The 86,919-nt window shown below is 45.8% G+C and carries 83 protein-coding genes, 1 tRNA gene, 2 rRNA genes and 1 pseudogene (1 of these 87 running past the window's edge); 37 read left to right on the forward strand and 50 right to left on the reverse strand.

Going from position 1 to position 86,919, the window contains the following annotated elements:
- Positions 1–92, reverse strand: a pseudogene (locus L4C34_RS07070) (transposase); its annotated part reaches 93 nt to the left of the window's first position; the annotation flags it as partial.
- 148 nt (positions 93–240) lie between these two features.
- Between L4C34_RS07070 and rfaD the strand changes: the two are divergent.
- The 5 genes from rfaD to L4C34_RS07095 all read left to right on the forward strand — a co-directional run bounded on the left by rfaD (position 241) and on the right by L4C34_RS07095 (position 6,311).
- Entirely contained in the window at positions 241–1,182 is a 942-nt protein-coding gene (rfaD, locus tag L4C34_RS07075) for an ADP-glyceromanno-heptose 6-epimerase (protein WP_428788632.1), read from the forward strand.
- Positions 1,183–1,208: 26 nt separating this feature from the next.
- Positions 1,209–2,978 (forward strand): bifunctional glycosyltransferase family 4 protein/polysaccharide deacetylase, encoded by a 1,770-nt coding sequence (locus L4C34_RS07080; protein WP_428788633.1) that lies wholly within the window; start codon positions 1,209–1,211, stop codon positions 2,976–2,978.
- 354 nt (positions 2,979–3,332) lie between these two features.
- Positions 3,333–4,262: an O-antigen ligase family protein gene (locus tag L4C34_RS07085; RefSeq protein ID WP_428788634.1), complete on the forward strand. Its 930-nt coding sequence runs from the start codon at positions 3,333–3,335 to the stop codon at positions 4,260–4,262.
- A complete protein-coding gene (waaF, locus tag L4C34_RS07090; RefSeq protein WP_428788635.1) occupies positions 4,259–5,308 on the forward strand; it encodes a lipopolysaccharide heptosyltransferase II in 1,050 nt (349 codons plus the stop codon). The genes L4C34_RS07085 and waaF overlap by 4 nt, the downstream gene beginning before the upstream one ends.
- Complete coding sequence (locus tag L4C34_RS07095; protein ID WP_428788636.1) at positions 5,289–6,311, forward strand: glycosyltransferase family 9 protein; 1,023 nt, start codon at positions 5,289–5,291, stop codon at positions 6,309–6,311. The genes waaF and L4C34_RS07095 overlap by 20 nt, the downstream gene beginning before the upstream one ends.
- 120 nt (positions 6,312–6,431) lie before the next feature.
- Here the strand turns inward: L4C34_RS07095 and L4C34_RS07100 are convergent, their stop codons facing one another.
- From L4C34_RS07100 to L4C34_RS07140, 9 genes are read right to left on the reverse strand one after another with little or no spacing between them, the layout of a single operon-like run.
- Complete coding sequence (locus tag L4C34_RS07100) at positions 6,432–7,211, reverse strand: oxidoreductase (RefSeq protein ID WP_428788720.1); 780 nt, start codon at positions 7,209–7,211, stop codon at positions 6,432–6,434.
- 2 nt (positions 7,212–7,213) lie between these two features.
- Positions 7,214–7,900 carry an acylneuraminate cytidylyltransferase family protein gene (locus tag L4C34_RS07105; RefSeq protein ID WP_428788637.1) on the reverse strand — a complete coding sequence of 229 codons (687 nt, stop codon included), beginning with the start codon at positions 7,898–7,900 and terminating at the stop codon, positions 7,214–7,216.
- 10 nt (positions 7,901–7,910) lie between these two features.
- Positions 7,911–8,891, reverse strand: coding sequence for a Gfo/Idh/MocA family protein (locus L4C34_RS07110; RefSeq protein ID WP_428788638.1), 981 nt, complete (start codon positions 8,889–8,891; stop codon positions 7,911–7,913).
- A 3-nt stretch (positions 8,892–8,894) separates the two neighbouring features.
- On the reverse strand, positions 8,895–9,956 hold the full coding sequence (locus L4C34_RS07115) for a nucleotidyltransferase family protein (protein WP_428788639.1): 1,062 nt from the start codon (positions 9,954–9,956) through the stop codon (positions 8,895–8,897).
- 17 nt (positions 9,957–9,973) lie between these two features.
- Entirely contained in the window at positions 9,974–10,627 is a 654-nt protein-coding gene (locus tag L4C34_RS07120) for an acetyltransferase (protein WP_428788640.1), read from the reverse strand.
- Positions 10,620–11,693: an N-acetylneuraminate synthase gene (gene neuB, locus L4C34_RS07125; protein WP_428788641.1), complete on the reverse strand. Its 1,074-nt coding sequence runs from the start codon at positions 11,691–11,693 to the stop codon at positions 10,620–10,622. Before neuB ends, L4C34_RS07120 begins: the two co-directional genes overlap by 8 nt.
- Before the next feature lie 7 nt (positions 11,694–11,700).
- Entirely contained in the window at positions 11,701–12,879 is a 1,179-nt protein-coding gene (gene neuC, locus L4C34_RS07130) for a UDP-N-acetylglucosamine 2-epimerase (RefSeq protein WP_428788642.1), read from the reverse strand.
- A 17-nt stretch (positions 12,880–12,896) separates the two neighbouring features.
- The gene (locus tag L4C34_RS07135) at positions 12,897–14,048 is read right to left on the reverse strand and encodes a LegC family aminotransferase (RefSeq protein WP_428788643.1); all 1,152 of its coding nucleotides are present in this window, start codon (positions 14,046–14,048) and stop codon (positions 12,897–12,899) included.
- 12 nt (positions 14,049–14,060) lie between these two features.
- Entirely contained in the window at positions 14,061–15,251 is a 1,191-nt protein-coding gene (locus L4C34_RS07140) for a UDP-N-acetylglucosamine 4,6-dehydratase (protein ID WP_428788644.1), read from the reverse strand.
- A 428-nt stretch (positions 15,252–15,679) separates the two neighbouring features.
- On the opposite strand from L4C34_RS07140, the gene L4C34_RS07145 reads away from it, so the two are divergent.
- On the forward strand, positions 15,680–16,873 hold the full coding sequence (locus L4C34_RS07145; RefSeq protein WP_428788645.1) for a glycosyltransferase: 1,194 nt from the start codon (positions 15,680–15,682) through the stop codon (positions 16,871–16,873).
- A gap of 93 nt (positions 16,874–16,966) precedes the next feature.
- On the opposite strand, the gene L4C34_RS07150 is transcribed toward L4C34_RS07145, so the two are convergent.
- From L4C34_RS07150 to L4C34_RS07170, 5 genes are all read right to left on the reverse strand, one after another.
- The gene (locus L4C34_RS07150; protein ID WP_428788646.1) at positions 16,967–17,737 is read right to left on the reverse strand and encodes a methyltransferase domain-containing protein; all 771 of its coding nucleotides are present in this window, start codon (positions 17,735–17,737) and stop codon (positions 16,967–16,969) included.
- Positions 17,738–17,846: 109 nt separating this feature from the next.
- Positions 17,847–18,845, reverse strand: a complete 999-nt coding sequence (locus L4C34_RS07155; RefSeq protein WP_428788647.1) for a glycosyltransferase 52 family protein — start codon at positions 18,843–18,845, stop codon at positions 17,847–17,849.
- A gap of 6 nt (positions 18,846–18,851) precedes the next feature.
- Positions 18,852–20,123: a lipid IV(A) 3-deoxy-D-manno-octulosonic acid transferase gene (gene waaA / locus L4C34_RS07160; RefSeq protein WP_428788648.1), complete on the reverse strand. Its 1,272-nt coding sequence runs from the start codon at positions 20,121–20,123 to the stop codon at positions 18,852–18,854.
- A 10-nt stretch (positions 20,124–20,133) separates the two neighbouring features.
- Entirely contained in the window at positions 20,134–20,910 is a 777-nt protein-coding gene (locus tag L4C34_RS07165; protein WP_428788649.1) for a glycosyltransferase family 32 protein, read from the reverse strand.
- A 134-nt stretch (positions 20,911–21,044) separates the two neighbouring features.
- Positions 21,045–21,737, reverse strand: a complete 693-nt coding sequence (locus tag L4C34_RS07170; protein WP_428788650.1) for a 3-deoxy-D-manno-octulosonic acid kinase — start codon at positions 21,735–21,737, stop codon at positions 21,045–21,047.
- A gap of 124 nt (positions 21,738–21,861) precedes the next feature.
- Here L4C34_RS07170 and L4C34_RS07175 point away from each other — a divergent pair, with 124 nt between their 5' ends.
- Positions 21,862–22,917 (forward strand): glycosyltransferase family 9 protein, encoded by a 1,056-nt coding sequence (locus L4C34_RS07175; RefSeq protein ID WP_428788651.1) that lies wholly within the window; start codon positions 21,862–21,864, stop codon positions 22,915–22,917.
- A 61-nt stretch (positions 22,918–22,978) separates the two neighbouring features.
- Positions 22,979–23,758 carry a glycosyltransferase family 2 protein gene (locus L4C34_RS07180; RefSeq protein WP_428788652.1) on the forward strand — a complete coding sequence of 260 codons (780 nt, stop codon included), beginning with the start codon at positions 22,979–22,981 and terminating at the stop codon, positions 23,756–23,758.
- On the opposite strand, the gene L4C34_RS07185 is transcribed toward L4C34_RS07180, so the two are convergent.
- Positions 23,736–24,782, reverse strand: a complete 1,047-nt coding sequence (locus tag L4C34_RS07185) for a glycosyltransferase family 9 protein (protein WP_428788653.1) — start codon at positions 24,780–24,782, stop codon at positions 23,736–23,738. The two genes, L4C34_RS07180 and L4C34_RS07185, sit on opposite strands and share 23 nt — an antisense overlap.
- 121 nt (positions 24,783–24,903) lie before the next feature.
- Between L4C34_RS07185 and coaD the strand changes: the two genes are divergently transcribed.
- Positions 24,904–25,398, forward strand: a complete 495-nt coding sequence (gene coaD / locus L4C34_RS07190) for a pantetheine-phosphate adenylyltransferase (protein WP_428788654.1) — start codon at positions 24,904–24,906, stop codon at positions 25,396–25,398.
- A 17-nt stretch (positions 25,399–25,415) separates the two neighbouring features.
- Here coaD and mutM read toward each other — a convergent pair whose 3' ends face one another.
- The 5 genes from mutM to radC form a co-directional block, all read right to left on the reverse strand.
- Positions 25,416–26,225, reverse strand: a complete 810-nt coding sequence (mutM, locus tag L4C34_RS07195) for a bifunctional DNA-formamidopyrimidine glycosylase/DNA-(apurinic or apyrimidinic site) lyase (protein WP_428788655.1) — start codon at positions 26,223–26,225, stop codon at positions 25,416–25,418.
- 50 nt (positions 26,226–26,275) lie between these two features.
- Complete coding sequence (locus tag L4C34_RS07200) at positions 26,276–26,749, reverse strand: hypothetical protein (protein WP_428788656.1); 474 nt, start codon at positions 26,747–26,749, stop codon at positions 26,276–26,278.
- Between the two features lie 156 nt (positions 26,750–26,905).
- Positions 26,906–27,073, reverse strand: a complete 168-nt coding sequence (rpmG, locus tag L4C34_RS07205) for a 50S ribosomal protein L33 (RefSeq protein ID WP_002535344.1) — start codon at positions 27,071–27,073, stop codon at positions 26,906–26,908.
- 13 nt (positions 27,074–27,086) lie between these two features.
- Entirely contained in the window at positions 27,087–27,323 is a 237-nt protein-coding gene (gene rpmB / locus L4C34_RS07210; RefSeq protein ID WP_004728407.1) for a 50S ribosomal protein L28, read from the reverse strand.
- A gap of 262 nt (positions 27,324–27,585) precedes the next feature.
- Entirely contained in the window at positions 27,586–28,290 is a 705-nt protein-coding gene (radC, locus tag L4C34_RS07215; RefSeq protein ID WP_428788657.1) for a RadC family protein, read from the reverse strand.
- Positions 28,291–28,492: 202 nt separating this feature from the next.
- Here radC and coaBC point away from each other — a divergent pair, with 202 nt between their 5' ends.
- The 4 genes from coaBC (at position 28,493) to lpxM (ending at position 32,324) form a co-directional block, all read left to right on the forward strand.
- On the forward strand, positions 28,493–29,689 hold the full coding sequence (gene coaBC, locus L4C34_RS07220) for a bifunctional phosphopantothenoylcysteine decarboxylase/phosphopantothenate--cysteine ligase CoaBC (RefSeq protein WP_428788658.1): 1,197 nt from the start codon (positions 28,493–28,495) through the stop codon (positions 29,687–29,689).
- Between the two features lie 63 nt (positions 29,690–29,752).
- Positions 29,753–30,343 (forward strand): nucleoid occlusion factor SlmA, encoded by a 591-nt coding sequence (gene slmA, locus L4C34_RS07225; protein WP_428788659.1) that lies wholly within the window; start codon positions 29,753–29,755, stop codon positions 30,341–30,343.
- 5 nt (positions 30,344–30,348) lie between these two features.
- Positions 30,349–31,296 carry an LpxL/LpxP family Kdo(2)-lipid IV(A) lauroyl/palmitoleoyl acyltransferase gene (lpxL, locus tag L4C34_RS07230; RefSeq protein WP_428788660.1) on the forward strand — a complete coding sequence of 316 codons (948 nt, stop codon included), beginning with the start codon at positions 30,349–30,351 and terminating at the stop codon, positions 31,294–31,296.
- 35 nt (positions 31,297–31,331) lie between these two features.
- Entirely contained in the window at positions 31,332–32,324 is a 993-nt protein-coding gene (gene lpxM, locus L4C34_RS07235; protein ID WP_428788661.1) for a lauroyl-Kdo(2)-lipid IV(A) myristoyltransferase, read from the forward strand.
- A 134-nt stretch (positions 32,325–32,458) separates the two neighbouring features.
- Here lpxM and pyrE read toward each other — a convergent pair whose 3' ends face one another.
- Together pyrE and rph are read right to left on the reverse strand one after the other, a co-directional pair.
- Positions 32,459–33,100, reverse strand: a complete 642-nt coding sequence (gene pyrE, locus L4C34_RS07240; RefSeq protein WP_428788662.1) for an orotate phosphoribosyltransferase — start codon at positions 33,098–33,100, stop codon at positions 32,459–32,461.
- 75 nt (positions 33,101–33,175) lie between these two features.
- The gene (gene rph, locus L4C34_RS07245) at positions 33,176–33,892 is read right to left on the reverse strand and encodes a ribonuclease PH (protein WP_428788663.1); all 717 of its coding nucleotides are present in this window, start codon (positions 33,890–33,892) and stop codon (positions 33,176–33,178) included.
- A 149-nt stretch (positions 33,893–34,041) separates the two neighbouring features.
- On the opposite strand from rph, the gene L4C34_RS07250 reads away from it, so the two are divergent.
- The gene (locus L4C34_RS07250) at positions 34,042–34,908 is read left to right on the forward strand and encodes a YicC/YloC family endoribonuclease (protein WP_428788664.1); all 867 of its coding nucleotides are present in this window, start codon (positions 34,042–34,044) and stop codon (positions 34,906–34,908) included.
- Between the two features lie 84 nt (positions 34,909–34,992).
- On the opposite strand, the gene L4C34_RS07255 is transcribed toward L4C34_RS07250, so the two are convergent.
- Positions 34,993–35,406: a VF530 family protein gene (locus L4C34_RS07255; protein WP_428788665.1), complete on the reverse strand. Its 414-nt coding sequence runs from the start codon at positions 35,404–35,406 to the stop codon at positions 34,993–34,995.
- Between the two features lie 490 nt (positions 35,407–35,896).
- On the opposite strand from L4C34_RS07255, the gene gmk reads away from it, so the two are divergent.
- The 5 genes from gmk (at position 35,897) to recG (ending at position 41,944) form a co-directional block, all read left to right on the forward strand.
- Positions 35,897–36,520, forward strand: coding sequence for a guanylate kinase (gene gmk, locus L4C34_RS07260; protein WP_428788666.1), 624 nt, complete (start codon positions 35,897–35,899; stop codon positions 36,518–36,520).
- Positions 36,521–36,624: 104 nt separating this feature from the next.
- Entirely contained in the window at positions 36,625–36,897 is a 273-nt protein-coding gene (gene rpoZ, locus L4C34_RS07265; RefSeq protein WP_428788667.1) for a DNA-directed RNA polymerase subunit omega, read from the forward strand.
- A gap of 31 nt (positions 36,898–36,928) precedes the next feature.
- Positions 36,929–39,049 carry a bifunctional GTP diphosphokinase/guanosine-3',5'-bis pyrophosphate 3'-pyrophosphohydrolase gene (spoT, locus tag L4C34_RS07270; protein WP_428788668.1) on the forward strand — a complete coding sequence of 707 codons (2,121 nt, stop codon included), beginning with the start codon at positions 36,929–36,931 and terminating at the stop codon, positions 39,047–39,049.
- A gap of 41 nt (positions 39,050–39,090) precedes the next feature.
- Positions 39,091–39,786: a tRNA (guanosine(18)-2'-O)-methyltransferase TrmH gene (gene trmH / locus L4C34_RS07275; RefSeq protein ID WP_428788669.1), complete on the forward strand. Its 696-nt coding sequence runs from the start codon at positions 39,091–39,093 to the stop codon at positions 39,784–39,786.
- A gap of 79 nt (positions 39,787–39,865) precedes the next feature.
- Positions 39,866–41,944 (forward strand): ATP-dependent DNA helicase RecG, encoded by a 2,079-nt coding sequence (recG, locus tag L4C34_RS07280; RefSeq protein ID WP_428788670.1) that lies wholly within the window; start codon positions 39,866–39,868, stop codon positions 41,942–41,944.
- Between the two features lie 23 nt (positions 41,945–41,967).
- On the opposite strand, the gene envZ is transcribed toward recG, so the two are convergent.
- The 4 genes from envZ to L4C34_RS07300 all read right to left on the reverse strand — a co-directional run bounded on the left by envZ (position 41,968) and on the right by L4C34_RS07300 (position 46,725).
- On the reverse strand, positions 41,968–43,269 hold the full coding sequence (envZ, locus tag L4C34_RS07285) for a two-component system sensor histidine kinase EnvZ (RefSeq protein ID WP_428788671.1): 1,302 nt from the start codon (positions 43,267–43,269) through the stop codon (positions 41,968–41,970).
- Positions 43,270–43,389: 120 nt separating this feature from the next.
- On the reverse strand, positions 43,390–44,109 hold the full coding sequence (ompR, locus tag L4C34_RS07290) for an osmolarity response regulator transcription factor OmpR (RefSeq protein ID WP_428788672.1): 720 nt from the start codon (positions 44,107–44,109) through the stop codon (positions 43,390–43,392).
- A gap of 195 nt (positions 44,110–44,304) precedes the next feature.
- Positions 44,305–44,802 (reverse strand): transcription elongation factor GreB, encoded by a 498-nt coding sequence (gene greB, locus L4C34_RS07295; RefSeq protein ID WP_428788721.1) that lies wholly within the window; start codon positions 44,800–44,802, stop codon positions 44,305–44,307.
- Between the two features lie 84 nt (positions 44,803–44,886).
- Positions 44,887–46,725 carry an ATP-dependent zinc protease family protein gene (locus L4C34_RS07300; RefSeq protein ID WP_428788673.1) on the reverse strand — a complete coding sequence of 613 codons (1,839 nt, stop codon included), beginning with the start codon at positions 46,723–46,725 and terminating at the stop codon, positions 44,887–44,889.
- A gap of 255 nt (positions 46,726–46,980) precedes the next feature.
- Between L4C34_RS07300 and L4C34_RS07305 the strand changes: the two genes are divergently transcribed.
- The gene (locus L4C34_RS07305; RefSeq protein ID WP_428788674.1) at positions 46,981–49,284 is read left to right on the forward strand and encodes a Tex family protein; all 2,304 of its coding nucleotides are present in this window, start codon (positions 46,981–46,983) and stop codon (positions 49,282–49,284) included.
- A gap of 119 nt (positions 49,285–49,403) precedes the next feature.
- Here L4C34_RS07305 and L4C34_RS07310 read toward each other — a convergent pair whose 3' ends face one another.
- Both L4C34_RS07310 and bioH read right to left on the reverse strand, forming a co-directional pair.
- A complete protein-coding gene (locus tag L4C34_RS07310; protein ID WP_428788675.1) occupies positions 49,404–49,880 on the reverse strand; it encodes an ATP-dependent Lon protease in 477 nt (158 codons plus the stop codon).
- A gap of 106 nt (positions 49,881–49,986) precedes the next feature.
- Entirely contained in the window at positions 49,987–50,802 is an 816-nt protein-coding gene (gene bioH, locus L4C34_RS07315; protein WP_428788676.1) for a pimeloyl-ACP methyl ester esterase BioH, read from the reverse strand.
- A 69-nt stretch (positions 50,803–50,871) separates the two neighbouring features.
- On the opposite strand from bioH, the gene L4C34_RS07320 reads away from it, so the two are divergent.
- From L4C34_RS07320 to cysQ, 4 genes are all read left to right on the forward strand, one after another.
- Positions 50,872–51,615, forward strand: a complete 744-nt coding sequence (locus tag L4C34_RS07320) for a ComFC family protein (protein WP_428788677.1) — start codon at positions 50,872–50,874, stop codon at positions 51,613–51,615.
- 23 nt (positions 51,616–51,638) lie between these two features.
- Positions 51,639–52,265 (forward strand): Fe-S biogenesis protein NfuA, encoded by a 627-nt coding sequence (gene nfuA / locus L4C34_RS07325; protein ID WP_428788678.1) that lies wholly within the window; start codon positions 51,639–51,641, stop codon positions 52,263–52,265.
- A gap of 268 nt (positions 52,266–52,533) precedes the next feature.
- Positions 52,534–53,079 (forward strand): ADP compounds hydrolase NudE, encoded by a 546-nt coding sequence (gene nudE / locus L4C34_RS07330; RefSeq protein ID WP_428788679.1) that lies wholly within the window; start codon positions 52,534–52,536, stop codon positions 53,077–53,079.
- A 27-nt stretch (positions 53,080–53,106) separates the two neighbouring features.
- Complete coding sequence (cysQ, locus tag L4C34_RS07335; RefSeq protein ID WP_428788680.1) at positions 53,107–53,937, forward strand: 3'(2'),5'-bisphosphate nucleotidase CysQ; 831 nt, start codon at positions 53,107–53,109, stop codon at positions 53,935–53,937.
- A 68-nt stretch (positions 53,938–54,005) separates the two neighbouring features.
- Here the strand turns inward: cysQ and L4C34_RS07340 are convergent, their stop codons facing one another.
- The 12 genes from L4C34_RS07340 to gspC are packed head-to-tail and all read right to left on the reverse strand — an operon-like array spanning position 54,006 to position 65,264.
- Positions 54,006–54,764 carry a type II secretion system protein N gene (locus tag L4C34_RS07340; RefSeq protein WP_428788681.1) on the reverse strand — a complete coding sequence of 253 codons (759 nt, stop codon included), beginning with the start codon at positions 54,762–54,764 and terminating at the stop codon, positions 54,006–54,008.
- A 2-nt stretch (positions 54,765–54,766) separates the two neighbouring features.
- Complete coding sequence (locus L4C34_RS07345; RefSeq protein ID WP_428788682.1) at positions 54,767–55,273, reverse strand: type II secretion system protein M; 507 nt, start codon at positions 55,271–55,273, stop codon at positions 54,767–54,769.
- A complete protein-coding gene (gspL, locus tag L4C34_RS07350) occupies positions 55,270–56,481 on the reverse strand; it encodes a type II secretion system protein GspL (protein ID WP_428788683.1) in 1,212 nt (403 codons plus the stop codon). The genes L4C34_RS07345 and gspL overlap by 4 nt, the downstream gene beginning before the upstream one ends.
- Positions 56,450–57,475: a type II secretion system minor pseudopilin GspK gene (gene gspK, locus L4C34_RS07355; RefSeq protein WP_428788684.1), complete on the reverse strand. Its 1,026-nt coding sequence runs from the start codon at positions 57,473–57,475 to the stop codon at positions 56,450–56,452. The genes gspL and gspK overlap by 32 nt, the downstream gene beginning before the upstream one ends.
- Positions 57,475–58,128 (reverse strand): type II secretion system minor pseudopilin GspJ, encoded by a 654-nt coding sequence (gspJ, locus tag L4C34_RS07360; RefSeq protein WP_428788685.1) that lies wholly within the window; start codon positions 58,126–58,128, stop codon positions 57,475–57,477. The genes gspK and gspJ overlap by 1 nt, the downstream gene beginning before the upstream one ends.
- Positions 58,106–58,471 carry a type II secretion system minor pseudopilin GspI gene (gene gspI, locus L4C34_RS07365; protein WP_428788686.1) on the reverse strand — a complete coding sequence of 122 codons (366 nt, stop codon included), beginning with the start codon at positions 58,469–58,471 and terminating at the stop codon, positions 58,106–58,108. Before gspI ends, gspJ begins: the two co-directional genes overlap by 23 nt.
- Positions 58,461–59,147: a type II secretion system minor pseudopilin GspH gene (gene gspH / locus L4C34_RS07370; RefSeq protein WP_428788687.1), complete on the reverse strand. Its 687-nt coding sequence runs from the start codon at positions 59,145–59,147 to the stop codon at positions 58,461–58,463. The genes gspI and gspH overlap by 11 nt, the downstream gene beginning before the upstream one ends.
- Positions 59,080–59,523: a type II secretion system major pseudopilin GspG gene (gspG, locus tag L4C34_RS07375; protein ID WP_428788688.1), complete on the reverse strand. Its 444-nt coding sequence runs from the start codon at positions 59,521–59,523 to the stop codon at positions 59,080–59,082. Before gspG ends, gspH begins: the two co-directional genes overlap by 68 nt.
- Positions 59,524–59,555: 32 nt before the next feature.
- Positions 59,556–60,779: a type II secretion system inner membrane protein GspF gene (gene gspF / locus L4C34_RS07380; RefSeq protein WP_428788689.1), complete on the reverse strand. Its 1,224-nt coding sequence runs from the start codon at positions 60,777–60,779 to the stop codon at positions 59,556–59,558.
- Positions 60,779–62,272 (reverse strand): type II secretion system ATPase GspE, encoded by a 1,494-nt coding sequence (gspE, locus tag L4C34_RS07385; protein ID WP_428788690.1) that lies wholly within the window; start codon positions 62,270–62,272, stop codon positions 60,779–60,781. The genes gspF and gspE overlap by 1 nt, the downstream gene beginning before the upstream one ends.
- Positions 62,272–64,317, reverse strand: coding sequence for a type II secretion system secretin GspD (gene gspD / locus L4C34_RS07390; RefSeq protein WP_428788691.1), 2,046 nt, complete (start codon positions 64,315–64,317; stop codon positions 62,272–62,274). Before gspD ends, gspE begins: the two co-directional genes overlap by 1 nt.
- 38 nt (positions 64,318–64,355) lie before the next feature.
- The gene (gene gspC, locus L4C34_RS07395; protein WP_428788692.1) at positions 64,356–65,264 is read right to left on the reverse strand and encodes a type II secretion system protein GspC; all 909 of its coding nucleotides are present in this window, start codon (positions 65,262–65,264) and stop codon (positions 64,356–64,358) included.
- A gap of 190 nt (positions 65,265–65,454) precedes the next feature.
- Between gspC and hslR the strand changes: the two genes are divergently transcribed.
- The 4 genes from hslR (at position 65,455) to L4C34_RS07415 (ending at position 70,739) form a co-directional block, all read left to right on the forward strand.
- On the forward strand, positions 65,455–65,850 hold the full coding sequence (hslR, locus tag L4C34_RS07400) for a ribosome-associated heat shock protein Hsp15 (protein WP_428788693.1): 396 nt from the start codon (positions 65,455–65,457) through the stop codon (positions 65,848–65,850).
- 15 nt (positions 65,851–65,865) lie between these two features.
- On the forward strand, positions 65,866–66,741 hold the full coding sequence (gene hslO, locus L4C34_RS07405) for an Hsp33 family molecular chaperone HslO (protein ID WP_428788694.1): 876 nt from the start codon (positions 65,866–65,868) through the stop codon (positions 66,739–66,741).
- A gap of 336 nt (positions 66,742–67,077) precedes the next feature.
- Positions 67,078–68,706, forward strand: a complete 1,629-nt coding sequence (gene pckA / locus L4C34_RS07410) for a phosphoenolpyruvate carboxykinase (ATP) (RefSeq protein WP_428788695.1) — start codon at positions 67,078–67,080, stop codon at positions 68,704–68,706.
- Between the two features lie 95 nt (positions 68,707–68,801).
- Positions 68,802–70,739 (forward strand): AsmA family protein, encoded by a 1,938-nt coding sequence (locus L4C34_RS07415; RefSeq protein WP_428788696.1) that lies wholly within the window; start codon positions 68,802–68,804, stop codon positions 70,737–70,739.
- A gap of 24 nt (positions 70,740–70,763) precedes the next feature.
- Here L4C34_RS07415 and L4C34_RS07420 read toward each other — a convergent pair whose 3' ends face one another.
- The 4 genes from L4C34_RS07420 to typA all read right to left on the reverse strand — a co-directional run bounded on the left by L4C34_RS07420 (position 70,764) and on the right by typA (position 75,020).
- Complete coding sequence (locus L4C34_RS07420) at positions 70,764–71,678, reverse strand: bifunctional GNAT family N-acetyltransferase/hotdog fold thioesterase (protein ID WP_428788697.1); 915 nt, start codon at positions 71,676–71,678, stop codon at positions 70,764–70,766.
- A gap of 70 nt (positions 71,679–71,748) precedes the next feature.
- Positions 71,749–72,183 (reverse strand): D-aminoacyl-tRNA deacylase, encoded by a 435-nt coding sequence (gene dtd, locus L4C34_RS07425; RefSeq protein ID WP_428788698.1) that lies wholly within the window; start codon positions 72,181–72,183, stop codon positions 71,749–71,751.
- On the reverse strand, positions 72,155–73,063 hold the full coding sequence (locus L4C34_RS07430) for a virulence factor BrkB family protein (protein ID WP_428788699.1): 909 nt from the start codon (positions 73,061–73,063) through the stop codon (positions 72,155–72,157). The genes dtd and L4C34_RS07430 overlap by 29 nt, the downstream gene beginning before the upstream one ends.
- 127 nt (positions 73,064–73,190) lie before the next feature.
- Positions 73,191–75,020 carry a translational GTPase TypA gene (gene typA / locus L4C34_RS07435; protein ID WP_428788700.1) on the reverse strand — a complete coding sequence of 610 codons (1,830 nt, stop codon included), beginning with the start codon at positions 75,018–75,020 and terminating at the stop codon, positions 73,191–73,193.
- A 496-nt stretch (positions 75,021–75,516) separates the two neighbouring features.
- Here typA and glnA point away from each other — a divergent pair, with 496 nt between their 5' ends.
- The 4 genes from glnA to add all read left to right on the forward strand — a co-directional run bounded on the left by glnA (position 75,517) and on the right by add (position 80,897).
- The gene (glnA, locus tag L4C34_RS07440) at positions 75,517–76,926 is read left to right on the forward strand and encodes a glutamate--ammonia ligase (protein ID WP_428788701.1); all 1,410 of its coding nucleotides are present in this window, start codon (positions 75,517–75,519) and stop codon (positions 76,924–76,926) included.
- Between the two features lie 290 nt (positions 76,927–77,216).
- Positions 77,217–78,278, forward strand: a complete 1,062-nt coding sequence (glnL, locus tag L4C34_RS07445; protein ID WP_428788702.1) for a nitrogen regulation protein NR(II) — start codon at positions 77,217–77,219, stop codon at positions 78,276–78,278.
- 52 nt (positions 78,279–78,330) lie between these two features.
- Positions 78,331–79,734, forward strand: a complete 1,404-nt coding sequence (gene glnG, locus L4C34_RS07450; protein WP_428788703.1) for a nitrogen regulation protein NR(I) — start codon at positions 78,331–78,333, stop codon at positions 79,732–79,734.
- 158 nt (positions 79,735–79,892) lie between these two features.
- Positions 79,893–80,897 (forward strand): adenosine deaminase, encoded by a 1,005-nt coding sequence (gene add, locus L4C34_RS07455; RefSeq protein ID WP_428788704.1) that lies wholly within the window; start codon positions 79,893–79,895, stop codon positions 80,895–80,897.
- A gap of 60 nt (positions 80,898–80,957) precedes the next feature.
- Here the strand turns inward: add and kdgR are convergent, their stop codons facing one another.
- Positions 80,958–81,767, reverse strand: coding sequence for a DNA-binding transcriptional regulator KdgR (gene kdgR / locus L4C34_RS07460; protein ID WP_428788705.1), 810 nt, complete (start codon positions 81,765–81,767; stop codon positions 80,958–80,960).
- 173 nt (positions 81,768–81,940) lie between these two features.
- Here kdgR and kdgK point away from each other — a divergent pair, with 173 nt between their 5' ends.
- The 5 genes from kdgK to L4C34_RS07485 all read left to right on the forward strand — a co-directional run bounded on the left by kdgK (position 81,941) and on the right by L4C34_RS07485 (position 86,085).
- Positions 81,941–82,870, forward strand: coding sequence for a 2-dehydro-3-deoxygluconokinase (kdgK, locus tag L4C34_RS07465; protein ID WP_428788722.1), 930 nt, complete (start codon positions 81,941–81,943; stop codon positions 82,868–82,870).
- A gap of 10 nt (positions 82,871–82,880) precedes the next feature.
- Entirely contained in the window at positions 82,881–83,510 is a 630-nt protein-coding gene (locus L4C34_RS07470; protein WP_428788706.1) for a bifunctional 4-hydroxy-2-oxoglutarate aldolase/2-dehydro-3-deoxy-phosphogluconate aldolase, read from the forward strand.
- 233 nt (positions 83,511–83,743) lie between these two features.
- On the forward strand, positions 83,744–84,466 hold the full coding sequence (locus L4C34_RS07475) for a hypothetical protein (RefSeq protein WP_428788707.1): 723 nt from the start codon (positions 83,744–83,746) through the stop codon (positions 84,464–84,466).
- An 11-nt stretch (positions 84,467–84,477) separates the two neighbouring features.
- Entirely contained in the window at positions 84,478–85,311 is an 834-nt protein-coding gene (locus L4C34_RS07480) for a hypothetical protein (protein ID WP_428788708.1), read from the forward strand.
- 69 nt (positions 85,312–85,380) lie between these two features.
- Positions 85,381–86,085, forward strand: a complete 705-nt coding sequence (locus tag L4C34_RS07485) for a hypothetical protein (RefSeq protein ID WP_428788709.1) — start codon at positions 85,381–85,383, stop codon at positions 86,083–86,085.
- 253 nt (positions 86,086–86,338) lie between these two features.
- Here the strand turns inward: L4C34_RS07485 and L4C34_RS07490 are convergent.
- The 3 genes from L4C34_RS07490 to L4C34_RS07500 form a co-directional block, all read right to left on the reverse strand.
- Positions 86,339–86,429, reverse strand: a tRNA-Ser gene (locus L4C34_RS07490).
- 82 nt (positions 86,430–86,511) lie between these two features.
- A 5S ribosomal RNA gene (gene rrf, locus L4C34_RS07495) occupies positions 86,512–86,627 on the reverse strand.
- Positions 86,628–86,719: 92 nt separating this feature from the next.
- Positions 86,720–86,919 (reverse strand): 23S ribosomal RNA (locus tag L4C34_RS07500); the annotation flags it as partial.

The following is an 86,919-nucleotide window of genomic DNA, read 5'->3' on the forward strand; positions in this document are numbered from 1 at the left end:
AGCGAGCTCAGAGACCGTCTTATCACCTTTGCCGCCGCAAGAGCCACCTTAGCTTTGAATTCGTGTGAGTGGTTTCTACGTTTTCTAGTCATAATCAGCTCCAGTATTCTGGTCATTAATACTATAGATTAGCCACTTAGTGCCGTGTCTTAAAATTAGGGGCCACTTCTGTCCTATTCAGAATCAGATTGAGAATGTATACTTTAGGGGATTCCTACCGAGAAAAGCGATACTTAAAACATGATCATAGTAACCGGCGGCGCTGGCATGATTGGCAGCAACATTGTCAAAGCACTTAACGCAAAAGGCATAAACGACATCCTTGTCGTAGACAACTTAAAGAACGGCAAGAAGTTTCAGAATCTCGTTGACCTTGATATTGCCGACTATATGGATCGTGATGACTTCTTAACACAGATTATGGCGGGTGACGACTTCGGGCCTATCGAAGCTATTTTCCACGAAGGCGCCTGTTCTTCGACCACCGAATGGGATGGCAAATATATGATGCTCAATAACTATGAGTATTCAAAAGAGTTGCTCCATTACTGCCTAGAACGTGAAGTACCATTTTTATACGCATCATCTGCCGCAACCTATGGTGAAACAGACAAGTTCATAGAAGAAAAAGCCTATGAAGGTGCGCTGAATGTTTATGGCTATTCAAAACAGCAGTTCGACAACTATGTACGCCGAGTATGGGAAGATGCCAAGCAGCACGGCGAAACCTTATCTCAAGTCACAGGCTTTCGTTACTTCAATGTCTACGGCCCTCGTGAAGAGCATAAAGGTTCAATGGCTTCGGTCGCTTTCCATCTAAACAATCAAATGAATGCAGGCGAAAGCCCTAAGCTGTTTTCGGGCAGTGAAAATTTCAAACGCGATTTTGTTTATGTGGGTGATGTCGCCGACGTGAACTTATGGTTTATGGAAAATGGTGTATCAGGCATTTTTAACTTAGGCTCAGGCAAAGCTGAATCTTTTGATGAAGTCGCTAAAGCTGTCATTAAACACCATGGTAAAGGCAGTGTTGAAACTATCCCATTCCCTGAACATTTGAAAGGTGCTTACCAAGAGTTTACCGAGGCTGATCTAACAAAACTAAGAGCTGCTGGCTGTAATCATACTTTCAAATCGGTAGCCGATGGTGTAGCCGAATACATGCAGATCATCAATAGCTAACTAAGCTTCTTATATAGAGTAAACCAATGAACATTCTTATGGCCTTGTCCCAGTTGGAAGTTACTGGGGCGGAAGTCTACGCCACTACGATTGGTGACAAGTTAGTGAAACGTGGACATCAGGTCCACTATGTATCAGATACCTTAACTAAACCGCACCTTGGCCCGTTTCATGCCCTCAGGTTTAACAAGCGCAGTATCCCACGCCGGTTTTGGCATGTCGCCTACTTGGTTTACTTGATCAAAAAACACAAAATCCAGTTAGTGCATGCCCATTCACGGGCCTCTAGCTGGAGCTGTCACATTGCATGTAAATTGACTGGTACTCCCATGGTCACTACCGTACATGGACGTCAACCTGTACATGCTTCAAGAAAGAAATTTCACGCGATGGGCGACAAAGCGCTCCCGGTATGTGAAGCCATTCGCGACCAGCTTATAAATGAGTTAGAAGTTCCAGCAAGTTCACTAATAGTCAGTCGAAACGGAATTGAAACTGATCGATACAAGTGGCAATCAGCACCGAACAACGACAAACCAATCGTCAGCATTATCGGCCGCCTTACTGGGCCTAAAGGTGATTTGTGCTACCGACTTCTTAATGAGTGCCTAGACCATCACAAGCATCAGATTCAAATTGTCTCAGGGTCTCGCGTAGAAGAACGATTTGATAAGTTTCGAGAAACCGTAAACTTTGTAGGCTATAGCAAAGATGTTGTTAGTATCTTAGCTAAATCTGACCTAGTTATTGGTGCAGGCCGCGTTGCTATGGAGTCTTTACTTTGTGGCCGTCCAACACTTGCCATTGGCGAAGCCAAAGCAATTGGGATTATCAACGAAGACAACATTGCACAGGCCATGGAAACGAATTTCGGTGACATTGGCCCCAAAGACCTCGATATTGACTTTTCCTCCATTGCTACTGAAGTTGAAAAGGGCTTAGAACAAACAAGCTGCTCTGAAAGCGTAACTGAACTCATTAGGCAAAACTATGCGTTGTCTACAATCACTGATCAACTCGAAGATGCCTACCAAACTGTTTACGTAGAAAAACTACGCCGCGAAGTGCCTGTAATAATGTATCACCGCTTTATTGATAGCGACGAGCAAAAAGGTATCCACGGTACTTACTTGCACGTCAACATGCTTGAGAAGCACTTTAAGCTGCTCAAACGTATGGGGTTTGAAACATTAACTTTTGAAGATCTAAACGATAAAGGACTCATCCATCGACTAGAAGTTGGTAAGCGATACATTATAATTACTGTTGATGATGGCTATAAAGACAATTACGACTTGTTGCTCCCTTTACTGGAGAAGTACCAGTTTAAAGCCGTTATCTACGCTGTTACAGGTGAGACATACAACCGCTGGGATGTAGATAACCCTGAAGCCCCAGAAAATCCTGTAGACCTTATGTCTCATGAGCAGCTCAAAGCCATATCTGAGTCAGGTCTAATCGAAATAGGTGGGCACACACTTACTCACCCTAAACTAAATACATTAACCCGAGAGCAACAGGCTGAAGAAATTTTTGGCAATAAAAAGCTCCTTGAAAATTTGATTGGTAAACGCCTTACATCATTTGCTTACCCGTTTGGCATTATGAATCAAGATTCAAAAGATTTAGCGAGGGAAGCGGGTTACCCGTTCGCGGTTGCCACTGACAGCGGCCCACTAACTCTGCATAGTGATTTATTACAAATTCGTCGTATTGCTATTTTCCCAAAGACCGACACTTTAGGTTTGTGGAGAAAAGTACGTGGGAATTATACGTTCCGAAAATTGCTTAAGTAACAATTATTTTTTGAAGGGAACTTAGACTTGCATAACAAATTAGAACAGTTTGCTACCCGGCACTTTTATTTGTCTTTATTTTTAGTCCCAGCACTGCTGCTTATCACACCTAACTTCAGTGTAGGGGTAATAATTTTATTCATATTAACATCTTGCGTCTTTATCTATAACGGGACTGGTTTAAGTATAAATAAATTTGATAAGATATGTCTATATATACTTTCTGTGTATTTACTAATAAACATACCTAATGTGATTATTGACTCGGGGAATTTTAGATACTTGCAAGGTGGCGCTAGATTATTTCTATGCATCCCAGTATATTTATCAATCACGCTACTATTGAATCGAAGTATGATAAGAACCGTTGAGAATATGTTATCATCGGGAGTTATAATTGGCTCTCTGAGCACCTTACTCTTTGCCATATATCAGTACTTCATTTTGGGAGAGGAGCGTGTTGAAGGGTTTTTATACAGCATCAACTTTGGCTATCTAGCTTGTTCACTAGCATTACTTTCCTTTTGCATGATGAAAGGTGGAAAGTATAGCGGCATTCTATTTATCTCTTTTTTGGCTTCTTCTGTAGCTACCGTCTTAACCTTAACCAGAGGAGCTATATTTGCCATTCCTCTACTACTCATCCTAGCTATTATCACTCGCTATAAAGACTTCTCAATAAAAAAAATATTATTAGGCATAGCAATGCTAGTTTTTGCCACTATCCTTAGCTACGAGGCCTCTACAGATATACGTGATCGTATAAATTATACGACACAAGAAATAACTAACGTCGCAAACGGAAATATCGCTGAAGCACAATCCACTGGTGGGCGACTGGAACTCTGGAAAGCTGCCAGCTATTCTTTCATTAAAAGCCCTATAATCGGTATGACTTATAGCGAAAGAACTAAGCTAAATAAGAAACTTGCCAAACAAGGTAAAATCATCAAATGGGTGACAACAGTAAAACGCGGACATGCCCATAACCAATACTTTGAGATGCTAGCAAGCAATGGTATTTTAGGCATCGTAGGCTTTGTATCTATCCTATTTTTACCTATCTACCTTTTCCTCTCTCACTATTTTAGATACGGTAGCCTAATTGGTTACACTGGCGGCGTATTTGTAGCTGGATTTGCTATCTATGGATTAACTGAAGTACCGCTAACAGCGAACTTGATAGGCGCATACTATGGCTTCATACTCGCCACTTTTTTAGCTATTATCCGAGTGGAGAAATATGGAAACTCGCTTGGAATTAAAACGGTAAACGACCAGTGAAAATTCTGATTATAGGCCCTTCTTGGGTCGGTGATATGGTGATGTCACAAAGTTTATACTCTACACTAAAGCACCATTACCCAACCTCAAAGATAGACGTACTAGCCCCAAGTTGGTGTAAGCCTATTCTCGAGCGTATGCCTGAAGTAGACAAGGCAATCGAAATGCCTATTGGCCATGGTAGCTTCAACCTTTCAGATCGTTGGAAAATAGGGCGTAATCTAGCAAAGTCGGATTATACCCACGCATATATCCTACCAAACTCTGCAAAGTCAGCATTGATACCATTATTTGCTGGCATCAAAAATCGTGCTGGTTGGAAGGGTGAGTTTCGCTACGGCTTATTGAATGATCTTCGAAAAGACAAAAAAATCTTTCAATATATGGTCGAACGTTATGTTGCTCTTGCATACGAACAGACCGATATGATCACTAAGGTGACACTAGGAAACTGTCCAATACCAAAGCTTAATACCAGTGAATCTAATATAGAATCGGTGGTGGCTAAGCTTGGAATTAACAATAAACTACCAACCATTGGTATTTGTCCCGGGGCTGAATTCGGCCCGGCTAAACGTTGGCCTGAAAAACATTATGCAAAAGTCGTTTCTTACGCCATCGAAAATGGCTTCCAAGTCTGGTTATTTGGTTCCAATAAAGATATTGATGTCTGTAACAATATCCTCTCAGGATTATCCGACACACAGCGAAACCTATGTTACAACCTTGCCGGACGCACTAGCTTAGTTGACGCTGTTGATCTGTTGTCTTGTTGCCATACAGTTATCAGCAACGATTCTGGATTAATGCATGTGGCTTCTGCTGTAGGGTGCAATATTATAGCGATATACGGATCTAGTTCACCAAATTATACACCACCATTATCCCATAAGGTTGCAATCGTGGATAATGATGTTGAGTGTCGCCCGTGCTTTCAAAAAGTATGCCCACTTGGACATTTCGATTGCTTAGAGAAGCTCGAAGCAAAGAAGGTTATCGCAGCGCTAAAAGGATTTATCGCAAACAATGAGATATCTATGGTATGAACGGGGAGCGTTTGCTTCTAAGGCAGCAAAAAAATACTTAGAGCAGGAGTTCAACCCAAGCAAGGTCACCAAAATTGCGGTTATCCGCCACGCAGCTCTTGGTGACCAAGTAATCACTCGGCCTTTTCTAGTTGAAGCACGACGCTTCTTTCCCAACGCTTGCATTACTTTAGTAGGAGTAAGTAATTACCAATACGCCTCCCCGGAAGATCTCGCTGACAAGACGATTTACCTTACTGGACGTCATCGTAAGCACGCACAAACACTTTCAGATCGAATCAAAGAGTTCCGTCAACTAGAAGACCAAGACATTATTTTTGATGTTGCGGGTACAAATCGATCATATTGGTTTACGTTATTGAACCGCGCAAAACTCAAATTTGGCTTTCCCTACAAGCCATATTTATGCAGGACGCTCTACAATATTGCCGTGTTTCGTTCAGACTTCCAAGCAGAGTTAGAAAGCATGCTCGATATGCTAAAAATGCTGGGCCATAACCCTCAACGACCACTAGATTTTGATTTCCCAGACCATTCCAAAGTTGGAGGCAAAGACTCAAAGAAAATTGTCTACTTCAACGGTGCTTCCAACAGATCAAAGATACTACATCCAGAACAATTAAAAGAACTGATTTCAACAGCTTGTGAAGAGCTGCCTGCCTATCAACACGTGTTTCAAGAAGGTCAGAATAACTACGAAAAGGGCGACAGCTTAATCGAATTATCAAGCACTACGAACTTCTCCATTCAACCAGTCATGCCTCTAGAAAACTTGGTACAGTACATCGCCCGAGCTAGGCTTGTCGTTGCTCCAGATACTGGGGTAAGAAATGTCGCCATTTCTACCCGTACTCCGACAGTTGGAGTGTTTTATTCAACTGTACCATTTAGGTACACACCACTGGAAGGTAATCACCGAATAGTAATGAACTCTAATGGAAACGTTCCCAACAATGATCAGATACTTCATGAGATAATACAATCTCTGAAGGCACCTTTATAAGATAGTTCGTATCTGCGCTGTAAGTACTTTACTGACGACCTTCAATGTAGGGGCGGGAAGGAAAGCTCCTTCTGAACCGATTAGCTCAATAACAGATACTTTTATTAGCCCACACTCCGATTACAGGCTAAAACCATCATCAACAACTAAATTCTGACCCGTCATATATCTGGATTGATCTGATAAGAGGAACAGTATCGAGCCTAGTACATCTTCCACATCCAACATGCCACAGCCATGTGTCTGAGCTCTATATGATTCGAGGAACTCTTCTGGTTGCCGATCCAAAATCCCTCCAGGGCTTACACAATTAACTCGAAATCGGCTATCTCCCACATATGCTGCAGCGTATTTGCTGAGATGTTGTATAGCTGCTTTTATAGCTGCATATTCAACTGGCATGGTCATTGATGTGTTATCATAAACATTAAACTTTGGTGCTACCACCCCATAAATAGATGAAATATTAACCAGAGAAAGTGGTGCTATATGCTGATTAAAATATTTAGCACATTGTTGAGTAAATAAAAATGCACTTCCTAAATGAAGAGATAAATTTTCGTTGAAACTCGCTAGAGATACGTCAAAAAAATGCTTTCCATAAGTTTTGTTGCGAGGATACGTAGCATTGACCACTCCATCCACTTTATCCACTTTATCCAGACGAGTAAAAAAGCTTTTAAGGTCACTTTCACAAGTTACGTCTAAGGCTTCCAACGTAAGCTGCGTCTGTGTGGCGTCAATACCCAACTCAAGCAGGCGCTTTTCCATCGATTCTAGGTCAATGTCGGCAGCAATAACTTTTGCACCTTGCTTTAGTGCTTCAGGTATAATTTTCGATCCTAGTAAACCACCAGCACCGGCGACTAAGATTGTCTTATTCTCTAACAATTTTTCCATCATCACTCACTCTTTAAAATTGCCTCAGCCAGCATAAAGTCATAAATATCATCGATATCGACTGCACGTTCCTTAGGAACTTCAATACTTGTTACTTTTCCTGCGAATAAGCCATACTCTCGTAGAACAAACGTTGGAGTTGTAGCATAAACCACCGTCGTAATATCAAATACTTCTGGGGCATCCTGACGGCGAATCACTTCTCCGTTAGGGGTGTTCACAAGCTCTACAAAACCACCCACATTCTTTTTAACCATATTGAAGTATGGGCTTCTACTAGCAGGTGTCGTTGAAATACAAATATCGGCTCCAACACACTCTCTCTGAGAAATCGCGTTCTCAACATCTTCCACACTACGAAGAGGACTAGTCGTAGGCAAGCTGACAAAACCATCAAATGGACCATAATTCTCGGTAGCCCATTCAATCGCATGGCGCCATGACAACCACTCTGGGCTAGTATCAGAAGCAAGTTCATCAGGTCTGGGAATCATAATTGCGCCACTAGCTGAAGCAACATTGGCGATAACGTCATCATCAGTAGAGACAAAGACTCGTTCGATACTTGGGCACAGTTTGGCAGTTTCAATTGAATATTGCAGCAACGGCTTTCCGGCTAAAGGCTTGATATTTTTCCCCGGCAGGCCTTTAGAGCCTCCTCGAGCAAAAATGAACGCATAGTTTTTCATTGATATGACTCTATTTAGTGGCTCTTTTTACATCATAAGATTTGATGACTTCAATTAGCTCAACCGTTTGGCTTGCTTGCTCCAAATCAATGCAATTATGAGGTTTGCCATTTATTTTGTTTACAAAATCTCTTATTAAGTTCAGGTACATTTGGTTCTTGTCCCAGCTTGAATCACTATAAAGGACATATTCTCCATCCGGACGAATCAGCTTTAACTCATTTTGGATAAGATCCCACTCTAGGACGCCATTACTGCCAACAAAGCGGCATTTTCTATGAGCTTTTCGTTGTAAAAAATCTAAGTGGATATTAACAACCACATTGTTTTCACTCAGCATCAGAAGGTCGGCACAGTCTTCAACGTCCAATACCAACTCATCACTTGTTCGTAAAATGGCGTGACTCAACTTCAGTCGACCAAGTAACCATTGAGCGTAATCAAGCTCGTGGCTCAATTCTAGTAGTGCTCCACCTCCAAGGTGAGCTTGTGCTGAAACACTATCCCGATAATCTTTGCTTTGCCTCCAGTCTGGTAGATATTGACCGATCTCTATATAAGCATTGTAAATAAGCCCAATTTTCGCCTTCTCAATAGCTTCTTTGATGATTAACGCTGAAGAAAGATAGCGAAGGCAGTAACCTACACATACAGGCGTGGCATATTTATTTGAAGCCTCTAGCAGTATACGACTATCCGAAAGTGTCATCGATAAAGGCTTTTCAATCAGTGTCGGAATCCCTGCTTCGATAAGAGGAAGAGCATGCTTTGCATGAAATGGGGCTGGGGAGGCAACGATAACAAATTCAGCTTGAGAAGCGATGATATCCTGAATCGAGCTTGCGACTTCATCACTGTCAAAAACCTTCTCTTCAGGAATTCGGCCGCTAGCAGACATCGCAAGTAGCTTACTCTGTGGAAAGAGCAATTTTAGGTTTCTTCGGTGGCGCGTAGCGATATTCCCAAGACCAATAACAGCAACAGTTTTCACTTATCATTCCATCCCTAGCGTACGAATATCGGCTTGCGCTCGGTTAAAGTCATCCATACGTCCAATATCCAGCCAATATTCATGAATTGGAAACATCAATACGTTGTTGCGTTCATTCATATGCTGTTCCAGCAACGTCGGCATATCTATTCGGTGGTTTTCAGGCACAGACTTAATTACTCGAGGAGAGACAACATAAATACCAGCATTAACAAAGAAACGTTGTATTGGTTTTTCAACCATACTCGTTACATTGTTACCTTCTCCATTAATCACGCCATAAGGGATTTGATACTCATATTCTCGAACACACATCGTCGCATCCGAATTGTTCTCGACATGAAACTCGAGCAAGCGTTGGAAGTCTACTTTAGTCAGAACATCCCCATTAATCATAATGAGCGGCAGATCTTTAGGGAGATCATTTGGTAACAGCCCTAGAGCACCGCCAGTGCCCAAAGGTTTATCTTCTTGAACATAAGTAATTTTGATACCTAAATCACTACCATCGCCAAAGTGATCTTGAATTTGCTCAGGCATATAATGAGTGGATATGTAAAAGTTAATAAAACCTGCTTTGATAAAGCTTCTTATCACAATTTCCAGAATAGGTTTATCACCAATCTTTAACATCGGCTTGGGACAAGTATCAGTAAGAGGTTTCAGTCTAGTTCCAAAACCTCCTGCCATAATAAATACTGGGTTCTGATATCGATCTTTACTCAATGCGCTATGGAGCGTCTGGAGGCTGATAACTTTACCGTCTTCATCAAGTATAGGAACAGATAATATTTGCTTCTGCTCCATCAGTTCTACAAGTTGTTCTTTTGAAGCGCTTTGCACCGCAGTAATCGGACTAGCGTTCATAACTTTAGCAACTGAGTCTGATAGCACTAAATCATTTAGTAGAGCGCGACGAATATCACCATCTGTGACCACTCCCAGTAATTTTTTTTCTTGATCAACTACGACAGCAACACGTAACGCTTCGCTGTTGATAATTTCTAACGCCTGCTTAATCGTACTTGACTCGGAAATTAGCGCTTTTTGCCAACAATGACTCATGCTATACCTTCTGGCTCTTATACATATATTTTAGTTACAACTCTGGCAGGGTAAGCAATTGTATTAGCGCTTAATGATTTAGTCAGATTTGCACCCGCTCCCACAACAGCCTTACGACCAATAGACAGCCCTTGAATTATTGTCGCACCTGCACCTACATAAGCATTCTCGTCAGTGATGACCTGACCACAAAGCGTCGCGTTTGGTGCAATATGATTATATTCACCAATCTGACAATCGTGCTCTATAATCGCACCTGTGTTAACTATACTATGGTTCCCTATCGTTGCCCCAGTCTGAATGATAGACATAGGCAAAACTTGAGCACCATGGCCGATCTCAGAAAAAGGCGAAACAAAGGCACTATCTGCAATGATGGTTTCAAATTTGTAGCCTAACGAAAGGAAGTGTTCATTCATTCTTCGTCTTAAACTGGATTTTGGCATCATGCCAATCCCATTGACTAAGCGGATATCTTCTTTTAAGTAACCAAAAACATCATCGTCATTTCTCAAATGCGTGATACCTGAAAAAATAGGCCTCTGGTTAACATCGTCAGGGCTAACAACGGCAAGGATCTCTCTTCCTTGTTGTAGAAGGATATCCACTAGAACAGAGGCGTGTCCTCCTCCTCCAATCATGACGATCGGAAGCCTTGACTTATTACTCACTGATTAGCTCTCCAGCTTTATAACCTTTGTTCGCTGTGCGCCCAATAAGATCCCAATAGCGATATGGTGACAAACCAGAGCCAGGCCGCTTAATTATGAGGTTGGATTCGGTTAGCTTTTCGCCTTCTTTGATATCAATTGCTGCCACTAAACTTTTTCTAGCCACGGTTTTATTCTTCACTTCAGATACAGTTGGTGTCTTTACGCTAGAACCTAGTGCAATTTCAATTTGACGAATAGCTTTTACCATTGCCTCGAGTTCTTTTGGCTCAAGAGAGGCTTTATGGTCTGGGCCTTCCATGTTTCTATCTAGCGTAAAATGCTTCTCGATCAATACAGCACCTCGGGCCACTGCTGCTATTGGAACCGTTATACCTTCACTATGATCAGAATAACCTGCTGGTAGATCAAATGCTCGACCAAGGGTATCCATAGCTTTCAAGTTAATCTCTTCCATTGGCGCAGGATATTCAGTGGTGCAGTGAAGTATCGTGATTTTCTCTTTTAATGCTTTCTGGCCAGCTTCTGATGCATAAGCTTCTTGAAAACCTAGCATAGAAGGCTCTGCATTTTTACCAGCGGTATAGCCAAAGGCAATAACCCCTAATGCCGTTTCAATCTCAGAAAGTGTCGCCATTCCTGTAGAAACAATAAGATCGCATCCAGTACGAGCGTGCTCTAATACAAGAGGGGCATTAGTTAGCTCACCCGAAGGCAGCTTCAATCGAGTTAAGTGTAGGTCGTTCACTAAGAAGTTTAAGCTTTCTAGATCGAAGGCCGTAGACAAAAATTCAATACCCAGAGAATCACAGTATTTGACTAGCTCGTGATGTACTTCGTATGAAAGCTCCAAACGACTTAGCATAGCCAACTGCGACTCTTTTTTTTGAGTATTCGTTACTTGATACTCAGCTTGTTTTGCTTCTTCTGTCACTAGATTTTTAGCTTTAAAAGTTTGAAACTTTACAATATCAGCTCCAGCCTTATGTGCAGCATCTACCAAAGCAAAAGCTAACTCTTCTTGACCATTATGGTTTACACCAGCTTCGGCAATAATTAAAGTCATTACTATCTCACTTAAATTCTTCAATGTTTAAGTCAAAGAATGACTTACAAGGATCAAAGCGTAAGCCTTTGATCATTTCGATGACTTGTTTGCTACTGTCGCCCTGACCGTAAGGGTTCACAATGTGTTCGCCTTCAGCTTTGTACTCTCGACTTATTGCAAGGTCAATCGCTTTTCTAATCGATTCTTTTGTAGCTGTTGTGTGAAGAACACTCTTGGCGGCTAAGCGCCCTTTTTGTCTTGAACCAATATTCACAGTTGGAACATCGAAAGCAGGGACTTCAATAATACCACTCGAAGAATTTCCAATCACTGCAGCTGCATGTTTAACTGAACTTAAGTAGCGTACTTGTCCAAGAGACGGAATTGCTAACACGCGCTGACGCTGGTTTGCAGCATAGGCTTCAAGCATAGGAATTATACGCCTCCCGCCATCATCAGCATTAGGGTACGTCAATATAATTTGGTGGTCAGGGAATTCATCCAATACATCGAGTAACGCTTGAAAACCTTCTTCAGGAGGCTCATCTCCCAGTGTCACTGGATGGTAAGTTACAACAAAATAAGGACTTACCAGCTCAAAATTCAGTGACTCACTCAACTCGGAAACCGTCATAAAAGATGCTCGGTTTAAGTGATCTAGACCAATCGCACCAATATTTTTTACTCGTTTTGGAGATTCACCCAATTGAATAACTCGACTTCGGTACTCGTCTGTTGACGTACCGTGCAAATAGCTTAACTTCGTAATCGCATGACGAATAGCATCATCATAAGCGCCTTCTGTTATTTCACCACCATGTAAATGAACAACTGGGATACGAAGTATCATCGAAGTCTGCGCTGCAGCAAGAGCTTCAAAGCGGTCACCTAAAATAACAAGGACATCTGGCGCTAGTCGTTCCAATGCATCTGCGAAACCTAGAACACCAAGCCCCATGCTCTTTGCTGTTCCTACAGCAGAATCAGAAGACAGCAAAATCTCAATTTTTTCATCGATATTGAAGCCATCTTTTTCAATTTGCTTGTAAGTATCACCAAACTCCGGAGATAAGTGCATACCAGAAACTAGCAATTGAAGTGTTAAACTTGGGTCGCTTTGTATGTCCTTTAAAAGCCAAAAGAGCAGACCATACTCTGCTCTTGTGCCAGTAAAGACCGCGACTTTTTTATGTGTCTGCGTCATTTTTCTATTTAACCTGCTTAACTTCCGATTTCCACGGGTGTACTTGGAAGGTTGATTAGGTGTGCCTCTATAAATTCCGAGTAAATAAGATCACCGCGCATGGCATTCTCAAACATTGGCAATCTATGCATTAGCTGCCAAATTGGGCGAGTCATAACACCTAAATCATTTGTGCCTGTAAGGATCTCTTCTCTACTTTCTTTATCTGGGCAGATGATTGCATTCAACCAGTAGTTTGACTGCGCATAATCTGGCTCAGTGACAAACTGGAAATCTGTTCCTGTGAAGAAGTCACGGTAGCATTCTGCCAGCTGTCTCTTTTGCTGCAGGTATTGATCAATCACTTCCATTTGTGCACAACCAAGTGCAGCATTCAGATTAGGCATACGGTAGTTAAAGCCTGGCTCATCATGGAAAAACTCGTAAGGATGAGGAACTTTTGCAGTCGTAGTGACATGCTTCGTTCGTGCTCCTAGTTCTTGAGTTTTACATAGAACCATACCACCGCCGCCAGTAGTAATGATCTTGTTGCCATTGAAACTGACCGCACCCAAATCACCGATAGTACCTGTGTGTTTACCCTTGTAGAAAGATCCCAGGCTTTCTGCTGCATCCTCTACTAAAGTAATGTTCCATTTCAGGCAAACTGCAACTAGTTCATCAAGCTCTACTGGGTGGCCAAATGTATGCATCGGCAGAACAGCTTTAACTTGCTTGCCTGTTTTCTTATGAATGCAACCAGTCTCGGTTACCTCTGCATGTTCATTTAAAAATATATCCACAGCTTTAGGGCAAAGGCCTAGACTCACTGGAGAGATATCCACAAAAATCGGTTCTGCCCCCATATGATAAAGAGCATTACAGGTTGCAACAAAAGTGAGAGCTTGTGTGATTACAAGGTCTCCTCGTTGAACATCAGCCATGTACAAGGCCGCATGTAGCGCTGCTGTTCCATTGACTGTCGCTACTGCTTTAGCCGCCCCAGTGTACACTTCGACCTTTCGCTCAAAATCATCAACAAATTTACCTACACTAGAAACAAATGTACTTTCAATTGTTTCCATTACGTAGGCTTTTTCGTTGCCATTAAACGTTGGTGCGTGCAACGGAATGAATTCGTCAGTTTTATAGATGTCTCTAATAAATCTAACAATAGGTGTCGCTTTCATTACTTACTCCGTTTACATTTTGCTATCGAGGTATTTACCGGTTTCTTTGTGACCAAAATCAGGGAGCATGGTAAAGAACAGTTTTACAATTTGATCCTTAGTCCAAGCTCTCTCGCCTTTCATCTCTGAGATTCTGTTTTCAAACAAAGTAAGTAACTCTTGCTCATAACGTGGTTCATTTTTGATGACGCCAAGATTTAAAAATTGGGACATATCCAACTTTTCTTTGTCTGTGAAAAACTCTTCGAAATCTTTCTCGCCGGTTGTGTCACTCGCAGTAAACAAGCATGGCCACTTACCCTGCTCCGGAAGCGTGTGAGCAAATTGGCGAGCTTCTTCTTCTGTGTCACATAGATGAGGCTCATAGCCAAGTTGTTCTAAATACTTCACTGCAATATCTGCAAACGAAATCAGGTGGAGAGCTTCGCTCAACTTAGGGAAAAAAATGTCACGGTTTTCACCGAAGATACAAGACATTAAGCATAGCTCACCAGACTCTTGCGGTGTAACGAAGTAGCGTTTGATATCGTTTGGAGCCACGATAGGTTGACGTTTTTGAATACGCAGGTTGAACCCATGTAACAATGAACCATCTGAGAATGCAACATTAGCAAAACGTGCGGTTGATATATCCATTTGCTCACTTTTACGCATTAGGAACATTTCCATAATACGCTTTGAAGCACCCATCATATTGACTGGGTTTGCGGCTTTATCAGTAGAAACGCAGAAGTATTTTTTAGCGCCGGCATCAATAGACTGCTGAATGGTTTTATCTGTATTAAATACGTTTACATCGATCATTCTCATCAACGTGTAAGGGTCTTTTTCGCTTCTAACATGCTTAAGGGCGGATAAGTTCAATACATAATCAAACCGACCATCTGCTTTGATGAACGCATCATACTCTAGCGAACCGATATCTAGAGCGAATGTCTGGAAGTCACCATCGATGTAACCAAATGAGCTACGAATATCTCGTACTAACTCAACCATGTTGTTTTCGCTGATATCAACCACATGTAGTTTTTTCGGGTTACGTTTGAAAATTTCTTTGGTTACAGCTTGTCCAATTGACCCTGCGCCACCCAAAACAAGGAATCGATTTTGAGAAACTATAGAAGAAAGCTGTGATTCGATATTTGTGATATCTTTGGCAAACAGGGGATCGGTACGCCCGATCAAAGGTAGGATTGAGTTCATCTTTTCAACCATTTAGTTACTATGTGTCTGCATATTCCACGTCATTCTACTTAACACACTATCACTGACAGTGTAAAGCCTTCAAGCTAGTATCTCACTAGCGTAGTACTTAATAGAGATATGGAAGGAGACAAATTTGTCCATTTTATCACTCTACCTAATTTTGTGCGACCACAATTCAAACACTATAACCCAGCTCGGCAAACTGGATAGTTCGAAATTTCCACTACCTGAGATTTAGAATATCAACTAATCAAGATCAAGCCGCTGTATGCCCCCTTTCCCCCGAACAATTAGACTTTAACAACGCAAGAATGGATAATATTGACCTCAAGTATAGTAGATGTTCCAGCATAGGCGACAAGCCCTATCACTCATCTTTTATCATTTTTTAATAACACAAAAATAAACAAAAGGTAGAGTACAGATTGAAAGTTTTACAAGTCATGGTGAACAGCTCTGCTCACGCCTTCGCTGGCGGAGCTCAAAAAGTACTAGTCGAATTAGGTAATAATTTATCACGCCGTGGGAATGAGGTAACTTCTGTATATAATGACACTGCTCCTGGAGAGTTGTTTTTCAAAGCTAAGTTTGGCTCAAAGATTATTAACCTTAATGTAAAGGTAGAGGGGAAATTACACAAGTTCTGGAAAGTGTTGAGAGAAATAATAAAACCATTAACAAATAGCCGTTTGGGACAATATTTTCCGAATCCGGTACAATTGGAGCGATGTCGACTGCTAGCTAAACCTCTTAAAAGGTTAGTTGAAATAGAACGTCCTGACGTCATATTAGCCTATGAAATGAGAGACCATGACTCCTTATCTATAGGATTAGCAAATGGCTCACTTCAAAATATCCCTATAATTCATATGGTTCATAGTGAAGTAACTAGTTATTACGATCGGTTTAATTATATAGAGAAGAAGCGAATTAAGTCATGTGCCGCCGTTCAGGCTCTTACTCCTAGCTTCGCAAGTCAGCTTAGCGAACTCATAGGTAGAGATGTTAATTTTATAGGTAACATTGTGACGCCACCGAATACATTTGCTGATCTGAGTGCAACAAAACTGCGTCGACGTGTAATTATGCACTCAAGATTAGACCCCAAAAAGCAACAACATATATTACTCGAATCTTTCGCTCTAATAAAAGATGAATTCCCAAACTGGGAAGTGGTGATTTTTGGAAGTGGTACAACCCGAGGATACCTATACAAACTACAGTCCATCATAGATAACAATCACATGGCAGATCAAGTAACGATCCATGCTCCTACTTCTGATGTTCTATATGAGCTAAGTAATTCGGATATATTTGCCTTCCCTTCAATACATGAAGAGGGCTGGGGGCTAGCCTTAACCGAAGCTATGTCAGTGGGTTTACCTTGTATCGGGATAAATAGTACTTCTGCAATAGACTACTTAATTTCAAAAACACAATCAGGCTTAACTACCGACAACTCTCCGGAAGATTTCTCCAGAGCATTATACAAACTAATGTCTAATCAAGATTTACGAATTAAATATGGAAAAAATGCAAAAGAAGGTGTTAAAAAATATTACGCTGATAATGTCTGCCAAGACTGGGAATCATTATTTGAAAAAGTAAACAAACCATAACACAAAGCTAACGAAGCCAATTCGTTAGCTTATTAATATTTAATGGTTTAATCGGTAATTAAACCTGCTATAACGTAGAATCCACACGATTACTTATAGTGGGTTTTTCGCCTCTAAATACAAGAATCTCATATACTTAGAGCGTCTCTCATCAAATATTAATTTTAGTTCAGATTCTGTCGGCTCTTGAGGGAATTCATACTCTTTAACCCTATTCGGGTAGTCAATCATGACACTAATGTTATGTGTTCCTTTAAACCTTTCAATTAGCTCTTCCGTAATATTTGGAATGATACAATCATGTGATTCAATGATAAGATCAACATTAACAAAATTAGGAACCAAATTAGGATTTAATAGAGCATGTTCTCCACCCTCAATATCACAAAATACCAGGCTGTTATTTTTGCAAACTTCGTTAAGTTCCGTATGAGAACATTCACCGGATATGGTTATATTTTGTAGATCGTTTTCTTTGGCCAGCTTCTCTGTTAGTTTTTGTGCCTCTTTGCTTATATCATAAGCTAAAATCGAAGCGTCTGGCATAGCCCTAGCGAATCCGCATGCGTAGTATCCCTCAGCACAACCTATATCAATAATTCTAGAATACTTCTTATGGTTAATTGCTTTTTCAATCCAAAGTTGAATTGGTTCTTCATACGAACCTAATATTTTTGGAAGCAACATGCTACCATGAGCGTCTCCGATATACTTGGTTCCTTTAAACGGCCCATTTAAAACAACATACCTATCTAGAAACACCTCCGACATAATCCTTTTTTGCTCGTTAATTCGTTCTACCTTTCTCCTTTCATGCTTTCCTTTTTTTATAAATCTAACTAAAGCACCCATTCCTATACTCACTTCTTCACCATTATAATAGACACTGAATAAACTCTCTTTTCCATACAATTGTAACAAGAGTGTTTACGTAAAAATCATTGGTAGATAACACCATCAATCACTCTTAAAATCAACATAAGTGTATCATAGAAACACCAGCTTTATTTAATTGACTTTCAATTATCTCGTACTTATTTCTTACTACCAAATCATTTTTATTGGTATTTACTATATTTACGACTGGCAAATCTGGAAATAATACTCTACATGTAAATAAAGCCGTTGACCCCATCCCCACAATCTTGGACAGTCTAATTGATTGCCTAATGATCTCCAACTCTATTGGCTTAGATGCTTCATAGTATTTTACCCCGTTCAGTCTCTTAATTTTATTAGAGACTTCTTCTTTCTCATTCCTGTGAGGGAAGTATAAAATTTCCTTATTCTCTCTCAAGAAGTAAATAATTTCACTCAAGTAATCATCGATAGGTTTATGATTCTTATCACCCACGGAACCTTGCCCCAAAAATCCGACTGGAGAGTTTTCATTATGAGGATTAAACTTATAATCCTCATTCAATAATTGAAGTGTGTTTCTGACAATCGGGTACTTATCGCTATTTATATTAAATATCGTGAATATTTCCAAATTATTAGGGTTATGCATTCGGCCAGCAGGTTTTATACCTTTAGCCTTCATAATCAAATCAGGTATAAGTCTTGGTCTATAATACTCTTTATTTGGCTTAATTGTTTCCTCATATTCGAATAATGTTAACGCACCGTCATCAAAGTATATGTGTCGCTGGAAAGTAAAATTTGATATAATTACCTTTGTCCGTAAGCTATTAAACTCAGCAAAGAAAAAACCTTCCTCTACCAAATCCAACTCTTTGCATAGCCCCTTTATTTTCTTGATTAATTTTGGTGTTGTTTTTGTTCGATTCCCTGCCGGAAGGTAAAACACATGATCCCAAAGACTAGGATCGATAATAGATTTTAACTGTAATAACCCTTTCTCTGTATCATCGAACTCAACCACAAGGATAGTATTTAAGGATTGATAGCTATTTCTCGCTTCATTTGCGCAAATATACTGAAATGGAGATGTAACATAAAATAAATTCATAACTCACTACTCTATAATGCCTAAAGACCTAATATTTCTTTCGATAGATCCTCTATTTTTTTTCACAACGTCCTTAGCAAGCTCACCTTTTGTTGCTGCTTCTTTTTTATTCCTAAATAGATATAGAACCTCATTTAGAATATCATGATGAGATTCAACAATCTTACAGCTGTTAACGGCGTTAAGCTGGATTGTGATATCTTTAAAATTATAATAGCTAGGTCCAATCAGGGTTGGTTTCCCCATTGCGGCTGGTTCTAACAAGTTGTGGCCCCCAACTTTTTTACCAAGAAGACTCCCCCCCATAAAACATACATCACTAGCACCAATCAGTGTTAATAGCTCTCCCATAGTATCACCAATATATACAAGATCATCACGCTGAGGGTAACGCCCGCTAGTACGAGTGATCGTATTAAATAATTTTTGGCTTAGTGTTGCTACGTCTACAAACCTTTCTGGATGTCTAGGTACAACCATTAGCAGAGCATTTGGGAACTCTTTTACCAGATCTTTATGTACATCTAAAATGATCTGGTCTTCTCCTTCGTGAGTGCTAGCAGCAATCCAAATAGGCCTATCTACCCCTATCTCTCTCCTAAGGTTACTAGCGTAATAAATTATTCGTTCTGAAATAGGAATATCGAACTTAATCGAGCCAACCACTTCAAGTTTACTTTCATCAACGCCTAATTTATGGAATCTTTTTTGATCATCTTCGTGGACACATTGAAATTTTGTAATACTCTCGGAGATAATGTCAAATAATGGTTGTACTTTCCTATAGCCATTGCACGATTTCTCAGACATCCGGGCATTTATAACAAAGATCGGAATACCTGATTTAGAAACTTCCCTCAACATATTCGGCCAAAGTTCTGTTTCTACTATTATTAATTTCTCTGGTCTAACTGTGTTAATAAATCTACGAACAAATATAGCAAAGTCAATTGGCATATAACGATGCTCTACTAGACCGGCTAACTTTTCAGCCTGCTTAGCACCAGTTGGAGTTGTTGTAGTAAACACTATATTTAACTCAGGGTTAAACTGCTTAATGCGCCTAATAAGAGGAGTAATAGCAATAGTTTCTCCTACCGATACAGCATGAAACCAAAGGGATTTCGAAGAACTGTTTGATAAAGCTGGTGTAACTCCAAATAGCTCTTTCCATCTCGGTCCATATGTAGGCCTACCTTTCTTTTTCTTAAGCAGGAAAAATAGAAAAAAAGGAGCTATCAAAGTTAAAACAGTTGAGTAGATAAAAATAATCATCACTTCCCCACTGTCATTTTACTATTGTATTTCGATCAGCATGAGTCCACTTTCCTCTAGGCTTATCTAAATACTGAAAGTGCTCATTTGTAAATGCCCCTTGAATACAGACGCTGCGTCGTTCTTTCGAAGTCACTGTGGATATATCTATAACATTATTAAAAACACCTGGGCCGGTCGTTCCATAAACACCAAGTTTAGGATCGTAGTTGTTGATATTAAATATCATAGCCTCTAAAAGACGCTTATAGTCTGGATTCTTTGGCTTTGTTGCTAAAAAATAATTTGTAAGCTCGGTTCCATTTTTATAGGAAATGTACAATGCATCATCCATCCCTAATATATCATTTAGTTTCCTCACCAAAGTAGCATCAATGTCCATGTATATTCCACCTTGCATGTATAAGGTAGCGACACGCCATAAATCTGCTTGGGCAGCTCCATCAGTAAGCTTTTTATAACTTGCATAAACTTCCTTTGGCGCATTATTTCTTAGGTAAACGTCCCTTTCCTCAGTACTTACATATCTATATTCATAATCTAAAGACATTAGCCGATTAAACAAATAGTTGACATACACAGGTAGTGTAGACTTATTAGAGTAATTTGTTTGCCAAATGACTTTTGGTATATTATTATTTTTTTTTGATACAACTTTTTTAGGTGAATATACGGGTATTGTGAATCGAAACTTTGGAAACACAATGTGAAACGGATAAGAAAGTAACTTTACAATATTACCGACAATCCTAATCAGGACATTAAAAAATTTCACTTTGTTAAAACTCATACTCATTAAATCCCATTCGCTCTTTATTTATTACTCTATAAAACCGCTGTAGACTTACATAAAAAACCAAATTAATAATTTATTAAAAACCATACACCTCCTTTCCATATAGTTATAACTACGCCACACTTCCTCTAATTCATTATTAACTTGTGGAACCAAGCGCTATTCCAATTTATATTCGACCTAACTTTCTCTTTTAAAAATGATCTCCGCAACCTTTCTAAATTACCCTGCTTCCAGCTATCCCCTGATTGCTGAGAACACTTATCAAAGTCGATAATCCAAACCTCATCTTGATCATCGATAAGAATGTTGTGAATATTAAGATCGGTGTGATTCACTTGGGCATTATGCATTTTGCGAATTTCTTGTCCAATTTTTTGGTACATTTCCGCTGGTAGGGGCTTTTCTTTCAGAATCGACACAAGATCTCGTGCGTTGGGGACTTTTTCGCTCAATAAGTCCGCTTTATAGCCCAGCCCACTTTTTATGGCTCTGGCGGCCATTGGTCTTGGGACGTTAATTCCCGCTTCAATTAAATGATGAAGCAGCTGAAACTCTTGATAACAACGTGTTTTCTGCCAACCTGAGAACCAATAAGTGTCCTTGATGAGTTTGCCAAACAAGCCACCTCGGCGATAATGGCGTAGCGCCGCCTCTAAATTCTGCGTTTGCACAAACCAAGTAGTACCACGCCCTTGAGCACTGCCTATCACTTTGTCCTGCTCGCTCCAGAACTCTGGGTCGCAACATCGGGTTGGATCTTCTGCCAATAAGGACTCGTCGTACCAAATGACTTGATTCGGTTGGGTTATCTGTTTCATTACTCTCACGGGCCCAATTAACATTAACGCTTAAAGCGAAGGTAAAATAATCGAATAGGCTATTTTACATCTATCGCGACAATCTGCATAATTCTTGGCACCTTTTTCTTCTCGGTCTTATGTCATGGCGCTGTTTTCTACTCCTCCTCGCTCTCTTTGTATTTTACGTTTGTCTGCCATTGGAGATGTCTGTAATACCATCGCGGCCGTTCAAACTATCCAATGCCAATGGCCAAGCACAGAAATCACTTGGATAACGGGAAAACTAGAAGCGCAGTTAATTGAAGATTTAGAAGGAATACGTGTCATCACCTTCGATAAAAAACAGGGGTGGAAAGGGTATAAAGCACTTTGGACTCAACTCAAAGGCGAGCGGTTCGATGCATTGCTGCACATGCAATATGCGCTGCGCGCCAGCATTGCGACACTAGGAATTAAAGCCAAGTACAAACTCGGCTTTGATTCAGAGAGAAGCCAAGATTTTCAGCACCTGTTTACCAATGTCAAAGTTCCATCACCAAACAAAAATCATGTGCTGGATGGCCTGCTCGCATTTTGCTCGACCTTGGGTATTGATGATATTAAACCAAACTGGTCGATTCCCTACTCTTCTGAAAATAACATTTGGGCAAGCAACCAACTAGACGTTAGCAAACGTAACTTAGTACTCGTGCCCGCCGCAAGTAAAGGCTACAAGAATTGGCATGCGAAAGGCTATGCCGAAGTCATCATTCATGCCCATCAACTTGGCTGGAACATCATCTTAGCTGGCAGCCCAGCGCAGATTGAGATCGATTTGGCAGAACAGGTTCAATCTCTCACTGAGCAAGCGGTTACGAATCTAGTTGGAAAAAGTACTTTAAAAGAAATGCTCGCGCTGCTTGATGGCGCTGATTTGGTGATCGCGCCCGATACTGGACCGGCGCACATGGCCAATGCGGTCAACACGCCTGTAGTTGGGCTTTATGCCCACCATAACCCAAAGCGTACTGGACCATATCAATATGTAGATTATGTGGTCTCTGCTTACGAAGAAGCATTGCTGGCCGAAACGGGAAAAACGCCGGAACAAGTCAGTTGGCGCACCCGAGTAAAAGACAAAGCCGCGATGAATCGCATCCAAGCTTCGCAAGTTATCGCCATGTTCGATAAAGCCATTGCGGATTTTGATTTGCACTAACCGCCACCACAGTTAAACTAGTGTCGCGTTTTGCCAAATCCAAACTATTTGAGGTACTCGAGTGAGCAAACCAACTCTCGCCGTCGCGTTGATCGTCAAAAATGAAGCCCAGCATCTAAAGGCCTGCCTAGACACCGTGCAAGGTTGGGTCGATGAAATTGTCGTGCTCGATTCTGGCAGTACCGATAATACGGAGCAAATCGCACGTGAGTACACGGATAAATTTTTCGTCAATGAAAATTGGCTGGGGTTTGGCCCACAGCGCCGCATCGCACAATCTCACGTCGAGTCCGATTATGTACTTTGGCTAGATGCCGACGAACGCGTCACTCCAGATCTCAAAGACAGTATCTTACAGGCCGTCGCTGCCCAAAAAACCAATACCTTATATCGCTTTGCTCGTTTGAGCTGGGTGTTTGGCCGCTATATACGCCATTGTGGTTGGTACCCTGATCGCGTTTTGCGCCTCTATCCGACCAAGCTGACTCAATATGATGATTCGCTCGTACACGAGAAAGTGGAAGTATCCAAAAGCATGCAAGTAGAAAACCTAACTGGTGATGCGATCCACTATACTTACAACGATATGAACCACTATCTGGTGAAATCGGCAGGCTATGGCAAAGCATGGGCGGAGCAGCGCCAAAAACGCGGCAAGAAAAGCAGTCTCAGCCAAGGCATGCTGCACGCTGTAGGTTGTTTTATGAAAATGTATGTGCTTAAAGCCGGCTTCTTAGATGGCAGGCAAGGCTTGTTGCTGTCTTTGCTATCGGCGCACTCGACTTTCATCAAGTACGCCGACTTGTGGATCCGAACGTCTACGAAGCCACCTCAGGAATAAACTCTGATAACCAAGGATTAAGTTTGGTGAGAACTGAACTTACATCAATTCGAGCCATGTCTTCTTGACTGTGTTTATCTGCTGCTGGCGGCGGGCAAAAAGCAATATGGTTGCCGTCAGAGTTGATCGGCTGCCAGCGCAGCGGCGTGGCTGAACGTTTGCTAGGAAAAAAGCCGACCGTTGGTACATCAATCGCGGCTGAAATATGCAATGGCCCCGTCGAACCTGCAATAAAACAGTCTGCGCACGCTAACGAGGTGGTAAAGTCCACCAAGCCATCGTTTTTATCGTAAACGCAGGCTTGCACACCCCGTTCTTGCACTAATACCTGCAACTCATGTGCCTTGGCTTCTTCTCCGGGACCCGCCGTCAGTACGACCTCACACTCTTCTTCAATACCCTTGATCAACGCACTGTATTGCGCCAAAGATAAATTATTGGCAGAGCCGCCGCTGCCCGCATGCACAAATATCCAAGGCTTATTAGTTGAGAGCTTGAGTTGCGTCGCGAGCTTCGATTTCTGCGCAGCTAACTGCTCGTTAGAGAAAGTCAGGTACGGTGCGGTTGGTTCAACAATTTCTAACCCCATTTCACGCAAAAAGACACGAGCCAAGTCGAGATTATATTCAAACTCAGGTTTAGCGGATTGAGAACGCTTTTGCTTTACACGTTTATTGTAAAAAACTTGCGCTAACTTAGTCGCAGGTGCCAAACGATAAGGGATTTTCGCTTGCCACACTAACTTGGCATTGTAGGTGGTCGAGAATAGATTAATCGATGCATCAAACTTCTGCGATTTTATCTCCTCCACTAGCTTTTGTCGTTCCGCTCTCTCCGCTCGTTTACCACAATCGATCAGCACCTCATCAATCCAAGGGCATAAGCGCGCTAATGCGGCCGTATAGGTTGGCACCAAAGCGGTAATATGACAGTCGGGCATCGAAGATTTAAGCATAGCGAAGCTCGGCCATGCCAACATAAAGTCACCAATTTTATCGTTTCGTACTACCAGCAGCTTTTTCATCGCTTTCTCTATCTAATGCTTGTCAGTGTAAGTTGCGAGCTTAATCATACCGACTTCAATAGGTAATTTTGAGCCTTTTTGTTAAGATTGAAGCAGATACCCAGATTTCGAGCGCCTGATTGTGAAAACAAAACAAATATCCCGAGTGATTTACCCCGGCACCTTTGATCCTCTGACGAATGGTCATTTAAACCTTATTGAACGTAGCGCTGAGATGTTTGATGAAGTGATTGTCGCTGTCGCCGCAAGCCCAAGTAAAAACACCATGTTTAGCCTTGAAGAACGAGTCGGCTTCGCGACTCAGGTCACTAGCCACCTTGATAACGTCAGCAGTAAAGGCTTTTCTGGCTTAATGGTGGATTTCGCTCGCAATGAAAAAGCCAATGTCCTAATTCGCGGCCTACGGACGACAGTCGACTTTGAATACGAGTTTGGCCTCACCAATATGTATCGCCGTTTAATGCCGGGGCTAGAGAGTGTTTTTCTCACGCCAGCCGAAGAACATGCTTTTTTATCGTCAACCATTGTTCGTGAAGTGGCAATTCACGGTGGCGATGTCGATAGTTTCGTTCCTGAAGTCATTGCGGCGGCATTAAAGGCCAAAGCCAAAGTTTAGACCACGATCATAGGGAGCTAATGTTGGCAAACTGAGCAAAAGAAAGTATTTCGCTGCGCTATTTTTTGCTCTTCGATTTCTTCGCCGCAATTGGGGCAAGGCTGCTTGGCTTTACCATACACATTGAGTTCCTGAACAAAATACCCGGGCTTACCATCCACTTGAGCAAAATCTTTCAAGCTGGTTCCCCCTTGAGCGATCGCACGCGTTAAAACTTGTTTAATTTCAAAAACCAAAGTTTGCCATTCCACAGCCGATAATGTGTTCGCTGGCCGCGTCGGGTGGATACGAGCCGTAAATAGTGACTCATTGGCGTAAATATTACCGACACCCACCACCACTTTATTATCCATCACAAATTGTTTCACGGCCACACGTCTTCCGCTCGCTTTTTCCTGCATTCGCTGGGCATGAAAATCGTCGCTCAGTGGTTCTGGGCCAAGATTGCTGAGAACAGTATGTTGCTCTCCTACCTCACACCACAGCCAAGCACCAAAGCGCCGTGGATCGTTATAGCGCAGCACTTTGCCATTTTCCATCACCATATCCACATGATCATGTTTACCGGCGGCTTGCCCAATATCAATGACTCTCAGTGATCCAGACATGCCTAGGTGAACCAAGGCACACCCCGCCTTGGTTTCAATAATCAAATACTTAGCACGGCGACTGATCGCGTCCACTGTGCAGCCTTGCAACTGCTTCAGCTCTTCTGGAATTGGCCAGCGCAACTTACCAGCGCGAAAGGTCATGGTTTTGATAACTTGGCCAAGCAGATGGGGAGTAATTCCCATACGACTCACTTCAACTTCGGGTAACTCAGGCATATCGTTCCAATCACGTGTCGTTAAGGTGGGAGGGCTTAAAATTCAAAAAATTAGGGAAATAAAAATTTGTTACTGACAGTGATCGCTATCCACTTATCTTTCCAATTTTTCAACAATAAAAACTTAGGCGTTGTATAAAAGGTAATTCTTTGCGGCTCATTCTGTCCCTGATACCAAACTTCAATGGTTTCAGGCATCCCTAAACTGGGTTTTAAACTGAGATACGTTTTCTCATCAATTTCAGTGCCCACCAAACGATGCCACCGTTCAACTAATTCACTGGCCGTGACATGACTCGGGCGGCTTATCTGCCATTGCCCATCTTTTTTGTCCAATTGCCAAGTCGCAAAATTGATTGCTTGCAGAGAGTAGTTTGGATTGAGCAGGGTTTCATGCTGTGGGTGCGTGTCTTCAATCAGATAGGTTTTGATGATTTGTGGCAGGTTAAGCATCAAGATAAAAACGATGACGGATAAAATTAAGATATTGTTCCAGCGACGTCGATTGTCTTTCATGACTGCCATCCATAAGCATTGAATTTACTTCGATTGTATTCAATATAAGGGGCTTAGAATGCACACCACGACAAAATTGTGATCAGGGTGCTAAATCGCAGCCAATAAAAAAACCCAACTGAAACAGTTGGGTTTTTTACACAAACTTATAGAGAAGAAAATCAATTACTTGATTTTAGCTTCTTTATACATAACGTGTTGGCGAACTACTGGATCAAACTTTTTGATCTCAAATTTGCCTGGCATGTTACGCTTGTTCTTGTCAGTTGTGTAGAAGTGACCAGTACCAGCAGAAGATACTAGACGGATTTTCTCACGAATGCCTTTAGCCATTGTTTAATTCCTCTTAAACGTTTTCGCCACGTGCACGGATATCAACAAGAACAGCATCAATGCCTTTCTTATCAATAATACGCATGCCTTTAGCAGTTAGACGTAGTTTAACAAAACGTTTTTCGCTCTCTACCCAAAAACGATGAGTTTGTAGGTTCGGCAGAAAACGACGCTTAGTAGCATTTCGTGCGTGTGAACGGTTGTTACCCGTTACTGGACGCTTACCAGTTACTTGGCATACTCGGGACATGAATGTCTCTCCAAATCGTTTCAGCTCGATATCAACCTTGGTGGCCGAACCTCCCTCTCAAATGAATAAGAAGCTTGAGGTTAAAAACCGCATGGAAAGTCCATACAAGGCTATCAAAGGTCGCGTATTATACTAACTTGATGCGCATTGCTCAAGACCCGAACAGATCCTTTTTACAGATTTTCGTGATCTTTTGAACAGAGCTGAATTTAGGTTCAAAAATTGTCGGGCGATAATATCAGATTTTGCGCAACTAACAAGCTCAAATCCATCCTCGTTCGGCAAAAGACACCACTTCACCATCTCCGACAACGAAATGATCAAGCACCCGAATATTTACTAAGCTCAGCGCATCTTGCAAGCGATGGGTGATTCTCTTGTCGGCGTCACTCGGTTCAGCCACGCCTGAGGGATGATTGTGAGCCAAAATGACCGCCGCTGCGTTGTGATGCAGAGCCCTTTTTACCACCTCACGAGGATAAACCGATGCCGCATCCAATGTTCCAGAAAATAAAATCTCATCGTCTATCATGCGGTGCTGAGTGTCTAAAAACAGTACGTGAAACATTTCTCTGCTTTGATCGCGCAGAATCGAGGACAAAAATTGTTTCGTCAGCTGGGGGCTGGTCAATGCTTCCCCTTTCTGTAGCGACTCAGCCAAATAACGCTGCGCCATTTCCATTACTGCGCTGACTTGTGCATATTTAGCGGGCCCCAATCCATTAATTGCACAAAACTCTTGTTCTGATGCTCTGAGCAAGCCTCGTAGCGAACCAAACCGGCCGAGTAGGTGGGCGGCGAGTTCAATGACATTCATCTGTCTTGTTCCTGTACGTAAAAAGATGGCGAGCAATTCCGCGTCGCTGAGCGCTGTGGCGCCATGACTAATAAGCTTTTCACGCGGCATTGAGCTACTGGGCAGGTTTTTCATTGAAACACTCAGTGTGACCAATTTGGTGATAACCATAAATCAAGCACGCGGTATTCATCCAGATAAACAAAAGACTTTGCGATGAATTTCTGTTGTTCGCCCCTCATAGAGTGAGCAGCAGAATGATGAGCCGAGGTATTACTCGCAGCCTTGTAAGCACGAATCCATTGTCGCCGAAACTAGGCACAATGGGCGTGATCTGCTATCTTAGCCCCGTCATTAGAAAGGATTGAACAAGATGCAAACACTCGCGGAGAAAAAGATTCTGCTGGGCATTAGTGGTGGTATCGCAGCCTACAAATGTGCCGAGTTAACGAGGCGCTTAATTGAACGCGGCGCACAAGTGCAAGTCGTCATGACTACTGCAGCCAAAGAGTTTATTACTCCATTGACCATGCAAGCCGTCTCCGGCAGGCCTGTTTCCGATAGCCTATTGGACCCTGCTGCTGAAGCGTCCATGGGGCACATTGAACTGGCGAAGTGGGCCGATCTCGTTTTATTGGCCCCAGCCAGCGCCGATCTAATGGCTCGTATCAACGCAGGCATGGGCAATGACCTTCTGACAACTCTAGTGTTGGCAACCGATGCGCCTGTTGCCATTGCTCCTGCGATGAATCAACAAATGTACCGCAACCTCGCAACCCAAGAGAACTTGGCAACCCTCGAACGCCGAGGCTTTACCATTTGGGGCCCAGCATCCGGTGAGCAAGCTTGTGGTGATATTGGCCCCGGCCGCATGTTAGAGCCAATGCAGTTAGTGAAATCATGCGAGAGCCATTTTCAGCCAAAATTACTCGATGGCTACTCGGTGCTCATCACCGCAGGTCCAACGCGCGAAGCCATCGACCCTGTGCGCTATATTTCGAATCACAGCTCAGGAAAAATGGGCTACGCACTCGCACAAGTCGCCGAGCAGCTCGGCGCGAGCGTAACTTTAGTCAGTGGGCCTGTACAGTTACCGTGTCCAGTGAATGTTGAGCGTATGATGGTAGAGAGTGCTACCGAGATGCATCGAGAAGTAATGACACATGCACCTCAGCATGACATTTTTATCGGCTGCGCTGCTGTTGCGGACTACCGACCAGTGACCGTCGCGAGAAACAAGTTGAAAAAGACAGATGACAAAGACGGTATGTCCGTCGAAATGACCAAAAATCCAGACATCATCGCGTCCGTTGCTGCGATGACTGAACACCGCCCATTCACCGTCGGCTTTGCCGCAGAAACGCAAGACGTCGAGAAATACGCAAAAAGTAAATTGACCAAGAAAAACCTCGATCTCATTTGTGCCAATGATGTCTCAATCGCAGGTCAAGGTTTTAACAGCGACAGCAACGCAATCACACTGTACTGGCCCGACGGCGAACAGCGTTTGCCACTAAACTCTAAAGCAGAGCTAGCACGAGCAATCTTACAATTTATCCAACAGAGATAAGTATTCCCAGTAAATCAGAACAATGCAGTAAACCAGAACAATGCAGTAAAGAGGAAAGAATTCATGGTCGGCAATAAAAAGTCCAATCGCCGAGAAGAAATTTTACAGGCACTGGCGCAAATGCTGGAGTCCGCCGATGGCGCGTCACGTATTACCACCGCCAAGCTCGCCAAGCAGGTCGGGGTGTCGGAAGCCGCGCTTTATCGACACTTCCCAAGCAAAGCTCGTATGTTTGAAGGCTTGATCGAATTTATTGAAGAGTCACTGATGTCGCGCATCAATCTCATCTTGTCTGAAGAAAAAGACACTCTTACGCGACTAAAATTAGTGCTGCACTTAATTCTCGTGTTTTCTGAACGTAATCCAGGCTTAACAAGGATTTTATCGGGTCACGCCTTGATGTTTGAAAATGAACGTCTGCGCGATAGAATTAATCAACTTTACGAGCGCATCGAAACCTCACTTAGACAAGTGCTACGTGAACGAAAAATTAGAGAGGGTAAAGCCTTCCCCGTCGAAGAGTCCGTTTTAGCCGCGCAACTGCTCGGGCAAGTTGAGGGCAGTCTAAATCGCTTTGTTCGTTCAGAGTTTAAATATTCACCGACACAGAATTTTGACCAATATTGGGCGCTGTTAAGTGCGCAAATAAAGTAACCATTATGAGTAACCATCCCGTAAAAAAACCGCCATTCACCCTCTCTTTACTGCACCCTAGATATTGGGGAGTATGGTTTGGGTTTGGTTTATTAGCATTAATCGTCAGTGTATTGCCCTACCCTCTATTGCTAAAACTAGGCCGCTCGTTGGGCAACCTAGTCAAATTATTGGGTAAGAAGCGTGTCGCGTTTGCTCGCCGGAATGTCGAGCTCGCCTTTCCACAGAAAACACCACAAGAAGTCGAAGCGTTTGTTGAAGAAAACATCAAAAATACCGGCATGGCCCTGATTGAAACTGGCATTGCTTGGTTTTGGCCTGATTGGCGATTCAAAAGATTGCTAATCGCCAAGGATATCGATGAACTAAAGCGACTCGATGCCGCAAATAAAGGTGTATTGCTGTGTTGTGTGCATGGGCTCAACTTAGAAATCACCGCGCGTGCCTTTCCGCTCTTGGGCCTGCCTGGATCGGGCGCCTATCGACCAAATACCAATCCCGCCTATGAATTCATTCAATATCGTGGCCGTGCTCGCAGTGGCAACGAACAAATCTACCGCACCGATATGAAAAGAATGATCCGAGTGTTGCGTAATGGAGGACGGTTATTTTACTTACCGGATCAAGATTACGGCCATCATCGATCCGTATTTGTCCCGTTCTTTGCTGTAGAAGAAACATGCACCACCACGGGCACCAGCATTCTAGCCTACACCAGTAAATGCGCCATCGTCCCCGGCTCAGGTTTTCGCAATCAAGATGGAAAATATGAAATCATTGCCGATCAATCGATTGAGGACAATTACCCACAAAAAGATGAATTCGCCGCGGCAGCCTACATGAATAAATTTGTCGAACAGATTATACTTCGGGCCCCCGAGCAATGGCTTTGGCTACATAAAAGGTACAAATCGCTACCTGATGAGTCAAAAACCAACTCGCGCTACCTTTAAATGTTTGATTCTTTGAGTGGAATAATTCTGACAACATGAGCACCGAAAAAAACAGTGTTGATAAACACTTACACAGCCCGACCTTCCAATGGCATTTTCTCCACCCAAAACATTGGGGGACTTGGCTAGGCATTGCACTGGCCGCGGTGTTCGCCTTTATGCCAGTGCGCTTACGCGATCGCTTTGCCGCGCGCTTGTCACGCTTCATCTTGAAGAAAAATGGCCGAGTGGTGCGCCGTGCCCGCACGAACCTGCGTTACTGCTTTCCAGACAAAAGCGCCGAAGAGCGCCAAGTTATCTTAGAGAAAACCTTCGCTCGTGCCGCGCAATACCTATTCGGTTATTCCGAATTTTTGGTTCGCTCTACTAAGCACAACCAAAATCGCGGTGTAATGATCGGCGAAGAAAACTTGATCCCCTTGCTCGAAGCTGGGGAGAACGTGATTATCCTAGCGCCACATGCATGGGCAGTCGATTACCCGGCCGTCATGCTGGCCGCAAAAGGCTTTAAAGTCACCACCATCATGAAGCCGCAGCGTAATCCTATTGGCGACTGGCTGATGCAAGTGCAACGCATGCAACACGGCGGGCGCATTTTCGCTCGTGATGCGGGCGTGAAACCGTTTGTCCGCTCTATCAAAGACGGTTACATCGGCTATTGGTTACCGGACGAAGATTTTGGCGCGCAGCACTCAGTGTTTGTGCCCTTCTTTGGCACCGAAAAAGCAACGTTAAAAGGTTTTGGCAAAATGGCGCGTCTATCGAAAGCAAAAGTGGTGCCCGTGCTGCCAACTTACAATGACCAAACCAGTAAATATGAAGTGCATATCTTGCCTGCCCTAGAGAACTTCCCAACGGGCGACGAAGAGCAAGATGCGCGGGCGATGAATAAGGCGATTGAAGATTTAGTCACCCCTCATCCAGAAAACTATATGTGGAACTTGGCACTGTTGAAAACTCAGCGCGACGGACGAGAAATCTACGACAATTCACACCATGGTGAACAAGACTTGGCTGGTGACGAATAGCCCTCTGTTTCTAACCAAATATTGATCAGTTCCCCGTGAGAATAAAAACGCCCAGCAGGTAATACCAGCTGGGCGTTTTTTAATGCATTTATTTAATGCGGCTTATTTGATTGATGCTTTATTCGCTCTATCGCTTAAATGCCGTATTGGTCGCGATACGCCTGCACGGCTAGCAAATGTTGCTCGTTCTCACCTTGCTCACTCAAGTAAGTAATCAAATCAGTTAAGCTAACAATTGATACCACTGGGCAGCTGAAATCGCGCTCCACTTCTTGAATCGCCGACAGCTCACCTTTGCCTTTTTCCTGACGGTCGATAGCCACAAGAACGCCAGCCAGACCAGCATTACAGGCTTGGATAATTTGCATAGACTCGCGAATCGCCGTCCCTGCGGTAATCACATCGTCCACGAGCATAATGCGCCCTTCTAATGGACTACCCACTAAACTCCCGCCTTCGCCGTGAGTCTTCGCTTCTTTACGGTTAAAACAGTAAGGCGTGTCTACATTGTGCTGATCGGCCAGTGCCACGGCGGTAGTCGTCGCAATTGGGATGCCTTTATACGCTGGGCCAAATAGCACATCATATTTAATGCCTGACTCCATCAGCGCCGCAGCGTAAAAACGTCCTAGCCGCGCCAAATCCCGACCTGTGTTAAACAATCCAGCATTGAAGAAATATGGGCTCTTACGACCAGACTTTAACGTAAACTCACCAAATTTTAAGACTTCTTTCTCAAGTGCAAACTCTATAAATTCACGTTGATATGCTTTCATGCTGCTCTCTCTCAATTAACTAAAACTAATTCATCTACATAAAAAAATAGCCCCTAATTAGGAGCTATTAATACATCATTTTTCAAGTGCTTGTTTCTGCGCCGCGACGATTTCGTTGACGCCTTTACTTGCGGAGGCTAATAACGCCAGCAACTCTTCGTGGCTAAACGGTTCGCCTTCGGCAGTGCCTTGAATTTCGATCATCTTGCCATCTTCTGTCATCACCACGTTCATGTCGGTGTCAGCGGCAGAATCTTCAACGTATTCTAGGTCACACAATATATCTTTACCTAGAATGCCCACTGAAACCGCAGCCACATGGCCTTTCATCGGATTTTTCTTCAGCTTGCCTTTCTCGATAAGGTGTTGGAACGCATCCGCAAGTGCCACGCTGGCACCTGAGATAGCCGCGGTTCGTGTGCCACCATCAGCTTGAATCACATCACAATCGACCGTGATCATAAATTCGCCCATCGCCTTCAAATCCACGACTGCTCGCAAGCTACGCGCGATCAAGCGTTGAATTTCCATCGTACGACCACCTTGTTTACCACTGGCGGCTTCACGACGAGTGCGTGAGTGAGTGGCACGCGGCAACATGCCATATTCAGCAGTCACCCAGCCTTTACCCTGGCCTTTTAACCAACGAGGTACATTTTCTTCTACCGTGGCATTACACAATACTTTGGTGTTGCCGAACTCAACCAATACCGAGCCTTCTGCATAAGCCGTATATTGACGAGTAATTTTGATTGGGCGAACTTGGTCCGCAGCGCGATCATTTGGACGCATAGAAAATCTACCTTAATCTGAAAAAGGGGAATCTGGTTGGGGCGATATTATATAGGAATTGCCAAGCAGTGCCTACAGCCAGCAATAAGCAGCGAACTATTTCTGTGTTACTATGAGCCACTTTTATATTCCGCAGCAAGGATAAATCAATGATCTACAGCATGACGGCCTACGCACGTAAAGAAGTAAAAAGTGATTGGGGCTCCGCCGTATGGGAAATTCGTTCGGTCAACCAGCGCTATCTAGAAACGTATTTTCGTATGCCCGAGCAATTTCGTGGCTTAGAGCCGGTGCTAAGAGATCGTTTCCGTAAACGCCTTGCCCGCGGCAAAGTCGAATGTCACCTGCGTTTTGAAGCCAATCCGGCAGCACAAGGCGAGCTCACCATCAATAACACCTTAGCCAAGCAAGTGATCAACGCCGCTCAGCAAGTCATGCAACTGACTGGTGAAGATAGCCGCATTAATCCTTTTCAAGTGATGCAATGGCCCGGTGTGATGGAAACACCAGAGCAAGACATGGACACAGTGAAAAAAGATTTACTGTCAGCGTTTGATGAAGCACTCGGTGAGTTTATCGAAGCGCGCGGCCGCGAAGGCGACAACATGAAAGCCCTTATCGAGCAGCGCCTCACCGCTATTACTGATGAAGTAGTTAAAGTCCGCGCAAGAATGCCTGAGATCATCGAATGGCAACGCGAGCGCCTATTTAACAAATTCGAAGATGCTAACGTTGAACTAGACAGCAGCCGTGTCGAGCAGGAGCTTATCATCCTTGCACAAAAATCTGACGTGGCCGAAGAATTAGATCGTCTCGATTCTCACGTCAAAGAAACCAACAACGTGCTAAAAAAAGGAGGCTCCGCTGGCCGCCGCCTTGATTTCATGATGCAAGAATTCAACCGTGAGTCGAATACGCTGGCGTCTAAGTCTATCGCAACCGACATCACCGCTTCCGGTGTTGAGCTAAAAGTACTGATTGAGCAAATGAGAGAACAGATTCAGAACATAGAATGATGTTTTCGCCAGTTTTACGTTAATGAAAACAAACAAGCCCCTAAATATAGGGGCTTGTTTGTTTCTACCGGTTAGCAGCAAACACTAGCGTCTAAAACTACGACCACGAGACGAACGCTCTTTATGGGCGGATGCGGCTTTGGCTTGTGATTTCAAGATTGAATCGACCGTGAGCTCCATTGGCTCTTTAGGTTCAATACCGTGGGGGAAAGTTCGGGCGCGTGGCGATAAATCATACTCTTCGCTAGAAGCGCGAGGCATGCGCTTAAAGCGGTATAAATAAAAGTTTTCTAGCTTTTCTCTCGCCCAATCTGTTTTCTTCAAATACTTAGCGCTGCTGGCAACCGATGGGTTGGTGTGGAAACAGTTAAAACGCATCGCCGTATCTAAAATGTCCCAACCATAACAATCGACCAACTCTTGCAGTAAGGTTTCTAACTTAAGACCATGCAATGGGTTATTTTGTTGTAATTCAATTCTTTCTTCATCAGTCATCATAATGAGTTCCTAAGTATCTAACTAACCGAGTTGGCTGCGTAATTTTATCTAGACTTCAATGCAGCGCAAAAGCACTCTGAGTGATTAAACTCATCACACGAAGAGAAGGGGGGCGAGTCTAACAGAGTTAACTTCCATTCTCTATTTTCATGATAAGTGACGAATCACTAAGCATGAGTGACCTTGCCAAACTAAAGCTATCAAACCGAACCTATCAAATAGATAACACCGCCTGTATTGATACCACCCCACCTTATCCTCGTGTGCACCAGACACCCCAAATAAGCGTAGTCTGTTTGAGCTACAAGAGCCTAGGTTTCACGACTAAACAAATACGGGCGACACCTGTGAATTTACGTGGCTTCATGCTACGCTTCGCGTCCATTTTCTGGCTAAAATCAGTGCAATTCAATGTGCTGTCCTGAGTCAGTGCTATCTTTTATATTGAGTCATATCAAGACTCACACCCTAACTACGTGGAATGAGAACTATGGGCAAAGGCACTTTATACATCGTTTCCGCGCCAAGCGGCGCAGGAAAATCGAGCTTGATCTCGGCAATGCTAGAAACCAACCCGACCTATGCGATGAAAGTCTCTGTCTCTCATACCACTCGCGGCATGCGACCGGGAGAGCAAGATGGTGTGCATTACCATTTTGTGCAAAAAGAGCATTTTGAAGAGCTAATAGAAAAAGATGAGTTCGTCGAATACGCTGAAGTGTTTGGTAACTACTACGGCACCTCTCGGGTTTGGATTGAAGACAACCTAGAAAAAGGTATTGATGTCTTCTTGGATATTGATTGGCAAGGCGCTCGTCAGATCCGAAACAAAATGCCACATGCTCGCAGTGTATTTATCTTACCGCCATCAAACGGTGAATTAGAACGTCGACTTAATGCCCGTGGCCAAGATAGTGACGCCGTGATCGCAAAACGCATGGCAGAAGCTAAATCTGAAATCTCTCACTACAGCGAATACGATTACGTGATCGTTAATGATGATTTCGACACCGCCTTAATAGATTTTAAAGCCATTATTCGCGCTGAGCGATTGAAGCAAGATAAACAAACCGCCAAATACCAAGGCATGCTTGAAGCACTGTTAGCAGAATAATCACATAACAATGTGCTTCGCGAAGTTTAATCGCTAGAATATACAGTACTAAGTCTGTATACTTTCTCGTCATTCAAAAATTTAGTTAATTAGTTGGAGTTCTCATGGCACGCGTAACTGTTCAAGACGCTGTTGAAAAAATCGGCAACCGTTTCGACCTTGTACTCATTGCGGCACGCCGCTCTCGTCAAATGCAAACTGGTGGCAAAGATGCACTTGTGCCTGAAGAGAACGATAAGCCAACGGTTATCGCCCTACGCGAAATCGAAGAAGGCTTGATCACTAAAGATGTTCTAGATGCCCGTGAGCGTCAAGAGCAACAAGAACAAGAAGCAGCAGAACTTGCCGCAGTAAGTAGCATTGTTCACAACCGTTAATTTAGGCTAAACCAGCTTACGGGTATGTAATTTGTATCTATTCGATAGCCTCAAAGACGTTGCCCAAGAATACTTAGCAGAGCCTCAACTAGAGGCTCTGCGTCAATCTTACGTGGTAGCGCGAGACGCCCATGAGGGGCAAACTCGCACCAGCGGCGAACCTTATATCATCCACCCCGTTGCCGTTGCTCGAATCTTGGCAGAAATGCGCCTTGATATTGAAACACTGCAAGCAGCCCTCCTGCACGATGTCATTGAAGACTGTGACGTCAGCAAAGAAGACCTCGAACGCCAATTTGGTCATACTGTTGCCGAACTTGTCGATGGTGTCTCTAAGCTAGACAAACTAAAGTTTCGCGATCGCAAAGAAGCCCAAGCGGAGAACTTCCGCAAAATGGTGCTGGCGATGGTGCAAGACATCCGAGTGATCTTGATTAAGCTCGCTGACCGAACGCATAACATGCGCACACTGGGCGTACTACGGCCAGATAAAAAACGTCGTATCGCGCGTGAAACCCTCGAAATTTATTCTCCTTTGGCCCACCGCCTCGGTATCCACAATATAAAAGTGGAACTGGAAGAGCTCGGCTTTGAAGCCCTGTACCCCAACCGCTATCGCGTTCTCAAAGAAGTAGTTCGCTCGGCGCGTGGCAATCGCAAAGAGATGATCCAGCGTATTCACAGCGAGATTGAAGGCCGATTAGAAGATTTTGGTCTCAATGCCCGAGTGGTTGGGCGCGAGAAGAACCTGTTTTCCATCTACAACAAGATGAAAACCAAGGAACAGCGTTTCCATACCATCATGGATATCTACGCATTTCGTGTCGTCGTCGACAGCGCTGATACCTGCTACCGAGCTCTTGGCCAAGTGCACGGTTTATATAAGCCTCGTCCGAGTCGGATGAAAGATTATATCGCCGTCCCAAAAGCCAATGGCTATCAGTCTTTGCATACTTCTATGGTTGGCCCACACGGCGTACCCGTTGAAGTTCAAATCCGTACTGAAGACATGGAGCAAATGGCGGACAAAGGTGTCGCTGCGCACTGGTCATACAAAGGCAAAGGGGAAGCGACAGGGACGACAGCGCAAGTGAAAGCTCAGCGCTGGATGCAAAGTTTGCTGGAATTACAGCAAAGTGCAGGTAACTCCTTTGAGTTTATCGAGCATGTGAAGTCTGATTTATTCCCTGACGAGATTTACGTCTTCACGCCGAAAGGACGCATCGTTGAGCTTCCTGTACGCGCAACGGCGGTCGACTTTGCTTACGCGGTGCACACTGATGTCGGTAACACTTGTGTCGGTGCTCGAGTCGACAGAAACCCTTACCCACTCAGTAAATCGCTGAAAAACGGCCAAACGATCGAAATCATCAGTGCTCCAGGCGCAAGACCGAACGCGGCATGGCTTAACTATGTCGTGACATCGCGAGCCCGGACTAAAATCCGCCAAGTGCTGAAAACCATGCGCCGAGAAGAATCGATTACCTTAGGGCGTCGCCTACTCAATCATGCGCTTGGCGAACAATCCTTGTCTGAGATCGCGACTGAAAGCGTAGAAAACGTGCTCACTGATCTTAAAATAGCCAGTGTGGATGATCTGCTCGCTTCGATAGGTCTTGGAGAATTGATGAGTATCGTCATCGCCCGTCGTTTACTTGGTGACACCGACGAGCTGACCGATACCGCCAGCACCAATGGAAAATCGAAGAAAAAGCTACCAATCCGCGGCGCAGAAGGCATTTTGCTGACGTTCGCGAATTGCTGCCATCCGATCCCTGATGACCACATTATCGCGCACGTCTCTCCGGGACGAGGCCTAGTGGTGCACAGAGAAACTTGTCCAAATGTCCGTGGTTATCAAAAAGAACCGGACAAATACATGGCAGTGGAATGGTCAGAGGGCTACGATCAAGAGTTCATCACTGAGCTGCAAATTGATATGCAAAATTATCAGGGTGCGTTAGCCGAGCTAACGAATGTGATTTCCCAAACTGGCTCTAATATTCACGGTATTTCCACCGAAGAAAAAGATGGCCGTTTGTATACCATTACAGTGCTGCTCACCACCAAAGACCGTGTACACCTTGCTGGCATAATGAAGAGAATTCGCGTCATGCCACACGTACTACGCGTTCGACGCCGCAAAAACTAACCTTATAGCGAGCGCCAAAATGCGCTCGCTACCTTAACACTATGAACCTAGAACGATATCAGCGTATCCAGCAAGTACTTGCGGCGCGCCAGCCAGATCTGACCCTCTGCCTCGAAGAAGTCCACAAGTCCAATAATGTCTCCGCGATCATTCGTAGCGCCGATGCCACAGGGCTGCACAAAGTTCATGCGGTATGGCCTACCGCACAAATGCGCACCCTCAGCCACACCTCAGCAGGCGCGCGCAACTGGGTTGAACTCGATACACACGATAACATAAAACAAGCAGTGCACACCTTCAAAGAGCAGGGCATGCAAGTGCTCGTCACTAACTTATCTGATAGCGCGGTAGATTTTCGCGAGATTGATTACACGCAACCAACCGCTGTGATCTTCGGCAGCGAGAAGTCTGGCACTTCTGAACAAGCGGTATCTCTTGCCGATCAAGATATCATCATCCCTATGATGGGTATGGTGCAATCACTGAACGTCTCGGTCGCGAGCGCCGTGGTCCTATATGAAGCTCAGCGCCAACGACAAGCAGCGGGTATGTACCAACGTGAGAAAAGTGCTTTACCGGAACAAACCATTCAGCGCATTTTATTTGAACGTGGCCATCCAGTGCTGGCCAGAGTGGCCAGAGTGGCCAAGCACAAACGACTTCCCTATCCAAGCCTTGATGATCAAGGACAAATTGTCGCTGACGATAAGTGGTGGCAACGAATGCAAAGCAAATAGCACCCACTGGCAAATTTCCTGTACAAAAACACAGCCTAATGGTTAACTATTTCTAGTATGTTTATCTAAGAGACTGATCATGAGCCAACTTTTATCTGCTATCCCGCTCACTTCGCTGTCTGGCGTCGGTGCCAAAGTGGCCGAAAAACTGGCTCGCATTGGCCTGCACAATGTACAAGATCTGCTGTTCCACCTACCGAGCCGTTATGAAGACCGCACCCGTGTTTACCCTATGGTAAAACTGCACCCGGGACTTTGGGCTTCAGTGCAAGGCAAAGTCATGGCCGTTGATACCAGCTTTGGCCGCCGGAAAATGCTCACGGTAAAGCTTAGCGATGGCAATGGTAGCATCACTCTACGTTTTTTTAATTTCACCGCGGCGATGAAAAACAACTTTGCGCCAGAAAAACCTGTGCATGCATACGGTGAGATTAAACGTGGTCAGCATGGCCTTGAAATCGTCCATCCAGATTATCAGTTTTATTTACCGGATAACCAACCAAAGCTAGACCAGCACCTTACCCCTGTCTACCCAACTACTGACGGTCTAAGACAAATTACGCTAAGGAACCTAACCGAGCAGGCGCTGGAGTTAATGGCCAGTAGCTCAGTACAAGAACTGTTGCCAAGCGGGCTGTACGATCACCAAATCACCCTAGCTGATGCACTGCACACCATTCACCGTCCAGAGCCATCCCTAGATCTCAGTGAATTTGATAAAGGCAAACACCCAGCGCAAAAACGCCTAATTTTAGAAGAATTACTCGCACAAAATCTATCCATGCTCGCTGTGCGTAGCCAAAGCCAACAAGAAGCCGCGCCCAAGTTGAGGGAAGCAAAAACACTCAAAAGGGATTTACTGGCGCAGCTACCTTTTACTCCAACCAAGGCGCAGGCTCGCGTGGTGGCTGAAATTGAGCAAGATCTCAATCAGCCTTTTCCGATGATGCGTCTGGTGCAAGGAGATGTCGGCTCAGGTAAGACCTTAGTGGCCGCGCTCACTGCGGTCAGCGCCATTGAGCAAGGCTACCAAGTGGCCTTAATGGCGCCTACCGAAATTCTTGCTGAACAGCACGCTCTAAACTTTACTCGCTGGTTTGAACCTATGGGTATCCAAGTAGGCTGGGTTGCTGGCAAGCAAAAGAAGAAAGAAAAACAGCAACACCTTGATGCCATTGCCCAAGGGCAAGCTAAAATGGTGGTGGGTACTCATGCCCTCTTCCAAGAGCAAGTCAGTTTTGCCAACCTTGCTTTAGTGATCATTGATGAACAGCATCGCTTTGGTGTCCACCAAAGACTTGAGCTTAGAGCGAAAGGCGCGCAAGCGGGAATGCAGCCCCACCAGTTAATCATGACCGCAACGCCAATCCCTCGCACCTTAGCCATGACAGCTTACGCCGATTTGGCTACTTCCATCATTGATGAACTGCCACCAGGCCGCTCACCGATTCAAACGGTTGCGATCCCCGATAGCAAACGCGACGCCATTATTGAGCGGGTTCGCAATGCCTGCCACAATGAAAATAAACAGGCTTACTGGGTCTGTACCCTCATCGATGAATCTGAAGTTCTCGAAGCGCAAGCTGCTGCCGATACCGCCGAAGAGCTCACTCGCAGACTTCCCGACGTCAAAATAGGCTTGGTACACGGCAGGATGAAGCCTGCTGAGAAGCAAGCGGTGATGGATGCGTTTAAGCGTAATGAATTGCAATTATTGGTGGCCACGACCGTCATCGAAGTGGGCGTGGATGTGCCCAACGCCAGCTTGATGATCATTGAAAATCCAGAACGATTAGGCTTAGCGCAATTGCACCAGCTACGCGGGCGAGTCGGGCGAGGCAGCGTTGCCAGTCACTGTGTGCTGCTCTACCACGCGCCACTTTCCAATACAGCGCAGAAACGACTCGGCGTCCTACGTGACAGTAATGATGGCTTCGTTATCGCGCAGCGAGATTTAGAAATCCGCGGCCCCGGAGAGGTATTGGGTACCAAACAAACCGGGCTGGCAGATTTTAAGATAGCCGACTTATTACGCGACCAGCATTTGGTGCCTGAAGTGCAAAAGCTTGCCAGTTACTTACATCAGCAATACCCGGATAGCGCATCGGCAATCATCGATCGCTGGCTCGGAGACAGGGAAAGCTACTCCAAAGCCTAGCGACCGAGAATTTCACCTCGAACTCAATGCGCCAGAAAACTAATCTGCGCCTTGAGTCCGCCTTCCGTGCGATTGTGCAGCGTGACCGTTCCTTGATGCTGACTCATAACCCGTTTCACAATCGCGAGCCCCAAGCCCGTCCCCTCACTACCGCGCGCCGTATCACCGCGAGTGAAAGGTTCAAATAATTTGGCCATCTGCGTTTCATCAATTCCGGGACCATTGTCTTCAATACACACCCAAACTTGCTTCTTGTCCGCAGTCATCCCAGTACTGATCTGCAACCAACCATCGCCATATCGAATACCGTTGACCACTAAGTTAGTAATGGCGCGCTTCATCGCCACGGCGCAACCTAGTGCTTCAAGGTTACTCTGGGCTAAATTGAGCGCTATTGCGACGCCGCGATTGCCCTCAGCATTCGCCACATTGTCCACCATAGTGTTCACATCAACACTTTGAAACGCCTGCTGGTCAGCAGGTTTCAAATAATCCATAAACTGACCAATGATTTCATTACACTCTTCCGTGTCACTAATGATTCCTTCAGCCAAGTAGCTATCTTCTGGAGACATCATTTCAGTTGCTAAACGAATACGAGTGAGCGGGGTGCGCAAATCATGGCTAATACCAGCCATCAATAAGGCTCGGTCTTCTTCCACGGCTTGAATGCCCTGTGACATTTGGTTGAAGGCACGCGTCACAGCGCGTATTTCCGATGGCCCTTTTTCATCAAGCGTCGGCGCAATCTCTCCCCGCCCAACCGCTTTAGCCGCAGTTTCCAATGCCGATAGCGGCCGATTTTGCAGACGAATAAACACCCAACCACCCAGTACTATCAAAATCGCCATCAGCAGACTATTACGAAACAACGGCGCAAAATCCCCTTCTTGCAATTCGGTTAACGGCACTCGTAATAAGGCGTTTGGCATAGAAGCAATTTTCATCCACAGTACATAACTGTGGCTATCCAACGTCATCCGCACTTCCGTTTTCAGACCTAGCTCATGGGTCATGTCTTTGCTCATCAGCTCAATCGGCACCGCGCGCTGAAACTGTTCCGCCACTAACGGGTCGCTAGATGAATGAATGGTCACGCCCAATTGGTCGAGTACGCGCCGACGAGCTGGGTCACCAATTTTAAGCGTGTCGTTATCCGCTTCATCAAGCATCAGATTTATTTCGTGACCAAGGATTTTGTTAAATTGGCGCAGGCTTGGCAGCAGTGCATAATTAAATACCGCGTAATAAGAGTAGATCTGACTCGCCACCAATAAGGTGAAAAAGATAATAATAGATTGGGTAAAGGAGCTACGAATACGCATCGGCAGGCCACATCCTGATAGCAAAAATAAACAGGCACCTGCCAATTGGCCAGGTGCCTAGTAAAACGCTTAGTAGAGTTTAGCGGTTAATTGTATTTGGTGAGCAATAACACTGACTGATTAAGCTTCACTGCCATCGGGCACAAAAACATAACCCAGACCCCATACGGTTTGAATATAACGTGGCTTGCTTGGGTCCACTTCTAACATCCGGCGTAAACGGGAGATCTGAACATCTATCGAACGCTCCATCGCTGAATATTCACGACCACGTGCCATATTCATTAACTTATCGCGAGACATTGGCTCACGAGCGTTGGTGACTAAAGTTTTTAGCACCGCAAATTCGCCAGAAGTGATCGGCATCGGCTCCTCACCGCGGAACATCTCCCGTGTACCAAGGTTTAAGCGGAACTCACCAAACTCGACCACAGACTCTTCCGTGCTTGGCGCGCCAGGTGCTTCAATCGTTTGGCGACGCATCACCGCTCTAATTCGAGCAAGGAGCTCTCGTGGGTTGAATGGCTTAGGCAGATAATCGTCAGCACCGACTTCAAGGCCCATAATGCGATCCATTTCATCGCCCTTGGCGGTCAGCATCAAAATCGGCAGATTGTTATCGGCTGCACGTAAACGGCGACAAATCGATAATCCATCTTCGCCGGGCAACATCAAATCAAGTACCATCAGATGAAAGTTTTCTCGAGTTAACACTCTGTCCATCTGTTCACTATTCGCCACCCCGCGAACTTGAAAACCTTGTTCGGTCAAGTAGCGCTCTAATAACGAACGTAGCCGTGCATCATCATCGACCACTAAAATTTTGTAGCTTTCCTGCATTTCGTGCCCTTACCCAACGGAAATTGATTCAGCCTTCGCGTGAATCCACTCAATGTAACATCCTTTAGGCACTAGCGGCGCAAAGAAGTGTTAACGCATATTTCCTTTTTAACCAATTGAAAACGCTCTTTCAACGTCAGCCATAAGATAACTTGATGACCAACGCTTTTCTCAGTAAATGGTGATAAACCAAGGCTAGTTTACGCCATCAGCTGGAGTTTTTTCATAGCGGATTGAGTTAACAAACCATTCTTTGTCTCCCTCCGGGGTGCGGACCACAAACTCGTCATCCACCTGCTTCTTCAGCAGCGCACGCGCCATCGGTGAATCAATCGAGATATAACCTTTCGCATCCCCATAAATCTCTTCTGGGCCAACAATACGAAACGCTTTCATCTCACCCGACTCATTTTCAATTTCTACCCAAGCGCCAAAAAACACTTTGCCTTCCTGTTGCGGCGAATAATCAACAATCGTCACTTCTGGCAAGAACTTACGTAAGAAACGCACCCGTCGGTCAATCTGGCGCAACAGGCGTTTGTTAAAGGTGTAGTCTGCGTTTTCAGAGCGATCGCCTAGCCCAGCCGCCCAAGTAACAATTTTGGTGATCTCCGGCCTTTTCTCATGCCATAGGTGATCATGTTCTTGTTTTAACTTGTTATACCCTTCTCTAGTGATCAGTTTACTTTTCACCATCTATCCTTGCTGTTGTGCTTTACCATCACTTGTTTATACATGTTATTCCTAGAACTCAGCAATAAGCGACAGGCCGATAGCCTATTTACCCAATTGGTAATTTGCCGAACTTCCAACTAACACGCCGTATTTAAGAAAGTTTTTGCCCAAAATCATACTATATTCAAAGCGGCTACGATCTTGTAAATTGACTTGAATAGCTTCTTCAACATCACCAAGTTTCACCGTCATAGTCACCACCGGGCGTGGTTTAGCCTTCTCACCTTTTTTCGCTTTAACCCGCATCATGGCATCGACCGGAAGTTCAAACGTTTTCTTAGCGCCTTGTTTGTTGCGATAGACAAAGCGCACCATTTTTTTACCTTCTTTTTTAAACAGGTGAATATCCTGCGCACTGATGGAACTCACATCAGCGCCGCTATCCAATTTTACGGGGAAACGCATCCCTGCTACTTGCGCCATTTCAATGTGGCCAGCTTTAAACAACGGATGCGGCAGCAACAAATTATCAACGCGAGTGTTCACCAATAGCTGGTAGTCATTCAGAGTACGTCCTAAGGTGAGGTAGGGTTTAGGCCGTTCATGCCCTACACCATCAAGCGCGAAATCCAATGGCTGAACCTTGCCATGGATTGTAATACTGCCCGTTACGACAGGGTGACGATGCTTGCCCACTTTCACCCAACGAACGACGGACTTGGCGATTTTGTGACTGCCGCCTTTGCCATCCGGCCAACTATATTCCACCATCCCCTGTTTGCCTTGGTGATACAAATGCAACTTTTCGACATGCAGTACGGGAGTAACCCGAGCGGGTGCCAACGTCGTTGATACCGTCATGCTATCCAACGCCACTTCATCGTTCGGCGCAAGAAGCAGAGTCTCAGCTGCGCTTGGCGGCTGGTAAGTTTGCAGCGCTCGCGCAAACAACTCTCGCTCAGCAGGCTCAATCACGAAATAGCGACTAATGGTGTTCGTGCCAAGGCGAATGGGGCTCTTCCCTTCCGGCTTCTCGGCCACATACACCAACCAATACTGCTGAGTCTCCGCATTGATCTGCACCGGCAGATACACCAAAGGTTTCATCACGCCGCTCACATTGAGCATTCTAACTACCGGCACCGTCAGTTTTTTATTCGCACCGAGAAGCTCAAATGACACTTGCTGCCCTTGAACCTGCACATTTTTCGCCTGTAAACGGCTGTATTTATGTTTTAGCGATACTGAAACGGCTTGCTTCACCCCATTCACCGTCACCGTTTCTTCACGACCTGCGATCAAGGCTTTTGGCTGGGCTTGTAAATATTGATAGCCGGGTAACACCCAAGCTTGCTGCTGCAAAAATGTGCGACCAATCAACACCAAAGAAGAAAAGTGCCGGCGATCAGTCAAGTTCACTGGAGTCGACACTGTTTTTCCAGCAATACGCAGCTTGATATTAATCCGTGGACGTAAAATAGGTTGTTTGCTACTGCGACTACGAATCTGGCTGACTTTTACCAACGGGCGCTCTAGGTGGGTTTTCTCACCCGTATACGGGTTTTGCATTGAGAATGAGACCATGGTTTGCGATTTAGCATGATCTTTTAGCCAAGCTTCACTGCGGTCATGAGAGGTCTTGATGATAGCGGCAAGCAGCTCATTATCTTGCAAGTGAGCCAATTGTGGAAATTGGGTATGAATGTGAATATCAACAGCATTAATGGATGAGGAATCCGCGCCGCTGTCAATTTTGGCACTAAAAGGAACCGTCTCTAGCCCTTTCACATCAGGAAAATACACATTCTCCTGCCGACCAAGCACTAATTTGTTATCCAGAGAATACGCCGGATCGGTTAATGAATAGCGCCCTTCTTCGGCATTAATTCCCCAAGCGGCCAATAAGCCAAATACCAACACCGCCAGAATAAATCTGTGCATATTTATCGTTCCTCTGGATAATAATAAGCTGTCACGTATCAGATAAGCGATCTGCAGCCATAGTTCCAGTGTACCTCGTGTATTTGACACACTACTAACACTGGGTTTACGCAGGACTAAAAGTTTCAATTTCATTGACAATCCAAGCGTCAAACAATTGCAAAATCGTACCGCTACCCCAATTTATAGATCATGACTCAATGTTGGCCTAAAAACACGGACAACGTAAACACTTATAATTAAGAGATCCCACGGATGAGCCAAGCTATCTATCAACTGATTGCCAATGAACTGACCGTTCGTATCGAACAAGTGACTGCTGCGGTTACTTTAATTGATGATGGCAACACTGTTCCCTTTATTTCACGTTATCGAAAAGAAGCCACAGGTGGCTTAGATGACACTCAGCTACGTAACCTCGATAGCCGTTTGTCCTACCTGCGAGAGCTCAACGAGCGCCGTGATAGCATCATCAACTCAATTCAGCAGCAAGGAAAGCTCAGCGCTGAACTCGAACAGCAATTACAACAAGCAGACACCAAGACGCGCCTTGAAGATTTATACTTACCGTTCAAACCTAAGCGCCGCACCAAAGGGCAAATTGCCATCGAAGCTGGCCTTGAACCGCTAGCTGAACAATTATGGCAGCGCCCAGATAGCCAGCCAGAACAAGTGGCACAAGGCTACCTAAACCCTGATAAAGGGATCCAAGAAACCAAACAAGCACTCGATGGCGCGCGAGCCATTATGATGGAGCAGATGGCTGAAGACGCCGATCTTCTGGCGAACGTGCGCCGCTATTTAACCAAACATGCGCATTTATCCGCTCGCGTAATAGAAGGCCAGCAACAAGCTGGTGAGAAGTTCAAAGATTACTTTACTCATGATGAGGTACTAAGTAAGGTCCCGTCTCACCGAGCACTGGCCATGCTGCGCGGACGCAACGAAGGCTTTTTAACCCTCGCCCTCAATGCCGACCCAGAACAAGATGCCAGCATTCGTAGCTCACACTGTGAAACTTTGATTGCCGAGCACTACGACCTACACCTCTCAGATTCCGTCGGTGATGCTTGGCGCAAGCAAGTAATCAGTTGGGCATGGCGCGTCAAGATTTCCATGCACATGGAAACCGAGTTGATGGCGACGCTCAAAGAGCAAGCAGAAACAGAAGCAATCGATGTTTTTGCCAGCAACCTAAAAGATCTATTGATGGCCGCCCCTGCTGGCGCCCGTACGACTTTGGGTCTCGATCCAGGCCTGCGCACAGGTTCAAAAATTGCAGTGGTGGATGCGACGGGCAAAGTGCTGGCGACCGAAACTATTTATCCACACCCGCCACAAAAACAATATGATAAGTCGGTACATGTCCTAACCGCCATGGTCGAAAAATATCATGTTGACCTCATTGCGATTGGTAACGGCACGGCCTCACGTGAGACCGACGCTTTTGTCGCTGACGTCATCAAACGCGGCAAGTTACCAACCGATAAAATCATGGTCAGTGAGGCGGGTGCCTCCGTCTATTCCGCTTCTGAATTAGCCGCGCAAGAATTCCCTAATATGGACGTCTCTCTGCGTGGTGCTGTGTCTATCGCACGTCGTCTGCAAGACCCACTGGCCGAATTGGTGAAAATTGATCCCAAGTCCATTGGCGTGGGTCAATATCAACACGATGTAAGCCAAAGCATGCTGGCGAAACGCCTTGAAGCCGTCATCGAAGACTGTGTGAACGCTGTGGGCGTCGACGTTAACACTGCCTCACCCGCACTGCTCGCTCACGTGGCTGGCCTGAGCAAAACCATCGCGCAAAACATTGTCGAATACCGTGACAACAACGGCCGCTTCGAAGCTCGAAGCACATTAAAGAAAGTCGCTCGTCTTGGGCCAAAAGCGTTCCAACAATGCGCAGGTTTCCTACGTATCTTAAACGCCAAGAACCCATTAGACAGTTCTGCTGTACACCCTGAAGCCTATCCTGTGGTAAAAAGCATTGCCGAGAAAAATGACCGTGCGATCCCTGAGCTACTGGGTAATAGTGACTTCCTAAAAAGCTTACACGCGTCAGCATACACCAGCGATATCTTTGGCCTGCCAACGATTATCGACATCATCAAAGAGCTTGATAAACCCGGCCGAGATCCCCGGCCGGAATTTAAAACCGCTAGCTTCGCCGATGGCGTCAATAAAATATCAGATTTGGAGCCCGGCATGATTTTGGAAGGGGTGGTGTCGAATGTGGCGAACTTTGGCGCCTTCATCGATATCGGTGTGCACCAAGATGGTTTAGTGCATATTTCTGCGCTCACCGACCGTTACGTCGCCGACCCACGTGAGGTCGTGAAAGCAGGTGATATCGTCAAAGTTAAAGTGATGGAAGTGGATGTCCCGCGTAAACGTATTGGTTTATCCATGCGACTAAAAGATGAACCGGGACAAAACCAATCTACTCGCTCTGGCGGCCAGCGCACAACGGAAAAGCCAGCCAAGCGCAGTAGCTCTAACGCGGACAACGCTATGGGCGGCGCATTCGCGGCGGCATTTGCCAAAGCGAAAAAATAATCTGCAGACCACCGCTACCTAGCAAAAAAATACCCACTCATAGGAGTGGGTATTGGTACGTGGCTTTGTTGCAACAACCTCTACAACTTCATTAACCTCAGCGGTTTCAATATCAGTAGTTACAACACTGCTATCACGTCAGAAGGTGTGTTTGGTATCACGGCGTGTCCGTAGTGATATTGAATCACAGTGCGCCGACGCGCCATCTTCCCTTCTGTTATCGCAGCATCAATGATGTGCCGGGGCAACTTGAAGCGCATGGCATAGCCCTTCCCCTGTTGTGAGCTGTAGGTGTCTAATGACAACAAGCTAAAGAGCTTAGCTAACCTCGCCTTAGCATCGGCGTCTCCCTCTGCTGGCGCCGCATCTTCTTCTGCAAGGCCTACTTCATAAGCTGGATGCTGTGCAGGATCCCAAGATGCGCGTTTGCGCCTTTTGTCATCTGACGTCAACCTGCGATCAGGATGGCTTTTCACCAACTCGACCGTCGGTACTATCGGCTCACGTGACTTATTTTCGTGCGCGGCTTGCTCCGTTTGCACATTCACTGATGGGGCGATAAGCGGCGCACCAACATTTGCTGGTGACACGATCATGAACTTACCTCCTCATTATCGCCCGTCTCAGTAAGGCTACTGCGCGTAAACCTTACTGAGTTCTCTTATTATCGACTGCACATAACAAAAGTTTAGCTCCTGGGCTTTAATCCGCTGTCTCGATAAAACAAGAGCGAACAAATGAAGACAGCTTTCGACAAAACTCGTCGAGTTCCGTCATAAAAGGGGCGTGAGAGGATTGAGCAAAAATATGTTGATCGGAATGAGGAGCAAGAAACTGCATGTCTTGTGCGACTTTCACTGGAACAAGCCCATCTAAACGACCATATAAGCGCAACATAGGTACAGATACATCTTGCATCAAGTGGCGTAAATCCACTTGAGCCAACATCTGCAAACCTAGTAACAACGCGTCTTTGTTCGGTTCTGGCCGAGTAAGAATCGCACGCTTTAACAGCTTCACATCGGTCTTTGCCGTCGGACTCCCCATCGCTTGCAACGCCATAAAACGTTCAACGGTTACCTTGAAGTCCAGCAATAATTGACTAGTAAAGGTATCTAACACCTTAGGTTGTATTCCGCGCCAAGGTCTATCAGCGGCAAACTTCGGTGAGCTAGCCACGGTGACTAAGCCTTGCACTCTATCCGGCTCAGTCGCCGTGATATGAGATGAAATCAAGCCACCTAACGACCACCCAACCCAAACCGCTTTACGCGGCGCTTGCTCAAGCACCTGCTGCGTAATTTGCTCTAAGCTATTGGCCGATTGCAAATGACTAAAGCCATAACCGGGTAAATCCACCACATGAACGCGAAATTGGCTGCGCAACTGTTCAACCACTTGGTGCCAAACGGCGCCATTCATTCCCCAGCCATGCACCAGCACCACATCTTGGCCTTCACCTTCAGTGTGCCAATGCAAGGTTGAGCCCTCGCTCGCATAATCTACCACTAACTCCATCCCCTCAATATCGCTGCTTGTATCAAAATAACCATCAATATATCAAACAATGCTCCCAGCCAACCAATTATGTGGTTTTCCCAGTTAACTCGCACTTTCTCTCATATATTCCCCACCCGCTGTGAACAATGTGGGCTGACTTTTATCGCGCCTGAGCGCGGAGTTTGGTGCCAAGATTGTACACGCTTATTTCATACCCCCGAGCTGTGCCAACGATGCGGCTTACCTCTACCAACCTATGACGGTCAGCCCAAAACCATCTCGTGCGGCGAGTGTTTACGCCAACCTCCCGCGTGGGATAAGCTCGTTTGCATCGGTGATTACCGACGACCTTTGTCGAACTATATTCAGAAAATGAAATATCGACGCCAATTTTGGTATGCGGCCAGTCTCGCCCACCTGCTGGCACACCATATTTCAGCACCACCACAAATCATCACCTATGTCCCCCTGCACTGGCAAAAAAGGCTCTATCGAGGCTTTAACCAAAGTGAGCTACTGGCCAAGTACCTTGCTCAACATCTGAATCTCCCCGTCGCTTCCGGTTTGTTTCATCGAACCCGAGCAGGCAGGCCACAGCAAGGGCTCACTAAGCCCCAACGCCAAACCAACGTTCACCACGCCTTCCAGTTAATTGAAAAACCAACAGCTGCTCATATTGCCATTGTTGATGATGTGGTCACGACAGGCGCGACCGTGCAACAGTTAGCAACACTATTGCACCAAGAAGAAGGAGTCGTCACAGTAGATATTTACTGCTTAGCGCGCACGACACTAGACATTGAACGACCACTTAATGCGGTAAAAAACTAGATCTCTCGTTCGACAAGAGTAGAATGGCGCTAATAGCAGACAAAACTACTCAGGTATTTATTGTGTCAAATTCCATTACCATTACTGAAGCGGCTCAACAGCATTTTGTAAACCTATTAGGCCAACAACCTGAAGGCACCAATATTCGCGTGTTTGTGGTTAACCCAGGTACACCAAATGCTGAGTGTGGCGTTTCTTATTGCCCAGTTGAAGCCGTAGAAGCCACAGACGTTGTGTTTGAGCTTGCCGGTTTTTCTGCCTACGTGGATGAGCTAAGCCACCCATTTTTAGAAGACGCTGAAATTGATTACGTCTCTGACAAAATGGGTTCGCAGCTAACGTTAAAAGCGCCAAACGCAAAAATGCGTAAAGTGAATAGCGATGCGTCACTAACGGAGCGCGTTGAATACGCGATCCAAACTCAAGTGAACCCACAGCTTGCAGGACACGGCGGCAACGTTAGCCTACTCGAAATCACCGATGACGGTGTAGCGATCGTTGCTTTTGGCGGCGGATGCAATGGCTGCTCTATGGTTGACGTCACGCTAAAAGAAGGCATTGAAAAAGAGCTACTACAACAATTTTCAGGTGAGCTAACTGCTGTACGCGATTCCACCGAGCATGACCGTGGTGAACACTCTTACTACTAATCGTAAGATCGGTAATTTATCGTAAGACCAGTCTTTTTAAGCAGCGCACCAGCGCTGCTTTTCTATTTCCTGCCTCCCCCCTTTTATCTTCCAGCAATTGAGCGTTCTAATTTCAATTGGACCACTTTTCTCATATAGTTATAGCCAGCAACCTCAATGTGCCGATACCACCTTCTCTGCCTTGCATTGGAGCCGAGGCATGCTTGCCGAAAATGTCTAATACGGTTTGGCTACCCACCTACGATTGACACGCTAAGGAGAGAATATTGTGAGTAAACGGACACCTCCAGAGATCCTAACCAAACAGTCTATTGCGAAATCCAAACTTTTTACGATTGAGTCGCTGGAATTACGCTTCAGTAATGGCGTAGAACGCACCTATGAACGAATGAAACCCACCAAACGAACAAGTGTCATGATGGTACCACTCACGAGCCAAGGTGAGCTGTTATTGATTCGAGAATACGCGGCGGGCACAGAAAACTATGAACTGGGATTTCCTAAGGGCCTCGTTGACCTCGGAGAAAGTGCTGAACAAGCAGCCAATCGTGAACTAAAAGAAGAAATCGGCTTTGGTGCCAAGCAACTCACACCACTCAAAGAGGTGGTGCTCGCTCCTTCATATTTTTCTAGTCGCATGACTCTTTTTCTGGCACAGGATCTATACTCAGAAAGACTAGAAGGCGATGAGCCCGAGCAATTAGAGGTCGTGCGTTGGCCACTTGCACAAGCCGAAGAATTACTTTCCCATCTCGACTTTTGCGAGGCTCGCTCCATCACCGCGTTAATGCTGGCGTTAAAGCATCTCAAATAAATTTCACTTAAGGCGTTAGGAGTTAATATGCCTGCTACACCCGACTTCGCTCACCTTTTGCCTGACGTTATAAACATTGCCCGTGCAGCGGGCCAATTGATTCTCAAAATTTATGACAACAAGCAATACGAAGAATTTACCAAAAGCGATCAAACCCCGGTCACCAGTGCCGACCTCGCCGCGCACGAATTTATTGCCGACGCGCTCGCCAAGCTCACCCCAGAAATTCCTGTCTTATCTGAAGAAGATGCCGAGATAAGCTTTTCACAGCGTGCCACCTGGCCGCGCTACTGGCTGGTAGATCCACTCGATGGTACACAAGAATTTATTGCTCGCAGTGGGGACTTCGCCACGATTATCGCGCTGGTTGAACACAACCAACCCATTATGGGGGTGGTGTATGGCCCTGTCGCTGACGTAACGTATTACGCCTACCAAGATCATGGCGCTTGGAAAATTACTGAGCAAGACGCAGATAAAGTGCGCCTTAAAGCGAACAAGCACCTAGGTCAGAAAAACGCTATCGTAATGGCCATTAGTCGCCGTCAGGAAATTAGTCGCATCCAAGCTAGAATGAGCGACCAATGGCGCTATGATTTAGTTCCACTAGGCTCTGCAGCCTTAAAAGCGTGCTTGGTTGCCGAAGGCGGCGCGGATTGCTACCTGCGAATTGGCCCGACTGGCGAATGGGATACCGCCGCGACTCAATGTATTGTGGAAGAGGCAGGGGGGCGAATTCTCTCGACACAACTGACGCCATTAAGCTACAACGAACGCGAAAGTTTAGAAAACCCCAACTTTATTGTCATCGGTGATGAGCAGTTGCCATGGCAACAAATCTTGGTTGAAAAAGACTAGCTGCAAAGATTAGTTGCAAAAAATAGCTATAAAAAATGGGGCGATATCATCGCCCCATTTTTTTCTTCCTATAAATATCCTTGACCGGAAAAGTGGAATCGGCCTTGGTTATCTGGCCGTCCTAAAAATTGCAACTGGGGCAATAATGGAGCCGGAAATTCTGCACCGGGTTTGAGCCAGCCTTGCCACGTTGCACGTCCTGACATTTGTCCGTTCGCAGAAACTTCACCACTTAATTGGCCGTTGTTTTGATTGGCGCTCATGGTCCACTTATTCCCTTGGCACAGCACTTTGCCCATGATGGTGCCCAATGATAGCTCACCCAGTGGTGAATGGATCTGACTGCCATTCCACACCAAAGAACCGGGAGAGCTTTGGCATTGCCCAGAGTGGTAGCTGATGCGTTGCATTGACAGCTCAAACTGACCGACCAAATCTACGGGGATTGGCATACGTGCAAATTGCATCGCGGATTGTGCGGGCATCGAACCTATCACTTGCTTGGCATACGCGCCGCTAAAACTATAACCGACGACACCTTTCACATGCGCACCAATCTGTGGATCATTCACACGAACTTTCGCCTCGATACGACCGAGGAAAATCTGACTGGCTTGCACATTCCAACGCACTGAACCGAGCGAGTATTGACGCCACTGTGCATGGCTAGCTTGGCCTTGCCAGACACTGCCTGAGACACCAGTTAAACGTAACGGTACTTGCGACGGCAACCATTTTAACGCCAACGAGGCCGGGAGATGGGCAATCAAACTCAACGCAAACGACAGCAGGATCAATAGAGCCAATAATTTTTTACTGCGTAACAAACCTAACCTCGCTTAAACTGCAATCGATTGATTTTAACCATGCCGGATGTGTCACTTTTTCCGATATCCAAAAAGGCGACACCGACACCTTGTTGCTGCTGCAAAAAATTCAACCAATCAACCAACTGATTAAACGGCACAGGCTGCGTCCACACTTGCAGCATGTCACCATTTGGCTGCACACGAATTAACTCAATATTAAAACGGCGTGTTGACGACGAAATAATTTGATTCAGGGTTTGCTGAGAATTATGCACCCCATTTTGCGCTCTCAAGGTAGTGATCTGGTCTGCTTTGGCTTTCACCCAAGTTAATAGTTCACGATCGCTGTTAATGCGAGCTGATGCTGTTTGCGTAGCGCTATTTAGAGGTTGAATTACCCCCATATAGATGACCATAAAACCAAACACCACGGAACAAATCATCACCAGTCGCTGCTCACGAACGCTGATGCTTGCCCACCATGTTTTTGCTGATAGCAGTAGTTTATCCACTGAACTCAACCTCATTTTTTCTTAAGTACGAAAGTGCCACTGACCACTTTCCCATCACGGCCAAGCTGCCCTTCTTTGACGTCAAAGTCTTTTTGTAAGGCGACTCTGGCTTTCTCAAAGCTTTGGAAATCTTGGCTAAACGCAGCCACTCTAAGCTCGCCGCGGCTGGCGTCATAGCGAACGCTTTGCAGCTGCATGCCTTTCACCGAACCTAGAGTGGTTGGAAGCTTAGTTAACCACGTCAATACCGAGGAGCCCGCGCTATCACCCGAGAGCTGATGCACTTCATCATCCATTAACCGCTTCAAATAGCTTATGGTCGGAATACGGTGGCGATTTGGGAACAAACGATGAAAGATCCGCTCGCTTTCCGCTCGGTAGGCCGATGCTTGAGTCTGGTATTGGTGCACTTGTAGTAGACTATGGCCGACCTGAACCGCCACAAACACCAATAGTGCAATGGCAGCCCCTTGCCATACCTTCACATATTTTGACCATGCCGATTTTGGTTTAAACACGCCCGTCAATAAATTAACTGGGCTGGTGTTGGCGTGCTCAGCGAGCAATTCCAAGGTGTCACGTGCTTCTGCTTGCTGCCAGTGCTGATCCTCCGCATAAACTAAGTTAGGCAAAGGAGAATGCGCCTGTAGCTCAAGAAACGCCTCACCTTCTCGTACCCAATCCGAATCTTTAACCAGCTCCAACCATTCTTTGTCGACTTGCAGGCCTAGATACGCCCCTTTTTTAACTAACCAGGATTGATCAAACTGCGCCGCGCTGAGACCGCTTGAACTTGGTAACGCCAAGACATCTGGGACAATCTTTCTTACTTCAACGTGCAATTCAGTCAACTCGTCCAGTAAACCTGAAAGCCACTGTCGATCAACCCCACACACGGAGGCACGCGAGCCTTGTTTAGCAAGCAGCAGAAATTGTAAGTCCTCGACATCTTGCGCCACATCGTCTTCCAGCAAATAAGGCAGCAGCCCATCGAGCTGGCGACCTGCACCCGCAGGAATGTCCACTTCAGACAAAATCACATCTTTCGCCGCCAGCAATAAAATCACTGTACGTGACTCAGCCAGTGGTACCAATTCCGCTAACGCTTGCCGACCAATTAACTGACCAACATCAACGGCCTTACGGCTACTTTCAGACCATGCCAACCAGTCAATAGGGGCCTCGTCTTGACTACTTAGACGAACGATCAGGGACTCGCTCAATGATTCCTCCAAAGCGACGGCGTATCACCGTCGCGGTTTTTCTATCTTTACTAAATAATAAACTGCGAATTCGCACCCGCGATTCGCCTACAAACACTTGGGCATCCATACCAAAGTAGGCACTGTCGATTGCCAAATATTTTTCCGCACTGGTACGAGTCTCCTCACTCAGTGCTGCCAAAACTGAAGATGACATAAAGTCACTCACCGAGGTCCAGCCCTTTTTAGGCCGGCTGGCTATCAAATCTTTGGCATTCGATTCACTTAAATTGGGGTAGAATAGAGCCACCAGCAAGTTCGCCTGCTCTGGCTGAATCGTGTTAACGTTTAATGCCCATTCCGTATTAGGCAACGCGCACAGCAAAGGCTGCAACTGCAACATTACTTTCCCCGTCACCCCACTGACCGCGCGAAATTCACTGCTGTCGGCCATCAAACCATCGGCAGGCAAATACGCGGGAGACAACGACTCATACTGGCTATCGTTGATGCCGGTGATCCCTTGCACGCTCTGGCTATTGCTGACATACGACCAAGTAGACTTGGCGATGGTTTCTGCTTGATAACCATCAATACCCGTTGTATCGATTAAGTGCTGCAGAACTTGCACTAAATACGGACTGGCTGTCGAACTGGTGGATGAGGTGACCGACGCCAACGCATTCAGATTGAAGCAAGCCTGCTTATCAACAATTCTGCCCTTCAAGGTGCCGTAATCAAGCGGAAAAGTCATCGCTTGCTTCGCCCAAGGTTGGGATAAGTTGACACTGTCTTTGTCGTCTTTATAGCTTTGTTCAATCGCTTTCTTGGCCAGCGCTTCCGCGCCAATCGCATACCAATAGGCTTGCTGGTGGTTAATCTGGTTCCCCACCCGTTTGAATTGGGTGAATAAGCGCTCTGACATAGTGGCAGCAATCGCTGCCATAATGGCCACCAGCATCAGAATAATGATCAGAGCCACACCGCGCTGGGTACGCATACGAGCTTGCCGCATTAGCTACCTCCGTCATTATTGGTGCTGCTAGTCGAGTCCATATTGCCACCCGCCACCAAGTACACACGGCGTAATTTACCAAAGTCTTGTAAGGTTAAATTAACCTCTACGGCTTTGGGTAATTGATCGCTCTGCTGCCATTCTTTTTGCCATTGCTTACCATCATAAAAACGTAGACTAAACGCCTCAACTTTACTTAGCAGCGGCATAACATAACCCTTATCACCCGCGGGCGTATCTGGATAACGCCACCAAATACGTTGAAGTTCATGGTTCTTAACTCTATAGCCGACTTTTGTCACTTCACCGCGAGGGAAGCGTTGCTGTGGATTAAAAAAACCTAACCGGCTAAACAGGACGCCTTTGTTATCGGAATCCAGCAAATAATCTTGATACATTAGATATTCACTACTGGGTTCATTGCCGTTGGTTCTAAAATGGCGAGCGGCAATTTGGCGAAAATCGTTATCCATAAACACTAACGCACGCTGCAACTGCTGCAAGCGTGTGGTCTTTTCTAGGGAGATTTCATCGCTACGCTGCACTTGATTCACCACTTGATATGCGGCAATACTCAAACTGGCAAAAATCGCAATCGCGACAAGCACTTCTAGCAAGGTAAACCCTTGCTTATGAGGACGTGTTGGCAACATAGCTCCTCACTGTCACTAATGGGCTCGCTTTTTTGCTGGTCGACACACTCACGTCAAACGCTTTCAGTAAATTATCCGTGGTGGCGATCGGCGTTATTTTCCAATACCACGTTTGTCCGGCCATTTTTTCGGTCCCGCTTCTTGTCGATAAGCTACTCGGTTTTAGCATCTGCAACGCCATCTGGTTATCCACCACCATGGCGGCAAACGTTTTCTGCTCTAGGTAACTCAACGTATTGATATGCTGCGACACGGAGCGAATAATCGCGATGGCGGCCGTGGCAAAAATCGCCAATGCGACCAGCACTTCAAGCAAGGTCATCCCGCGAACATTATTTTTCATCCGCGTCTCCCGGTCGGTGGAATAATATTTCACCATTGGCTTTGGTCAACACCTGCCAACCATCTTGCTGAATGCTCTTGTGAGCGGGGTATAAGGTCAAGGAAAAAGGCGTCACTTCACCACTAGACAAAATGAATATATTTGGCGGGGCCTGCTTTTTCGGCTTATCGGGATCGCGAAATTTACTGTCTTCAAAGAGTTTATCTGATTTAAACAGGCGATCTTTTGATTTCCAAACACTGCCGCCTAGCGAAAACTTAATCGACAACCCCGCTGCAAGCTTCACTTCGGCCGGTAAGCGATCGCTTTTCAGCTTTTGCCAGCCTTTTTCGGTCAACGTAAGAAAGGTGTACTGAGACTTTTTATCGTCCACCCGCAAGCCAAAATCTTGGCCATTGAGGATAGCCTCTTCATTGAGCAATCGCAGCTGTTGATACAAAAGCTGCGCGGGTTTTTTCGCCATGTCTTTGTCGTTGCTCGGCAAGGTAGAAATCACGGCGACTGCGCAGACGGCAATCAACACCACTACCAGCAAAACTTCGATCAGGGTAAAACCACGTTGTGTATGCATAATAAATTCAGGGTGGCTTGCGCCACCCTCTTCAATGTTATTGGAACTTCTGAATGTTCCAGTTACCAATGTCAGCATTGGCACCGTCGCCGCCCTCTTGGCCATCGGCTCCTAGGGTGAAAATATCCATAGTGCCATGTTCGCCTGGCGTCATGTAGTGATATGGACGACCCCATGGGTCATTCGGCAGGCGCTTGATGTAGCCGCCGTCACGGTAGTTACGAGGCTCTGGATCGCTCGGTTTTTTCACCAAAGCTTCTAAGCCTTGGTCAGTAGTTGGGTAGACACTATTGTCTAATTTGTACATATCTAGGGCATTTTCTAACGCCACAATATCGGTTACTGCTTTTTGTTGATCGGCTTTTTCTTTATTGCCGAGCAAATTAGGCACGACCACACTGGCCAGCAAGCCCAAAATCACAATCACTACCATCAGCTCTAACAACGTAAAGCCCGATTGATTCTTCTTTCTCAATTTCATACTTTCTCCAAGATAGACATCAGACCGGCGTATTACCGGCCCATCAAGTTATTCATTTCTAGCATCGGCATTAATGTCGCCATCACGATAAACAGCACCATCCCCGCCATCAAAGCGATAATCGCGGGCGTGAAGATGCCTAGGGCAATATTCACTGTGGAGGCAAAGTTGGCATCCTGAGTATCCGCAGCACGGGTAAGCATGCTTTCCAGTTCGCCACTTTGTTCACCACTGGCAATCATGTGCAGCATCATTGGCGGGAACAATTTGGTTTGATCGAGGGATTTACGTAAGCTCCCTCCTTCGCGAACGTTGTCGATAGCCAAGCCAACCTGCTGTTTAATATACCGGTTCGTCATCACCTCGTTCGCCACTTTCATCCCATCCAAAATGGGGATCGCACTGGAGGTGCAGATTGATAAGGTACGTGCAAACCTAGAGGTATTCAGCCCTTTCGAAATCTTACCGATCAACGGCATTCTGACCACCTGTTTATCCCACTTGAGGCGAATTTTGGGCTGGCTCAAAAGCCACTTAATCAGATAAATCAGTGCCAACACGCCAATGAACAGCGCGAGCCCCCAATGCTGCACAAATTGGCTCGCCGCCAACAAAAACTGAGTCGACGCAGGCAGGGCTTGGCCCATTTGAATAATTGGGTTGACGATTTTTGGTACCACATTGGCAAGCAAAAAGGCCACAATACCCACGGCAAACACCACTAAGACAATGGGGTAGACCAACGCTTGCTGAATCGTCGAGCGCATTTTTTGTCGGCTTTCCGCATAATCGGCGAGTCTTTCTAGCACCGCATCTAAGTGGCCCGACTTTTCACCTGCCGAAACCATAGAGCGAAACAGTTCATCGAATACCTGAGGGTAGTCAGCCATGCTGTCAGCCAAGGTATGGCCTTCCGTCACTTTAGAGCGCACCGCCATCAGCATCGAGCCGATACGAGGTTTTTCTGATTGCTCAGAGACTGCTTTTAAGCACTCTTCCAGTGGCATGCCCGACTGCACTAACGTAGATAACTGGCGGGTGATTAACGCTAAATCTGGAGTACTGATCCCACGACGCAGGCTCAGAATCGGAGCGGCGCTGCCTTTCTGCGCCCTAGTACGCGTCTCGGTAACCTCCACGGGAATCAAGCCCTGCTCTTTCAATCGAGTCCGGACTTGTTTCGCGTTATCGCCTTCAATTACACCTTTTTTATGTTTACCCGACGCCTCTAACGCCTTGTATTCAAACGCTGCCATTACACTTCCTTCGTTACCCGCATGACTTCTTCAAGGGATGTGATACCACGTTTGACTTTATCCAGTCCATCGGCGCGGATGCTTGGTGTTGAACTGCGAATCGCTTTCTCTATCGCCAATTCGCCCGCTTCACTGTGGATAAGCTCTTGGACTTTGGCATCAATGCGCACCAATTCATGAATGCCGGTTCGACCTCGATAGCCTTTCTGGTTGCACTCATCACAACCCACTGGATGGTGCAGCGTCAGCGATTGGTTCTCTGATAAACCAAACAGTTTCTTCTGCTCTTTATCAGCTTCAAACGGCTCCATGCATTCTTGACAAAGGGTCCGTACCAAGCGCTGAGCCAGCACGCCTAACAAAGAAGACGAAATCAAGAAGGGTTCAATGCCCATATCACGCAAACGCGTAATAGCGCCGATGGCGGTGTTGGTATGCAGCGTTGACATCACCAAGTGACCGGTCAAAGAGGCTTGCACTGCAATTTGCGCGGTTTCTAAATCACGAATCTCACCCACCATCACCACGTCTGGGTCTTGACGCAAGATAGCGCGCAAACCCCGCGCAAAGGTCATATCGACCTTAGGGTTCACCTGCGTTTGGCCGATACCATCGATATCAAATTCAATCGGATCTTCAACCGTGAGAATATTGCGCTCATTGCTGTTAATTTCTTGCAGCCCGGCATACAAGGTGGTGGATTTACCAGAACCTGTCGGGCCCGTCACCAAAATGATGCCGTGTGGACGCTGAATCAGCTTGCGGAAATCGTTATGGTTATCCGCCGTCATTCCCAAGCTGTGTAAATCTAACCGAGTCGCGTTTTTATCTAGCAAACGCATCACTACTCGCTCACCATGAGACGACGGCATGGTCGAAACACGCACATCCACCGCTCGACCACCGATACGCAGCGAGATACGACCATCTTGAGGTACCCGCTTTTCGGCGATATCCAGCTTCGCCATGACCTTAACCCTTGAGACTAACAAAGGCGCTAGCTTACGACTTGGCGCTAACACATCACGTAGCACGCCATCGATACGAAAACGAATCGACAACGATTTCTCGAATGTCTCAATATGGATATCCGAAGCCCCTTCTTTGATAGCTTCGCCCAACATCGCGTTTATCAGTTTAATGATTGGCGCATCGTCTTCGGCTTCCAGTAAGTCTTCATCTTGTGGCAACTCTTCTGCCAAAGAGAAAAAATCATCGCTGTCGGCGCCAATATCTTCCATCAATTGGCGCGCTTCTGAGGAATCGCGCTGATAAACTTCGGTTAACTTTTGGTCAAATTCGTCTACGCCAAGCACCTGCAATGTAAATGGGCTTTGCATCACCCGTTTCACTTCCGCGAGCGCTGGGATAGAGAGAGGTGCCACGTAATACAGCACCGCTCCTTGCGCTTGACTCGCCAACACAATTTTAAAGCGATTGGCAAAGCTAAATGGTAAGCGGCGCTGACTAACTGACTGCTCTGGTTGATCCATTAGTTATGTTCTATTTTTTTGTCATTGACTTGATCGATAATGCTTTGAAACTCCGCTGGGCGGTGGCCATCATCGCCATATTTAGGTAGTACAGGGATTTTCGCGTTTTTGATTAAATCGAAGCCTTTATCGGATTTAAACAATTGCTCCGCGCGCATATAGTTATACTTACGCTCCGTCACACCATTCGCCGTGACGCCCGTGCGAATAATGGTCGGTTTAATAAACACCATCAGGTTCTTTTTCTCTGTGGTGGTTGAGGTCGAGCGGAACAAAGCCCCGATAATTGGGATGTCACCCAAGATTGGCACCTTAGACTTACTTTCCACCGCGCGCTCGTCAATCAAGCCGCCCAAGACAATCATTTGGCCATCGTTGACCATCACCGAAGTATTCAGCGTGCGCTTAGCAAAGCGCACGTCGACCGCACCATTGGCAGGCAATACGTTCGACACTTCTTGCTGGATAGTCAGCTTCACCGCATTTCCTTCATTAATTTGCGGCGTAACTTTAAGTTTGATGCCCACTTCCTTACGGCTCACCGTTTGAAATGGGTTGCTGTTACTAGAGCTGGCAGTTGAGCCCGTCACCACAGGTACTTCTTCACCCACAACAAAATCAGCTTCACTGTTGTCCAGCACCATAATGCTAGGTGAGGACAAGATATTTGAGTTGGAATCCGTCGCTACCGCGCTGATTAATGCCGTCCAATCGCCCATCACTAAGCTCATCGCCGCGCCATTGACGCCACCAAGTGCCGTCGCTAGGTTACTGTAGTCGCCTGACTCCGTGGTTTCAGATGTTTTCCATGAATCCGACGATTCGTCGTAATAGCTTTGAGAGTTAGTTTGATCTTTAGCATCTTCTAAGCCAGTCATTACCCCACCGATTGGCGTACCTGTATTACCAAACTGCACTACAGAGCCGCTTTTAATCGAACCCCATTGCACACCTAGGTTGATCCCCTCACCTTCGCTCATTTCGACGATCAAGGCTTCAATTAAAACCTGTGCGCGGCGAATATCCAATTGAGATACAATACTTTTTAGCGATTTCATAATATCTGGCGGCGCAGTGATCACTAATGCATTAGTATCTTTGGTGGCAGCAATGGTGACATCGCTTTTGCTACTCTTGGTCGCCGCCCCTTTATTTTTCTTTTCTGCTTCTAGGTTTTTCGCCACACCTTGTAGCACTTCGACTAAATTTTCCGCTTTAGCATATTTAAGGAAAATAACTTGGCTGTTACCGTGCGAGGCTAGGCCAACGTCGAGCTGCTTAATCAATCTTTTCAATCTAGCGCGTACTTCTGGGTTGCCGGATATCAAAATCGAGTTAGTGCGCTCATCGGCCACTAACTTCGGCTGCATATTGTTGGGGATATTTTGCGCGGCGTTTGATTTAAGTAAAGAATCAATGGTGCGAACCGTATCCGCCGCTGAAGCGTTTTTCAGCTCAACCACTTCGATATTTTTATCGCCGACTTGGTCGACACGTTGAATGATATTAACGAGCTTGTTAACCGTGTCCGCGCGACCTGTCAGCAAAATGATGTTCGATGGATCGTAATGCACTACATTGCCAGAACCGGCGTTGTTAATAAGCTGGCGCAAGATTGGCGATAGCTCACGTACAGAAACATTGTGCACCGCCACCACGCGTGTGATCACTTCATCGCCAAAGCTGGCTTTGCCTTTACCGGTGAGCACAGGTACCGCACCCATTTTTGCGTCTTTGGCTCGTACTACCTTGATCACACCGTCAGGTTCAGTCACTGCAGCAAAGCCGTAGGTTTGTAAAACGTTCAAGAACAAGCTGTAGTATTGCTTTTCATTGAGCGCATCGTAGCTTCTGACATCAATTTTCCCGCGCACTGTCGGGTCGATAATCATGGTTTTACCGAGATTACGGCCAACCGTATCAATAAACTCTTGGATGTCAGTGCCTTTAAAATTAACACTGAATTCGCTTGCCCACGCCATAGTTGGCGCAGCCAACAGACTGGCAATCAACAGCCAAGTGCCTTTGTTAAGCCAATGCTTCACGTTTTGCTCCTAGTTTCTTATGCAAGATCGCATAAGTTCTATAATTTGACGTTGATGTCACGTGGCTGCCCATTGCGCTCTACCGTGAGATCTAAACGATGTTCATGAATAATGCCGTGGAAAATCTTCTCTAAGCTGGATGGATCCGTCAGTGCGTAGCCATTTGCTTGAGTGGCAACATCACCAGGCTTAAGGCCCAGTGACATAAATAAATCTGGGCTCTTACCCGGTGTCACTCGATAACCTATGATGCGCCCTTTCTGGCTCACCGGTGAAAAGCCAACATATTGTAAAAGCTTGCGGGGCTGCTCAACAATCTGCGCAATAATCGCCGACCGTTTCGCCGCTGGCATCTGCGCATCTTGTATTGGGGCAATAGGCTGATTGCGAGAGGCAGATAAGGCGCTATATTTGACCCCTTTGAGCATTAAAGTTTCATCGTGACCATTATTTTCAATAATCACTCGGTCAATCAAGACTGCTTTTAGTTTAGCGCGGGTTCCCGTAATCACATCATCAACACCATATGTAGATTGTTGGCCACTGTTCGCAATCACCGCGACCCCATGGTGTGGTTCTGAGCTGGTGGAAGTCCCCACTAAGGTTAAGTTCAAACGGGTCTTGGGCGCATTGCGAATAACTTGCTCTACTGCCGCCACTGGCTTTTTATGATAAGCGCCAAACAGCTGGCTTTGTTTCAAGCCATTCACGTCCAACGATTGATGAGCCGGTTGGGCCGAACGAACCGCTGGAGAGCTCCAAGGTGGTATCGGGCTGGCATCGCCGCCTACCATCCAAACTGTTTTTCCTACCGTCCATGCAGAGGTCATCGATAAGCCAACGATCAAGGCCGTACTCAGCTTTTTTTGCATTACAAAGCCATGGCTTTGAATGTATTCCAGCCAAACCTCAGGCTTGATTACCCGTTCTAGGTCAATGCGTTTCACCTACATTCCTTAACATTATTATCAATATCTTCCACCAAAATGCCCCGATATTTTCGAGCGCGCTACTATACCATAGCAACTAGTGGCCATATCATGTCAGGGTGAATATTTCATCACCACCTTGAAAAAATGCCGCATCATCACCATTGTTAGTGCACATTATTAATAATACCCCAACTTACATTACACAATGACGAAGTTAAGCTCTGAGACAACGGCAGTACGCCTCGACAAGTGGCTGTGGGCTGCTCGCTTTTATAAAACACGTTCTATTGCTCGTAACATGATTGATGGCGGCAAAGTGCACTACAATGGCCAGCGCAGCAAACCAAGTAAAATTGTCGAGCTCGGAGCCGTCATTACTTTGCGCCAAGGTCACATAGAAAAGACAGTGGCTATCGACCAAATCAGCGGCCAAAGACGTGGCGCGCCAGAAGCGCAGACCCTGTATACAGAAACATCCGACAGTGTGCGCAAGCGCGAAGAGGAAACGGAAAAACGCCGCCTGCATGCGCATAATCCGAGCCCAGAAAAACGTCCCGACAAAAAGCAACGTCGCGACATTATTAAATTTAAACATCAATAAGCTGGAGTTACCCCCATGGCAAACAATGTGTTAAATCGCTATCTTTTTGAAGACCTATCGGTACGCGGCGAATTGGTGCAATTGAGCGATGCCTATCAGCATATGCTCACCAATAAAGACTACCCGGCTCCACTGCAAACCTTACTAGGTGAGCTGCTGGTTGCCACAACCTTACTGACCGCGACCATTAAGTTTGAAGGTTCGATTACCCTTCAGCTTCAAGGCGATGGTCCTGTTTCTTTGGTGGTAGTCAATGGTAACAATGAACAACAAGTTCGTGGTATCGCACGCTGGGATGGCGAGCTAGCAGAGCAAGCCAATCTACATGACATGTTAGGCAAAGGTCACCTAGTGATCACCATTGAACCAAAGCAAGGCGAACGCTACCAAGGGGTTGTTGGCTTAGAAGGCAATAGCATTGCCGAGGTCATTGAAAGCTATTTCGCTCGTTCAGAGCAGCTCAAAACTCGACTTTGGATCCGCACTGGCGAGAGCCAAGGTCAGGCACACGCGGCCGGCATGCTACTACAAGTCATGCCAGACGGCACAGGCTCTGATACAGACTTTGAACACTTAGAGCAACTTACCGACACGGTAAAAGATGAGGAATTGTTTACCTTAGCGGCAGACGATTTACTGTATCGTTTATACAACCAAGACAAAGTACAAGTATTTGACCCGCAACCTGTCGAATTCAAATGCGGTTGTTCACGAGAGCGAAGCGCTTCAGCCATCTTGACCGTTGGCAAAGAAGAAGTCGCCGATATTTTAGCATCGGAAGGCTCAATAGCACTACACTGTGACTACTGTGGCACCAGCTACAATTTCGACTCATCAGACGTCGCTGAGTTGTATGCTAGCCAAGACAAAGGCGACAGTGTGCTGCATTAATTTTTCCAGCAACGAAAACTCGTAATATTTATTACAAAAAGCCAGCGCCCTGCTGGTTTTTTTGTGAGCTAAATCTCCTATTATCCTCTCAAATCCGTAAACAAATTACTCGTTATTTTAAGGTGATTAATAAGTGAATTTGTTCTAGCGCCAACGATTGCGTACAGGCTAAACTAGCGTTGCCAGTGCACGATCGCCAAGGTAATGCTATATAAAAAGAGGCGCAATTTTCCTATTTGCTCACTGTTTATCTGCGCAGCCGAGGCTAGTATGGCCATTACACAATTATAATAAAATCTTACAACACCCCTACACATATCCTTATAAGGAGCATCTATGACCGTTATGGAACATACTCAGGCCGCCAGCATCGATCTGACCAAACACGGATTGGTTGGCGTAACAGAAGTTCTTCGCAACCCAAGCTATGAACTATTGTTTGCCGAAGAAACAAGGGCTGATTTAAACGGTTATGAAAAAGGCACCGTCACTGAGTTAGGTGCCGTTGCAGTCGATACCGGTATTTTTACTGGCCGCTCCCCAAAAGACAAATACATAGTTAAAGATGACACTACCCGAGATACCTTGTGGTGGTCTGATCAAGGTAAAAACGATAATAAACCGATCAGCCCTGATACTTGGAATGACCTTAAGTCGCTCGTCACCGAGCAATTGTCTGGCAAACGTTTGTTTGTCATTGATGGTTACTGTGGTGCTAACCCTGATTCACGTCTAAGTATTCGCGTGATCACTGAAGTTGCATGGCAAGCTCACTTCGTCAAAAACATGTTCATTCGCCCAACAGAACAAGAACTAGAAAGCTTTGAACCTGATTTTGTCGTCATGAATGGCGCTAAAGCGACCAATCCAAACTGGAAAGAACAGGGTCTAAATTCTGAAAACTTCGTTGCCTTTAACCTGACCGAGCGCACCCAAATTATTGGTGGCACTTGGTATGGCGGCGAAATGAAAAAAGGCATGTTCTCGGTGATGAACTACTTGTTGCCACAACAAGGTATCGCGTCCATGCACTGCTCGGCCAACGTAGGCGAAAAAGGCGATGTGTCCATCTTCTTTGGTTTGTCTGGCACAGGCAAAACCACACTATCCACCGACCCTAAGCGTGAGCTAATCGGCGACGATGAGCACGGCTGGGATGACGACGGTATCTTCAACTTTGAAGGTGGCTGCTACGCAAAAACCATCCGCCTTTCGCAAGAAGCGGAACCAGAAATCTTCAGCGCTATTCGCCGTGACGCACTGCTGGAAAATGTCACCGTAAGAGCTGACAACAGCATCGATTTCGATGATGGTTCGAAAACAGAAAACACACGTGTTTCTTACCCAATTTACCACATCGACAATATCGTCAAGCCCGTATCCAAAGCTGGCCATGCTAAGAAAGTGATTTTCCTCACTGCCGATGCGTTTGGTGTGCTACCACCAGTGTCCAAGCTGACTCCAGAGCAGACTAAGTATCATTTCCTATCTGGCTTTACGGCTAAATTGGCAGGAACAGAGCGCGGCATCACAGAACCAACGCCGACTTTCTCTGCGGCATTTGGCGCAGCTTTCTTGTCTCTGCACCCGACAAAATACGCTGAGGTATTGGTCAAGCGTATGGAAGCGGCTGACGCGGAAGCTTACCTAGTCAATACTGGCTGGAACGGCAGCGGCAAGCGTATTTCAATCAAGGACACCCGCGGCATCATCGACGCTATCTTAGATGGCTCGATTGACCAAGCGCCAACTAAGGTTATCCCAACCTTTAACCTTGAAGTGCCAACGTCATTGACGGGTGTCGATTCAAGCATCCTTGACCCACGTGATACCTACCCACAAGCTCAGCAATGGCAAGACAAAGCGCAAGACCTTGCGGCGCGCTTTATCAATAACTTCGCTCAATACACTGACAATGCGGAAGGCCAATCACTGGTTGCCGCTGGACCTCAACTAGACAAGTAACCGAGTCTCAAATGCGATGACAAGCCCCTAAACTTAGGGGCTTTTTATTGCGACCTACCGCATTTTGTTTCAAGCTATAGCCATTAAGTGTGATTGTGGCTAAACGTCGAATGAAAAAATTAATCAAGCTGTTGGGAATATTGTTAGGTCTGGTCATCATCGCGGCGGGCACCTGTTATGGGTTACTGTTTACTTCACTCGCCACCCCAATCGTTAATGGCCTTATCCATCTCACCATCAGCCCGACTCTTTCTGCCCAGCAAGTTAGCTACCAAGCACCATGGAAGTTTGAACTCAACAGGGTGAATGCCACGCTGGATAAGCAAAAAATCCACATCCCCAAAATCACTGTTTGGCTCAACTCAGGACTGTTCCATAATGGAAAAATCGCATTAGATAGCCTGCTTATCGATGGCCTGCATTGGCAGGGGCGAGTGCCGACGCTGCCGTTCAATAAACACCTTTATCTCTATCAGATCGCTTTTAACCATCTCGACTTTTCCTACCACAACCTCATCGCGCGCAATATTAACCTGCAAGTGAAAAAGCCAATCTGGGTGACGAGCGGGCAAGTGCTGCCGTATGGTCATATCCAAGCATCGGCCGATCAGTTGTACTATCACGGCCAAGCTGTCGATAAAGTACTCATCAATGCCAATTATAAAGCCGAAGACAGCACCGTGTATGGCGCCTCTTTTACTTGGCACGGCGCTCAAGTGTCAGGACAGGCGGAACAGTACGCAGCAGGCTGGTCACTGGTCAATGTCACCGCCACTAAGCTCAACTTAACCAACGAGTCCGATGCAAACGGGCTAAACAAAGTATTCCAACGACTCGCGCCTCATATTCACGACATCAACAGCCTAGATATTTTAAATAGCTCGGTGAGCATGGCTGGCTGGCAGTTTGAAAACCTCGACCTGTCGTTAGAACATATCTTGGTTAATCAGCCCGTTTGGCAACAAGCTAAAGGCTATTTATCATTCAATGCCGACAGTATAGATTATCGAGGACTACAACTGGTACAGCCGAGTGGCCAGCTGCGCTTTACTAAAAATAATATCAAAATCGCGGAGTTTGACTCAGATTTCCAACAAGGCAAGGTGCAAATAAATGGCAGTCTCCAGCCGCGAGCACTGCATCTATCTTTGCTCCATGCTAGTGGGGTTAAATGGTCCACCGACGAAAAAACCGACTTGTCTTGGCTAGCGCATGCCATGCCGCCACTCGATTTGGTGACCATTGACCAATTAGACTTAGAAAATAATCAATTTATTCAGCTCACTCACCGGCCATTCTGGCAACTCAGCGGCTTTAGCGTTGAAGGCTCGAACATGAAACTGCGTCACCAGCAACACTGGCGATTATGGCAAGGCCAAGTTCAAGCCAGCGCCAGCAGTGTCAATTATGGCGACATCATCGGCTCCCACGCGATTATAGACACCCATTCAGACCATGGACTATGGGTTCTTGATCGCTTGTCAGTACCTCTGCAAAACGGTTACATCAACGCGCTCGGACGCTGGAATCTAAGTAAACTTGGTGAGCCTTGGTCGCTCGATGTGCAGGCCGATGGCCTACCGCTGCCTGAACCCTCCGACGCTGATGCGCTGCCGTTTGATCTGCAGGGGATAATTAGCATGAAAGCCAAACTGCATGGCCAAGCGCAAAGCGCTGAGCTGCTCCGCTATAGCCTGACAGGCACGCTGCAAGCTGGGCTAAGAGACGGCACCCTCGCAACCCACCAGCGCCAGCAAGGAGCCAGCCAAAGCGTCGTGGTGCCATTAACCATCGACGACCTTCAAGCCAACGCTGATCGGGGGCGAATTGAGATCAATGCGAAGCAGATTTCCAGTACCAACTCAACGGGACAGTTTGCTGGGGTACTGGATTTGGTCAATATGTCCGACGCTTCCGCACAGCTCACCCTTAAGCAACGTTGCCAAAAACAACAGCTGAACCTTGTTTCGGGCGAAGTCATCACCAGTAAGACATGTAAAAAATCAAAGAAAAGAAGGAAAAAGAAAAAGTAGCGCCCTTCGACGCTCTAGGGTGGTTTAAACGTCCTGCTCAGTGGACTTTGGTAAAATCATATACGTACCGATAAAGTCGACCGCAGGCACACCATCACTAAATATAGTGACGTGAATGACTATCCTCGCTTTTCGGCCAGAAGCCAATCGGTCTAAATCACCACTGATGCCATCTAAGGACGTTGAAGCAACCGGCGAGCTTTCAACGGGCAAGCGATAACGAATTCGGCTATCGGCCAATACAATATCGCCGCGCAAATTACGCTCTTTCATCAAGAGCCAAGCCATTCCCCAACCAGTTAATGTTGCTAGGGTAAAGGCAGAGCCAGCAAACATCGTATTGTGTGGGTTTAAGTTCGGGTTGAGTTGGGCAGAGCATTCAAATTGATAACCACTGTACTGGTTGATCTTGATGCCCATTTTGTCACTGATCGGAATTTGGCTCTCCCAGCGTTTCTGCAGTTCGCTACACCACTCCGGCTTGCGCAGTACATCTGCCATAGGATCCAGCGGTTTGACCATTTGTTGGTGACGTACTGGGCCACGCTGATCGTTAATTTCTCCGCGTGCCTCAAAGCCATTTTTAACGTAAAAAGGAATCGCATCTTCACGGGCATTGCACACCAAACGTTTAGCGCCCTGTTGCCTTGCTAACGACTCCAGCGCCACCAGCACCAATGAGCCCATGCCCTTACTTCGCTTTACATTTTTAACCGCCATGAAGCGAATCTGCCCCTCGTGATCGGGGGTAATGTACAAACGGCCAATGGCCATCGGCTTACCTCGGCCATCCACTATCATACGGTGGTGGCCCATCACATCAAATTCATCGCGCTCAGAGCCTAACGGCATCTGCCAAGGCTCGCGCAGCATTTGCCAGCGAAAGTGGTAGTATTTATTCCATTGATTGTCTGTTTTCGGTGTAATCAGCTTAAACATGGGTCCTTCTCACATGGTTATGACGCTTGTTTGTTTCAGTAAATCGTCTTCAAGATAAAATAACGGCCAGTTACACTTGTAGCCAGAAAGTAACGGGACCATCGTTGACCAAGGCCACCTTCATGTCCGCTCCAAATTGACCGCGCTCCGTCGCAAGTACAGCTTGGCAGTGCTCAGAGAAATACTCATATAAGCGTTCCGCATCCTGCGGACTCGCGCCTTTAGAAAATCCCGCTCGGGTGCCTTTTTTGGTGTCTGCTGGCAACGTAAACTGTGAGACGACCAATAACTTGCCATCGACTTGCTGTACATTAAGGTTCATTTTTCCAGCCTCGTCTTCAAACACACGATACTGAGTGACGCGTTGGACTAGACGGCGAGCCTTCACCTCATCATCATCTTTTTCCACCCCCAATAACACAAGTAGACCTTGGTCTATCTCTCCAATCGTGCGACCGTCAACGCGCACAGACGCTTCACTGACTCTTTGTATCAGGGCAATCACTTATCTGTTCTTCCTTTATATCCAGTTTGTTTGAGTCTACCACGTTCGTTATCAAGCTCCAGCATGCGCGCTCGCCCAGTGCTGCCGTGACTTCAGCGCCAAGTAACACAATTAGCCAGCTTAAATAGATCCAGATAAACAAAATAGGAATAGCTGCGAGTGCGCCATAGATCAACTGATAAGAAGGAAAGTGAGTAATATAAAGTGTGAACAGTTTTTTGCTCAATTCAAACAGCAGGGCGGCGACCAATGCCCCCACCAAAGCATGACGAATACGCACTTTGAGGTTAGGTACTAAGATATACAGCCCGACAAAGGTAAACAGAGACAACAAAAAAGGTAACCAACGCAATGTCAGGTTGTAGGCACCATTTAAGGTATCACTGTCGATAATTCTCAATGACGCCACGTAAGAGGTTATCGCAATACTCGCACCCACGAGAATCGGCCCTAAGGTCAGCACCATCCAATACATGGAAAAAGAAAAAACCGCACGACGCTTGCGCTTCACCCGCCAAATAAAATTCAAACTTTTATCGATATTGGCAATCAAGGCTATCGCGGCAATAAACAAAATCCCACTACCGACCACCGTCATTTGAGCGGTATTGGCAATAAATTCATGCAGTGCACTACTCACTTCGGCCCCAGCCGCGGGCACGAAATTAGCGATAACAAAATCTTGAATAGTCGCGCCAACTTGAGAAAAAGCGCTGATGGAAGAGAGAACAGAAAGCAGGACGGTCAGCAGGGGGACGATTGAGATCACCGAGATATACGCCAAATAACCAGCGCTCACATTAATTCGGTCATGCTTAATACGATTGAGCAAATAACGAAGGTAATGTACTCCCTCACTCAACGTTCCTTGTAGATTCAAAGTCACTTTCCTTGTTTGCCGCCTTTCCCTCAGTGTACCAAAAAAGTGTAGATATCCCTTAGATAGATAAACAAAAACCCCAGAATATCACCTATTCAGGGGTTTTCTATGCGCTAATAATCAGCGATTATTTTGCTGGACGACCAGCACGCTTACGTTCGTTTTCTGTAAGAAGCTTCTTACGGATACGAATATTTTCTGGTGTTACTTCAACTAGCTCGTCTTCATCGATAAACTCAAGAGCTTGCTCTAGAGTGTGACGGATCGGTGGAGAAAGAACCTGAGCTTCGTCAGTACCAGATGCACGAACGTTAGTCAGCTGCTTACCTTTCAGACAGTTAACTGTCAGGTCGTTTGAACGGTTATGAATACCGATGATCTGGCCTTCATATACTTCATCTGCGTGCTCTGCAAATAAGCGACCACGGCTTTGAAGGAAGAACAATGCGTAAGTTAGGGCTTTACCTGTTCCGTTTGAAACAAGAACGCCGTTGTTACGTTGACCAATTACGCCGCCTTTATGTGGGCCGTAGTGATCGTATGAGTGGTAAATAAGACCTGAGCCAGACGTCATCGTTAGGAATTCAGTTTGGAAGCCAATAAGGCCACGAGAAGGCATCATAAAGTCCATACGTACACGGCCTTTACCATCTGGAGCCATATCAGTTAGCTCACCTTTACGTAGACCGATGCTTTCCATGATTGCACCTTGATGTTCTTCAACAACGTCGATAGTTACCGTTTCAAACGGTTCCATCAGTTGACCATCTTCTTCTTTGATGATTACTTCTGGACGAGATACCGCTAGCTCAAAGCCTTCACGACGCATGTTTTCGATAAGGATCGATAGGTGAAGTTCACCACGACCTGATACACGGAAACGGTCTGGGCTATCCGTTTCTTCAACACGTAGTGCAACGTTGTGAACCAATTCTTTTTCAAGACGCTCAAGGATGTTACGTGAAGTAACGAACTTGCCTTCTTTACCCGCGAACGGAGAAGTGTTTACTTGGAACGTCATCGTTACTGTTGGTTCATCAACGGAAAGCGGAGTCATCGCTTCAACGTTATTTTGATCACAGATAGTGTCTGAAATTTTCAGCTCACCAAGGCCTGTAATAGCAATGATATCACCAGCATTTGCTTGCTCAACTTCATGACGCTCAAGACCTAGGTAACCTAGAACTGTGCCCACTTTACCGTTACGTTTCTTACCGTCAGCACCAACAATAGTCACTTGTTGGTTTGGCTTGACGCTACCGCGAGTTACACGACATACGCCGATAACACCAACGTAAGCACTGTAATCAAGCTGAGAAACCTGCATCTGTAGAGAGCCATCAATATCAACGTTAGGCGCTTCTACCGTATCTACAACTGCTTGGAACAGTGGTTCCATGTTTTCGCCAACCGTACCTTCTTCCATTGTTGCCCAACCATTAAGAGCTGAAGCGTGAACAACGGTGAAGTCTAGCTGCTCATCAGTTGCGCCTAGGTTATCAAATAGGTCAAATACTTGATCCATTACCCAATCAGGACGAGCGCCTGGGCGGTCAACTTTGTTGATAACAACAATTGGTTTTAAACCGTGAGCGAACGCTTTTTGTGTTACGAAACGCGTTTGCGGCATAGGGCCGTCTACTGCGTCAACGATAAGTAGCACTGAGTCTACCATCGACATAATACGTTCTACTTCACCACCGAAGTCTGCGTGTCCCGGAGTGTCAACGATATTGATGCGGTAGTCGTTCCAGTTAATTGCCGTGTTTTTAGCAAGAATGGTAATACCGCGCTCTTTTTCGATATCGTTCGAGTCCATGACTCGCTCTTCAGCTTCACCACGAGACTCTAACGTACCCGATTGCTGTAGCAGTTTATCAACCAGCGTTGTTTTACCGTGGTCAACGTGCGCGATGATCGCGATATTTCTTAACTTATCAATCTGTGGAGTAGCCATGGATTTTGATTCACTTTATAAGGGAAATGAGCCCTAGAACTGATAATCAGCTTTGGGTCACATACTCGGTTAAAAAAACCGCCATAATGTACCAGATTTTGGCGCAAAACCCAAAAATTTGTGATCAAGTCTGGCGATTTTCAGCACAAAACCTTGGCTTGCCGACAAACATTCCAGCAACTTTACATTATCTCGACGCGCGAATTGACACCGACAGCAAAGATAGGCTGAATATTAAACTATATGTTATTCAGAATGGTACGCCAGCGCCCCAACTGCACCAATATGGCGCACCAAAGCACCAAATCAGTTCACCACCTTGCACCAAGACAACTCACTGATTTATAATATATTGAAAATAAAGGAATATTTTTTTGGCACGTTTCTAGCTTAGAGGGAGCCAGCATCGATTAATTCATTGTTTGAGTACATTAATCAATGCTGGATTTTATTTATCTAGCTTAAACCGCTTTAACAACACTGGAGGTTATCCAAGATGTCAGTAGAAAATGTTCTATCGTTGATTCAAGAGAACGAAGTTAAGTTTGTGGATTTGCGCTTTACCGATACCAAAGGTAAAGAGCAGCATATCTCAATCCCTGCTCACCAAATTGATGCGGACTTCTTTGAAGAAGGCAAAATGTTCGATGGTTCTTCTGTTGCTGGCTGGAAAGGAATCAACGAATCAGACATGGTAATGATGCCGGATGCATCAACGGCCGTCCTTGACCCATTTACTGAAGATGCCACTCTCAATGTTCGCTGTGACATCCTAGAGCCTTCTACAATGCAAGGCTATGATCGCGACCCTCGCTCTATCGCCAAACGTGCTGAAGATTACATGCGTTCTACTGGCGTTGCCGATTCTGTGCTAGTCGGTCCTGAACCTGAATTCTTCCTATTTGATGACGTTAAGTTCTCAACTAATATGTCTGGCTCATTCTACAAAATCGATGATGTTGAAGCATCATGGAACTCAGGTTCGGATTTCGAAGATGGCAACAAAGGCCACCGTCCTGGCGTAAAAGGCGGCTACTTCCCAGTCGCTCCAGTCGACTCTTCTCAAGATATTCGTTCTGCAATGTGCTTGGTGATGGAAGAAATGGGCCTTGTCGTTGAAGCGCACCACCACGAAGTAGCAACGGCTGGTCAAAACGAAATCGCCACTCGCTTTAATACTTTGACCACCAAAGCTGATGAGATTCAAATCTACAAATACGTGGTACACAACGTTGCCCACGCATTCGGTAAAACAGCGACCTTCATGCCTAAGCCACTTGTCGGCGACAACGGCAGCGGTATGCACGTTCACCAATCTCTAGCAAAAGATGGCGTCAACCTATTTGCTGGCGACAAGTACGGCGGTCTCTCTGAAATGGCGCTGTACTACATCGGTGGTATCGTGAAACACGCGCGTGCAATCAACGCATTCGCGAACGCAGCAACGAACTCATACAAACGCCTAGTTCCGGGCTTTGAAGCGCCAGTTATGTTGGCTTATTCAGCTCGTAACCGTTCTGCATCTATCCGCATTCCAGTGGTACCAAGCCCGAAAGCACGTCGTATCGAAGTGCGCTTTGGCGATCCATCGGCTAACCCTTACCTATGTTTTGCCGCTATGTTAATGGCTGGCCTTGACGGGATTAAGAACAAGCTTCACCCAGGTGATGCGATGGATAAAGATCTCTACGACCTACCCGCTGAAGAGTCAGCTGAGATCCCAACGGTTGCTTACTCGCTCAAAGATGCACTGGAATCATTGGACGCAGACCGCGAATTCCTAACATCTGGTGGTGTCTTCTCCGATGACTTTATCGATTCTTACATCACACTCAAATCTGAAGATGTTGAGAAGGTAAATATGACGACTCACCCAATTGAGTTCGAATTGTACTACTCGGTATAAACGATCATTTTTGTTGCACTAGCCCACCTAAATCGGTGGGCTTTTTATTTCTTCCGCAACCAAAACAAAATAGAAAAATATACAAATCTTCTATACTTTCAAATGGTTGGGCATTGTTATTGCATAATGAACTACATCAGAGCATCGCTCTTGATCTCAAAGTACCAGCGGCTGACAATCCGCACCATATTGAACTCTGCCATGGATTGGTTTTGGCTTCATAAAGTAAATGCGCCATACTAGCAACGCACCATGCACCAAATAAGTGCAACACACTCAACGCATTAGCCATGAAGGATTTGACGGTGAACCACGAGCTAAACAACATCATGCTAGATAATATGGCGACTGCCATGCTGATGCTCAGCGAATCGCTACAAGTACACTATGCAAACCCTGCCGCAGAGCAGCTGTTTTCGCAAAGCGCGAAACGTATCATCCACCAGCCACTCGCAAACTTAATCCAGCATTCCTCGATCGACCTTAGTTTGTTGACACATCCGATACAAAGTGGCCAAACGATCACCGATAGCGATGTCACCTTCATCATTGAAGGTAAGCCGTGGATTCTTGAAATCACCGTTAGCCCTGTTTCTTGGTCAAAGCAACTGATGTTGCTGGTTGAACTGCGTAAAGTCGGCCAACAGCGCCGCCTGAGCCAAGAAATGAATCAACATGTCCAGCAGCAAGCCGCTAAGCTCTTGGTTCGTGGATTAGCGCACGAGATAAAAAATCCCCTCGGCGGCCTTCGCGGCGCCGCGCAGCTACTGCAACGTATGCTGCCTGATCAAAGCTTGACCGAATACACTCAAATCATTATCGAGCAGGCAGATAGGCTGCGCAGTTTGGTTGATCGCCTGCTTGGACCGCAGCGGCCCGGCGTCCGCAAGCAAGAAAACCTGCATCTAATTTTAGAGAAAATTCGCCAACTGGTTGAGCTAGATATCAGCAACACAGTCACGATTGAACGCGACTATGACCCTAGTCTGCCGAATTTACTTATGGATACCGACCAAATTGAGCAAGCACTGCTCAATATAGTGAGTAACGCTGGTCAAATCCTCGCTAAACAGCCCCTTGGTCACATTACTATTCGCACAAGGACGGTACATCAAGCGAACATTCATGGCCACAGACATAAACTTGCCGCGCGCATTGATGTAATAGATAACGGCCCCGGTATCGCCGCTGAACTTGTGGATACCTTGTTTTACCCCATGGTCAGTGGACGAGAAGGCGGCACAGGCCTCGGATTATCGATTGCACAAAATGTCATCGATCAACATAAAGGCAAAATTGATGTCGAGAGTTGGCCGGGCAGAACAGCGTTCACCATATATTTGCCTATTTAATATTTAACTAATTAATTTGAAATCTTTCAGGTTTGAGTAAGGAATTTAGTCAATGAGTAAAGGATATGTCTGGGTGGTGGATGACGACAGCTCAATCCGCTGGGTAATGGAGAAGACTTTATCTTCTGCCAATATAAAGTGTGACACCTTTTCCGATGCAGAAAGTGTCCTTCTGGCTTTGGAGCGTGAAACGCCCGATGTGTTGGTCTCCGACATCCGCATGCCGGGAATGGATGGCATCACACTACTCAACCAGCTACAAAGCCGCGTGCCTGAGCTGCCCGTCATCATTATGACCGCACATTCAGATTTAGACGCGGCGGTCAGCGCATACCAAAAAGGGGCCTTTGAATATTTGCCCAAGCCATTTGATGTCGACGAGACGTTGACCTTAGTCGAGCGTGCGATCTGTCATAGCCAAGAGCAAAGACGTGGCCAAAGCGCTGACGAAAACCTTCCTCAAGAAACCCCCGAGATAATTGGTGAAGCGCCGGCCATGCAGGAGGTCTTTCGAGCCATCGGTCGTTTATCACGGTCCTCTATTTCGGTATTAATCAACGGTGAGTCCGGCACGGGTAAAGAGCTGGTAGCTCAAGCACTGCATCGCCACAGCCCTAGAGCTAATCAACCCTTCATTGCACTGAATATGGCCGCCATTCCTAAAGATTTGATTGAGTCGGAGCTATTTGGCCATGAAAAAGGCGCCTTTACTGGCGCTAATACCGTCCGTCAGGGAAGGTTTGAGCAAGCGAATGGCGGCACCCTCTTTCTTGATGAGATAGGTGACATGCCGCTTGATATTCAAACTCGTCTATTACGCGTGCTTGCTGATGGGCAGTTCTATCGCGTCGGCGGACATTCTCCGATCAAGGTCGACGTGCGCATTGTCGCTGCAACCCACCAACACCTTGAAAAACTGGTACAAAAAGGCGGTTTTCGTGAGGATTTATTCCATCGTCTCAACGTGATTCGAATTCAGATCCCCTCTCTAAGGGAACGTAAGCAAGACATTGAAAAGCTCACCCTGCACTTTTTAGCCACGGCAGCCGAAGAGTTAGAAGTCGATGTTAAAACTTTGCATCCCACCACCATAGAAATATTGAACCGACTCGATTGGCCCGGTAACGTCAGGCAATTAGAAAATATCTGTCGCTGGCTCACCGTGATGGCAAGCGGCAGTGAAATTTTGCCAAGAGATCTCCCTGCAGAACTGATGGAAGCCAAACCTAGCCAAACTTTTTCGGGTGAACACAACTGGCAGCAGCAATTATCGCAATGGGCTGAAAGCGCGTTATCTTCAGGGGAAACCAACTTATTGTCTTTTGCCCTGCCAGAATTTGAGCGTATTTTGCTCGAAGCTGCTCTGACCCACACCAATGGCCACAAGCAAGACGCGGCAAAAGTACTTGGCTGGGGTCGTAATACCTTGACTCGAAAACTAAAAGAGTTGTATTAACCTCTTGCTTACCTCTGGGTACTAAGGTGCCCAGCGCTCATTGACTGCGGGTATCGGGTGTCCAAGTTCATATTTTGCTGCAATTATTAGCAATTGCTTACTGACACAATTGTCGCGGGTTTTTATACTAGCGACAATTGCCTAATAGGAAGCAAAACATGATAACTAAAAACCTCCCCCTCACCGATATTCACCGTCACCTTGATGGAAACATACGCAGTCAAACTATTTTAGAGCTCGGCCAAAAGTTCGGTATTGTACTTCCAGCTAATGATATCAAGGGACTAACACCACACGTACAAGTCGTCGAAGTCGAGCCTTCACTCGTCGCTTTCCTATCAAAGCTCGATTGGGGTGTGGCAGTTTTGGGCGATTTAGATGCCTGTCGCCGTGTGGCTTACGAAAATGTCGAAGATGCGCTAAACGCACAGATTGATTACGCAGAGCTACGCTTCTCACCTTACTACATGGCAATGAAACACAAACTGCCTGTACACGGTGTGGTTGAAGCTATTGTTGATGGTGTTCAAGCGGGCATGAGAGATTTTGGTGTCAAAACTAACTTGATTGGTATTATGAGCCGCACGTTCGGCCAGCAAGCCTGCCAGCAAGAGCTTGATGGTATTTTGTCGCAAAAAGATCACATCGTGGCTGTCGACTTAGCCGGTGATGAGCTTGGTCAGCCAGGCGAGTTGTTTGTCGATCACTTTAAACAAGTGCGTGATGCTGGTCTAAACATCACGGTACATGCCGGGGAAGCCGCTGGCGCAGAAAGCATGTGGCAAGCGATCAACCAGCTAGGAGCCAGTCGTATTGGCCATGGCGTTAACGCTATTCATGACCCGAAATTGATGGACTACTTAGCCGAGCACAAGATTGGTATTGAGTCTTGCTTAACCTCAAACTTCCAAACCAGCACCATCGACTCAATTGCCAACCACCCAGTCAAACAGTTCTTAGAACATGGCATTCTTGCCACGCTAAATACTGACGATCCAGCAGTGGAAGGGATTGAGCTGCCACACGAGTACCAAGTGGCGGCACCACAAGCTGGCCTAAGCCAAGAACAAATCCGTCAGGCTCAGATCAACGGCCTAGACGTGGCTTACCTGTCAGAACAAGAGAAGCAGCAGCTGAAAGAAAAAGCAGCTAAGCGCGTCTAACCAGCCGCTGCATCAAAATGAAAGCGCACTAGTGGCGCTTTCATTTTTCCAGAGCTCCCTCTAGCTGTTTGCGCTAGTAGAGGCAGATACGTTTGGGTAATCCGCCCAACCCATTTTCAACGAAACCGTTTTACTGGCCTGATGTAGTAAATGGATAAATTCATGCAGACGCTCAGCCTCAAAACGTATCGTCGGAAAAGACATCGACATACTGGCAACAATATGTCCAAATCGGTCCAAAATCGGCACCGCAAGGCAGCGAATCCCCATTTCTTGTTCTTCATTATCCTGTGCAAAATGCTGCTGGCGAACTAATGCGAGCTCGTGTAATAGCTGCTCCGTGTTTGCCAACGTCTGCTCGGTATATTGGATAAAATCAACCGACGCCATTCGCTCTTTCACCCAAGAGTCTGCCCGTCCCGACAACAATACTTTACCGATTGCCGTGCAATACAGAGGGTTTCGCTTACCAATCCTAGAGTACATCCGCAGGTTATATCCGGAATCAATTTTGTGCACATAAACAATGGCATCTTTGTCCATAACCCCCAAATGCACTGCTTCATTGGTCTTTTCGGCAATCAGGCGCATTTGTTGATCGGCCAAAGCAATTAAATCGACCTGCTCTAATGCCGTGGATCCTAATTCGAATAGTTTTAAGGTCAATGAGTATTTATCCGAGTCGCCGATTTGATCCACATATCCCAATGACTTCATCGTTTGTAAAAAGCGGTATGTGGTCGCTTTCGACATCATCAAACTTTGTGCAAGTTCAGAGACACCGATGGCCCCTCGCTCGCCCAACGCTTGCAAAATAGTAAACACTTTCAATACCGAAGATACAGGCTCGGACTGATTTGACTGAGGCATATACAGGCACCCCTTAGTAATAAAACGCCCACCGACTATACCCAAATTCCCATCGGTATAAAACAACTTAAAACATGGATCATAAATTTATGAACCGCTGTTTCATTTTTATTGATCGCGAATACAATGACAGCAATAATGCCAACATCCATCAGGGGAACGGAGGAGGCGCAATGAGCCTAACCCAACGTATCGCGATTATCGGCGAATGCATGATAGAGCTGAAACAAGTTAACGGCCAACTCGAGCAAGGTTTTGGTGGCGATTCATTAAATACCGCTGTTTACTTCTCCCGGCTAACCAGGCAACAAGGTATAACAGCCCATTACGTCACTGGAATGGGCAAAGACCCATTTAGTACTAGCATGGTAAATGCATGGCAAAAAGAATCGATTAGCACCGATCTGGTGCATATCTCCGACACTCACTTACCTGGGATTTACTCAATCGAGAACACCCCAGATGGAGAGCGCCAGTTCTACTATTGGCGTAGTGACTCTGCGGCCAAATATTGGTTGAGAGAAATCAGCACTGAGGAGCTGTTGGCTCACTTTGGTCAGAAAAGTCTCATTTATCTAACCGGCATCAGTTTGGCCATTTTACCTGATGATTGCCGAGACAAGCTCCTAGCCTGCCTAAAACAATGCCGCCGAGATGGTGTGAAAATCGCGTTTGATAACAACTATCGCTCGGGGCTGTGGCCGAATAGAGAACAAGCGCAGCAGTGTTATCGCAACATTCTATCGATCACAGATATGGCGTTTTTGACCTTTGAAGACGAATGCATGTTATGGGGAGATAGTGAAGAACAGCACACTTTAAATCGAACTCGCAGCTTCGGCGTAGACGAAATCATCATCAAACGCGGCGCGCTACCATGTATCGTCGCAAATCAAGAAGAACAGTGGCAAGTCGCGGCTCAGTCTATCAGTAACATTGTTGATACTACTGCAGCAGGTGATTCATTCAGTGCTGCTTATCTGGCGCGTCGTCTGCTCGGGGCAAGCGCTATTGATGCCGCAATGGCTGGGCATACTTTAGCCGGCAGCGTTATCCAGCACCGCGGTGCCATCATTCCCCACGCTAGCATGCCCACTTTGTAAGGAACCCATTATGACCACCATCGAAAACCAATTACAGCAAATTAAAATTGTCCCAGTGATCACCATCCACGACGCCTCTAAGGCCGTCAAACTTGGCCAAGTATTATTAGACAATGGCCTACCATGCGCAGAAATCACTTTTCGCACAGAGCAAGCTGCCCAAGCTATCGCCAATATGCGCGAAGCCTACCCGAAGATGCTAATTGGGGCGGGGACCGTTATCACTTCTGCACAAGTAGATGCGGCCATTGCAGCAGGAGCCGACTTTGTTGTCAGCCCAGGGTTTAATCCAAGTACCGTTAAATATTGTCAGCTGCGCAACATCACCATTATTCCAGGGGTCAATAACCCTAGCCTAGTGGAGCAAGCGATGGAAATGGGCTTAAACACATTAAAATTTTTTCCAGCAGAAGCCTCCGGCGGTACTGCAATGCTCAATGCTATGAGTTCAGTCTATCCGGTGCGCTTTATGCCGACGGGTGGCATCAACTCTGCAAACGTAACCACTTACCTCTCCAACCCAAGTGTCGTTGCCTGTGGGGGAACTTGGATGGTGGCCAACAAGTTGATTGAAAACGAATGCTGGGACGAACTGGCTACACTTGTTCGAAAAGCTGCCGAGCTAGCTAACAGTAACTAAAAAGAATTGTGTAACACCTCCACAACTGATCAACTTATCCCCGCCGTTTGCTTCTCGATAGACGGCGGATTTCAGGATCTCCAGCCGCCATTACAAGCATCCCAATTCGCGCCAACAGTGTTTCACATGCTAGGTGCACAGCCACTATACTGGTATATAGAAAGTTGAGATTTTGCTACAATAGTGAATCAAATACGCTTATCGATTTCCTTTCCCATACTGGTGTAAATACTATGTCGTCAAAATACATTGAAAAAGCTTGGTGCCATAAAACGGTCACGATGGAAGAAAAACTACTGCTCGTGACATTGGCCGAACTTGCCGATAGAGATGGCGCGTTTATCACCAGTATGAATGAACTAAAAACGATGATGTGTGGGTCTGAAAGTGCGATTGACAACCTCATCAGCAAGCTTTCTCTTGAACAGCTACTGATTGGGACTAATAAACGCACCCCAGCCTATCGTTCAGAAGGGAAAATCAAAGGGCGGCTCAATTTTGATACCTACGTCGCCCCTTCTGATTTACAACCCAACACGGTCGAACAAAACCGAGGACAGGCGCAAGGTCTTTATCAAAACAACCGCGTCTCCAGCTTCCATCGTTCACAGGTCGCGCCCTTGAACGGTACCATTTCCGGGAAAAGCATCAATATCAACGAACTTTCCCCTAGCGTAGTAGAAGACTGGGCCGAGATGGTCATGTTCAAAAGCGGCTTTGCTGGGCAAACTCATGTCTGGGCGTCCTTTATTGAACGCTTGAGAGAGACCCCTACTCGCCAGCTGTTTACACTCGACGAGTTGACCAGCCGCTTGCATTCGCACCTGCACTCGGAGAAAACCTACCGTCAGGGTGGAGGCCGACAGCAATCAGCCAAATCTCCTCAAGTGAAACGCTCAGCTATCGATGTCTTGGAAGAAAAGATTTCTAACTTCAACTTTAACGACGATAACTGAGAGGCGCGCTTATGAATAAGCCAAAAGGTGTTTCTGAATCATTTGACCATTACCTCTCGAGAGTAAAACAGAAAGCAAGTGACCCCTCTCAACCATCGGCTGCCAAGCCAAGTCAGAGCCGCGTGCCAGCTAAGCATAAAAGCGAAGCCAGTGTCTCTGCTCAAGTTGACCTAACCGCTAGTGAATTGAAGATTTTCTCTGCGAAGACGCAAACTCTTCTCTCAAACTTTTCAGGCCTTGAACAGAAAAAGATTCTCAAGTTTTGGTATGAAATGACCCTTAACTTTGGCCAAGGGAAAGTGAGGCAAGAGTTTGGCGACGAACCTGATCGACACTTAATGATTTTTGCAGCCTCCTTAGATGAAAGCGGTTACCGACGTTTGACCGACAATCTAGAAGAAAGGCTGAAAAAAGGGCGCGAATGGCCACCATCATTTGCCGTATTCAAAGCACTGAAAGATACTCCGACCGATCGTGAAATTTTAGAAGCACGAACCAACATTCTGACTTTGAAAAAGCCGGTAAGTCGAGTTGAGATCTATATTAGCCAACGTAAGTCTGCCAAGCTAAAAAGTTTGTCTGAAAGATACATGGCTGAAGATTTTCGCACTTTGTACCTCGAAGCGTTTGAAGAAGTGATTTTATACAATCAAGATCAAACGTTGAATGAACGCGAGAATGTCGTACAAAACGCGATGGACAATATTAAGAAAACACCAACAGATCAACGTATTGACGAACTGGTCGCCAGTAGGTACAAGTTACCTGGTAAATTAGGAGAAATGGTAGAGAACATCCATCAGTTACGCCAGCACGGGGGCAACATTAAAGAAGAAAAGTCTTAGCTGATCCCTTCTCCAGTGCCTTATTTCACCGTTTAATCTGTCCTTATTACAGCATTGGAGCCTTAGAAAATGCGTGAGTTCAATATTATAGAGCGCAAAGATTCCTATTATCTGTGCGAGAAAGACAGCGGCTATTGCCGCATCATTATCGATGACAACAGCCAAAACCTTCCCTTAGGCCGCGTAATGTTGCATGTGGAAGAGATTTCCGACCGATATACTCACCATACCAAAGAAAGTGTCTTTCGACTGACTCTGCCTTTCGAGCAACAACACGATAGTATCGCTATTTGTACGCTAGCTACCGGGCGAAAAAACACCTTTATCTACCAGCGTTGCTTACAGCTAGGTGGTAAGTGGGAACCCATTTTAAACGAGTGGGTTTTTTCAGCTTCAGTACAAACTCAGGTAGATGAGTTGGCGGCCGTTATCCATTCGGAAGAAACTTATCTAGAAGTCACATTTAAGGAAACGATCTCCTTAATCGAACAGCCACTAACCTTATATGGCTACCCGCTGATTAAGGGGCTCACACACAACCATCAAGTTATCTTGCACAATGGGATTAAATTAATCGCTGGGGATTTAGCACGTATGCGGACCCCATCATCACAACAAAAAACGACTATCCTAGCCAACTCGAAAGTGCGTTTATCCATTCCGAGTGCTATGCAAGATAACGCCTTGTTCCATGAGGACTACTTGTGTGTGGTTAATGTAGAGAAGACACGTAAACCTCGCCAGAAGAAGCCTTTCTTAGGTGGTTATCGATAAAGGTATAAAGAAGGAAATCTGAGGCTAGGTGTAGCAATAGGAATGCAAACGATACAGCCACTCTGACACACGAGATATAGAGATATAGAGATATAGAGATATAGAGATATAGAGATATAGAGATATAGAGATATAGCCAAGGATGGCCGTTGTAGCGGATGTAATATCCAGGCCTGTAATAGAGATACAGGTAAAAATCACAAATAAGAAACAATAAAAAAGGCCGCTGAATTAACAGCGGCCTTTCTAATAGTGGCGGAGAGATAGGGATTTGAACCCTAGAACCGCTATTAACGGTTGCCGGTTTTCAAGACCGGTGCTTTCGACCACTCAGCCATCTCTCCACAAATTGTTACTACGATAAAGTCTTACATATTGCTTTACCTAGTATAACCTTTAGGTATTAATCCTAAAGATGTTATTAAAGCCTGGCGATGTCCTACTCTCACATGGGGAAACCCCACACTACCATCGGCGCTATTGCGTTTCACTTCTGAGTTCGGCATGGAATCAGGTGGGTCCACAATGCTATGGTCGCCAAGCAAATGCTTAAATTCGGAAAGCTGGCTTTAAAAGTTCGTCACACATTCAATTCGTTCTTGGCTTTGAGTCCACAAAACCCCTTAGGTGTTGTATGGTTAAGCCTCACGGGCAATTAGTACAGGTTAGCTCAATGCCTCGCAGCACTTACACACCCTGCCTATCAACGTTCTAGTCTTGAACAACCCTTAAGGGCACTTAAAGTGCCAGGGAAGACTCATCTCAGGGCTCGCTTCCCGCTTAGATGCTTTCAGCGGTTATCGATTCCGAACTTAGCTACCGGGCAATGCCACT

The organism is Vibrio profundum, from assembly GCF_050337555.1.
In the GTDB taxonomy this organism is placed as follows: domain Bacteria; phylum Pseudomonadota; class Gammaproteobacteria; order Enterobacterales; family Vibrionaceae; genus Vibrio; species Vibrio profundum.

What these genes read in the sequence shown, in the direction of transcription:
- rfaD (WP_428788632.1), top strand. Translation starts at nt 241, where the DNA reads ATGATCATAGTAACCGGCGGCGCTGGCATGATTGGCAGCAACATTGTC.
- L4C34_RS07080 (WP_428788633.1), top strand. Translation starts at nt 1,209, where the DNA reads ATGAACATTCTTATGGCCTTGTCCCAGTTGGAAGTTACTGGGGCGGAA.
- L4C34_RS07085 (WP_428788634.1), top strand. Translation starts at nt 3,333, where the DNA reads ATGATAAGAACCGTTGAGAATATGTTATCATCGGGAGTTATAATTGGC.
- L4C34_RS07095 (WP_428788636.1), top strand. Translation starts at nt 5,289, where the DNA reads ATGAGATATCTATGGTATGAACGGGGAGCGTTTGCTTCTAAGGCAGCA.
- L4C34_RS07100 (WP_428788720.1), bottom strand. Translation starts at nt 7,211, where the DNA reads ATGGAAAAATTGTTAGAGAATAAGACAATCTTAGTCGCCGGTGCTGGT.
- L4C34_RS07105 (WP_428788637.1), bottom strand. Translation starts at nt 7,900, where the DNA reads ATGAAAAACTATGCGTTCATTTTTGCTCGAGGAGGCTCTAAAGGCCTG.
- L4C34_RS07115 (WP_428788639.1), bottom strand. Translation starts at nt 9,956, where the DNA reads ATGAGTCATTGTTGGCAAAAAGCGCTAATTTCCGAGTCAAGTACGATT.
- neuB (WP_428788641.1), bottom strand. Translation starts at nt 11,693, where the DNA reads ATGACTTTAATTATTGCCGAAGCTGGTGTAAACCATAATGGTCAAGAA.
- neuC (WP_428788642.1), bottom strand. Translation starts at nt 12,879, where the DNA reads ATGACGCAGACACATAAAAAAGTCGCGGTCTTTACTGGCACAAGAGCA.
- L4C34_RS07135 (WP_428788643.1), bottom strand. Translation starts at nt 14,048, where the DNA reads ATGAAAGCGACACCTATTGTTAGATTTATTAGAGACATCTATAAAACT.
- L4C34_RS07140 (WP_428788644.1), bottom strand. Translation starts at nt 15,251, where the DNA reads ATGAACTCAATCCTACCTTTGATCGGGCGTACCGATCCCCTGTTTGCC.
- L4C34_RS07155 (WP_428788647.1), bottom strand. Translation starts at nt 18,845, where the DNA reads ATGAATTTATTTTATGTTACATCTCCATTTCAGTATATTTGCGCAAAT.
- L4C34_RS07165 (WP_428788649.1), bottom strand. Translation starts at nt 20,910, where the DNA reads ATGAGTTTTAACAAAGTGAAATTTTTTAATGTCCTGATTAGGATTGTC.
- L4C34_RS07170 (WP_428788650.1), bottom strand. Translation starts at nt 21,737, where the DNA reads ATGAAACAGATAACCCAACCGAATCAAGTCATTTGGTACGACGAGTCC.
- L4C34_RS07175 (WP_428788651.1), top strand. Translation starts at nt 21,862, where the DNA reads ATGGCGCTGTTTTCTACTCCTCCTCGCTCTCTTTGTATTTTACGTTTG.
- L4C34_RS07185 (WP_428788653.1), bottom strand. Translation starts at nt 24,782, where the DNA reads ATGAAAAAGCTGCTGGTAGTACGAAACGATAAAATTGGTGACTTTATG.
- mutM (WP_428788655.1), bottom strand. Translation starts at nt 26,225, where the DNA reads ATGCCTGAGTTACCCGAAGTTGAAGTGAGTCGTATGGGAATTACTCCC.
- L4C34_RS07200 (WP_428788656.1), bottom strand. Translation starts at nt 26,749, where the DNA reads ATGGCAGTCATGAAAGACAATCGACGTCGCTGGAACAATATCTTAATT.
- rpmG (WP_002535344.1), bottom strand. Translation starts at nt 27,073, where the DNA reads ATGGCTAAAGGCATTCGTGAGAAAATCCGTCTAGTATCTTCTGCTGGT.
- rpmB (WP_004728407.1), bottom strand. Translation starts at nt 27,323, where the DNA reads ATGTCCCGAGTATGCCAAGTAACTGGTAAGCGTCCAGTAACGGGTAAC.
- radC (WP_428788657.1), bottom strand. Translation starts at nt 28,290, where the DNA reads ATGGTTATCACCAAATTGGTCACACTGAGTGTTTCAATGAAAAACCTG.
- coaBC (WP_428788658.1), top strand. Translation starts at nt 28,493, where the DNA reads ATGCAAACACTCGCGGAGAAAAAGATTCTGCTGGGCATTAGTGGTGGT.
- slmA (WP_428788659.1), top strand. Translation starts at nt 29,753, where the DNA reads ATGGTCGGCAATAAAAAGTCCAATCGCCGAGAAGAAATTTTACAGGCA.
- lpxL (WP_428788660.1), top strand. Translation starts at nt 30,349, where the DNA reads ATGAGTAACCATCCCGTAAAAAAACCGCCATTCACCCTCTCTTTACTG.
- lpxM (WP_428788661.1), top strand. Translation starts at nt 31,332, where the DNA reads ATGAGCACCGAAAAAAACAGTGTTGATAAACACTTACACAGCCCGACC.
- pyrE (WP_428788662.1), bottom strand. Translation starts at nt 33,100, where the DNA reads ATGAAAGCATATCAACGTGAATTTATAGAGTTTGCACTTGAGAAAGAA.
- rph (WP_428788663.1), bottom strand. Translation starts at nt 33,892, where the DNA reads ATGCGTCCAAATGATCGCGCTGCGGACCAAGTTCGCCCAATCAAAATT.
- L4C34_RS07250 (WP_428788664.1), top strand. Translation starts at nt 34,042, where the DNA reads ATGATCTACAGCATGACGGCCTACGCACGTAAAGAAGTAAAAAGTGAT.
- L4C34_RS07255 (WP_428788665.1), bottom strand. Translation starts at nt 35,406, where the DNA reads ATGATGACTGATGAAGAAAGAATTGAATTACAACAAAATAACCCATTG.
- gmk (WP_428788666.1), top strand. Translation starts at nt 35,897, where the DNA reads ATGGGCAAAGGCACTTTATACATCGTTTCCGCGCCAAGCGGCGCAGGA.
- rpoZ (WP_428788667.1), top strand. Translation starts at nt 36,625, where the DNA reads ATGGCACGCGTAACTGTTCAAGACGCTGTTGAAAAAATCGGCAACCGT.
- trmH (WP_428788669.1), top strand. Translation starts at nt 39,091, where the DNA reads ATGAACCTAGAACGATATCAGCGTATCCAGCAAGTACTTGCGGCGCGC.
- recG (WP_428788670.1), top strand. Translation starts at nt 39,866, where the DNA reads ATGAGCCAACTTTTATCTGCTATCCCGCTCACTTCGCTGTCTGGCGTC.
- envZ (WP_428788671.1), bottom strand. Translation starts at nt 43,269, where the DNA reads ATGCGTATTCGTAGCTCCTTTACCCAATCTATTATTATCTTTTTCACC.
- ompR (WP_428788672.1), bottom strand. Translation starts at nt 44,109, where the DNA reads ATGCAGGAAAGCTACAAAATTTTAGTGGTCGATGATGATGCACGGCTA.
- L4C34_RS07300 (WP_428788673.1), bottom strand. Translation starts at nt 46,725, where the DNA reads ATGCACAGATTTATTCTGGCGGTGTTGGTATTTGGCTTATTGGCCGCT.
- L4C34_RS07305 (WP_428788674.1), top strand. Translation starts at nt 46,981, where the DNA reads ATGAGCCAAGCTATCTATCAACTGATTGCCAATGAACTGACCGTTCGT.
- L4C34_RS07310 (WP_428788675.1), bottom strand. Translation starts at nt 49,880, where the DNA reads ATGATCGTGTCACCAGCAAATGTTGGTGCGCCGCTTATCGCCCCATCA.
- bioH (WP_428788676.1), bottom strand. Translation starts at nt 50,802, where the DNA reads ATGGAGTTAGTGGTAGATTATGCGAGCGAGGGCTCAACCTTGCATTGG.
- L4C34_RS07320 (WP_428788677.1), top strand. Translation starts at nt 50,872, where the DNA reads ATGTGGTTTTCCCAGTTAACTCGCACTTTCTCTCATATATTCCCCACC.
- nfuA (WP_428788678.1), top strand. Translation starts at nt 51,639, where the DNA reads ATGGCGCTAATAGCAGACAAAACTACTCAGGTATTTATTGTGTCAAAT.
- cysQ (WP_428788680.1), top strand. Translation starts at nt 53,107, where the DNA reads ATGCCTGCTACACCCGACTTCGCTCACCTTTTGCCTGACGTTATAAAC.
- L4C34_RS07345 (WP_428788682.1), bottom strand. Translation starts at nt 55,273, where the DNA reads ATGAGGTTGAGTTCAGTGGATAAACTACTGCTATCAGCAAAAACATGG.
- gspK (WP_428788684.1), bottom strand. Translation starts at nt 57,475, where the DNA reads ATGCGGCAAGCTCGTATGCGTACCCAGCGCGGTGTGGCTCTGATCATT.
- gspJ (WP_428788685.1), bottom strand. Translation starts at nt 58,128, where the DNA reads ATGTTGCCAACACGTCCTCATAAGCAAGGGTTTACCTTGCTAGAAGTG.
- gspI (WP_428788686.1), bottom strand. Translation starts at nt 58,471, where the DNA reads ATGAAAAATAATGTTCGCGGGATGACCTTGCTTGAAGTGCTGGTCGCA.
- gspH (WP_428788687.1), bottom strand. Translation starts at nt 59,147, where the DNA reads ATGGCCAAGAGGGCGGCGACGGTGCCAATGCTGACATTGGTAACTGGA.
- gspG (WP_428788688.1), bottom strand. Translation starts at nt 59,523, where the DNA reads ATGAAATTGAGAAAGAAGAATCAATCGGGCTTTACGTTGTTAGAGCTG.
- gspF (WP_428788689.1), bottom strand. Translation starts at nt 60,779, where the DNA reads ATGGCAGCGTTTGAATACAAGGCGTTAGAGGCGTCGGGTAAACATAAA.
- gspE (WP_428788690.1), bottom strand. Translation starts at nt 62,272, where the DNA reads ATGGATCAACCAGAGCAGTCAGTTAGTCAGCGCCGCTTACCATTTAGC.
- hslR (WP_428788693.1), top strand. Translation starts at nt 65,455, where the DNA reads ATGACGAAGTTAAGCTCTGAGACAACGGCAGTACGCCTCGACAAGTGG.
- hslO (WP_428788694.1), top strand. Translation starts at nt 65,866, where the DNA reads ATGGCAAACAATGTGTTAAATCGCTATCTTTTTGAAGACCTATCGGTA.
- pckA (WP_428788695.1), top strand. Translation starts at nt 67,078, where the DNA reads ATGACCGTTATGGAACATACTCAGGCCGCCAGCATCGATCTGACCAAA.
- L4C34_RS07420 (WP_428788697.1), bottom strand. Translation starts at nt 71,678, where the DNA reads ATGTTTAAGCTGATTACACCGAAAACAGACAATCAATGGAATAAATAC.
- typA (WP_428788700.1), bottom strand. Translation starts at nt 75,020, where the DNA reads ATGGCTACTCCACAGATTGATAAGTTAAGAAATATCGCGATCATCGCG.
- glnA (WP_428788701.1), top strand. Translation starts at nt 75,517, where the DNA reads ATGTCAGTAGAAAATGTTCTATCGTTGATTCAAGAGAACGAAGTTAAG.
- glnL (WP_428788702.1), top strand. Translation starts at nt 77,217, where the DNA reads ATGAAGGATTTGACGGTGAACCACGAGCTAAACAACATCATGCTAGAT.
- glnG (WP_428788703.1), top strand. Translation starts at nt 78,331, where the DNA reads ATGAGTAAAGGATATGTCTGGGTGGTGGATGACGACAGCTCAATCCGC.
- add (WP_428788704.1), top strand. Translation starts at nt 79,893, where the DNA reads ATGATAACTAAAAACCTCCCCCTCACCGATATTCACCGTCACCTTGAT.
- kdgR (WP_428788705.1), bottom strand. Translation starts at nt 81,767, where the DNA reads ATGCCTCAGTCAAATCAGTCCGAGCCTGTATCTTCGGTATTGAAAGTG.
- kdgK (WP_428788722.1), top strand. Translation starts at nt 81,941, where the DNA reads ATGAGCCTAACCCAACGTATCGCGATTATCGGCGAATGCATGATAGAG.
- L4C34_RS07470 (WP_428788706.1), top strand. Translation starts at nt 82,881, where the DNA reads ATGACCACCATCGAAAACCAATTACAGCAAATTAAAATTGTCCCAGTG.
- L4C34_RS07475 (WP_428788707.1), top strand. Translation starts at nt 83,744, where the DNA reads ATGTCGTCAAAATACATTGAAAAAGCTTGGTGCCATAAAACGGTCACG.
- L4C34_RS07480 (WP_428788708.1), top strand. Translation starts at nt 84,478, where the DNA reads ATGAATAAGCCAAAAGGTGTTTCTGAATCATTTGACCATTACCTCTCG.
- L4C34_RS07485 (WP_428788709.1), top strand. Translation starts at nt 85,381, where the DNA reads ATGCGTGAGTTCAATATTATAGAGCGCAAAGATTCCTATTATCTGTGC.